The sequence below is a fragment of the Paenibacillus sp. LjRoot56 genome, from assembly GCF_964253335.1.
Classification (GTDB): domain Bacteria; phylum Bacillota; class Bacilli; order Paenibacillales; family NBRC-103111; genus Paenibacillus_E; species Paenibacillus_E allorhizoplanae.
On sequence record NZ_CAXURV020000001.1, the window covers coordinates 2,568,430 to 2,683,772 of the forward strand.

General features: G+C 45.0%; 106 protein-coding genes and 1 riboswitch (2 of these 107 only partly in view). Of the genes, 61 read left to right on the forward strand and 45 right to left on the reverse strand.

Translation table 11 applies throughout. The features are described from left to right. The 8 genes from gabT to ACSQ8O_RS11470 all read left to right on the forward strand — a co-directional run. Positions 1–747: the 3' portion of a 4-aminobutyrate--2-oxoglutarate transaminase gene (gabT, locus tag ACSQ8O_RS11435; protein ID WP_436241665.1), read on the forward strand. The gene continues 609 nt to the left of window position 1, outside the view; the window shows 747 of its 1,356 coding nt (coding positions 610–1,356); the start codon falls outside the window, past its left edge; the stop codon is at positions 745–747. Between the two features lie 8 nt (positions 748–755). Further along, entirely contained in the window at positions 756–2,180 is a 1,425-nt protein-coding gene (locus ACSQ8O_RS11440) for an aldehyde dehydrogenase family protein (protein WP_436241666.1), read from the forward strand. Between the two features lie 250 nt (positions 2,181–2,430). Continuing rightward, positions 2,431–4,863 (forward strand): RNA polymerase recycling motor HelD, encoded by a 2,433-nt coding sequence (gene helD, locus ACSQ8O_RS11445; protein WP_436241996.1) that lies wholly within the window; start codon positions 2,431–2,433, stop codon positions 4,861–4,863. Positions 4,864–5,058: 195 nt separating this feature from the next. Beyond that, positions 5,059–5,697, forward strand: a complete 639-nt coding sequence (locus ACSQ8O_RS11450; RefSeq protein WP_436241668.1) for an FHA domain-containing protein — start codon at positions 5,059–5,061, stop codon at positions 5,695–5,697. A gap of 19 nt (positions 5,698–5,716) precedes the next feature. Next, a complete protein-coding gene (murA, locus tag ACSQ8O_RS11455; RefSeq protein WP_436241669.1) occupies positions 5,717–7,009 on the forward strand; it encodes a UDP-N-acetylglucosamine 1-carboxyvinyltransferase in 1,293 nt (430 codons plus the stop codon). A gap of 57 nt (positions 7,010–7,066) precedes the next feature. Further along, a complete protein-coding gene (locus ACSQ8O_RS11460) occupies positions 7,067–7,837 on the forward strand; it encodes an arylamine N-acetyltransferase family protein (RefSeq protein WP_436241671.1) in 771 nt (256 codons plus the stop codon). 156 nt (positions 7,838–7,993) lie between these two features. Continuing rightward, the gene (locus tag ACSQ8O_RS11465; protein WP_436241672.1) at positions 7,994–8,296 is read left to right on the forward strand and encodes a hypothetical protein; all 303 of its coding nucleotides are present in this window, start codon (positions 7,994–7,996) and stop codon (positions 8,294–8,296) included. A gap of 13 nt (positions 8,297–8,309) precedes the next feature. Beyond that, positions 8,310–8,780: a type II toxin-antitoxin system VapC family toxin gene (locus ACSQ8O_RS11470; RefSeq protein WP_436241673.1), complete on the forward strand. Its 471-nt coding sequence runs from the start codon at positions 8,310–8,312 to the stop codon at positions 8,778–8,780. Here ACSQ8O_RS11470 and ACSQ8O_RS11475 read toward each other — a convergent pair. Beyond that, positions 8,777–10,393 carry a glycoside hydrolase family 26 protein gene (locus ACSQ8O_RS11475; RefSeq protein ID WP_436241674.1) on the reverse strand — a complete coding sequence of 539 codons (1,617 nt, stop codon included), beginning with the start codon at positions 10,391–10,393 and terminating at the stop codon, positions 8,777–8,779. The two genes, ACSQ8O_RS11470 and ACSQ8O_RS11475, sit on opposite strands and share 4 nt — an antisense overlap. 147 nt (positions 10,394–10,540) lie before the next feature. Further along, positions 10,541–12,052, reverse strand: a complete 1,512-nt coding sequence (gene arfA, locus ACSQ8O_RS11480) for an arabinosylfuranosidase ArfA (RefSeq protein WP_436241675.1) — start codon at positions 12,050–12,052, stop codon at positions 10,541–10,543. Between the two features lie 146 nt (positions 12,053–12,198). Between arfA and ACSQ8O_RS11485 the strand changes: the two genes are divergently transcribed. The 6 genes from ACSQ8O_RS11485 (at position 12,199) to ACSQ8O_RS11510 (ending at position 18,571) form a co-directional block, all read left to right on the forward strand. Continuing rightward, on the forward strand, positions 12,199–13,101 hold the full coding sequence (locus tag ACSQ8O_RS11485; RefSeq protein WP_436241676.1) for an ArsR/SmtB family transcription factor: 903 nt from the start codon (positions 12,199–12,201) through the stop codon (positions 13,099–13,101). 142 nt (positions 13,102–13,243) lie between these two features. Continuing rightward, positions 13,244–14,005, forward strand: a complete 762-nt coding sequence (locus tag ACSQ8O_RS11490) for a DUF975 family protein (RefSeq protein WP_436241677.1) — start codon at positions 13,244–13,246, stop codon at positions 14,003–14,005. A 13-nt stretch (positions 14,006–14,018) separates the two neighbouring features. Next, the gene (locus tag ACSQ8O_RS11495) at positions 14,019–15,038 is read left to right on the forward strand and encodes a hypothetical protein (RefSeq protein ID WP_436241678.1); all 1,020 of its coding nucleotides are present in this window, start codon (positions 14,019–14,021) and stop codon (positions 15,036–15,038) included. After that, positions 15,035–15,877, forward strand: a complete 843-nt coding sequence (locus ACSQ8O_RS11500; protein WP_436241679.1) for a hypothetical protein — start codon at positions 15,035–15,037, stop codon at positions 15,875–15,877. The genes ACSQ8O_RS11495 and ACSQ8O_RS11500 overlap by 4 nt, the downstream gene beginning before the upstream one ends. 167 nt (positions 15,878–16,044) lie before the next feature. Further along, positions 16,045–16,323 (forward strand): hypothetical protein, encoded by a 279-nt coding sequence (locus tag ACSQ8O_RS11505; protein ID WP_057310523.1) that lies wholly within the window; start codon positions 16,045–16,047, stop codon positions 16,321–16,323. A gap of 484 nt (positions 16,324–16,807) precedes the next feature. Beyond that, on the forward strand, positions 16,808–18,571 hold the full coding sequence (locus tag ACSQ8O_RS11510) for a glycoside hydrolase family 2 protein (RefSeq protein WP_436241680.1): 1,764 nt from the start codon (positions 16,808–16,810) through the stop codon (positions 18,569–18,571). A 500-nt stretch (positions 18,572–19,071) separates the two neighbouring features. Here ACSQ8O_RS11510 and ACSQ8O_RS11515 read toward each other — a convergent pair whose 3' ends face one another. The 5 genes from ACSQ8O_RS11515 to ACSQ8O_RS11535 form a co-directional block, all read right to left on the reverse strand. After that, entirely contained in the window at positions 19,072–19,947 is an 876-nt protein-coding gene (locus ACSQ8O_RS11515) for a carbohydrate ABC transporter permease (RefSeq protein ID WP_056616807.1), read from the reverse strand. Between the two features lie 16 nt (positions 19,948–19,963). Continuing rightward, a complete protein-coding gene (locus ACSQ8O_RS11520; protein WP_235550483.1) occupies positions 19,964–20,896 on the reverse strand; it encodes an ABC transporter permease in 933 nt (310 codons plus the stop codon). 72 nt (positions 20,897–20,968) lie between these two features. Then, a complete protein-coding gene (locus ACSQ8O_RS11525) occupies positions 20,969–22,633 on the reverse strand; it encodes an extracellular solute-binding protein (protein WP_056616799.1) in 1,665 nt (554 codons plus the stop codon). Between the two features lie 364 nt (positions 22,634–22,997). Further along, entirely contained in the window at positions 22,998–25,367 is a 2,370-nt protein-coding gene (locus tag ACSQ8O_RS11530; protein WP_436241681.1) for a helix-turn-helix domain-containing protein, read from the reverse strand. 128 nt (positions 25,368–25,495) lie between these two features. Next, a complete protein-coding gene (locus tag ACSQ8O_RS11535; protein WP_436241682.1) occupies positions 25,496–26,761 on the reverse strand; it encodes an MFS transporter in 1,266 nt (421 codons plus the stop codon). A 157-nt stretch (positions 26,762–26,918) separates the two neighbouring features. On the opposite strand from ACSQ8O_RS11535, the gene ACSQ8O_RS11540 reads away from it, so the two are divergent. The 3 genes from ACSQ8O_RS11540 to ACSQ8O_RS11550 all read left to right on the forward strand — a co-directional run bounded on the left by ACSQ8O_RS11540 (position 26,919) and on the right by ACSQ8O_RS11550 (position 28,374). Then, positions 26,919–27,152 (forward strand): cold-inducible protein YdjO-related protein, encoded by a 234-nt coding sequence (locus tag ACSQ8O_RS11540; protein ID WP_056616791.1) that lies wholly within the window; start codon positions 26,919–26,921, stop codon positions 27,150–27,152. A 145-nt stretch (positions 27,153–27,297) separates the two neighbouring features. Further along, positions 27,298–27,741, forward strand: a complete 444-nt coding sequence (locus tag ACSQ8O_RS11545) for a DUF2663 family protein (RefSeq protein ID WP_436241683.1) — start codon at positions 27,298–27,300, stop codon at positions 27,739–27,741. A 30-nt stretch (positions 27,742–27,771) separates the two neighbouring features. Next, positions 27,772–28,374, forward strand: a complete 603-nt coding sequence (locus ACSQ8O_RS11550; RefSeq protein ID WP_436241684.1) for a carbohydrate-binding family 9-like protein — start codon at positions 27,772–27,774, stop codon at positions 28,372–28,374. A gap of 494 nt (positions 28,375–28,868) precedes the next feature. Here the strand turns inward: ACSQ8O_RS11550 and ACSQ8O_RS11555 are convergent, their stop codons facing one another. Continuing rightward, the gene (locus ACSQ8O_RS11555) at positions 28,869–30,068 is read right to left on the reverse strand and encodes an ornithine--oxo-acid transaminase (protein WP_436241685.1); all 1,200 of its coding nucleotides are present in this window, start codon (positions 30,066–30,068) and stop codon (positions 28,869–28,871) included. Between the two features lie 300 nt (positions 30,069–30,368). On the opposite strand from ACSQ8O_RS11555, the gene ACSQ8O_RS11560 reads away from it, so the two are divergent. Further along, positions 30,369–31,787: an aspartate ammonia-lyase gene (locus ACSQ8O_RS11560; RefSeq protein WP_436241686.1), complete on the forward strand. Its 1,419-nt coding sequence runs from the start codon at positions 30,369–30,371 to the stop codon at positions 31,785–31,787. A gap of 64 nt (positions 31,788–31,851) precedes the next feature. On the opposite strand, the gene ACSQ8O_RS11565 is transcribed toward ACSQ8O_RS11560, so the two are convergent. The 4 genes from ACSQ8O_RS11565 to ACSQ8O_RS11580 all read right to left on the reverse strand — a co-directional run bounded on the left by ACSQ8O_RS11565 (position 31,852) and on the right by ACSQ8O_RS11580 (position 35,618). Beyond that, positions 31,852–32,247, reverse strand: a complete 396-nt coding sequence (locus tag ACSQ8O_RS11565) for a glyoxalase superfamily protein (RefSeq protein WP_436241687.1) — start codon at positions 32,245–32,247, stop codon at positions 31,852–31,854. Beyond that, the gene (rocF, locus tag ACSQ8O_RS11570) at positions 32,244–33,155 is read right to left on the reverse strand and encodes an arginase (RefSeq protein ID WP_436241997.1); all 912 of its coding nucleotides are present in this window, start codon (positions 33,153–33,155) and stop codon (positions 32,244–32,246) included. Before rocF ends, ACSQ8O_RS11565 begins: the two co-directional genes overlap by 4 nt. A gap of 225 nt (positions 33,156–33,380) precedes the next feature. Next, positions 33,381–35,126 carry a SulP family inorganic anion transporter gene (locus ACSQ8O_RS11575; protein WP_436241688.1) on the reverse strand — a complete coding sequence of 582 codons (1,746 nt, stop codon included), beginning with the start codon at positions 35,124–35,126 and terminating at the stop codon, positions 33,381–33,383. Positions 35,127–35,291: 165 nt separating this feature from the next. After that, complete coding sequence (locus tag ACSQ8O_RS11580) at positions 35,292–35,618, reverse strand: ArsR/SmtB family transcription factor (protein WP_436241689.1); 327 nt, start codon at positions 35,616–35,618, stop codon at positions 35,292–35,294. 177 nt (positions 35,619–35,795) lie between these two features. On the opposite strand from ACSQ8O_RS11580, the gene ACSQ8O_RS11585 reads away from it, so the two are divergent. From ACSQ8O_RS11585 to ACSQ8O_RS11595, 3 genes are all read left to right on the forward strand, one after another. Further along, the gene (locus ACSQ8O_RS11585) at positions 35,796–36,368 is read left to right on the forward strand and encodes a hypothetical protein (protein ID WP_436241690.1); all 573 of its coding nucleotides are present in this window, start codon (positions 35,796–35,798) and stop codon (positions 36,366–36,368) included. A gap of 5 nt (positions 36,369–36,373) precedes the next feature. Beyond that, positions 36,374–36,715 carry an Asp23/Gls24 family envelope stress response protein gene (locus ACSQ8O_RS11590; RefSeq protein ID WP_436241691.1) on the forward strand — a complete coding sequence of 114 codons (342 nt, stop codon included), beginning with the start codon at positions 36,374–36,376 and terminating at the stop codon, positions 36,713–36,715. A gap of 152 nt (positions 36,716–36,867) precedes the next feature. Beyond that, positions 36,868–38,163: a hemolysin family protein gene (locus ACSQ8O_RS11595; protein ID WP_436241692.1), complete on the forward strand. Its 1,296-nt coding sequence runs from the start codon at positions 36,868–36,870 to the stop codon at positions 38,161–38,163. Positions 38,164–38,217: 54 nt separating this feature from the next. Here ACSQ8O_RS11595 and ACSQ8O_RS11600 read toward each other — a convergent pair whose 3' ends face one another. Continuing rightward, entirely contained in the window at positions 38,218–39,450 is a 1,233-nt protein-coding gene (locus ACSQ8O_RS11600) for an aminopeptidase (protein WP_436241693.1), read from the reverse strand. A 169-nt stretch (positions 39,451–39,619) separates the two neighbouring features. Between ACSQ8O_RS11600 and ACSQ8O_RS11605 the strand changes: the two genes are divergently transcribed. Both ACSQ8O_RS11605 and uxaC read left to right on the forward strand, forming a co-directional pair. Beyond that, entirely contained in the window at positions 39,620–40,552 is a 933-nt protein-coding gene (locus tag ACSQ8O_RS11605; RefSeq protein WP_436241694.1) for a VanW family protein, read from the forward strand. Between the two features lie 135 nt (positions 40,553–40,687). Beyond that, positions 40,688–42,088, forward strand: coding sequence for a glucuronate isomerase (uxaC, locus tag ACSQ8O_RS11610; protein ID WP_436241695.1), 1,401 nt, complete (start codon positions 40,688–40,690; stop codon positions 42,086–42,088). Between the two features lie 405 nt (positions 42,089–42,493). On the opposite strand, the gene yicI is transcribed toward uxaC, so the two are convergent. Next, a complete protein-coding gene (gene yicI / locus ACSQ8O_RS11615) occupies positions 42,494–44,815 on the reverse strand; it encodes an alpha-xylosidase (protein ID WP_436241696.1) in 2,322 nt (773 codons plus the stop codon). Between the two features lie 146 nt (positions 44,816–44,961). Here yicI and ACSQ8O_RS11620 point away from each other — a divergent pair, with 146 nt between their 5' ends. Next, positions 44,962–45,882, forward strand: a complete 921-nt coding sequence (locus ACSQ8O_RS11620) for a helix-turn-helix domain-containing protein (protein WP_436241697.1) — start codon at positions 44,962–44,964, stop codon at positions 45,880–45,882. On the opposite strand, the gene ACSQ8O_RS11625 is transcribed toward ACSQ8O_RS11620, so the two are convergent. Beyond that, positions 45,830–46,654, reverse strand: a complete 825-nt coding sequence (locus ACSQ8O_RS11625; RefSeq protein WP_436241698.1) for an AraC family transcriptional regulator — start codon at positions 46,652–46,654, stop codon at positions 45,830–45,832. The genes ACSQ8O_RS11620 and ACSQ8O_RS11625 overlap by 53 nt on opposite strands. A gap of 157 nt (positions 46,655–46,811) precedes the next feature. Here ACSQ8O_RS11625 and ACSQ8O_RS11630 point away from each other — a divergent pair, with 157 nt between their 5' ends. Together ACSQ8O_RS11630 and ACSQ8O_RS11635 are read left to right on the forward strand one after the other, a co-directional pair. Next, positions 46,812–48,095: a Gfo/Idh/MocA family oxidoreductase gene (locus tag ACSQ8O_RS11630; RefSeq protein WP_436241699.1), complete on the forward strand. Its 1,284-nt coding sequence runs from the start codon at positions 46,812–46,814 to the stop codon at positions 48,093–48,095. Between the two features lie 22 nt (positions 48,096–48,117). After that, complete coding sequence (locus ACSQ8O_RS11635; RefSeq protein WP_436241700.1) at positions 48,118–49,134, forward strand: dienelactone hydrolase family protein; 1,017 nt, start codon at positions 48,118–48,120, stop codon at positions 49,132–49,134. A gap of 49 nt (positions 49,135–49,183) precedes the next feature. On the opposite strand, the gene ACSQ8O_RS11640 is transcribed toward ACSQ8O_RS11635, so the two are convergent. Next, positions 49,184–49,561, reverse strand: a complete 378-nt coding sequence (locus ACSQ8O_RS11640) for a YmaF family protein (protein WP_436241701.1) — start codon at positions 49,559–49,561, stop codon at positions 49,184–49,186. Positions 49,562–49,663: 102 nt separating this feature from the next. Continuing rightward, complete coding sequence (locus ACSQ8O_RS11645) at positions 49,664–50,098, reverse strand: methylglyoxal synthase (protein ID WP_056616729.1); 435 nt, start codon at positions 50,096–50,098, stop codon at positions 49,664–49,666. 248 nt (positions 50,099–50,346) lie between these two features. Between ACSQ8O_RS11645 and ACSQ8O_RS11650 the strand changes: the two genes are divergently transcribed. The 6 genes from ACSQ8O_RS11650 to ACSQ8O_RS11675 all read left to right on the forward strand — a co-directional run bounded on the left by ACSQ8O_RS11650 (position 50,347) and on the right by ACSQ8O_RS11675 (position 57,835). Further along, positions 50,347–50,973, forward strand: a complete 627-nt coding sequence (locus ACSQ8O_RS11650; protein ID WP_436241702.1) for a DUF1273 domain-containing protein — start codon at positions 50,347–50,349, stop codon at positions 50,971–50,973. 635 nt (positions 50,974–51,608) lie between these two features. Continuing rightward, positions 51,609–53,678: a bifunctional aldolase/short-chain dehydrogenase gene (locus ACSQ8O_RS11655; RefSeq protein WP_436241703.1), complete on the forward strand. Its 2,070-nt coding sequence runs from the start codon at positions 51,609–51,611 to the stop codon at positions 53,676–53,678. A 27-nt stretch (positions 53,679–53,705) separates the two neighbouring features. Then, on the forward strand, positions 53,706–54,926 hold the full coding sequence (gene rhaI / locus ACSQ8O_RS11660; RefSeq protein ID WP_436241704.1) for an L-rhamnose isomerase: 1,221 nt from the start codon (positions 53,706–53,708) through the stop codon (positions 54,924–54,926). Further along, positions 54,920–56,422 carry a rhamnulokinase gene (gene rhaB, locus ACSQ8O_RS11665; RefSeq protein WP_436241998.1) on the forward strand — a complete coding sequence of 501 codons (1,503 nt, stop codon included), beginning with the start codon at positions 54,920–54,922 and terminating at the stop codon, positions 56,420–56,422. The genes rhaI and rhaB overlap by 7 nt, the downstream gene beginning before the upstream one ends. Positions 56,423–56,431: 9 nt before the next feature. Continuing rightward, entirely contained in the window at positions 56,432–57,193 is a 762-nt protein-coding gene (locus tag ACSQ8O_RS11670; RefSeq protein ID WP_056616717.1) for a DeoR/GlpR family DNA-binding transcription regulator, read from the forward strand. A 144-nt stretch (positions 57,194–57,337) separates the two neighbouring features. Beyond that, positions 57,338–57,835: a metallophosphoesterase family protein gene (locus tag ACSQ8O_RS11675; protein ID WP_436241705.1), complete on the forward strand. Its 498-nt coding sequence runs from the start codon at positions 57,338–57,340 to the stop codon at positions 57,833–57,835. A 67-nt stretch (positions 57,836–57,902) separates the two neighbouring features. Here ACSQ8O_RS11675 and ACSQ8O_RS11680 read toward each other — a convergent pair whose 3' ends face one another. Beyond that, a complete protein-coding gene (locus tag ACSQ8O_RS11680) occupies positions 57,903–58,766 on the reverse strand; it encodes an aldo/keto reductase (protein ID WP_236285910.1) in 864 nt (287 codons plus the stop codon). Between the two features lie 352 nt (positions 58,767–59,118). Here ACSQ8O_RS11680 and motA point away from each other — a divergent pair, with 352 nt between their 5' ends. Both motA and motB read left to right on the forward strand, forming a co-directional pair. Next, positions 59,119–59,916, forward strand: a complete 798-nt coding sequence (gene motA / locus ACSQ8O_RS11685; RefSeq protein WP_056616707.1) for a flagellar motor stator protein MotA — start codon at positions 59,119–59,121, stop codon at positions 59,914–59,916. Beyond that, entirely contained in the window at positions 59,913–60,719 is an 807-nt protein-coding gene (gene motB / locus ACSQ8O_RS11690; RefSeq protein WP_056616704.1) for a flagellar motor protein MotB, read from the forward strand. The genes motA and motB overlap by 4 nt, the downstream gene beginning before the upstream one ends. Positions 60,720–60,838: 119 nt before the next feature. On the opposite strand, the gene ACSQ8O_RS11695 is transcribed toward motB, so the two are convergent. Further along, complete coding sequence (locus ACSQ8O_RS11695; RefSeq protein WP_436241706.1) at positions 60,839–62,764, reverse strand: methyl-accepting chemotaxis protein; 1,926 nt, start codon at positions 62,762–62,764, stop codon at positions 60,839–60,841. Between the two features lie 259 nt (positions 62,765–63,023). Here ACSQ8O_RS11695 and ACSQ8O_RS11700 point away from each other — a divergent pair, with 259 nt between their 5' ends. The 5 genes from ACSQ8O_RS11700 (at position 63,024) to phoU (ending at position 67,395) form a co-directional block, all read left to right on the forward strand. Further along, positions 63,024–63,944, forward strand: coding sequence for a phosphate ABC transporter substrate-binding protein (locus tag ACSQ8O_RS11700; protein ID WP_436241707.1), 921 nt, complete (start codon positions 63,024–63,026; stop codon positions 63,942–63,944). 204 nt (positions 63,945–64,148) lie between these two features. After that, complete coding sequence (gene pstC / locus ACSQ8O_RS11705; protein ID WP_056616694.1) at positions 64,149–65,087, forward strand: phosphate ABC transporter permease subunit PstC; 939 nt, start codon at positions 64,149–64,151, stop codon at positions 65,085–65,087. After that, positions 65,084–65,941, forward strand: a complete 858-nt coding sequence (gene pstA / locus ACSQ8O_RS11710; protein WP_056616691.1) for a phosphate ABC transporter permease PstA — start codon at positions 65,084–65,086, stop codon at positions 65,939–65,941. The genes pstC and pstA overlap by 4 nt, the downstream gene beginning before the upstream one ends. Before the next feature lie 3 nt (positions 65,942–65,944). After that, a complete protein-coding gene (gene pstB, locus ACSQ8O_RS11715; RefSeq protein ID WP_056616688.1) occupies positions 65,945–66,712 on the forward strand; it encodes a phosphate ABC transporter ATP-binding protein PstB in 768 nt (255 codons plus the stop codon). A gap of 23 nt (positions 66,713–66,735) precedes the next feature. Continuing rightward, complete coding sequence (gene phoU / locus ACSQ8O_RS11720; RefSeq protein ID WP_056616685.1) at positions 66,736–67,395, forward strand: phosphate signaling complex protein PhoU; 660 nt, start codon at positions 66,736–66,738, stop codon at positions 67,393–67,395. Positions 67,396–67,456: 61 nt separating this feature from the next. On the opposite strand, the gene ACSQ8O_RS11725 is transcribed toward phoU, so the two are convergent. After that, entirely contained in the window at positions 67,457–69,064 is a 1,608-nt protein-coding gene (locus tag ACSQ8O_RS11725; protein WP_436241708.1) for a response regulator, read from the reverse strand. Between the two features lie 151 nt (positions 69,065–69,215). Here ACSQ8O_RS11725 and ACSQ8O_RS11730 point away from each other — a divergent pair, with 151 nt between their 5' ends. Then, positions 69,216–70,958: a GGDEF domain-containing protein gene (locus ACSQ8O_RS11730; RefSeq protein ID WP_436241709.1), complete on the forward strand. Its 1,743-nt coding sequence runs from the start codon at positions 69,216–69,218 to the stop codon at positions 70,956–70,958. Positions 70,959–70,976: 18 nt separating this feature from the next. On the opposite strand, the gene ACSQ8O_RS11735 is transcribed toward ACSQ8O_RS11730, so the two are convergent. Beyond that, entirely contained in the window at positions 70,977–71,726 is a 750-nt protein-coding gene (locus ACSQ8O_RS11735) for an HAD family hydrolase (protein ID WP_236285902.1), read from the reverse strand. A gap of 141 nt (positions 71,727–71,867) precedes the next feature. Between ACSQ8O_RS11735 and polA the strand changes: the two genes are divergently transcribed. The 5 genes from polA (at position 71,868) to ACSQ8O_RS11760 (ending at position 77,504) form a co-directional block, all read left to right on the forward strand. Then, positions 71,868–74,531: a DNA polymerase I gene (gene polA / locus ACSQ8O_RS11740; protein ID WP_436241710.1), complete on the forward strand. Its 2,664-nt coding sequence runs from the start codon at positions 71,868–71,870 to the stop codon at positions 74,529–74,531. Between the two features lie 57 nt (positions 74,532–74,588). Continuing rightward, complete coding sequence (gene mutM, locus ACSQ8O_RS11745; RefSeq protein WP_436241711.1) at positions 74,589–75,449, forward strand: DNA-formamidopyrimidine glycosylase; 861 nt, start codon at positions 74,589–74,591, stop codon at positions 75,447–75,449. A gap of 98 nt (positions 75,450–75,547) precedes the next feature. After that, positions 75,548–76,288, forward strand: a complete 741-nt coding sequence (locus ACSQ8O_RS11750; RefSeq protein WP_436241712.1) for an MntP/YtaF family protein — start codon at positions 75,548–75,550, stop codon at positions 76,286–76,288. Positions 76,289–76,323: 35 nt separating this feature from the next. Then, positions 76,324–76,920, forward strand: a complete 597-nt coding sequence (gene coaE / locus ACSQ8O_RS11755) for a dephospho-CoA kinase (protein WP_436241713.1) — start codon at positions 76,324–76,326, stop codon at positions 76,918–76,920. Next, positions 76,863–77,504 (forward strand): lytic transglycosylase domain-containing protein, encoded by a 642-nt coding sequence (locus ACSQ8O_RS11760; RefSeq protein ID WP_436241714.1) that lies wholly within the window; start codon positions 76,863–76,865, stop codon positions 77,502–77,504. Before coaE ends, ACSQ8O_RS11760 begins: the two co-directional genes overlap by 58 nt. A 100-nt stretch (positions 77,505–77,604) precedes the next feature. Here ACSQ8O_RS11760 and ACSQ8O_RS11765 read toward each other — a convergent pair whose 3' ends face one another. Next, on the reverse strand, positions 77,605–77,814 hold the full coding sequence (locus tag ACSQ8O_RS11765) for an alpha/beta-type small acid-soluble spore protein (protein WP_056616653.1): 210 nt from the start codon (positions 77,812–77,814) through the stop codon (positions 77,605–77,607). Between the two features lie 111 nt (positions 77,815–77,925). Here ACSQ8O_RS11765 and nrdR point away from each other — a divergent pair, with 111 nt between their 5' ends. Both nrdR and ACSQ8O_RS11775 read left to right on the forward strand, forming a co-directional pair. Further along, positions 77,926–78,405 carry a transcriptional regulator NrdR gene (gene nrdR / locus ACSQ8O_RS11770; RefSeq protein WP_056616650.1) on the forward strand — a complete coding sequence of 160 codons (480 nt, stop codon included), beginning with the start codon at positions 77,926–77,928 and terminating at the stop codon, positions 78,403–78,405. Positions 78,406–78,510: 105 nt separating this feature from the next. After that, positions 78,511–78,645, forward strand: coding sequence for a hypothetical protein (locus tag ACSQ8O_RS11775; RefSeq protein WP_436241715.1), 135 nt, complete (start codon positions 78,511–78,513; stop codon positions 78,643–78,645). 238 nt (positions 78,646–78,883) lie between these two features. Here the strand turns inward: ACSQ8O_RS11775 and ACSQ8O_RS11780 are convergent, their stop codons facing one another. Further along, positions 78,884–79,072 carry a hypothetical protein gene (locus ACSQ8O_RS11780; RefSeq protein ID WP_056616647.1) on the reverse strand — a complete coding sequence of 63 codons (189 nt, stop codon included), beginning with the start codon at positions 79,070–79,072 and terminating at the stop codon, positions 78,884–78,886. 42 nt (positions 79,073–79,114) lie between these two features. Beyond that, a riboswitch (cyclic di-GMP riboswitch) is annotated at positions 79,115–79,213 on the reverse strand. A gap of 84 nt (positions 79,214–79,297) precedes the next feature. On the opposite strand from ACSQ8O_RS11780, the gene ACSQ8O_RS11785 reads away from it, so the two are divergent. Further along, positions 79,298–79,471, forward strand: a complete 174-nt coding sequence (locus tag ACSQ8O_RS11785) for a hypothetical protein (RefSeq protein WP_436241716.1) — start codon at positions 79,298–79,300, stop codon at positions 79,469–79,471. A gap of 49 nt (positions 79,472–79,520) precedes the next feature. Here the strand turns inward: ACSQ8O_RS11785 and htpG are convergent, their stop codons facing one another. Both htpG and ACSQ8O_RS11795 read right to left on the reverse strand, forming a co-directional pair. Further along, a complete protein-coding gene (gene htpG / locus ACSQ8O_RS11790; RefSeq protein WP_436241717.1) occupies positions 79,521–81,401 on the reverse strand; it encodes a molecular chaperone HtpG in 1,881 nt (626 codons plus the stop codon). A gap of 889 nt (positions 81,402–82,290) precedes the next feature. Further along, entirely contained in the window at positions 82,291–82,962 is a 672-nt protein-coding gene (locus ACSQ8O_RS11795) for a DUF559 domain-containing protein (RefSeq protein WP_436241718.1), read from the reverse strand. Between the two features lie 179 nt (positions 82,963–83,141). On the opposite strand from ACSQ8O_RS11795, the gene ACSQ8O_RS11800 reads away from it, so the two are divergent. The 3 genes from ACSQ8O_RS11800 to ACSQ8O_RS11810 are packed head-to-tail and all read left to right on the forward strand — an operon-like array spanning position 83,142 to position 85,466. Continuing rightward, entirely contained in the window at positions 83,142–83,897 is a 756-nt protein-coding gene (locus ACSQ8O_RS11800; protein ID WP_436241719.1) for a PIG-L deacetylase family protein, read from the forward strand. A gap of 36 nt (positions 83,898–83,933) precedes the next feature. Next, complete coding sequence (locus tag ACSQ8O_RS11805) at positions 83,934–85,220, forward strand: MFS transporter (RefSeq protein ID WP_436241720.1); 1,287 nt, start codon at positions 83,934–83,936, stop codon at positions 85,218–85,220. A gap of 18 nt (positions 85,221–85,238) precedes the next feature. Next, positions 85,239–85,466: a hypothetical protein gene (locus tag ACSQ8O_RS11810; RefSeq protein ID WP_436241721.1), complete on the forward strand. Its 228-nt coding sequence runs from the start codon at positions 85,239–85,241 to the stop codon at positions 85,464–85,466. Positions 85,467–85,950: 484 nt separating this feature from the next. Here ACSQ8O_RS11810 and ACSQ8O_RS11815 read toward each other — a convergent pair whose 3' ends face one another. Next, entirely contained in the window at positions 85,951–86,619 is a 669-nt protein-coding gene (locus ACSQ8O_RS11815) for an NAD-dependent epimerase/dehydratase family protein (RefSeq protein WP_436241722.1), read from the reverse strand. 202 nt (positions 86,620–86,821) lie between these two features. Next, the gene (locus ACSQ8O_RS11820; protein WP_436241723.1) at positions 86,822–87,652 is read right to left on the reverse strand and encodes a helix-turn-helix domain-containing protein; all 831 of its coding nucleotides are present in this window, start codon (positions 87,650–87,652) and stop codon (positions 86,822–86,824) included. Between the two features lie 194 nt (positions 87,653–87,846). On the opposite strand from ACSQ8O_RS11820, the gene ACSQ8O_RS11825 reads away from it, so the two are divergent. After that, the gene (locus tag ACSQ8O_RS11825; RefSeq protein ID WP_436241724.1) at positions 87,847–90,099 is read left to right on the forward strand and encodes an FAD-dependent oxidoreductase; all 2,253 of its coding nucleotides are present in this window, start codon (positions 87,847–87,849) and stop codon (positions 90,097–90,099) included. A gap of 28 nt (positions 90,100–90,127) precedes the next feature. On the opposite strand, the gene ACSQ8O_RS11830 is transcribed toward ACSQ8O_RS11825, so the two are convergent. Then, positions 90,128–90,394, reverse strand: a complete 267-nt coding sequence (locus ACSQ8O_RS11830; protein ID WP_436241725.1) for a spore germination protein — start codon at positions 90,392–90,394, stop codon at positions 90,128–90,130. Continuing rightward, complete coding sequence (locus tag ACSQ8O_RS11835) at positions 90,382–91,323, reverse strand: spore germination protein (protein ID WP_436241726.1); 942 nt, start codon at positions 91,321–91,323, stop codon at positions 90,382–90,384. The genes ACSQ8O_RS11830 and ACSQ8O_RS11835 overlap by 13 nt, the downstream gene beginning before the upstream one ends. Positions 91,324–91,623: 300 nt before the next feature. Between ACSQ8O_RS11835 and ACSQ8O_RS11840 the strand changes: the two genes are divergently transcribed. Next, positions 91,624–92,814 (forward strand): oxalate decarboxylase family bicupin, encoded by a 1,191-nt coding sequence (locus ACSQ8O_RS11840; protein ID WP_436241727.1) that lies wholly within the window; start codon positions 91,624–91,626, stop codon positions 92,812–92,814. An 86-nt stretch (positions 92,815–92,900) separates the two neighbouring features. Here the strand turns inward: ACSQ8O_RS11840 and ACSQ8O_RS11845 are convergent, their stop codons facing one another. The 6 genes from ACSQ8O_RS11845 to ACSQ8O_RS11870 form a co-directional block, all read right to left on the reverse strand. After that, positions 92,901–93,782 (reverse strand): carbohydrate ABC transporter permease, encoded by an 882-nt coding sequence (locus tag ACSQ8O_RS11845; protein ID WP_436241728.1) that lies wholly within the window; start codon positions 93,780–93,782, stop codon positions 92,901–92,903. A gap of 19 nt (positions 93,783–93,801) precedes the next feature. After that, the gene (locus ACSQ8O_RS11850) at positions 93,802–94,707 is read right to left on the reverse strand and encodes a carbohydrate ABC transporter permease (RefSeq protein WP_236285881.1); all 906 of its coding nucleotides are present in this window, start codon (positions 94,705–94,707) and stop codon (positions 93,802–93,804) included. Between the two features lie 157 nt (positions 94,708–94,864). Continuing rightward, complete coding sequence (locus ACSQ8O_RS11855; protein WP_436241729.1) at positions 94,865–96,238, reverse strand: ABC transporter substrate-binding protein; 1,374 nt, start codon at positions 96,236–96,238, stop codon at positions 94,865–94,867. Positions 96,239–96,327: 89 nt separating this feature from the next. Further along, positions 96,328–97,929, reverse strand: a complete 1,602-nt coding sequence (locus ACSQ8O_RS11860; protein ID WP_436241730.1) for a response regulator — start codon at positions 97,927–97,929, stop codon at positions 96,328–96,330. Beyond that, a complete protein-coding gene (locus tag ACSQ8O_RS11865; protein WP_436241731.1) occupies positions 97,907–99,697 on the reverse strand; it encodes a sensor histidine kinase in 1,791 nt (596 codons plus the stop codon). Before ACSQ8O_RS11865 ends, ACSQ8O_RS11860 begins: the two co-directional genes overlap by 23 nt. A 585-nt stretch (positions 99,698–100,282) precedes the next feature. Continuing rightward, positions 100,283–100,957, reverse strand: coding sequence for a DUF6022 family protein (locus tag ACSQ8O_RS11870; RefSeq protein WP_436241732.1), 675 nt, complete (start codon positions 100,955–100,957; stop codon positions 100,283–100,285). Positions 100,958–101,064: 107 nt separating this feature from the next. On the opposite strand from ACSQ8O_RS11870, the gene ACSQ8O_RS11875 reads away from it, so the two are divergent. Continuing rightward, on the forward strand, positions 101,065–101,778 hold the full coding sequence (locus tag ACSQ8O_RS11875) for a TetR/AcrR family transcriptional regulator C-terminal domain-containing protein (RefSeq protein WP_436241733.1): 714 nt from the start codon (positions 101,065–101,067) through the stop codon (positions 101,776–101,778). Between the two features lie 260 nt (positions 101,779–102,038). Beyond that, entirely contained in the window at positions 102,039–102,257 is a 219-nt protein-coding gene (locus tag ACSQ8O_RS11880) for a hypothetical protein (protein WP_436241734.1), read from the forward strand. 181 nt (positions 102,258–102,438) lie between these two features. Here ACSQ8O_RS11880 and ACSQ8O_RS11885 read toward each other — a convergent pair whose 3' ends face one another. The 4 genes from ACSQ8O_RS11885 to ACSQ8O_RS11900 all read right to left on the reverse strand — a co-directional run bounded on the left by ACSQ8O_RS11885 (position 102,439) and on the right by ACSQ8O_RS11900 (position 105,388). Beyond that, the gene (locus tag ACSQ8O_RS11885; RefSeq protein WP_436241735.1) at positions 102,439–102,894 is read right to left on the reverse strand and encodes a VOC family protein; all 456 of its coding nucleotides are present in this window, start codon (positions 102,892–102,894) and stop codon (positions 102,439–102,441) included. Positions 102,895–102,975: 81 nt separating this feature from the next. Then, the gene (locus ACSQ8O_RS11890) at positions 102,976–103,425 is read right to left on the reverse strand and encodes a DoxX family protein (RefSeq protein ID WP_436241736.1); all 450 of its coding nucleotides are present in this window, start codon (positions 103,423–103,425) and stop codon (positions 102,976–102,978) included. A gap of 20 nt (positions 103,426–103,445) precedes the next feature. Further along, the gene (locus tag ACSQ8O_RS11895; RefSeq protein WP_436241737.1) at positions 103,446–104,042 is read right to left on the reverse strand and encodes a TetR/AcrR family transcriptional regulator; all 597 of its coding nucleotides are present in this window, start codon (positions 104,040–104,042) and stop codon (positions 103,446–103,448) included. Positions 104,043–104,353: 311 nt separating this feature from the next. Next, a complete protein-coding gene (locus ACSQ8O_RS11900) occupies positions 104,354–105,388 on the reverse strand; it encodes an AraC family transcriptional regulator (RefSeq protein ID WP_436241738.1) in 1,035 nt (344 codons plus the stop codon). Between the two features lie 112 nt (positions 105,389–105,500). On the opposite strand from ACSQ8O_RS11900, the gene ACSQ8O_RS11905 reads away from it, so the two are divergent. Then, the gene (locus tag ACSQ8O_RS11905) at positions 105,501–106,082 is read left to right on the forward strand and encodes an NAD(P)H-dependent oxidoreductase (RefSeq protein WP_436241739.1); all 582 of its coding nucleotides are present in this window, start codon (positions 105,501–105,503) and stop codon (positions 106,080–106,082) included. 84 nt (positions 106,083–106,166) lie between these two features. Here ACSQ8O_RS11905 and ACSQ8O_RS11910 read toward each other — a convergent pair whose 3' ends face one another. Further along, positions 106,167–106,325, reverse strand: coding sequence for a hypothetical protein (locus tag ACSQ8O_RS11910; protein ID WP_056616564.1), 159 nt, complete (start codon positions 106,323–106,325; stop codon positions 106,167–106,169). A gap of 207 nt (positions 106,326–106,532) precedes the next feature. Between ACSQ8O_RS11910 and ACSQ8O_RS11915 the strand changes: the two genes are divergently transcribed. Next, entirely contained in the window at positions 106,533–108,182 is a 1,650-nt protein-coding gene (locus tag ACSQ8O_RS11915; protein ID WP_436241740.1) for an alpha-amylase family glycosyl hydrolase, read from the forward strand. Between the two features lie 11 nt (positions 108,183–108,193). Here ACSQ8O_RS11915 and ACSQ8O_RS11920 read toward each other — a convergent pair whose 3' ends face one another. Further along, complete coding sequence (locus ACSQ8O_RS11920; protein WP_436241741.1) at positions 108,194–108,736, reverse strand: helix-turn-helix transcriptional regulator; 543 nt, start codon at positions 108,734–108,736, stop codon at positions 108,194–108,196. 122 nt (positions 108,737–108,858) lie between these two features. Here ACSQ8O_RS11920 and ACSQ8O_RS11925 point away from each other — a divergent pair, with 122 nt between their 5' ends. Next, positions 108,859–109,092 (forward strand): hypothetical protein, encoded by a 234-nt coding sequence (locus ACSQ8O_RS11925; protein ID WP_436241742.1) that lies wholly within the window; start codon positions 108,859–108,861, stop codon positions 109,090–109,092. 2 nt (positions 109,093–109,094) lie between these two features. Further along, positions 109,095–109,982, forward strand: a complete 888-nt coding sequence (locus ACSQ8O_RS11930) for a serine hydrolase domain-containing protein (RefSeq protein WP_436241743.1) — start codon at positions 109,095–109,097, stop codon at positions 109,980–109,982. A gap of 127 nt (positions 109,983–110,109) precedes the next feature. Here the strand turns inward: ACSQ8O_RS11930 and ACSQ8O_RS11935 are convergent, their stop codons facing one another. After that, positions 110,110–110,817, reverse strand: coding sequence for a MerR family DNA-binding transcriptional regulator (locus tag ACSQ8O_RS11935; RefSeq protein ID WP_436241744.1), 708 nt, complete (start codon positions 110,815–110,817; stop codon positions 110,110–110,112). Positions 110,818–110,979: 162 nt separating this feature from the next. Between ACSQ8O_RS11935 and ACSQ8O_RS11940 the strand changes: the two genes are divergently transcribed. Then, complete coding sequence (locus tag ACSQ8O_RS11940; protein WP_436241745.1) at positions 110,980–111,600, forward strand: DUF5701 family protein; 621 nt, start codon at positions 110,980–110,982, stop codon at positions 111,598–111,600. On the opposite strand, the gene ACSQ8O_RS11945 is transcribed toward ACSQ8O_RS11940, so the two are convergent. Then, positions 111,597–112,751 carry a PQQ-dependent sugar dehydrogenase gene (locus ACSQ8O_RS11945; protein ID WP_436241746.1) on the reverse strand — a complete coding sequence of 385 codons (1,155 nt, stop codon included), beginning with the start codon at positions 112,749–112,751 and terminating at the stop codon, positions 111,597–111,599. The genes ACSQ8O_RS11940 and ACSQ8O_RS11945 overlap by 4 nt on opposite strands. 23 nt (positions 112,752–112,774) lie before the next feature. Next, positions 112,775–113,260: a CBO0543 family protein gene (locus ACSQ8O_RS11950; protein WP_436241747.1), complete on the reverse strand. Its 486-nt coding sequence runs from the start codon at positions 113,258–113,260 to the stop codon at positions 112,775–112,777. 402 nt (positions 113,261–113,662) lie between these two features. On the opposite strand from ACSQ8O_RS11950, the gene ACSQ8O_RS11955 reads away from it, so the two are divergent. After that, complete coding sequence (locus ACSQ8O_RS11955) at positions 113,663–114,739, forward strand: glycosyltransferase (RefSeq protein WP_436241748.1); 1,077 nt, start codon at positions 113,663–113,665, stop codon at positions 114,737–114,739. 17 nt (positions 114,740–114,756) lie between these two features. Here ACSQ8O_RS11955 and ACSQ8O_RS11960 read toward each other — a convergent pair whose 3' ends face one another. After that, positions 114,757–115,343 carry the 3' portion of an acetyltransferase gene (locus tag ACSQ8O_RS11960; protein WP_436241749.1) on the reverse strand. It continues 55 nt past the right edge of the window, so only the last 587 of its 642 coding nucleotides appear in the window; the start codon falls outside the window, past its right edge; the stop codon is at positions 114,757–114,759.

The window sequence follows — 115,343 nt, forward strand, 5'->3', positions numbered from 1 at the left end:
TATTGTGTTCAGCAATTTCAGGATTTCCTCCTTACCGAGGTTGCACCGGAGGAGTTAGCAGCGGTCATCATGGAGCCGATCCAAGGTGAAGGTGGCTTCATCGTTCCTCCAAAGGAATTTGTTCAAGGTATATATGAGATTTGCAAAAGTAAACAAATTCTGTTTATTGCCGATGAAATTCAAACAGGTTTCGGACGTACGGGAGAAATGTTCGCTTCGACACATTTTGGGATTGAGCCCGATTTGATGACGATGTCCAAATCCATTGCGGCAGGCTTGCCGATATCGGCAGTTACGGGACGTTCGGAGATTATGGATGCACCTGCACCTGGCGAAATCGGTGGGACCTATGGTGGAAGTCCACTGGGATGTGTGGCGGCTTTGGCGGTTATCGAGAAGATGGAACGCGAGAATCTCGTAGAACGATCACGTGTTATCGGTGAGACGATCCGTGGATTCTTTACGGACTTACAGAAGAAAATCCCGCATATTGCCGAGGTGCGAGGATTAGGTGCGATGTGTGCAATCGAATTCGTACATCCCGATACGAAAGAACCTGATAAAGCGAATACAGCTGCGATTCAAAAAGGCTGCTATGAAGCAGGGGTCATCCTATTAAGCGCTGGGGTGCACAGTAATGTGATTCGTTTTCTGACTCCACTCGTAATTACGGATGAAGAACTTGCTGAAGGCCTTGATATCATCCAACATGTTATTCGTGACCAATATGCCCAAGATAGAAAGTAGGAGTGCAGATGATAAGGCATTTGTTTATTAACGGACAATGGAAAGAAGCTGCTCGTTATGAAGCACTTTACTCACCTTTTTCAGGTGAATGGATTGCAGACGTGGGGTATGCGAATGAAGCAGAAACGGATGAAGCCATCCAAGCTGCGCAAGCAGCTGCACCGGTCATGGCCCAGATGCCTGCGCACGAACGTACGACTATTTTGAATAAAGTCGCTGAAATAATAGAAAAACGGAAAGAGGAGCTCTCCCATCTTGTGGCTATGGAAGCAGCTAAGCCGCTCAAGACCGCACGAGGCGAACTCGCTCGGACGATTCAAACGTATAAATTCGCGGCGATGGAAGCAAGTCGAATCCATGGTGAAACGGTACCTCTGGATGCAGCTCCTGGCGGAGAGGGACGCATAGCCTTTACGCTGCGCAAACCGCTGGGTGTGATCGCGGCGATAACGCCATTTAACTTCCCCTTTAATTTGGTAGCGCATAAAGTCGGCCCTGCGATTGCGGCGGGGAACACGATAGTACTCAAACCCGCAGGGCAAACGCCACTCTCTTCCTTGATACTTGCTGAGATTTTCCAAGAAGCGGGACTTCCGAAGGGGGCACTGAATGTTATACCTGGACCTGGTGCGGTTGTGGGAGAGAAGCTCGTGAGCGATCCACGGGTGAAGGCTGTTACCTTCACAGGTAGTCCTGCCGTCGGGATTGCTATGAAAAACAAAGCCGGTTTAAAGCGAGTTACCTTAGAGTTAGGTTCGAATTCAGCTTTACTGATAGACAAAGCCTACGAGATTACAGATGAGTTAATCAGTCGCTGTGTGCTCGGTGCATTTTCATATAGTGGTCAAGTATGTATTTCCATTCAACGGATTTTTGTCCATGAGCAGCATCATGATGATTTTATGAATAGATTCAAAGCGCAAGTGGAGAAATTGGTAATTGGTGACCCGCTGGAAGAGTCAACGGATGTATCGGCGCTGATTAGTGAGAAAGAAGTCCGTCGGATGCAGAATTGGGTAGACAGTGCAGTCTCCAAAGGAGCCGTTGTGATCACCGGCGGCAAAGAGTTGAATTCTCGGCTATATCCACCGACCATTTTGACGCATGTAGCTGCTGATGAACCTATTTCCTGTGAAGAGGTGTTCGGACCAATTGTTACGGTTTCCTCTTTCACCTCGCTGGATCAAGCCATAAAGGATGTAAATCATTCTCGCTATGGACTACAAGCTGGCATCTATACGAATGACATCCGTGCCGCGATGCGTGCTGCTGAGCAGTTGGAAGTAGGCGGCGTCATGATTAATGATTTCCCTACATTCCGTGTGGATAACATGCCTTATGGCGGTGTGAAGGAAAGTGGATTCGGACGGGAAGGTATCCGATATGCGGTTGAGGAATTGACGGAGCTGAAGTTCATTTCAATCAAATTATAGGCGTGGATGAACAAAGGAGTTAGGTGGAAAAAAAGAAGAACCGGCAGAAATGCCGGTTCTTCTTACTAAATATGTATTTACACACAAGGAAGCTTTATGTTAGAATACAAAGACTATTGTCTGTTGATTTAAATGTAAGACATAGTTATTACATTTTATCTTTAATTAAATTTTAGCATGAAGAACGGCTGGTTGTCAAACATTATTTTGTTTTTTTCACACAAGACCCAAAAGGAGCGTGTTCGTGAAGATGATCAAGGTGAACGAATGGCAGCAAGAACAAGAGCGTTTAGATATGGTTACTGAAAAATTACGATCTGCAATTGTCGAAATTGAACCAGAGGTAGTCGGGTTGCGGGATCAGGTAACGGACTTCCGCAAGCGGTTTTGGGAAGAAGTGTCGATCAACACGAGCACGCATGAAGATTTCGAAGAGGCATTTTATAGTATTAGACAGCAAGAAGCGTTGTTATCGGAACGGGAGCGCAGTCACCAGCAGCGGATGCAACGGTTGAAGAGTATGAAGCGTTTACTGCCGTCGCCTTATTTTGGGCGGATTGATTTTCAAGAAGATGGTATTAGCTTCAGCGAGCACATTTATATTGGCGTTTCGTCTTTCGTTGATGTGGACGGTTTAAGCTTCCTAGTGTATGACTGGCGAACACCGATTGCAAGTATGTACTACGACTATTCCCCAGGAGCTTCGGCTTATGAAACGCCAGGGGGACGCGTTGAGGGAGAAATGACGCTGAAACGGCAATATCACATCGGCGATGGTCAGTTAAAGCGTGTGTTCGACACGAGTGTTACCATTGGCGATGAATTGCTCCAGGAAGTGCTTGCCCAAGGTGCAAATTCACAAATGAAGAGCATTGTGGCGACCATTCAAAAGGAGCAAAATGCCATCATTCGCAACGATAAGACTCGAATGCTCATTGTGCAAGGAGCCGCCGGCAGTGGCAAGACGTCAGCCGCTTTGCAACGTGCAGCCTACTTATTATATAAGCACCGCGATAAACTTAAAGCGGACCAAATTGTACTTTTTTCCCCGAATCCAATGTTCAACAGTTATGTATCAACGGTTCTTCCCGAGCTCGGTGAGGAGAATATGCAGCAGACGACTATTCAAGAATATCTCGTGTATTGGCTTGGATCCACGTTACAGCTAGAGAGCCCGTTCGATCAGATTGAATATATACTGACATCATCATCTTCTCCCGAGTGTGAAGCACGACGAAGTGGGATTCACTATAAAGCATCTGAGGTTTTTCTCCATGCCCTGCAGCAATACGCGGTATGGCTGGGGAAAGAAGGCATGTTATTCCGCGGCATCCATTTCCAGGATCGTGAATTAATTACCGCGGAGGAGATCCAGTTGCAATTTTATAGCTATGACAATACCATCCGTCTGGCTAATCGAGTCGCTCTTTTACAGGAATGGATCCTGAAAAGGCTGACAACGCTCGAGCGTAAAGAACAAAAAGCGCATTGGGTTCAAGATGAACTCGATTACCTCGACAACGAGCAATATGCCGAAGCCTACAGAGAGTTGCTCAAGAAGTATCAGCAAGAAGAAGAGGTAGTCCTTCATATGAATGAGCAGCTTCTGGATGATTATGGACAGTTTCTTGGCAAGGAGCAAGACGAAGAGCATAATGTTGACTTTGCCATGCAGGAAATCGAAGAGCTGCTTCGGAAGATGATCGTGAGTGGGCATTATAAGCAATTGAGAAATGACGTAAAACGATTTAAGTTTATAGATATCATCGGGTTGTACGATCAGTTGTTCAGCGATGAGGCAGCTTATCGGAACATGACGAACGAGACTATGGTGCCCGAACAGTGGACGGAAATTTGCAAGCAAACGAAGGAAAAGCTGAGTAGGCTCGAACTGTTTTATGAGGATGCGGCGCCGTTCTTGTGCTTGAAAGAATGCGTAGAGGGAACTCGGAGGAACACGAATGTGCGGCATCTCTTTGTCGATGAAGGACAGGATTATTCACCCTTCCAATTCTATTTCCTTAAGCAGCTATTTCCCCGCGCCAGCATGACCGTGCTCGGAGATTTCAGTCAAGCGATCTTCCCGCAAGCAACCAATCTGTCTGAGGTGAATTCGCCACTGATTAAGCTATATGGCCAAGATGAAACGAACCTGATTCGACTTGTTCGAAGCTACCGCTCCACCCGTGAGATTGTGGAGTTTACGAAGGCGTTGTTGCCTAGCGAAGAAATCGTACCTTTTGAGCGGAGTGACCAGAAGCCCAACCTCATTAAGGTTAGCGGCAGTGCAGAGAGAGCTGAACGAATGATAGAGCATCTCGCTGAACTGAGGGCAGAGGGGTTTGAATCAATTGCCGTTATTACGAAGACTGCAGAGGAGAGCCGTGAGGCTTATGAAGTGTTGATGTCTCGGGGCTCTGAGACGCTGAGACTCATTACGAAGGATACGTTGACTTTTGAGAAAGGGACGATGGTCATTCCTGCCTATCTAGCCAAAGGAGTCGAGTTCGACGCTGTATTGATTTATGATGCCTCATCACAAGTGTATAATCGAGAGAGCGAACGTAAGCTATTTTATACCGCATGCACGCGCGCGATGCACCGGCTCCTGCTCTATACAACAGGGGAAGGGACACCATTTATCCAGTCACTGGATCCGAATTTATATGAGGTAGAGGGTTAACGGAAATGTTACTAAAAAATGAGCGATCCGTCAGTGAGTAGGGGTTTTATTCACCTACAGTTTGAGGTACGATAAGTGATGGGGTTATTTCCCAAGATGTGAGGTAAGCTGCATGAGCAAACGGAGGGGACACAACTGGAAAACTTTGCATGCTTATATGTCGTGCGCGGTGAGCCTTATCGAGCGGGCACTTGCGTGAATTTAAACCAGGAAGAAACAAATGTCGGCCGTGTATCCAATGAGTTAACTCCGGATTTGGCTTTTACGAACGCTTTTATTTCCCGAAAGCACATCATCATCCGCAAGGAGCAAGACAAGGCGGTGCTCTATGATTTAGGAAGTCGCCACGGCACTGAACTTAACGGCGTATTGTTAACACCGCACACGCCGTATCAGTTGAACAATTTTGATATTATTAGGCTTGCCAAAGGGATGACCGTCATCCATTTCTCATATATGTTTGCCGAGCAAACCCTTGAAATTGAACCGCTCAGCATCACCATGCAGCTAGAAATCCCCAAACTCCCTTTAGAAATTAGTTGGGAGAAAAGGGAGTGTGTGGTGGAGGGCAGGCGAATCCCTATGTCGGAGAAAGAATATCTATTGATCCGTGTGCTGCATGAGCATACAAACCGACTCGTTCTTTTTGAGGAAATTAAATCCAAGGTATGGCCAGAGCGATCACCGGGAGCAGAAGGCTACTCGGATGTGACGCTCGACGAACTAAATGCACTGGTCTATCGAGTGCGCAAAAAATACGGAAAAGACACCTTTCTCATTAGTGCCGTACGCGGCGGCGGTTATATGCTCGAATCCGAATTGAAATCGTCATAACGAAAGTTGGGATACCTTCATGAAGTATATACAAGCGGAGTACTCAGGCCCACTGAACGGAACCGTACACATACCAGGAGCAAAAAATAGCTCTCTTGCCATACTCGCAGCTGCTTGTCTGGCGGATAATATCGTAACGTTAGAGGGTATTCCACATATCGATGATGTCCGTCTTATTACGGAAATTGGCCGAGAAATCGGCCTTAAACTCACACAGAATGCCGGACAAGTCATCATTGATCCACGCTGGATTCACAGCTCAGTCATTGATCCGGGCAAAGCATCGAGCTACCGAGCTTCTTATTATTTTGTAGGTGCTTTACTGTCCAAATTCGGCAAAGTCACAATCGGATTGCCTGGTGGTGACGATTTTGTTTCAAGACCGATGGATCAGCATATCAAGGTGTTCCAGGCGCTTGGAGCTCAGGTGCGGCTCTACAAGGATTATTACGAGGTCGAAGCGGCAGAGTTGAAGGGGGCAGACATTTATTTCGATACCCTTACCTCTGGGGCGACGATGAATGCGATGATGATGGCTGTGTTGGCAAAAGGACGGACTCAGTTGCACAACGCGGCTGTGGATCCGGAGGTATGCGATACCGCAAGATTCCTGAATCAACTAGGGGCACGAATTTATGGAGCCGGCACGGATCGTATTCGTATTGAAGGTGTCCCTTACTTGAATGGGGGCATCCACACGGTAATTCCAGACAGGTTGATCGCTGGAGCTTTCCTGATGGCGGCGGGGCTCAATGGGGGACAAGTTACCGTTAAGGATGTCATTCCAGAGCATCTTGGCTCCTGTCTAGCTAAGCTAGAGGAAATCGGACTGCATGTGGAATGCGGAGAAAACAGTATTACTGCTTATGGGACTGGTGCTCTCAAAGCAACGCGGATTCGCGCAGGCATGTATCCAAGCTTTGCCACGGATTTACAGCAACCTATGACTGCGCTTCTCTTACAGGCTGAGGGCAAGAGCATCGTTACCGACCGTGTTTATCCGAAAAGGTTCGCTCATGTTCCACAGTTAAGACGACTAGGTGCGGAAATAGAGCTTCGCCAAGAATCTGCGTTTATTCGCGGCGGACTCCCCTTGCGAGGTGGTTGGGTGCATGCGACAGATGTTCGTGCAGGCATTTGTCTGTTGATGGCCGGTTTCACGGCTGAGGGCAGCACGTGTATAACAGGCGTCGAGCACATTGAGCGCGGCTATGAGGACGTGATCGGCAGCTTCCGATCCATCGGAGCTAAGCTCTCGATGCGTGAACTGGACGCGCAAGAGATTTCCAGCCGAATTCACATGCAAGGGTAATAGTAATCCTTTACATAGTAACGATTAACTCACCTATAAGGAAGGTGTCTTCCCCTGATGAATACAAACAGTCAAATTGAGATGTATCTGGATCGCATCGGTTTTAGTGGTTCGCTCGATGGCAGTGCAAAGACATTAGCTGACCTGCAGGAACGACACCTGCATACGGTTCCCTATGAGAATTTGGATATTCTCGAAGGGAGAGCGTTATCTCTTGATCCGCAGGAACTGTATCAGAAGATTGTTATACGCCAGCGTGGGGGGTATTGTTTTGAAACGAATGCCCTATTCGGTTGGCTCCTTCGTGAAATTGGCTATACGGTGACGGATTTGGTCGCCAGATTTTGGCGTGATGAGCCGAATTTACCGCCCAAAAGGCGTCATCATGTCTTGAAGGTAGAAGCCGAAGGCGCCCACTACCTCTGCGATGTTGGAGTTGGCGGGATCGTCCCCCGCAGACCTCTTTCTTTCATCGAAGACCTTGTCCAGCAGCAAGGCGATGAGAGCTACCGCCTTGAGAGAGATCCCCAGGATGGCTGGGTGCTTTGCGAACAGAAAAAGGAAGCATGGCATCGCATCTACTCTTTCACAGAGGAGCCTCAACTGCCGAAAGACTACCTATTCGCCAGTTTCTGGTGTGAAAAAGCCCCAGATTCGATTTTCAACAAGTATCCGATCGTTGCGATACGCACGTCAGAGGGAAGACATACGCTTGCTGACAAGGAGTTCCGTATTTTCAGTGCTACTGACTTAAAAACCTATACCCCACAGACAGATGAAGCGTATAAAGAAGCTTTATTCACATATTTTGGCATTCGTCTTAACTAAATAGAAGCATGTGTGAAGGCAGCGGACCTCGTGGTTTAGTTGCCTTTTTCAACTATCAGGGAGAAGTGTGGCTCATTATTGACTACTTAAGCACCCCCTGAAATCGACGAAATTCGACGAATTGTATACAAGTTATTGCATAAGGAGTGAATCACGATGGCGAACAATTACAAACGCTTCATTCATAATCAATTCGAAAAAGCGAAGTCTACCGCATCCGAGTTCATTTCTTCAAGAAATGTGGAACAAGATGAAGACATGATAGATCTCGACCCACGACATGTTGATCAGCTGAAAGAAATTGCCGATCTGCAGCATACGACCGTACAAGCAATCGTCAATGGACTTATTGCTCAATATCTGGCAAGCGCCTCATACGAATTAACTCCCATCTCTGTGGATCAAAAAGAAGCAAATCCGCTGCTGTATTTAGATGGCATTTGCAAACAAGAGGATTAAGGAGGTCTGATCTATGGATAATCAATTGCATATTCAGGATGCCATTTTTCTAGATGAAACAGCTCTAGCCGCTTTAATGAATCCTGAGGACCCAAGATATATCAAAGCACGTTCCATGTTTCTAGATTTGCATGATCTTGAACGTAATTACATAACGACGAATTCCATCGTATTCGATCTCCACGAATGGCTTCGTAATGAATACAGCTATGAGCAGGCAGAATATTTTCTGAAGGCGATTGAAAAAGCAGTAAGTAAAGGTAAATTGGCGGTTATCTCAAGCGGCCCTGAATTTGAGGGGGAATCGCGCAGATTGTTAATGGACAGGCCAGAGCTCCGCTTCTCGCTTAGCGAAGCCCTTACGGCTGTGACCATGTCGTACTACCAGGTGAAACGCATTTTTACATTCAATCGTAATTTCATGATGCTTGCTAATTTGGATAAAGATATTCGCATTATTCCATCCTATCACTTTGGAAGCTAAGGTGTAACGGAATTTGCACCCGTGACAGGCCCAACGATTGTATGGACAGCAGTCACTTCCATTTGGTCATTGTAAGCTACCACATACCAAGGTTCTGATGCCGATTCTGATTGCACTTGAATGTCAATTTCCCATGGAGCTTCATAACTGACGCCAAGGAATTGAGTGCCTTGGTAAATAGCGATTGCAAAAGGTGGTTTACCCTCTTCATTCGTAAGCTTGGGATAGACAAGGACGGTCTGTTGACCCGTAGGAAGAGAACGGTCTAAGACTGGTGTATAGCGGTATTGAATGGGATCTACCCCTGGCTCTACCTTACTTAGAAACCAATCGGATGCGATCAGCCGTTGATAATAGCCGTCCATAAATGGATTTTCCCCGATGTCGTAGACATAATTCCCGTTCGTTCGAATCGCCTGAGCTTTGCTGAAATTAAAGTAGGTGATGGCTTTAACTTGAGGAAATAATCGCGGAAGTAGACCATACATGTAACCCAATTGGCTTTCTGCCCAACTCCAATAAGCTTGGTTAGTCGGCAAATACGTATGAGCAACAGCACCTTCAGAAATCATAATAGGTTTATGGCTATATCGTTTATAGAGAGGAGCGAAGGTATCGATCATGGTACCCTTTAGCTGCTCTTTTTCTGCTGAATAAGGGGTGCTATATAACGAGAAACCAACCCAATCCACGTAGGCGTCACCTGGATAGTAGCTATCGATCGTATCAGGCGGCCAGAAGTTAGGTGACCACACCATGGCGACATTAGGCGCTTCTTCGGCCATAATATCGTGAATAAGACGGAACTTCTCAATATATAGTTGGGGCTCTCCATGCCATGGCACCCAAGCTCCGTTCATCTCTGAAGCATAACGCAGGAAAATGGGGATGCCGGAGGCTTTGGCTTCGCGTGCGAAACGACGAACATATTCATCATCCTGCACATCGTTTAAGCCGAAACGCGGCTCCCATCCAATCTGGAGTGCGCCGTCAAGTTCCTTCACTCTTTCGGCAGTACGCGCGGGGAAATAAGTGTTGGTATCGGTCTGCACCTTGCGCCACCCAACATAAGACAAATACAGCGCGTGCTTGCGGCCGTAGACGTCTTCAATCTTTGTAACATCGTAGCCGACTCTGCGATCTGCCCCGAGCATGCCGATATAAACCCCCGATGCAGGCTCATGTTTGGCTAGCGCGGAAGTTGCGGGGATAGCAAATTCAGTTGGTTTAAGGGGTTGAACGGATATAGGAACGCGGAGATAGAGTTCCATATTGGTTGAGGGTGTCTGGATATTAGGCTTATTAGGCGTAAATAAAGGTAGCGTTGGAAGTCCAGCCGCGTATAGATCGATCCTGTTGCGATAGGCTGCTGCTGACTCTGTAAGTCCTGCTTGCTCGGATTTCTTCTCTTGGTTAACCCAATACGTTAAGATATCTGGCTGCTTAGGTCTTGAAGAAGGGACAGCGGCAGGCGGATTATCCAGCTTGGCAATTGCATCAAGCGAACTTTGCTCGTACGAATTGCCATCAGTCTTCATGATAAGTAAGGGAAACGCGATACAGCTCGCTAAGCCGAGAATGGCTGTAAGCACCCAGACAACTTTATTTTGCATGATAGAAGTTCCTCTCAAAGGGGATTCCTCTTAATTGTATGCCCTAACCTGAGAGGCGGTCAATGGCGCACATAAGATGAAAACGAGGGATCCCCCACCACATACATGGTAAATGGGAATCCCTCGTTTATGGTGTCTATCAATAGCTTATCCTTGTTTGGTCTGAAGGCGAATAACATTCCAAGATGCTTTGGCAAGGTTGCTTTTGACGTGTCCATTGTCTAAAACGGATAAACCGCCATGATGTGGCTTAACATGTTGTGGGTTAGCTTTTGTATTTACCGCTTTCAGATCTTCGTGTTCCAGCACGATGTGCTCGATCAAGCTAACTTCGCCGAAGCTGCGGATGTCGAGATCCAATTCCATAGCTTCTGAGAGATGGCGATTGACCGCAAAGACCGTAATATGACCTTGCTCCTCGTCGTACACGCAAATCGATTCCAGATAAGGGACATCTGTATAATCTTTGGAATCATATTTGGGTGAAGAATTGATGGTATGAAGGACAGTTCCTCGGCCATAAATGGAAGCATGAAGGAATGGATAGTAAGTCGTTTGCAGCCACAGCGGACCACCAGTTTCTGTCGTAATCGGTGCGATAACGTTAATCAATTGCGCCATGCAAGCCATTTTGACACGATCAGCATGCTTGAGTAACGTAATAAGGAAACAGCCAACGGCTAGTGCATCCTCATGGGTATACACATCTTCAAATTCGGGTGGAGCAATCTGCCAACGCTCTTCTGCGCGACTTGTCCCAACCGTATGCCAGACATTCCATTCATCTAAGGAGAGCATTAGCTTTTTCTTACTGCGCTTCTTGGCTTTCACATAATCACAAATGGCTGCGACACTGCTGATGAACTGATCTAAATTCAGTGATGTGGCAAGGAAATTGGACGTATCGTTGTTATTATTATTGTAATAGGCATGCAGCGACAGATAGTCAACATTGTCATAACTCAAATCCAGCACGGTAGCTTCCCAATCTGCAAAAGTACTCATACCGCTTGATGAGCTGCCACAAGCCACTAACTCGATGGTAGGATCTACCCAACGCATCACTTTTGCCGTTTCATTCGCGAGGCGACCATACTCAACAGCTGTCTTGGTGCCGATCTGCCAAGGCCCATCCATTTCGTTGCCGAGGCACCAGGTTTTGAAGCGATGAGGTTCCTTATAGCCATGTGAAATACGTAGATCACTATAGTAAGAGCCAGAAGGGTGATTACAGTACTCGATCAGATTTCTGGCATCGTCAATGCCGCGTGTGCCGAGATTAACCGCCATCATAACCTCTGAACCAACTAATTTCGCCCAATCCGCGAATTCATTCGTACCAACTTCATTGGTCTCCGTTGTCCACCACGCTAGTTCTAGCAATCGCTTACGGTCTTTCTTAGGGCCAACGCCATCCTCCCAATTATAACCAGAAACAAAGTTGCCACCTGGATAGCGAATAATCGGAACTTGCAGCGTGCGGATAGCTTCAATCGCATCTTGTCGGAAGCCATTCGCATCTGCAGTAGGGTGATCTGGTTCGTAAATACCACCATAAACAGCCCGTCCCAAGTGTTCGATAAAGGATCCATATAGACGAGGGTCAATTTGAGCTTTAACAAAACTTTTGTCGATGAGCATTTGTGAACGTAAAGACATGATCGATCGCTCCTTATATTAAGAATTAGCTTATTTGTGAATTCTTATTTATTGATTTCATTTTTATTATGGACGATAATGGAGTTGATCTTCAATAGTTATTTTGTAGGATTAATAAAATTGCGTATTCTAAAGGGTGTGGTCTGATGTATCTTAAGACGGATGCTGCGTCGCTTCAGGTGTATGAAGCATTGGCGAGTGAAGTTCGCCTGAAAATCATAGATAAACTATTTATCAAGGAAATGCATATTAAGGAACTTGCTGCCGAGCTCTATCTCAGTAATGCGATTGTCAGCAGCCATGTGAACAAACTCGAACAAGCCGGACTCGTAGGGAGTAAGATGAGGCGAGTTAACGGTGGTACCTACAAGTATTGCTATGTGAACACGTCCTATTTGCAAATCAAGCTCTCGCCAGAAAGAACCTCCTTGCACAAATGTAAGGAAGTATCCGTCCCTATTGGTCATTACACTGATTATGAAGCATGGCCGACGTGTGGACTGGCAACTTCAGAGAAGGTGATTGGCCACTATGATAATCCGACCTATTTCATGGATCCAGAAAGGGTAGATGCAGGCATTCTTTGGTTTGCAAAGGGGTTTGTCGAGTATAAAGTGCCCAATTACTTGTTAAAAGATGACAGTTTAAAGGAGATCGAAATTTCGCTGGAAATTGGATCGGAAGCTCCTCAAGTGAATGAAAACTGGCCCTCTGATATTCGTTTTACGCTAAATGATACGTTGCTTGGCACATGGACTAGTCCAGGCGATTATGGGGAAACGAGGGGGAAGCTGACGCCAGAGTGGTGGCATTCGGACGTGAATCAGTACGGGCTGCTGAAGGTTCTTCGCATCACGGAAAGCGGCACGTATATGGATGGACAACGTCTTTCAGATATCAGCATCACGGATCTGCGGATTGATCCGAAGTACTGGGTATTTCGAATTAGTGCGGAGGATACGAAACGTGGGCGCGGTGGATTAACACTTTTTGGCAAAGGCTTCGGGAATTACGAGCAAGATATTTGGATGAGATGTTATTATGAGTGAAGTTTGTGACACGGAACTAAGTAAGGTTTCGTGTTTTTTTTGTATGTGGATAAACGGACTCTGTTGGAAGAAAAAGGTACTGTTCTATGACATTCCGAGATAAAATAAGATGGTATATATGGATTTCCTGAGGAGGGATTGCGTGGATTGGTCACGTAAAGAGTTGAAGAGTAGAGCGAAACAAGTACTTCGAACATCGTATTGGAAAGCTTTTCTGGTAAGCTTACTGCTTGCCGTCGTTGGTGGCGGGGTTCCGAGTTGCAATTGGAATTCAAACAGTGGCTCATCATCGTCCTTTAACTTAGGTAACTTAGATCTAGGTATGGGAGATATCTCGAATGGTGTAGGTGCACTGATTCTAGCTTTCATCGTGATTGTTGCGATTGTAGCTGGCTTGGCAGCACTTGCATTCAGTATCTTCGTATTGAACCCGTTCAAGGTGAATGCGCAGCAATATTTTAAACAAGCCTCTCAAGGCGATGTCGACATGCACTATCTGCTTTACGCATTTGGCAAAGGGAGATATATAGGCACGGTTGTTAGTATGTTTTGGAGTGCTTTGCTTAATTTCTTATGGTATTTATTGCTCATCATTCCAGGTATAGTGAAGTCCTATGCATACAGCATGGTCCCGTATATCCTCGGTGATAATCCGACGATTGGTCGGAAAAGAGCCGTTCAACTCAGCAATCAGATGACGCGAGGCCATAAATGGCGGATGTTTGTGCTGGATCTCTCTTTTATAGGGTGGTTTCTCCTCGGTACCATTGCGCTTGGCGTAGGTGTCTTGTTCGTATTACCGTATTATAATTCTACGAAAGCAGAGTTATATGTGGTATTGCGTAAGCAGGCATTATATGATGGACTGAGTACCCCTGAAGAATTAAATTTACCCATTTCATAAGGAGCTGATCGTTGTGTCTGTCCAAGTAGAGGTGAGTAAGGCGCGAGCAACCACGACTACGTCCAAGCATTCAATCACGATGATCATGGGCATGTGGCTTATCATTGGTTTATTTATTGATGGCTTCGCCCATAATCACGGTGCGGTAGAAACTTTTTTTACACCGTGGCACGCGATTCTTTACTCTGGCTATTTGGCTTGTGCGGTGTGGATCTTTATGATGATTCGTTCGAACAAAATCAGCAGTCAATCAACCTCTTGGCTCACAGCGATTCCCGTCGGTTACAAACTTGGTGTTGCTGGTGTCATTCTCTTCTTTGTAGGTGGGCTTGGTGATATGTACTGGCATACGGTGTTTGGTATTGAAAAAAATATCGAAGCCCTACTTAGTCCTACGCATCTTCTGCTCCTGTCTGGTGCTTTAATGATTCTGACAAGTCCCTACCGTGCGATCAGCGCTGCTGAAAAGGGGACTGCACCGACGTTTCGCCAATTGTTACCAGCGTTAACTTCGATAGGACTAACCTTTACGGTGTTCGCCTTCTTCCTTATGTACGCATGGTCCTTTCGGCAGAATCTATGGATGGCCAGAGGTGAGGATGCCATAGGAAGAGCTGTAGTGGATTTCCTCATTACGACGATGATTCTTGTGATTCCTTTGATGTTTGTATTGCGAAGATGGAAACTCCCGTTCGGTACGGTTACGTTCTTCTTTCTATTTGAGTCGATCTTCCTGGCGGTGCTGGACGGATTTAGAGACTCTAGCTCGATTATCATTTTGCTTATCAGCGGTGTGATCGGTGATGTATTATTTCGAGAAATCAAGGAGCGGGACACTGCAGATTGGCGGTATAAAGCTGTCTTCTTTGTACTGCCTGTCTTGATCTGGGGGCTATATTTCGCACATTTGAAATTATTTGAAACGTTGAACTGGTCTCCGGAGCTCTGGGGTGGCTCGATCTTCCTATGTGCATTGTCCTCACTTGGTTTAAGCATTCTTGCAGGGCCGGTTTCATCCGTCAAAAGCCAATGAGATTAAAGCTATTGCCCTTAATTTGTATAGTTGTACTCCTATCCGCTTGCGGTTCATCAGCCACCACAACAATTGATATGTCCGATATGTCTGGCATGTCGGGTATGACAATGTCATCGTCATCCGTTACACATCAACATACGAGCGATGCAATTGCTCATTTTTCGGTGGATTCACCGAACTTTTTACCGAAAGAATTATCGAACATCACAATTCTGGTTCAAAATAAATGGAATCGCCCCATCGAGAAGTTCGATGTGATACACGAGAAGCTCATGCACCTTATTGTGGTTAGCAAGGATTTGTCCTACTTCGAACACTTGCATCCCACCTATGCTGGCGCTGGGCGATTCGATGTCCAAACGTCCTTCCCAACTGGAGGTTACTATCAGCTTATTGCTGATTTCACGCCAACGGGTTTAGGGGAAAGTGTGCAGTCCCATTGGTTGACCATTAACGGGAAGGCGCCGAAGGCTGTGAAGCTGCAGCCGGACAAAAGCTTAACGAAGCAGGTCGGTGACAAGGAAGTCACCCTAGCCTTCGATCATCTCATGGCAGGCATGGAACTGGACATGGTGTTTACGTTTAAGCAGGGAGCTGCCAAAACACCTGTAACGAATCTGCAACCATATCTTGGAAGTGTTGGGCATGTTGTTGCCATTAGTGAGGATGGGAACGATTTTGTCCATGTACATCCGACGGATCCAGCAGCGACTTCAGGGCCAACCGCGGCGTTCAAGATTGTATTTCCTTCGAAAGGGATCTACAAAATTTGGGGCCAGTTTCAGCAAAATAACGAAGTATTCATCGTCCCTTACGTAATTCATGTAAATTTGTAATATAAAAGAAATATAGTAGTCATCTGCCATACATGTTAGTCGGTTATAATAAAAGACGACCCCCTTTTAAAATATAAACCTTTAGGCCCGCAGCCCGTTGCTGTGGGTCTCTTTTTGTCCATCTATGGTACAATAGATTGCATACATCGAATAGGAGTGAGAGAAGAATGACTGCAGGCGTGAATGAGCAGGAGCTTTTACAATTCATCATCAGCAAAACGAAGGCAGATCCGAAACAGATTGAGTTAGTTTTAAAACATGAGAAAGCCTACATCGCCAAAGCGGAACAAGGCTCGAAAGGCGCTGTAGATATCGACAGCGATGATTTGATCGATCATATTCTAGGCCGTCCCGACGTGAAGCTAAGTGAGCTTGCGGTGGATACCATTCTAGAGGCCGAGATGGAGTACTTAATGAAAAATGGCATGGCCGGTTACATCGACTAATTTATGATCTAAGGACCCTCACGTAGAGTCGATCTATGTGGGGGTCTTTTTAATTTTTGGGCGGAATAGATGCCACATCTGCTTACACAGCTAACCACGCCAAATAACTGGAAAATATCCAGTTAAATACAACGAATTTCACACTTTTGAAGGAATAGATGGATTTTGTGTAGCTAATTTTACTCTTTTCTATTGTAATTTGAGAAATGAAGGAAATTAGATGTATATTTTCCAGTTAATTGTGAATATCGAAGGGGAAACGCTGAAATAAATGTAGTTTTTCCAGTTATTCGTGTCTGGGAGTAGGAGAGAGAGGAAAGAGCAACTAGTGGGAGTGGGAGGTGTTTGGGTGACATAAGGGTAACCTATAAGTTAATTGAATAACATGTATTGACTTTGTATTCGGGCGATTGCATAATGAATTTAGGAATTATTACATTATTTAATTAACTTATAAATTATCTATTGGAGGTTTTCCTTTACAATGAGCAACCAACCGAGAGCTGAATATCCTAGACCGCAATTTGTACGAGATAGCTGGATCAACTTGAACGGAGAGTGGCAGTTCGAGTTCGACGATGCTTCCATAGGAACGAAAGAAAAATGGCATAAAGGTGAGAAAGCGTTCTCGCAGACGATTCAAGTTCCTTTTGCTTTTCAAAGTCAATTAAGCGGTATTGGCAGTAATGAATTCCACGATGTCGTGTGGTACCGCCGCGAGCTCGAGATTCCACAATCTTTTGCCGGTAAACGAATTCTGCTGCATTTTGGTGCCGTGGATTACCTAGCATCGGTTTGGGTGAATGGCATTCTTGTAGCAACTCACGAAGGTGGTCATACGCCATTCCATGCAGATATTACGGAAGCGCTTCAAGCGGGGACGAATATGCTCGTAGTGAAGGCAGTGGATTTTAGCAAAGACGTAACACTACCTAGAGGAAAGCAGTACTGGAAAGCAGATTCCGCAAGTATTTTTTATACGAGAACTACAGGGATATGGCAAACGGTTTGGATGGAGGCTGTTTCTGAGAACGCCTACTTAGATAAGGTGAAGATGACGCCGGATATCGATGCGAAACAAATCGAAATCAAATATGAAATCGAAGGAATCGACGCTCAGTCGACGTCCAAATACCAGTTGAAGGTTGCAATATCTTTTAAAGGCGAGCTAGTTTCAGAAGATGTATATGGGATTAGGAGCGGGACTGGAGCACGGAAGATACGTTTGAATGATTTTAATGATCATGGGCTTGGCGGATGGTGGACACCAGAGAAACCGAACTTATACGATGTTACGTTCACGTTGCTGGTCGATAATGAGGTTGAGGATGTTGTAGGAAGTTACTTCGGTATGCGCAAAGTTTCGATCGAGGATGGCAAGTTGTGTCTGAATAATCGTCCTTATTTTCTGAAAATGGTACTGGATCAAGGTTACTTTCCTGATGGGAATTTGACGCCTCCGAGCGACGATGCCATTAAACAAGATGTTGAGCTTACGAAGGCGATGGGCTTCAATGGGGCTCGGAAGCATCAGAAGCTTGAGGATCCAAGATTCCTGTACTGGTGCGACGTGCTTGGACTTGTAGTCTGGAGTGAAGCAGCAAATGCCTATGAGTATTCGGATAAATATGTAGGTCAATTTACCAAAGAATGGATTGCCTCGATGGAGCGTGATTATAATCACCCGTCCATTATTGCTTGGGTACCGCTCAATGAAAGCTGGGGTGTCCCGAACATTCAAATTGATAAACTGCAGCAGCAGCATGCTTTGACGATGTATCATTTGAGCAAATCGCTGGATCCTATGCGACCTGTTATCTCAAATGATGGATGGGAGCTGGTGACGACCGACTTATTCGCCATTCATGATTATGAGTGGAGGGAAGAGGTCTTGAGCGAGCGTTACAGCTCCAAGGAAAAGGCCGTTCATGCGATGCCGGCGAATCGACGTTTGTTTGTAGAAGGGTTCCCTTATCAAAATCAGCCGATCCTTGTCACCGAATTTGGCGGAATTGCCTACAAGAAGAGTGAATGGGAAGGCTGGGGCTACTCAGGTGCAGATAACGACGAAGACTACGAGCAAAAGCTGCGCGCCGTCATTCGTCCACTCCTGAACTCAGGCGTTGTGCAAGGCTACTGTTATACGCAATTGACGGATGTCGAGCAGGAAATCAATGGGTTGCTTACCTATGATCGCAAGCCGAAGATTCCTGTGGAAATCATCAAAGCGATTAATGATCGTAATTAACAAAACAAGCCGAGGCTATTGCAGCCTCGGCTTTGTTTGTTAAGAAGGCGCGCTCGCGTAAGTCGAAAAAAATCGACTTAAACGCGATCTTCTCGGCTACTCCTCCGAATGTTCAATTCGAATGATGAGCGTAAGGTGAGAGAATGCACACAATGGCTTTGTGCGTACAAATCCGATAAAGTTCAGACATGACAGCAACAAATCAGTCACATAGGGAAGACTGCGACTAAATATGACAAATTCCACGGAATTGTCGGGCAATGGAATGCCCTTATCGATATCGCATACTATATCAACACCCGGTAGCTGGGCACGATCAATACCGTAGAAGTTCAAATGCTTGTGGTCCTTACCAAGTATAAAAGTGATCTGCCATATAATGTATGTCCAGATTCCCACACAGACTCTGCGTCTGCCTAGCTATGTTGAAATATTGAAACCTGTGCCTAAGCACAAAAAAACGCCGTCCCTCCAGGCGGAGCGGACGACGTTTATGATAGTTACCCTTTGACAGCGCCAATCATGACGCCTTTCACGAAATACTTTTGAACGAACGGATAGAGGATTAGAATGGGGACAGAGGCAACCATGATGGTGGCATACTTGATCGTTTCCCCAATCTGGTGTTGATCGGCAGCATTGGCGCCAGAAGACATCATATCCGTGTTATTGGCTATTAATATTTCCCGAAGGGTGAGTTGAAGCGGGTACAGCTCGCGATCTTTTAGGAAGATCGAAGCCCAGAACCATCCATTCCATTTCTCAACGGCATAATACAAGATCATAACCGCGATAACTGGCATGGAAAGCGGGATAATGATTTTAAATAGGATAACGAAATGGTTAGCACCGTCCATTTTGGCTGACTCTTCCAAACTCTCGGGAACGGCCATAAAGGCAGTACGCATAATAATTAAGTTAAACGTGTTGACGGCGAATGGTAAAATGGTAGCCCATAAGGAGTCGATTAGTCCGACGCCTTTCACGACAAGGTACATCGGAACAAGTCCACCACTGAAAAACATCGTGAGAATTACGATGAAAATAAACACTTTGTTCCACATGACATTTTTACGAGAGAGCACATAGGCCCCTAATGCCGTGACTATGAGGTTGGTCGTAACACCAAAGACAAGAATAAATAAGGTGTTCCGGTAGCCTTGTAATATCGATGGATTTTTAAATACATTGTGGTAAGCTTCCAGGCTGAAGCCCAGTGGGCGATAGAGCAAGCCTTTATGGGTGATAAGCTGCGCACCGTCGCTGATGGAAGCGAAAGTAACATAGATGAGCGGATAGAGTGTAACAATCACTAATAAAATCAATAGAACATGGTTCACGGTGTAAAACACGCGGTCTGAATAGCTGGTTTTCATCTAAGTCCCTCCTTCACTACCATAAGCTATTTTCACTAACTCGTTTACTAATTTTGTTGGCCGTAATGAGTAAAGCTAAATTGATTACGGAATTGAATAAACCAACCGCCGCACTATAGCTCCAACCAAATTCGAGCAAACCTTTGCGATAAACGAAGGAAGAGATAACGTCAGCCGTATCGTAAGTACTAGGGTTGTAAAGTAAGATAATTTTCTCGAAGCCTACGTTGAGCAAGTTCCCCATTCGAAGAATGAACATAATTGAAATCGTAGGTAGAATACCCGGCAGGGTAATGTGCCAAATGGATTTGATTCGCGTAGCTCCATCCATTTTGGCAGCTTCATATTGCTCCTGATCGATGCCCATGAGTGCTGCTAAATAAATGATGGATTCCCAGCCAATTTTTTGCCAAATTTCAGATAACACATATATGGTTCGAAACAGCTCAGGCTTCTGCAGCATCGCTGTATCATTCGCGCCAAAATAAGTAAGTAACGTATTCACTACACCGCCGTTATTCGTAAAATCTTTAATCATCCCGGCAATGACGACTAGCGAGATAAAGTAAGGCATGTAAGTAACCGTTTGCACAAAACGTTGGAATCTTTTATTCGCCAGCTCATTAATGAGAATAGCTAAAATAATCGGGGCAGGAAATTCAAAACATAACGTATAGAGTGAAATCAACACCGTATTTTTGAGGATGCGCCAGAAATAATAACTGGTAAAGAAGTCATGGAAGTTTTGGAATCCGATCCAGGGGCTACCGAGTATCCCTTTGATCGGGGTATACTCTTTGAACGCAATGATGGCTCCATACATCGGCGCATAGTGGAAGATAAAGTAGTAAGCCAGTACGGGAACCATCATCAGATATAGGTATTTATTCAATAGAAAATCGCGTTTAAAGCGTACAGAAAAGCTAGCCTCCGCTGTTTTACGCATCATATCTCTCCTTTCGCCGAGGAAAATGAATCCATGGAGAGGAGGAGCTTGTGCTCCCCATCCCCATGTTAGATTCTAACGTTTGTTATAACGATCTAAAGATGCTTTCTTGATTTCGATTGCACGGTTCAATTTCACGGAATTGAATTTCTCCATATACTTGTCAAAGCTTTCAACCGGCTCTGTTCCCAAGATGATTTTCAGAGTCATTTCATCAACGATGGTGTTCAGATCTGTCATGATTTTAGCAAGCTCTGTACTTTCTTCTGGAGTTGCTGTAATTGGCGGCAATTTGTGCTTATCTACATCGGTTTTGGACCACGTGGTTAAAGCGTCTCGTTGTGTTTGCAAGGCCAGATATTGTTCGATATAGCGTTTATCCTGAATGAAAGGACCATTGTAGTTACCGCGGATATACATGGACATTGCTTGTGCTGGAGCTAATTTATCCGGATTTTTCATAAGCAAATCTGTGTATTTCGGATAGTTATTTTCCATATTATAGGAAACGCCAGGAGTTCCGAAGTTGAAGAATAGAGCGCCTTCGGTCGAATAACCATAATCAAGCAGCTTAGCGGTAGTTTCAATGTTCTTGGAAGTAGCTGTAATCGCTACAGATCCACCGGGTGCATTCGCAGGGTCCTTTTGACTGTACATCGCGATGTCACCTTTTTTGAGAACGGGATATGGAGCTGCGATCAGCACACCTTTAGGATCTTTAGCTGAAATAAGCGGCTGCCATTTACCAATACCGCCACCTGCATTCCCTACAGTTACACCAGTAGCTCCTGACGCGATGTTCGCATCTAGGGATTTGCTGTCTGCTGTTGCAAAGTTCTTATCAATCAATCCTTCCGCATACCATTTGTGGAAAGTCGCAAGGAAGTCTTTGTAACCTTTCTCGGCAGGACCGAACTTGATCGCGCCTTTATCATCCATGTAGAAATCACGTGTGACACCGAAAGCACTTGCGAATGCACCGTTAGCCAATTCGTTGAATGGTCTAGGAACACTAACGACAGAGAATGAAGCTGTAGCACCTTTTTTCTCTTTGAAGGCTTTGAGAGTGGTATACCACTCGTCAATCGTTTGAGGAACAGGAAGTCCTAACTCATCCAACCAGTCCTTACGTACGATAGGTCCTTGGAAAACGCGCAGCAAATCGTCGCCGCGGATGAACGGGAATACATAGTAACTGCCGTTGTCTGTTTTAACTTGCTTATCAATTTCTGGATGTTCTTTGAGATATTTCTTCAGGTTCGGTGCAAATTTATCAATGGTATCATTCAATTTGAGAATATATCCGTCTTTGATCGCTTTTTCAGGTCCGCCTGGGAATTTACCTTGAAAATCATATTCAATCATATCCGGTAAATCACCAGTTGCTAACATGACGTTGATGGCTTGATCCGCTTGGTTGGTCGGCGGTGCAGTAAACTTCATAGTAACGCCGGTGACTTTTTGCCAATTTTGAAAAAATGGTGTATCTGCATGTGTCCCTTTGACACCTGTTAAGTTTCCAGTAACTTCTCCCCAGTAGGTTAAAGTTTTGTCTGTTTTGAGCGGATACGTAACGGCTGCGCCAGCTGCTGGTGCTGTTGATGCTTTTGTCGCATCTGCTGATGCTGCTGGACTAGGCGAACTTGTCGTGGAAGAGTTGGATGAACAGGCAACAACTAAACTTCCCATTAAAGATGTGGTTACCAACATGGTGAACATTTTTTTACTGTTTCTTTTCATGTGTTGACCTCCTCAAAGTTTTTCGCCACATGTACTGGCAACGAAAGCGTGACTGGTGTTTCGCCAAATTGGCTGGCAGATGAGCTAATCTAAGCTAAGCTGTACTGAGAAATTGACCAGAAAAACAGGCTTCGGAAGTCTTGGAATGTTGTTGCCTGTGCTATACCTCAACTATATGATAACGCTTACATGATTGAAATCTCGAATATATCCAATATCGTCTTGATAAATATCGAAAGAATCTACAAAATATCCAATTCCTTCACGAAAAAAGCCAATTTCGGGGGTGAAAAGCGCTTATTTCAAGAAAATAAGAGCGGTTTCCCGCTCCTATCTCAAACTATCACCTAGTTATTTCCTTCCGTCACTTCTCAAGCATTTCCTTATATTTACCTGGCGTAATGCCTTCGACCTTCTTAAATACACGAATAAAAGCGTTAATATCATTAAACCCGACCCCATATGCAGCATCGCCAACGGATTGTTCTTTCCCTTTTAGCAGCTGCTTAGATTTCTCAATCCGCACTTTATTGATCCGATCGAGTAAACCTTCTCCCACATAATCCTTGAAGAGTTTGGATAAATACGTGGCTTTACGATCAAAATGACTGCCAATCATCGTTACATTCAAGTTTACATCCGTGTAATTGTGTTCAATATAGGTATTCACTTGCTCCACGAGCTGTTGAAGTGCTTTCTGCTTCGTTATTGAATTCGCATGTTGCCGCTTAGCAGCCGTATACGCACAGACTTGTGTAAGCATGTCATCTAGCTGGAGCTCCATATCTTGGACGGTTTTTGCGTTCAATAGGCGATCCAGCTGCTTCGGATTGCGAATGAAGAAGCTTTCCTGCATCCCGCCAGTGTCGTTAAGACTTTTCATTATCGTAGTCACTAAACCCATCATTAAACATTTGGTTAAAGAGACAGAAATACCTGAGCCTTCATAATTTTTCTCCATGACCTCACGAAGAATTTGGCGAGCATCTGACAGTTCTCCGAACTTCAATGCATTGAGGAATTGTTGCTCCACGCCCATTGGATAATAATAACCTGAAGGATTATCACAGTGTGTATGAGGTTTGAGATCATTGTAGGCGAGAATTTCGTGTCCACCCATGACAAGTTTGTAAGTCATCGCATCCAAGGCTTCCAAGAAAGCTTGCGGAACACTTGAAATGTGCTCATTCACGTTACTTATTGCAATAGTTAGATGGATATCATAGGTGGAAGCAAGGAACGTTTGCGCTTCATCTGCTATTCGCAGTAACTCCTCTTTGGCGCTGTGGCCATCCTCCATGGACAGGTTCACTAAGCACGCAAGTGTATCATCAATTTCTGCGACATAGCCGCGGTGTCGCTGTGAGACTAGTTCTTCAACCACATTACTTACGATAAATTGAAGCAGCTTCCACTTCTCCTCGTCAGGCGTGTTTGTAATGCGTTCGAAGAACGCTTCACTTTTATCAGTGACGAAGAGCATGACCGCAAATTCTTTCCGATCTAGCTTCATATCAAAAGTTGTTAAGGCTTCGGCAATAGGTATTTTACCGTCAAGTTTACCTTTCAACAGCTTTTCTACGAAATGAGACCGCACGATATGCCGGTGTTGTTCGACTTTGCTTTTGAAATCAGCCATCTCAATTAACGTACTATCCACGGCTTCCTGAATGAAATGAAATTCATTGTAGGTTTTGTTGGATTCTAGGGACTGCTTCTTCGAGAAAGCGTGTACCAAACGCCGAACAGGGTTGTAATTTCTTCGAAGGAAGAAGAACGTCAATATACCTCCGCCTAGCAAGCTAATCAACATGCTTAGATAGGTCAGATTACGGATATGTGAGGCCTTCTGCCAATAGGTCGTGCTAGGCATGATTGAGACGTATTTGAGCTTGGAACGCGGCGATTGAATATTAAAAACTTCATATTTCTCGCCATCGTTACTTTTAAAATAGAAATTCGTTGCCTGATCCAGGTTCGCATAGGGGAAATCCACGGGCATCGTGCCTTCCGAGCTGGACGCTAGAACTTGATTTTGTTCATTCAAAATAAGGACATGGCCTTTATTGAAGATTTCCATGTTCTGAATAGCTCCAAGAATGCGGGATTGATCGATCATGATGACATTCGTTGCGAGCGGTTGGTCATGTTCAAAGGGATACGTGCTAATATACGCAACTGTTTTCCGAAGACTATTATCGTCGCCAATCCGGTACATCGGGATGAATCCTTTGAAATTGCTGCGAGTCATAATCGATTGCCAGGAAGTGAAGGGGAAATCATTGCTTTTATGCAGCGTCTCGTAAGCAAAATCTTTCGAACGAACGGTCGTTGGGAGTATGACAGACTGATTCTTGTTCAAGTACACATAAAAAGAGTCGATTAAGGGATAAGAGGTTTTGTACATAGAGAAGCTCTTTGCAATCTGATAGGTATCATAAGGGAGATCTTTCGGATAGGTTTCATATTTATTCGAATAGAGCAGCTCTTGTACGTTCACATTCCATGTGATCTCAAAATTGAGCTGTTCCATCGCTTTGAACTGGTTGTCCATGACTTCACGGACTTGCTTGAGCAAGGAGTCATTCGCTTGTTGAATTTCTTCCTTTAACGTACGGTTGGACTCTACATATAGTAAAAGACCTATCACGACAGGAAGCAGGAGGATGACAATATAGGAAATTAACCAGGTTAAGACGATACTTTGTCCATTAAAAATGAGCTTTTTCCGCATAGGTAAGGCCCCCTTGGCATTCTACTTGTCATATGAGCACTGAGAAGTAGGTATGAATGCGCTCTCATTCTATTGTATTTCCTTTCCTTCGTCTACGTCAACGAGGAAAGGAGCTTTTTTCGGTGGCTTTATTCTAGCGTTTTAAAACGCTGCTTGCCAAAGAAAAAATAAAATAAAAATGAAATAACGGAGTATACAACGGCTGTGATACAAAAGGCGTAGGCATATCCGAAATAACTGCCGTATCGGAAGACGAGGCCTGTACTAATCGGTGATGCGATAAACCAACCGAGGTTGAATACCGCTTCGCCAGAGCTTGAGGCTAGTCCGCGAAGCGAACGATGGACATAGCTCATTTTGATCGAATTATAAAAAGGATTGGCCGCATTCATTAGTGCTTGGCGGAATAGATAGCCACCGGACGATAAATAAAGGTTAGCTGAAAAAGCGGTGATGAGCAGAAAAGGAATCGAACTCAACTGCAGATAGACGACTGATTTCACTTCACCAAAACGCTTGGCTATCATAGGCCCAATTAAGAAGGCTACGCCAGTAGCAGCTTGTCCTAAAGCAACGATGATACCAATCGCGGATTTCGATGCCTCAAAGCGATCTTCAAAATACACATTGAGATAGGGAACAATCATTCCGCCGCCAAGTGAGGAGAGTAATCCGAGCAAACAGAATATCGCGATGACTTGGATAGACGTTTTATGCTCACGCCAAGTGGCTTTCCAGCTCAAAGATTCGCGGTGCGGTGTATCTTCTTCCTTCTCGAGATCACTTTTTTCAAAAAGAGACATCGGAATGACACCCAGTGCTGCGATGGCGACGCCAATGAGCAAGGTATACCGTAAGCTATGTATTTCATCTACACCAATTATGAATTGGAAGAAATCACAAAGCACGCCACCGAATGCAATGCCAATGACATTGGCGAGCATAACCAAAGCCATATTGAGGGAGAAGAGATGAACCCGCTGCTGAGGCGTTGAGTTATTGGCCATGAAAGGTAGAATTGTCGCGGAGACGACGGCTAAAGCCATGCCTCCTAAGAAAGCGGAAATCAGCATGCCTTCATGAAGTTGGATGAGTGATCGTGCGGTCAGTGTGGCAATTGTAAAAATGAGACCGAAAGAAATGACGCGCTTAGGGCCGAAGCGATCGTTCATGATGCCCGCCGGTATGAGGATGATGGCCGCGGCCAAAGCTGTCATCCCTACGATGCTGCCTACCATCGTTTGCTCATAGCCCAAGCTTCTTACATAGAGGTTGTACACAAGCCCAAACATGCTAATGCCCAAGTTCCAAACAAAATTGAACCAGAAAAATAGCTTAATATTTCGGCTATAGCCTTCGAGTTGAAGCTTCCATTCACGTAGTAGATTGGTCATGCGATATTCCTGCCTTTGTATTTTGTGTCTAAATTGCAATCGCTTTGTCTATTCTACCACTGGTAAATACTTTTGAACACGGGAAAGACTTGATATTCGATGCGATCTGTATAATAATAAGTAGTCTAATCTACGAAGCAGGGAGCACATAATTGAAATGTCTACAACAACGAGTATTGTAACGGAAGAACAGAAACCAGAAGTTGAACAGATTGAGATTTGGAAATGTAAAGCAACAGAATGTAAAGCTTGGGTTCGCAAAGAATTCGTAACGGAAGCTTTACCAACTTGCCCGCTTTGTAAAACACAGATGGTACGCAGCTACAAGCATGTACCGGTAGCAGCTAAAAAAGGAAATAAAAAGTTTCTTGTAGGAAAGAAACGGTTCTAATCGGAATTATTAAAAATTTTCTACTAAATAATAGGTCAAGATCAAGAGCATCTTCAGCGAGGCGTGAAGAGTGATGCTCTTGGTCTTTTTTTTATGGAAAGAATAGCAATAGACAAGCATAGCATGGTAACGAGGGGGAGATGCTGTGATTGGGCCTACGATAAATGTGAGTGATGATACAGAAGTCATGCTGAAAGAGTTGCAAGAAAGAAAGATGAAATGGGACAATATGAAAAAAATGCAACCCATTCTATCGATCGCGACAGGAGCTATTTTACTCATCGTCATTTATATGTTATATCGACAAGTCATCGTCCGTTCGGGTGGTAACGCGATCATGGTATTAGATTTGCTCATTTCGAATAAATTGTTATGCGGCTTGTTGCTCGCATGTATTACGCTGTTTCTGTATGCCTCTAATCGGTCGCGCGAAACAGAGAAGGCGAAGAGTAAATATGAAGATTTACGTATCGAAGCGATTGAACGTTTGGAGGCTTCCTGGTTGAAAGATGTGAAATCAGAAGCAAGAGACCAAATTTCGAGCTTCCTTTCCAAGGAACATGATATTAATATAGTCTATAAGAATTGATTTGAAAGAGTGGGGGAGCTAGGGATTCTGATGAGATACACTTGTCGATATATAGATGAAGTTAGTCGTGTAAAATGGGAAGATGTACAAGTTGGTTACTTACGTGATGTCGTGTCGGCGGATGCACCGAGACTGGAAACTCGTTTTCGAGCATGCTGGACTGCGGAGAGTCTGTACATTCGATACGAATGTGAGGATGACCATGTGGTGACGACGATGACACGGCGTGACGATCCTCTCTATGAGGAGGACGTGGTAGAAGTGTTCCTCGACCCATTCGGCGGCGGCACGACCTACTACGAGTTTGAAGTAAGCCCGCGGGGCGTCTTATTCGATGCGTTGATACATAATAAGCTGGATGGGAACAAGGATGTGGATACCTCGTGGATTGCGAAGGGATTCCAAGCCGAAGTCACACCAAGTAACGATGACGGATGGCTCGTCTATGATGTGCGGATCCCATTCGTGGATTTAGATAAGGCAAGGGTGCCTCATTCCGGAGTGGTTTGGCATTGGAATGTATTCCGTATCGATGATGATCGCGATGGCGTTCGGCATTATTCAGCCTGGTCGCCTACAGGGATCGTCAACTTCCATGTTCCTCAGCAATTTGGGGAACTTGTGTTTGAATGAAGAAAGACTCCTGCTCCTCTTTATGGGGAGCGGGAGTTTTTTTGAATAGGAGCAGCAGAGAATGCGAGCTCCCGAGGGCGTGGTAAGTAGCCGAGATAGTCGATTAAATCGACTAATTCAGCCTGCCAGCGCCGAAAAGAGCCGAGATAGTCGGAAAAACCGACTATCTCGGCCCACCAGCGCCAAAAAGTAGCCGAGATAGTCGGAAAAAGCGACTAACTCGGCCCACCAGCGCCAAAAAGTAGCCGAGATAGTCGGAAAAAGCGACTAACTCAGCCCGCCAGCGCCAAAAAGTAGCCGAGATAGTCGGAAAAACCGACTAACTCAGCCTGCTAGCACAAAAAAGAGCCGAGATAGTCGGAAAAACCGACTAACTCAGCCCACCAGCGCCAAAAAGTAGCCGAGATAGTCGGAAAAACCGACTAACTCAGCCCGCCAGCGCCAAAAAGTAGCCGAGATAGTCAAAAATATTGACTATCCGGCACCGCTGCGACTCACTCCACTCGCAACACTTCGTGTAGCTGCTGCCAAGCCCAATCCAGCTCATCCTTCGTGATCACAAGGGGAGGCGCTAAGCGAATGATATGCTCGTGTGTTTCCTTGCACAGCAGGCCTTTATCCTTCAATGCTTCGCAGAATGGCCGGGCCGGGACCGTCAAATCGATCCCGATGAATAAGCCGCGGCCGCGAATCTCCTGAATGAGCGGATTCTCGATTTCCTGAAGCCGCTTCAGGAAATAGGCCCCAAGCGAATCGGAACGCTCTGCGAGCTGTTCCTGCTCCAACACCTCAAGTGCAGCAATCCCGACGGCGCAGCCGAGCGGGTTGCCGCCGAACGTCGAGCCGTGCGAGCCCGGCTCGAACACCTCAAGGACCTCCCGATCTCCGGCTACGGCCGAGATCGGAAATACACCGCCGCCAAGTGCTTTGCCCAGCACATACAGGTTCGGCGTGACGCCTTCCCAGTCGCTGGCAAAGCGGCGGCCTGTGCGGCCGAATCCCGTCTGGATTTCGTCCGCGACGAACAATACCTGATTCGCCTTGCAGAGCTCATAGCTTTCCCGCAGAAACCCTTCCTGCGGGATTACAATGCCAGCTTCGCCCTGAATGGGCTCGACAATAAACCCGGCGGTGTTCGGCCCAATCGCCTCCCGCAATGCATCGACATCGCCGTATGGAATCATCCGGAATCCCGGCGTGAATGGCCCGAAACCCCGTTTGTATTCGGGAGATGAGGAGAAGGAGGTGACGGTCACCGTACGACCGTGGAAATTACCCTCACAGACAATAATCTCCGCCTGATTCTCCGGAATTCTTTTCACATCATAGCCCCAACGTCGGACAGCTTTGACAGCTGTTTCAACTACTTCTGCCCCCGTATTCATAGGTAAAATCATGGGTTTACCCGTATATCGCGCCAATTTCTCATAGAACTGTCCAAGGATCTCGCTATGGAAGGCTCTAGAAGTCAAAGTAACTTTGCCTGCTTGTTCAACTAATGCATTTATTATATGTGGGTGACGATGCCCCTGATTCAGAGCTGAATAGGCGCTCAGCATATCCATAAATCGCTGGCCTTCGGGGTTTTCAACCCAAACACCTTCGGCTTTTGAAATCACCAGCGGCAGGGGGTTGTAATTACGTGCACCATATTTCTCAGTTTGCTCAATAATCTTCGAACTTTGTGTAGGCATAAGTTTTCCTCCCCGTAACATAAATCAAGGTTGTACTTCATTGTATTCTATTATTAGCGTACGATGACTTCCTGAGTATATAATTGAAAAATAGGCGAGGATTTGCAATCTTAGCTTTCCGGTGCATATCCCTCACTTTTAAGCTAAAAATAACCATGTTAGTGAACTTATTGTCGTTCTGAGTTGTTCTGATTCACTGAGTTGTTCTGATTCACTGGGTTGTTCTGGTTTGTTCAGGTCGTTCTAGGTTCAATCGAGGCTTTGGGAATGAAATATAAAGTGAAAAAGGATGGTAGTCGAATGAGTTATCGCATCGAGAAAGACTTTTTAGGAGAAAAGCAAGTCCCATCTCATGCCTACTACGGCATTCAAACGATGAGAGCAATTGAAAATTTCCCGATCACAGGTGTTACGATTCATGTTGAACTCATTACTGCGTTGGCGGAAGTGAAGCGTGCAGCGGCACAAGCGAATATGGATACCCATATGCTCCCTAAGAAAATTGGAGAAGCCCTAGTACTAGCTGCTGAAGAAGTGAGTAGCGGTAAGCTCTTAGAGGAATTTATCGTCGATTCCATTCAAGGCGGAGCAGGTACTTCCATCAATATGAATATGAACGAAGTGCTGGCCAATCGATCTCTAGAGCTTTTAGGTGAGGAAAAAGGAAGTTACTTCCATTGTAACCCGAATAATCATGTGAACATGTCACAATCGACGAATGACGTGATTCCAACAGCAATCAAAATAGCTGCCTACCGCTTGTCGGAGCAATTAATAGAAGCCTTAACTTCCTTACAAAGCGCTTTCGCACGGAAAGAAATTGAATTTGATGATGTGATCAAAATGGGGAGAACCCATCTCCAAGATGCCGTGCCGATCCGTATGGGCCAAGAATTTGGCGCTTATGCGCGTGTATTGATGCGTGATATCCATCGAATCAAGCAAGCGATGCGAGGGCTTCTGATCGTCAATATGGGAGCAACTGCCGTTGGTACAGGGCTTAATGCCAAGCCGGAATATGTGGAGCGAGTTATGTTTCATTTGAAAGCGGCGGCTGGTATTCCAGTTGAAATCTCGGAGCATTTAGTCGACGGGACACAGAACATGGATGCATACACCGAGCTATCTGCGTCACTTAAAGTATGTGCTGTGAATCTCTCGAAAATATGCAATGATATCCGCATGATGGCTTCTGGGCCTCGCGCAGGGTTAGGCGAGCTTAAGTTGCCGCCAAGACAGCCAGGTTCGTCCATTATGCCGGGTAAAGTAAATCCCGTGATGCCGGAGGTAGTGAACCAAGTGGCTTTCCAGGTCATAGGAAACGATCATACGATTTGTTTGGCCTGTGAAGCAGGGCAGTTTGAACTTAACGTGATGGGGCCAGTTCTTGCGTTTAATCTCTTGCAGTCACTTAAAATATTACGAAATGCGGCTAGTGTATTCGAACGCTTCGCAATTGAAGGTTTGGAAGCGGATCGTGAACGGTGTAAGAATTACGTGGAGCAAAGCTTCGGTATCGTAACCGCGTTAAATCCGCATCTGGGCTACGAGGTTGCCGCGCAGCTAGTTAAGGAAGCTGTACGCACAGGTCTTACTTTGAAAGAACTCATTTTAGAAAGAGGACTTCTCACAACGGAGGAAATTGAGGAAATTCTGAATCCAATTCAGATGACCACGCCAGGTATTGCTGGCGATAGATTACTTCGTCCAGCAGACTAAGCAGTAGTCGGCCATGACAATACCCCCGTCTCTATCAACAAGAGCGGGGGTTATTTGTGCATCATTATTCCATTCTCTCATAAAACATGATTCGGTTTCCGAACGGATCAGTCACAGTCACTTCGCGGGTATGCCATGGTGTTTTTTCAATGCCTGGTCGGGAGAATTTGAATTTTTGTTCGAGTAAGCGAGTATGGAAAACAATAAGTTCTTCCATTTCTACGCGAATCGCCGCCCCTGGACTGCAGTCGCCGTAATGCTCCGTTAAATGAATAACGAGTGATCCTAAGGTAACTTCCATGTAGAGAGGTAAATCGGGCTCGAAACGGTGCTCAAATCCTAGAGAGAAGCCTAAATAATCGATATAAAATTCCTTGGCTTTCGTTTCATCAAAAATTCGAAATAGGGGAGTTACTCCTTTAATCGGTGGTATGGGATTCACCTCCTGGATCGCACTCATAAGATTTGCTCACCGAACAAGGAGCTGATGAGGCTTACGGCCAACTGGGAGGTTTTGTTGCTGTCATCGAGCAGCGGGTTCACTTCAACAAACTCGGCAGAAGTCACGATGCCAGCTTCATGCAGCATTTCCACAGCGAGATGAGCTTCCCGGAAATGAAGTCCTCCTTTGACAGCAGTCCCTGTTCCTGGTGCCTCGATGGGGTCTACGGAGTCTACATCATAACTAAGATGAACGCCATCTGTTTTTATTTTAATATAATCAATGGCTTCTTGCATCACATGAGCCATGCCTTTGCGGTCAATATCGTACATGGTAAAGCATTTGATACCTAGGGAGCGAATCAGCTTCTTCTCACCTTCATCCAAGGAACGAGCGCCGATGAGTACGATATTTTCTGGCTTTACTTTGGGGTTAGTTCCATGTATATCCGTTAAAAGAGGATGCCCGATACCCAAACTGACCGCAAGCGACATGCCGTGTATATTACCAGATGGGCTTGTGTCCGGTGAATTTAGGTCGGAATGAGCATCAATCCAAATGACCCCTAGGTTGGAATAATGAGCGGATAATCCTGCAATTGTGCCAATTGCTATGCTATGATCGCCGCCGATAATGAGTGGGAAATGACCTTGGCCGACAACCTGAGATACTTGCTCGGCAAGCTGGGTATTAATTGCTATTACCTCAGCGAAGTAATTGAGATTGGTTGAATCTACTTGCGTATCTAAGTGAGTTGCTGTGTCATTCACAAGACGAAGATCAGCAACATGATCTACTGTATAGGCTAATTGCTGTAGTTCTTGAAGTAGTCCTGCTTCAAAAATCGCCTTAGGTCCATGGCTTGCCCCTCGGCGACCTGCCCCAAGATCAAAGTTGACACTGATAGCCGCGATGTTCGGTTTGATACTCATCGGATCAACTCCTTTTGATTGGATGACTAGACGATAAATCCTTGGGCATATGCTCGTTTGACTAACATTCCCAATCTACATGTAACCATCCTTCTTTACTATATGATGCTATATTTTCTTTGTTCGCTCGTGATTTCCTTTATTGTGTGAGGTAAGAAAAAACAAAACAAGCCGGGGCACATTAAACAGCGCCCAGCTTGTTGATTGTGAAACCGCGATTCAATCGAATGGCGTTCGAACGTTAATCACTCGTGGGTCAGATAGATGTTTGCATTCGCGGAATGCAAAGTGCTTACACCCTAGACATTGCGCGTGGTTAAGTTTCGTTAAGGCGAAGTTAAGGGCATCACCTGTTTTATCGAAAAAGTGCTCCTGCCCAATCCAGTCGTCCAATCTTGTTTTTCGCAACATGCGGCGTGGTTGGTTTTGTACTTCAGAAATGATTACGGTGCAACCGTGATGGTCAAAGTGTCTGATAATACGTGATAAATGAGCTGTTCCTGTTGTGTCCATATAGGGGACATTACCCATTTTCAATAGCAACACTTTGGGGTTAGTATGGATTTCATCCATAATGGATTTTTCAAATGCACTGGCAACCCCAAAGAATAAAGCGCCTTCCACGGTGTAGATACTGATTTGCGGACAATTATGTTGGTCAGTAACGATATGTGCGGTTACGTGTTCATGCTTATCCGAAGGGTTAGGCAATACCTTGGCAGTACGGAGTAAGTCGCTCATATGTTTCACAAAAATGATGCCAGACAAAAGCAATCCAACTTCGACTGCGGTTGTCAGATCGGTAAACACAGTAAGAAGAAAGGTAATAACCAAAACGACGGACTCCGCAGTTTTGGTTTTTAAGACGTGAGCGAACTCTTTGCGTTCACTCATATTCCAAGCAACGACCATTAAGATCGGCGCCATACTTGCAAGCGGAATGCTTGAAGCATAGGGAGCGAATATGAGTAGAACCAGCAGCACCACAATGCCGTGGAAGATGCCAGAGAAAGGAGATTCCGCGCCGCTCTTTATATTGGTTGCCGTTCGGGCAATAGCCCCGGTTGCAGGGATGCCACCAAACAATGGTGTTATCATATTGGCGATACCTTGACCAATCAATTCCCGGTTGCTGTTATGCCTTGTTCTTGACATCCCGTCAGCAACGACAGCAGAGAGCAAGGATTCAATCCCGCCTAACATCGCGATGACAAGCGCAGGCTTTATTAGAAATTGCATACGTTCCATGCTGAGTTCAGGGAAGTGAAGACTTGGCAAGCTATTCGGAATTGCGCCGTAGGTTGACCCGATGGTTGCAATCTTGTCAGGATAGAAGAGGGATGCGACAACCGCTGAAATCAACAATCCCACTAAGGATCCAGGAATTTTAGAGGACACGCGTGGTGTGAGAAGAATAAGCACCAGACAAACCACAGCAGTTAGGACGCTGTACATATTGATTGTTGAAATGTGAATGATTAATTCCTTCATATTGAAAAGAAATTCTTGATGTTTTTGAAGATCATGCAGCCCAAGAAAATTGGCGATTTGTCCTGTGAAAATGGTAACAGCAATTCCTGTGGTAAAACCGATCGTGACAGGACGTGGAATAAATTTGATGACCCCGCCTAATTTGAAAATTCCCATGAATAGCAAAATAACGCCTGCCATAAAACCTGCGATAAGCAAGTTTTCGTACCCATATTGCATGACGATCGCGAAGAGGATGGGGATAAATGCGCCTGTCGGACCGCCAATTTGAAACTTGGAACCACCGAATAATGAAATGAGGATGCCCGCTATAAAAGTCGTGTATAACCCGTACTCAGGCTTTACGCCTGAAGCAATTGCAAACGCCATTCCTAATGGGATGGCGACAATTCCGACAATCAGACCTGAAACCAAGTCGTTTTGAAATTTTTTTCTATTGTAGCCTTGGAATCTGCCTCTAAAAGAAAGTTTCATATCGAATCCCACCAAATTAAATATTTGATTATTTGAATATATATAAAATCATATATCTAAAACAAAGGGGTGTCAATTTGATATTTCTGCTAGGAAATCAAAAAAAAAGGATATAAATCGAGAACAATGGACCCGATTCACTCCTTTTTGTGAAAATAGAAGTATTTACTGATTCTTTATGTTTTCTAACATGGAAATCGCATTCACAAGGTGGTTATCAAATATTTGCTTGGCAACAATAAGCAGGTCTTTAATTAAAGGATCTGTAAGGGAGTAGATCACAGAGGTTCCGTCTTTGATCCCACGGACAACGTTTTTATTTCTTAACACGGATAACTGTTGTGAAACGGCAGAACCTTCACTGCCCAATATCGTTTGTATCTCATTCACGTTTTTATCGCCATCTACTAAAACTTCAAGGATTCTTATACGCAATGGGTGTGCTAATGCCTTGAAAAAATCGGCTTTAAAATGCTGTATTTCTTGATACATACCGTTCTCCTCTACTATCAATATTCGAACATTTGAATATATAGAATATCATAACATAAACCAGCATGTATGGAAGCATAAAAGGCTTTGCGTTATTGATTACTTTTCAGTTATAGTATAAATATAATATTCAAAAAATCAAATATATTGTTATTTGAAAATAAGGAACTGGTATGTGTGTTAATTGACGATGAATTTTATATTGCTTCAAGAAAGTATCTGATCGATTATGGCATGAGACAGTTGAACGGTTTAGGGGCAGATCATATTTGTAAGGTGTGTATTCAAAATGGTGGTTCTTGTTGCCGCGCTTGTTCTTACTTAGTAGACGGTGTGGGCTGTCTGAATAGAAATACTAGTTGCACATCTTGGTTATGCGGCTACCTTAAATTATTATTTTACAAAGCGGGACTAATAAAAGAGTGGAATACCTTTTGGAAGGAAGTTCCTGGCATCGATTTTCGAAAGGATTATACCCCTCCATTGGTGAAAATGACGAAACATCTTGAAGTGAAACACATGAGAGAGATTGGTGAAGCATTAGCGAATGACATCAAAATGAAGTTAAGTACTGAAAAGGATAATCTCGATTTCATCGTATTGGCTGGTGAATTAGATGAGCTTATTGACGAGATTGGATTTGCTGGTACTTCGGATATCGCTAATCAATTAATAAAGAGGCTTAATTATTTAATTAAAGACTTTCATGTGTTTAAACAAATTCTCAAAAGCATCGATAATGGGAGGTGATCCTTGTGTCTGTGAAATCGCCATCTGGTGTCATATGTATATCAGACGATGTTATTTCTATCATAGCTGTGTTCGCTGCTCTACATACACCCGGTATTGATTCCATGTCGGGTGGCCTCTCCGAGGAGCTTACGAAGCGCTTGAGTGGTAAAAGTGCCAGAAAAGGCGTAGTAGTCGAGGTCATGGAGTCGGATGTCGTCATCCATTTACGTGTCATCGTCAATTACGGCATGATGATTCATAACGTATGTCATGAGCTTCAAGAAAACGTTAGGGCAGATGTGGAGAAATTGACAGGGCTTCGCGTTCTGGAAGTAAACGTAAAGGTAGAGAACCTGGCAGTTTAGAAAGTAGAAATAAATAGGCTCGGATCGTAGTTGAATAACTACCATCCGAGCCTTATTACATTTCCTTGATTGATGGAGGTGGCAAAAATTGATAAGTTCAACCAAGAAAGTTAAACTAATATAGACAAACTATACGCAGAAGGTAGGTTACCATGTTAATCAATTTGGTTTTAATCGCAGTACTGATCGTACTTACCGCTTTTTTTGTCGCGACAGAATTTGCTGTTATTCGCATTCGTCCAAGCCGCGTAGATCAAATGGTTGCAGAAGGCAAGAAAAATGCACTAGCTGTTCAAACCGTTACTTCGAATTTGGATGGCTACTTATCCGCATGTCAACTCGGCATCACGATTACTGCGCTAGGGCTTGGTTGGTTAGGTGAGCCAACAGTCGAGAAGATCCTTGGTCCTTTGTTCCATGGGCTTGGTGTAGGTGAAACATTGTCGCACATCCTATCGTTTGGTATTGCCTTTTTATCGATTACTTATATCCATGTTGTGCTTGGTGAACTTGCTCCCAAAACGTTAGCGATCCAGAAAGCAGAAGCGATTTCAATTCTAACAGCTCCCTTTATCATCTTCTTTTATAAAATTATGTACCCATTTATTTGGGTTTTAAATGGCTCAGCAACGCAGCTTGTTAAACTGTTTGGCGTCAAGCCTGCAAGCGAACACGAAGAAGCTCATTCCGAAGAGGAAATACGCATTATTTTATCAGACAGCCTCGAGAGTGGAAAAATCAATAAGACCGAATACGGATTTGTGAATCGCATTTTCTCATTCGATGAATTGTTGGCGCGTGAAATCATGGTTCCGCGTACGGATATGATCTGTCTCTATGCGGATAAATCACTTGAAGAGAACATGAACATTATTATTAAAGAACAATACACCCGTTTTCCCGTAGCTAAAGAGAGCAAAGATCATATCATTGGATTCGTGAATACGAAGCAATTTTTCTTAAGCTACATCTCGAATCCAGATTTTAATTTCAAAGGTCTACTTCAACCGATTATGACGATTCCCGAAGGAATGCCGGTGAAGTCTCTGCTCAAAAAGATGCAGCGTGAAAACGTACATATCGCTTTGCTGATGGATGAGTACGGCGGAACGTCAGGATTGATAACGATTGAAGATATTTTGGAGGAAATCGTAGGGGAAATTCGTGATGAATTTGATAAAGATGAACTGCAAGAAATTGATAAGTTAGCCGAAGGACACTATGTCGTCGACGGTAACGCCTTGATCATCGAGTTAAACGCTAGATTGGGACTTGACATTCAGGATGAGAATGTGGATTCTATCGGTGGCTGGTTATATAGTAAGCAGTCGGAATTGAAAATCGGTGAACTCTGGCAGCATCAGGATTGGACTTTCATTGTGCGTACTAGAGACACGAATCGAATTCGTCAAATTGAGCTTATTAAAAATCAAATCATACATAAGTAGAAAAAGAGGGATCCCTCGCCACTTACATGGCTTTCAGGGATACCCTCTTTCTAATTAAAACGCCCAATTCCCCTTACGGAAGATCGGTTCAAACGTGCCATCAGCGTGTTCACCGTCAATATCCATTTCGGCGGAGCCGATCATGAAGTCGACGTGAATGAGGCTGTCATTCAGCCCTGCTTGCAGCTGTTCTTCTTTGGTCATCTTCGTACCGCCTTCAATACAAGTCGGGAAAGCACGACCGAGGGCTAGATGGTTTGAAGCATTTTCATCATAGAGCGTATTGAAAAAGATTAAGTTTGTGTTTGAAATTGGTGAAACATGCGGCACGAGTGCGATTTCGCCCAAGAAGTGCGCGCCTTCATCCATCTCAATCATCGCTTGCAGCGATTCAAAGCCTTGCTCCGCTGTGTAGTGGGTGACGCGGCCTTGCTCGAAGGTGATCGAGAAGTTATCGATCAAGCTGCCTTGGTAGCTAAGCGGCTTGGAGCTGTGGACGGTCCCATTCGTTCCTAGGCGATTCGGGGAAATGAACACTTCTTCTGTCGGGATGTTCGGGTTGAAATCGAAGCCGCCTGTTTCGTTCGTCGCAGAACCGCCTCGCCAAATGTGCTGAGGTGGAAGTTCCACCGTAAGCTCCGTTCCAGGAGCGCGGTAATGGATTTTACGAAATTGTTTCTCATTCAATTGTTCCCGTTTGCTACGGAGAGTCGAGTTGTGCTCCTGCCACGTTTGTACAGGATTTTCTTGATCTACACGGGTGGCTTCAAAGATCGCATCCCAAAGGGCTGTGACTGCAGCCTGATCTTCGAGATCAGGGAATACCTTTTGTGCCCAGGCTAGGGAAGGGGCAGCGATGATGGACCAAGTCATTTTGTAAGAGGACATGTATTCACGCCATTTGACCAGCAGGGGACCTGCCGCTTTCGCATTCGCTGAGATTCGAGCCGGATCCACATCCTTCAGCAGCTCTGGGTTGTCCGCGTCAATCCATAAGTAGGCGCCATTGTTTTCAGCTAACTCGGTTAGTGCTTGCGCACGCCAAGCTGGGTATTCATTGAATGATTCATCGGGTGCGTGTGTATAGCGGATTTGGGTACAGATTTCATCCTGCCATTCAATATGTACATGCTTAGCGCCGGCTTCGTATGCTTTACGAGTGATGAGTCTTACGAATTCGGGGTGCCCAATTGGCGCATTAATCCAAAGCGATTGACCAGCTTGAATGTTGAGTGCAACTCGAACAGTCAGCTCCGCATATTTCTCAAGATTGTGTTCAAACGTCATTAGAAAAATCCTCCTTTTAGTTCATCTTGTTTGAAGTTTATCGCTCTGCTCGCCGACTGTCAAATAAATTTTACCGTTCGTAGAATTCCATTTTCAAAATGTATCTGAGTTGTCATTGCATGGAATTTTGACATTTGTTTACACTAGGGGCAGGAGGTGAATTGCGTTCATGCGCTATGAATGGCTATTGGGCCTGTTACTGCTTGCCCAGCCCAAAGAATTGCCTTTTCAACTATCGGAGAATTCGAATGGTGAAAAGATGGCTCAGATTAGGCGAGAGCCGATTACGACCGATCTCTTGGATATTCCACTGGTAGATACGCAGAAATTAGACCGGCTTGCTGAACAAATTGACAAAACGATTTACCGCAAGCCAATTAACGCTACAATTAGTGACAGTGGGGGCATTGTGAAAGAGATTGCAGGCGTTCGATTGAATCGACGTGCTTTTATTAACCAATTCTATGGGCATTTTTATTCAGAAGGCCCGATGAATGTGGCGTTACCGCTGCAATCCTTGTATCCCAAAGTAGATAGTGAACTGCTTGCCAGCATTCGAGTCCGTCCAATAGGCTATTATGTTACCTATTTTAATTCGCGCAATAATCACCGTGTAACGAATCTCAAATTAGCCACACAGGCGATCAACAATTATGTTGTGCAGCCGAATGAGACGTTTTCTTTCAATCGCGTTGTAGGCGTTCGAACACCGAGCAGGGGGTATATGTCCGCAAAGGTGATTGTAAGGGGGGAATTCTCCGAGGGAATCGGTGGCGGTATTTGTCAAATATCCTCAACGTTATTTAATGCGGTTGACCGTGCAGGGCTCACAATTATTGAAAGGTACTCCCACAGTCGATCGGTGCCTTATGTGCCCCATGGAAGAGATGCTACCGTGAATTGGGGCGGGCCTGATTTTAGTTTTCGAAACGATTATAATCAGCCGATCTTAATTCGTGCACATGTATTGTCTGGTTCTGTCCATATCAGCATTTCTTCTTCGGACCAGATTAATGTGAAATCCCGTCATGTTCCTGGTGCTACAGAAGCGATACCAGAAGAAATTGAAACAAATTCATATGTAAGAAGTACGCTCCCTTAGCCGCTATGAACCCTTCTAGAGGTCAAGATATGCATATTTTATGAAATAAAAGCACGATATCGCAAGATTTCTGAGCTGATTTTTTGCTAATATAGAGGGCAGATCATTCAGCTTGAGAAGGGTGGAAATCGCTTTATGAAAACGTTTTTAGACGAAAATTTCTTACTTAACAATGAAACTGCCGTACATCTTTTTCATGAATATGCCAAAGAACTGCCGATTATTGACTACCACTGCCACTTAAGTCCGAAGGAAATTTATGAAAATAAACAATTTAACAACATAACCGAAGCTTGGTTATATGGTGACCACTACAAATGGCGGATGATGCGTGCCAACGGTATCGACGAGTCCAAAATTACGGGTGAAGCTAGTGATTATGATCGCTTTGTAGCATGGGCTTCCACGCTTCCAATGGCGATCGGCAATCCGTTGTACCACTGGTCCCATATGGAGCTTCAAACGTATTTCGGTGTGTACGATATCATTAATGAGCAGAATGCACCAGCAATTTGGGAAAAAGTGAATGCGAAGCTGGCTGAGGGTGGATCCCGTGCTAGAGACCTGATCACAAATTCCAAAGTAACGGTCATTTGTACAACTGATGATCCTGTGGATTCCTTGGAATACCACATCAAAATCAAAGACATTGAAGGATTCGATACGCAAGTATTGCCATCCTACCGTCCGGATAAGGCGCTGGAAATCAACCGTGCTACCTTCCTTCCATGGATTGCTCAACTTGAGAAAGCGGTAGGCACGCCGATCCGCACGTATGATGATTTATTGGCTGGTTTAGAAAGCCGCGCTGTCTTCTTTGACTCTGTCGGCTGTAAAGTGTCTGACCATGCATTGGATTATGTGCCTTTTGCAACGGCGACCAAAGAAGAAGTTGACGCGATCTTTGCGGCAGGACTTGCTGGTCAAGCAGTGAGTCTGGAAGATGAGAAGAAGTACAAAGCATTCACACTCATCTTCCTTGGCGGCATCTACAAGAAATTGGATTGGGCGATGCAGTATCATATCAATGCTTCCCGTAACAACAATGGACAGGCGTTCGCTAAGCTAGGACCAGATACAGGATTTGACTCCATTGGTGATAGCCCGGTTGCGGGTGCATTAACGGGATTACTGTCTGCACTTGCTGTGGCAGATTCATTGCCGCGTACCATTCTATATTCTTTGAACGCACGTGACAATGAGATTCTTGCTTCCTTAATGGGCAGCTTCCAAGGCGATGGCATCGCTGGCAAAATCCAATTGGGCGCCGCATGGTGGTTCAATGATACGCGCGACGGCATGATCTCCCAAATGAAATCCCTCGGCAACTTCGGTTTGCTCGGACGTTTCGTTGGGATGCTAACGGACTCCCGCAGCTTCTTGTCCTACACGCGCCATGATTACTTCCGTCGCATTCTATGCAACATGATCGGTGAGTGGGTTGAAGCAGGTGAGTTCCCGAACGACGAACAGCTGTTGAAACAGTTGGTTCAAGGTATTTCCTACAATAATGCCAAGCAATATTTCAGTTTCTAAATGACAAACCTTTGTGTGAGCGTGAGTTCGCACGGAGGTTTTTTAATTTGTGGAGGTTTCGCGGCGGGCTGTTGGTTGAGGTGGAGTGAGTGGAGAGGCTTCATGCCCTGATCTACGCTCCACAGCAGCGTGAATAAATGGATTTAATACAGTTAATTTTACAGTTATATCGTGAAAACGTTGATTAGATGGATTTCATGTAGTTAATTTTATAGGTATTAGAAAATTTGATCCTATCCCGCCAATTTAACTACATGTTTTCCAGCTAAATTGTAAAATAGATGGAATTTATCCGAAATAGCTGTACATTTTCCAGTTAAATTCAAATTCCGGGTAACGGAGCGAAAAGCGAAACTTCCCCCTCACAACGATGAAGAAGTGAAAGGGAAATTTATTTGCGTTCGATTAGATCGTTAGGAAGATAGCTGAGTTTGCGTTGATAACATTGACTTTCAGGCCATACTCATGCGGTAAAAGGGTGCCATTTTCAACGTTAGATACGGATGTTGTTCCTCTAAGTACAAGGCTCCAAGGGACTGAATTACCCGTAGGAATAATCTGAATGACATTACCATCGCGATTTACCGTAAGACTAAACTCCTCTTTCGTTGTCGGGTGATACACACGAGAAGTGGCTTCATGCCCGTCTTTCAACTCAAATAGGTGGAATTCACTATTCGCCAAGTAATCGTAGTCTGGCTTCGCATCAACTGTCCCGATCGCTAACAGCGTGTTCGGTCGTACGAGGAGCGGGATGCTCATATAATCATGGTGCTCCTTGTACCATCGATTACCTTCGGCTTTTTCCCCCGTTAAGAAATGCGTCCAAGTGCCAGCAGGTAAGTAGTAGGAGGCTATACCCGATTCATCAAAGATTGGCGCGACTAGAAGCGAATCCCCAATCATATATTGACGATCTAAGTGATCACACGTCGGATCATCACCGAATTCCAGCACCATCGCGCGCATCAGCGGTAATCCGAGCCTGGAGGCGTCGACAGCCGTTTGGAACATGTAAGGCATTAATCTGCTTTTGAGCTTCGTGAAAAAGCGCAATACATCAACCGCTTCGTCATCATACATCCACGGTACACGATACGAACGGCTGCCATGTAGACGACTATGACTGGAGAGCAGTCCGAATGCGGCCCAACGTTTATATAAATCAGCGCTGGATGTACTTTCAAATCCTCCGATATCGTGACTCCAGAATCCGAATCCGGAAAGTCCAAGTGATAGGCCGCCTCGTAGGCTTTCAGCCATCGATTCGTAAGTCGCGGTGCAATCGCCGCCCCAATGGACGGGGAATTGTTGTCCGCCTGCTGTTGCGGAACGAGCGAACAAGGCAGCTTCACCTTTTCCAAGCTTCTCTTCTAACACATCGAAAACCACTTTGTTATACAGTTGGGTATAGTAATTGTGCATTTTGACTGGATCGGAACCGTCATGATAGACGACATCCGTTGGAATGCGCTCGCCGAAATCAGTCTTGAAGGAATCTACACCCATATCGACTAGCTTTCTTAGCTTCGCTGCGTACCATTCACACGCGGCAGGATTCGTAAAGTCGACGATGCCCATGCCGGGCTGCCACATATCCCATTGCCATACGTCCCCGTTTGGTCTTCGCAGTAAATAACCGCTTTGCATGCCTTCTTCAAACATCGGGGAACGCTGCGCGATATAGGGATTGATCCACAGACAGATTTTCAAACCTTTACTTTTGAGGCGCTGCAGCATTTGTTCGGGCTCTGGGAAAATACGCGTATCCCATTCGAAATCGCACCAGTGGAACTCACGCATCCAAAAGCAATCGAAATGGAAGACGTGAAGCGGTAATTCTCGCTCAGCCATGCCATCAATGAAGCTAGTTACGGTGGATTCGTCATAATTAGTTGTGAACGAAGTGGTCAGCCAGAGTCCGAATGTCCAAGCTGGCAGAAGCGCAGGTTTTCCTGTTAACGTCGTATAATTGCCAAGTACTTCCTTTAAATTAGCCCCGCCAATCAGGAAATAGTCGAGATATTCACCTTCTACACTGAATTGCACCTTAGATACTTTCTCAGACGCAACCTCAAACGAAACGTTCTCGGGGTGATTAACGAATACGCCATATCCTTTATTGGTCAGGTAGAAAGGAATGTTTTTATACGATTGTTCGGAGTTCGTTCCTCCATCACGGTTCCAGATATCAACGCTTTGCCCGTTTTTGACAAAAGAAGTAAACCGCTCACCGAGGCCATATACGCTCTCGCCAACCCCTAGGTCTAACTGATCTCTTACATAAGTAGCCCCGTTATCAGAGATTACGTATCCGATGCCCTTGAAACCGCTGGAAGTAAGCTTGCGCCCCTGATAATCAAATGCTAGATGCCATGGTTGATCTCTTCGAATGCTGGCCTTTAGGTTGCCGCTGGTTAAGCTTGCCTCTAGCTTATTTAACTCAATCTGCAGGGGGTGGACCTCATCTGTGTTGAGTGAAAAGTAGGGACCCGCTTGCTTCTTCCCTTTATAATGATAAATTTGAACACGAATAACATCCTTCAAGGGAGAGGATAGTTTGACTTCAATTAAGGGCGTATCTAATTCACCAGAACGGTCAATGATCGGTTTAGGCGGACCGAAAAGGGTAAGAGAACGATCAGTTGTATACGCATCATGTACTTCAACAGGACTAATAATTTGGTATTCCTTACGGGTCATCCATTGACCATCACTGAATTTCAACGCAGTCAGCTCCTTGTGTACAAATTGTATAACTATACTGATACTCTTAAGAGTCTTTGATTAAAAGTGTAACCGCTTTATGTTATGATTGTCTTGCAAAATGCTGATGCGGTTATATAACAATTTTGATAAAAAGGTGTGACGTTATGAATATGGATGCTTTGCATGAAGGTCGAATGCACGGCGATCTCATGTTCCCGCTAAGTGTGTACCGAGTTGAGAAGGTCAATGACGTTTTCTTTAACTATCACTGGCATGAGGAAATTGAATTTATTTATATGACGGAAGGAAGTGCTCACTTCTATATTGGTTCGTCTTTGACTGAGCTAGAGCAAGGTGAAGCGCTGCTCATTCCGAGCGGTCAATTACATGCTTGTTACCCAGCGAACGAACTTCCGGCCTATTTTCATGCTATCGTCTTCGATTCACACTTACTCAGCAGCAGTGCTTATGATGTCATCCAAAGTAAATACATACAGCCGTGGATTGAAGGGCGATTAATTTTACCAGGCATCTTCCGTTCAACGGATTCGTGGGAGCAGCATGTACGCCTGATGCTCATGGACATTATTAAGCAATTCGAGATAAAGCCGCTGGGTTATGAGCTCAAAATAAAAGCGGATCTGCTCGCGATATTTGCTGAGTTGCTGCCACAAAGTGAGTTATCCTCTGATCTGCCTCGAAACGCAACACAAGCAAGCAAAATTGAGAGAATTAAGCCTGCGCTTCAATATATGCATGAGCATTATAATCAGCGGATTCTGATTTCAGAGCTCGCAGCGTTGATCGGGATGAGTGAAGGTCATTTCTGCCGTTTCTTCAAGGCAATCGTCAAAAAGACACCCATCGAATACCTCAACTTCTATAGAGTCGAGAAAGCGATGAAGTGTCTGGAAGATCCAAAAATCAAAATCATAGATGTTGCGAGTGAGGTTGGCTTCGAGAGTCCGAGTTACTTTATTAAGACGTTCAAAGGGCTTAAACAGATGACGCCGACCGACTATCGGAAATTGATCACAGACCCAGATGCATCATCTTCCGGCATTCCAATGGAGTCTGCGACGTAACTTGCTTGAATACACGTCCAAAGTGAGCGACGCTGTCAAAGCCTGCTTGCTCGGCAATGTGGATTACTTTGAGTTTCGTTTCCCTTAATAAGCGTTGAGCCTCACGGATGCGCAGATTGTTTAAATACTCGACAAACGAGAAGCCAATCGTATCCTTGAATGAGCGGCAGAAGTAACTCGGACTAATATGGAACTTTTCGGAGATTAGCGTGAGTGTTAGTCGTTCATTGAAGTGTTCATTGATATAGCTGACGATCTCGAAAATCTTCGGATTATAAGCCTGGGGATGCTCATCTAGCGTCCCTGGCTGGTCCATGAGTCGCGAGCAGAATATGAGCAGCTGTGTCAGTAAGGCTTTGCTATTCAGCTCCCAACCGAGCTGCTCTTGCTGTTTTTCCCGCAATAAGCTGAAGAGTAAATTCTCAACGAGCGTGCGATTAGCGCCGGAAACTGAGACGATATAATGCTTTGGACGAAACGGAGATAGCGCAATTGAATAAGTCTCATCATCTTTCATAGCGAGCCAGCGTTCTTCGAAATTGATTAAGATGCGCTCGTGCGGACGATCATTGGCATCTAGCGTTTTATGGAGTGTATGTTTATTAATAAATACAAGATCACCCTCTTGCATCGCATAGACGCGGTCTTGAATGAAATAATTGCGTTTACCGCTGAGTAAATAATAAATTTCATAATGGTCATGGAAATGATTCACTAGCATTGTGTAGGGTTGATCTCTGCGAATTCTTTCAATCTCGTAATGAAACAACATAGACACCTCTCTAGGTTAGGTTCTGTCTCTCTATTTTACAGCAATATATGCAAAGAAATAAAGGTATTAAGTAATATTTGATTAGAAACACAACAAATATTGTATTAATCTTGCTATAAGAGATGACATTCTTTTTAATCGAGAGGGGCATTAACCGATGAAAACACGTTATGCGATTGTAGGTACTGGTGGACGAGCTGAATTCTTCTATGGCTCCATGGTGAAGGATTTTAGAGATACATCTGAGCTTGTTGCCATTTGTGATATTAACCAAACGCGCATGAACTTTACGAATGACTTGCTTGCTAACAAGTATGAGTATCATGCCGTTCCTACGTATAAAGCGGATCAATTCGAAGAAATGATCCGTAATGAGAAGCCGGATGCGATCATCGTAACAACCGTGGATCGTACCCATCACACGTATATTATCAAAGCAATGGAACTAGGCTGTGATGTCATTTCAGAGAAACCGATGACGGTTGATGAAGAGAAATGCCAAGAAATTTTGGATGCGATTAAACGTACGGGCCGTCAGCTTCGTGTCACATTTAACTACCGTTATGCACCGCACAATACGAAAATTCGTGAGTTAATTATGGATGGAACGATAGGTGACGTCCACTCGGTTCATTTTGAATGGTTGCTCAATACTCAGCATGGAGCTGACTATTTCCGCAGATGGCACCGCGATAAACGCAATGGCGGAGGGTTGCTTGTGCATAAGTCAACGCATCACTTTGACTTGGTTAACTTCTGGTTGGGGACGCAGCCTGAGACGGTTTTTGCCATGGGAGATCTGATGTTCTATGGTAAAGCCAACGCAGAGAAACGCGGTGAAACGAAGTTCTATCAACGTGCAACAGGGAATGCCTATGCGAAAGAAGATCCTTTTGGACTTCAATTGGATAAGAATGAACATCTCAAAGGACTCTATTTGGATGCGGAGCATGAGGATGGTTATCAGCGTGATCAGAGCGTTTTTGGCGACGGGATCTCCATTGAAGATACGATGGGTGTGATGGTTCGCTACAAAAACAAAGCGATTCTAACCTACTCTTTGAATGCGTACTTGCCGTGGGAAGGCTTTAATGTGAACATTAACGGCAGCAAAGGCCGTATTGAAATGAAAGTTGTTGAGAAATCGTACGTGAATTCCGGTGGCGACAAAGCGGATGAGGGTGCGTTGAAAGCGAAAACGATTACTGTATTCCCGATGTTTGCAGCACCTTATGAAGTTGAAATCGAAGAAGGCGTTGGCGGCCACGGTGGTGGCGATCCAGTTCTATTGAAGGATATTTTTGACAAGCCATCTGACGATCGATTCAACCGCGCGGCATCCCATGTGGATGGAGCGATGTCCATTCTAACAGGTATTGCTGGCAATATTTCATTGCGTACGGGGCAACCAGTTGCTGTAGATAAACTAGTGAAATTTTAACCAGTGACGGAGGTTGAGCTAGATGTGGAGTCCTGACGCAAGTATGGAACAGCTCTATCGCGCTTTCGAGTTGAAACGCGAGCAGAGTCGTACACAATGGGCTGAACATGCGAAAGCTCATATGAAAAAGCGCTTGGCTGACTCCTTAGCCTTGACCATGGAAGAACAGGATGATTCTCGTCCTGTTCTTCTTGATCGTGTCGAGCTTGAGGATCATATTCGAGAACGAATTGAAATCGGAACGTTTTGGGGCTTTCGCGTTCCCATGTATGTCCTGTTGCCCAAAGGCGATTCTCGTAAACGTGCTGCCGTGCTTGCTCTGCATGGTCATGGCTATGGGAGTAGGCAGATCGTTGGTTTGAATGCTGATGGGACTGAGAATACGGGGGAATGGGATCTTCATGGCAACTATGCGCTAGAGTTGGTAAGACGCGGTTTCGTCGTTGTTGTGCCTGAAATCCTCGGATTCGGTGATCGACGATTGGAATTGGACAAGAAGGATGGACAAGTGGGGAACTCTTCCTGTCAGACGCTTGCTTCTCATTTTATGCTATATGGGATGTCTATAGCTGGTGTTCGTGTGCAAGAGGCGATCCGTGTATTAGATTACCTCGTGTCACGCGAGGAGGTAGACGCGAGTCGAATCGGTTGTTTTGGATTTTCGGGTGGTGGCTTACTTGCCGCTTACACGGCTGTACTAGATGAACGCATTCAGGCTTCGGTCCTGTGTGCGTTCACCAATACATTTAAGCGCAGCATCATGGGTGTGCGGCATTGTATCGATAACTATCTGCCTGGCGCACTCGACTTCGCGGAACTTCCAGAATTAATTGGTTTGCTTGCTCCGCGTCCGTTATTCATTGCATCAGGAAGACGGGATCCGATTTTTCCTGTTGATGGCGTGGAAGCAGCCGTTTCCTACCTGCAGCGAGAGTATGCTTTGGCGGGAGTGCCTGAGCGACTGGGCGTACATCTATATGATGGTGTCCACGAAGTGAATGGGAGTCAGGCGTATCCATGGTTGGTTAAAAATCTGTGAATATAAATAGAAAGACTACTGAACAGGGTTCAGTAGTCTTTTTTGTCATTTATTTTACGCTTTGACGGACGATGCTTTCAATAATCAATTTGTGTCCAACGACGACGCCAAGACGAATGACACCTGTTGTTCTTCCAGAAATGATGTGGCGATGTCCATCTGCAATATTTGTTGAGATTTGAAAACGATGGAAATGATTCACCCCTACACCGATATTGAGGCCAGTACGGCCAGAATAGGAATGACGATGCCCGTCAGCAGTTGTCGTAATGCCTTGGAAAGTGTGACGGTGTCTGCCATCCTCCGGAATCACGATGTCACTTAAATTACCGAAGGAATGCCGATGATTTTGTGTGAGAGATGTCAAACCCTCCATGCGATGTCTGAATTGAACGGGGCCGCCTGATCCTTGTTTAATCTTTGCCATATTTCTATCATCCTTTCAAGAAGAGATGATATAAGATATGCAAATCATAGTGGACTAGCTTGGTCAAATGGCATGCATAATTGAATAATTGTGATTCAGGCATTATTTGTTTTCCGTACCATTCAATCGTGGAGAATCATATTTGCGTATTTCTTCACGCCAGGAGAGGAAGCCGTTTTCCATGGCTCTTATCAACATTTCTGCGGTGCCTAGATTAGTAGCAAGGGGGATTTGTTGAACATCACAAAGGCGAAGGAGTGCTGTAATATCGGGTTCATGTCCTAATGCAGAGATGGGATCGCGGAAAAAGATAAGCAAATCAATATCATCCATCGCTATCATCGCGCCGATCTGTTGATCCCCGCCAAATGGGCCTGAGCGCAAGCGAATGACATCGAGTTTGGCTGCTTCACTAATTCTTCTTCCTGTAGTACCTGTAGCATAGAGCTGGTGCTTTTGGAAAATATGCTTATAAGCTATGACAAAGTCCACGAGCAAGTTTTTGTAAACATCATGCGCAACAAGTGCAATATTCATTATCTCTCCGCCCCTCTTTAATGTTAGGTTAGTTAACGTACATTTGTGTGTTGAGAACAGAATAACTTAATTTATTTAAAATTTCAATCATTATTTTGATAAAAACAGTCAATAAATTGTCATTGATGTGCGAAATTTAACAATTATGTCATATAACATGACATAATAATGATTGAAATCTGCACTTCTTCCTAATTCGATCTAACTATGCTAACCTGTTAGGATGATCAACAAGGAGGTGAGTTCATATGAAACGAGTACTGATTACGGGGTACAAAGCGAATGAACTTGGCATTTTCTCATTGAAGCATCCAGGCATTCCGATCATCAAAAAAGCAATTCAAAAACGGCTCATCGCCTTGTTGGATGATGGGCTTGAATGGGTTGTCGTCAGTGGTCAATGGGGCGTGGAGCTATGGGCGGCGGAGGCTGCACTTGAACTGAGAGAGAGCACGCATCCAGAAATTAAACTTGCAGTAATTACTCCTTTTCTAGAGCAGGAAGAGAAGTGGAGTGATGATAAGAAAGGTTGCTACGCTAGCGTTATACAGCGCGCCAATTACGTGAACAGTGTAACAAAGACCAAATATGATGGGCCTTGGCAGTTCAAGGAGAGGGACAAGTTCCTCCTACGAAACTCTGACGGCATTTTGCTTGTTTATGATGAAGAGACAGAAGGCTCGCCGAAGTTTATGAAATTGCAGGCTGCTCAAATCGCCGCGCATCATACTTATCCGATCATAACGATCAACGCGTTTGATTTGCAAAATGTAGCCGAGGACGACGACGGGGATTTCGGCGGCGATATGCAGGATGACATGTCTGGAGGTTCAGTCAGTGGCGGAGATAAGTGGCAGTTTGATGATGACATTTAGGCTGACTGACTGGCCGATCTCCACCAACCTAAATAAATGGAAAACATGCAGTTTAATGCAGTGTATAAGTCCGAAAAATTGAATTGAATGGAAAACATGTAGTTAATAATGAGGTTTTTACCTGAATCAGCGATTGCAGCTGAAAATAGCTGTAGGTTATCCAGTTAATGTCCTAGAAGGAATGATTTTCGCAGAATTAGCTGTAGTTTTTCCAGTTATTGATCCGCTGTAGCCTCGTTGCCGAATGGAAAGACAAGATTCAAAGCCTAATACAGAAATAAACCAAACGGTCATCAAATTTGCCCCTAACACCATAGCTACTCAACAAACATCGAACTTTTCCCCTTACGTCATGGCTAGCTCAGCTTGAGCAACGCTATTGAATTCAGAAGAAAACAAACATATTCGAAGATTAACACAGTAATTTTTGTCTGCGACCCTCAATTTCATCCGAATCTCCCTTCACCAACTAGTTAACCCTTCATTTTAAATACAATACACGGATAAATCTGTGTTTACTTCCTTTAAAAACAAAAATAAAAATAATTATTCAAAAACAAACAAAGATGTGATAAGATGAAACCATCAAATACAAACACATACACATGGGATGTAAAACTTAGGAGGGTACTTAAATGGTTGCGAATTTATGGGAAGCTTCAAAAGCGAATGCAGTATCGAAAGGTGTAGAGGAAATTGTTTATCGTTCTAATCTATTAGGCACGGATCGCGCTGTATGTAACTGGGGCGGCGGCAATACTTCTTACAAAACGATCGAGAAAGATTTCCGTGGTCGCGATGTTGAAGTGATGTGGGTGAAAGGCAGCGGTTCTGATCTTGGAACAATGAAAGCAAAGAATTTCACAGGTCTTCGTATGGAAGATATTCGTCCTTTGATTGAGCGTGACGAAATGTCTGACGAAGAAATGGTTGCTTATCTTGCGAACTGTATGATCGACAGCAAGCACCCGCGTGCTTCCATTGAGACGCTTTTACATGCGTTCTTACCATTCAAAAACGTTGACCACACGCATCCAGATGCGATTATCTCGCTTTGCTGCGCACACAACGGACGTGAGCTTGCGAAAGAAATTTATGGCGATCGCTTCGTATGGGTACCTTATGTACGTCCTGGCTTTACACTTTCCAAAATGATCGCAGATGGCGTTCGCAACAATCCAAAAGCTGAGCTTGTTCTTATGGAGAAACATGGTCTAGTAACTTGGGGCGAAACGTCTGAAGAGAGTTACTTGAAAACAATCGCTATCATTAATGAAGCAGCAAGCTTCATCGAAGCTTGCGTGAACGAAGCGAACCTATATGGCGGATCCAAATATGAATCCCTCAGCGTAGAAGCTCGCAACGAACTATTGGCTCAAGTTCTTCCAATCGTTCGCGGTGCAGTAAGTAACGAGAAGAAAATGATCCTTACCATTGACGGTGCAGACGATGTGCTTCAATTTGTAAATAGCCGTGATGCCGCAACGCTATCCCAAGTAGGTGCAGCTTGCCCGGATCACCTTGTCCATACGAAAATGAAACCATTATATATCGACTGGAATCCGACAACAGGTGATGCAGCTTCCTTGACTGAAGCACTTAAAGCCGGAATCGAAGCGTACAAAGAAGAGTACAAAGCTTATTTTGACCGTAACAAAAATGAAGGCGACGTTATTAATGAAGCAGCTCCGCGTGTTATCCTTATTCCAGGAATCGGGATGATCAACACAGGCAAAAGCTGGGCTATGGCACAAATTAGCGGCGCGCTTTACCACCGTGCAATCTCCGTTATGAGAGGCGCTACAGCGCTTGGAACGTTCGTATCCCTTAGCGAAAATGAATCCTACAATGTTGAGTACTGGCCTCTTGAACTTTATAAATTAACACTTGCTCCTGCAGAAGCTGAGTTCTCCCGTCAAATCGCCTTCATCACAGGCGGCGCGGGCGGAATCGGAAGCGTAACAGCTCGTCAATTCCTCAAAGATGGCGCACACGTTGTGCTTGCTGACTTGAACCTGGAAGGTGCACAGAAGCTGGCAGCAGAACTTAACGAACAATATGGCGAAAACAGAGCGATTGCTGTTCGCATGGACGTAACGAAAGAAGAAGAAGTAGTAGCAGCGTTCCGCGAGTCTATTCTTAGCTACGGCGGAATCGATATTATCGTGAACAACGCAGGTCTTGCGACTTCCAGTCCTTTTGACGAAACATCGCTTAAAGAGTGGAACTTGAACATGAACGTACTTAGCACAGGGTATTTCCTTGTAGCTAGAGAAGCGTTTAAGATTATGAAAACACAAAAAGTTGGCGGCAGCATGGTATTCGTCGGCTCCAAGAACTCCGTATTCGCAGGGAAAAATGCATCTGCCTATTCCACTGCCAAAGCGGCAGAGATCCACTTGGCGCGTTGTATCGCAGCAGAAGGCGGCGAATTCGGTATCCGCGTGAACTCCGTATTGCCAGATGCTATTCTTCAAGGTTCTGCCATTTGGAACTCCGGCTGGCGCAATGAGCGTGCGGCTGCATATGGAATTGAACCGGATCAGTTGGAAGAACACTACCGTAAGAGAACGACGCTGCTTGTCAACATTTTCCCTAAAGATGTTGCAGAAGCTATCGTATACTTCGCTTCATCCAAAGCAGCTAAAACAACAGGTTGCATGATCACTGTTGATGGTGGCGTACCTGCTGCCTTCACGCGCTAATACACCTACTAGGAGGCCATAAAACCGATGAGCGACAAAGCCTACGCATTATTCGAAGAACAACAAGCCCTGAGAGGCATTGATATTGCAGCTGTCAAAGCGAAGCTGAAAGCATTGAAAGTTGAGACGCCATCATGGGGTTACGGAGACTCAGGAACACGTTTCAAAGTTTACAAACAAACAGGCGTGCCACGTAATCCGTTCGAGAAATTCGAAGATGCGGCGCAAGTGCACAAACTGACGGGTGTTTGCCCGTCGGTTGCGATCCACATCCCATGGGATAAAGTGGACGACTACGCCAAGCTGAAGCAGCATGCTTCTGATCTAGGTGTTTCCATCGGTGCGGTGAACCCGAACCTTTTCCAAGAAGATGACTACATCTTCGGAAGTGTGACGAACTCAAACGCAGCGATTCGCCGTAAAGCAACGGATCACCTCCTTGAGTGTGTAGACATCGCTAAAACAGTAGGTTCTGACGTGTTGAGCTTGTGGTTTGCTGACGGTTCTAACTACCCAGGACAAGTGGATATCCGCGCTCGTAAAGCATGGATGTATGAGTCCCTGAAAGAAATGTACAACGCGATGTCACCTAGCATGCGCATGTTAATCGAATACAAATTCTATGAGCCTGCGTTCTATCACACAGATCTAGCTGATTGGGGTATGGCATTCAATTTGGCTAACAAATTGGGTCCGCAAGCCGAAGTGCTTGTCGATACAGGACATCACCCGCAAGGAACGAACATTGAGCACATCGTGACGTACTTATTGGATGAAAATAAATTAGGCGGATTCCATTTCAACTCCCGTAAATACGGTGATGACGATTTAATCGTAGGTTCTGTGAATCCATATGAATTGTTCCTGATTTTCTACCAAATCATTGATGCTGCTAACGACAAGAACCCACAAATTCGTCAAGCTGCTAATAACATTGCGTACATGATCGACCAAAGCCATAACATTGAGCGTAAAATCCCAGCGATGCTTCGTTCCGTACTTAACGTACAAACGCAATATGCGAAAGCTCTTCTGATTAACCTTGAAGAAGTTCGTGCTGCGCAAGCAAACCAAGACGTTCTTGGCGCTGAAGATGCGGTTCGTAAAGCATTTGAATTTGACGTAACGCCTCTGTTACAAGCAGTTCGTGAAGAAATCGGCGTGCCGGTTGATCCAATGAAAGCTTACTTAGAAAGCGGCTACGACGAGAAAATCAATGCGCGTGGCAAAGGCGGTGCAAGCTGGTGAGTACCTCATCGACAGTTCTAGCTTTTGATTTGGGAGCAAGCAGCGGCAGAGCGATCGTCGGACGTCTTGATTCTGAAGCGGGCCGGATCACGATCGAGGAAATTCACCGCTTCTCCAATGATCCCGTGCAGGTGGGCAACCACCTTCACTGGGATATTTTACGGTTGCTTCATGAGCTGAAGCAGGGCATTTTACAAACAAAGCATCATGGTTACACGAACATTGAAAGCTTGGCAATTGATTCGTGGGCGGTTGATTTTGGATTGCTTGCTGCGAATGGCGAGCTATTGGGGAATCCTTACCATTATCGGGATCACCACACGGACGGCATCATGGATAAGGTGTTTAGTGAAGTAGGACGCGAAAAACTGTATGCGCTAACAGGGCTGCAGTTTTTGCAGTTCAATTCCATTTTCCAATTGTATGCACTTCAGAAAAATAATCCGGAATTACTTGACCGCTCGGCGACGTTTCTCATGATTCCAGACCTGCTTCGCTACTTCCTGACTGGCGAAAAGCATAGTGAATTCACGAATGCGACGACCACGCAGTTGTTTAATGCAACGAGCTTCACTTGGGACACCGAACTGATTGATCAGCTAGGCCTGCCGGCGCAAATTTTCTTACCGCCTGTCGCGTCGGGGGCAAGAGTCGGATCACTAAGCCCAGCTATTTGCGAGGAATTGGATGTTCCTTCCATCCCTGTCATCGCCGTTGGCGAGCATGATACAGCGTCAGCCGTTGTTGCTGTTCCTGCGCTTGATGATGACTTCGCTTTCCTTAGCTGTGGGACATGGTCGTTGCTCGGAACTGAAACGGAGAAGCCGGTGCTCACGGAACAAGCTTTATCGTGGAACTTCACGAATGAAGGCGGCGTGTACGGCACGAATCGCTTATTGAAGAACATCATGGGCTTATGGCTTATTCAGGAATGCAAGCGGACATGGGAAAAAGAAGGCAAAACAGCCAGCTTCGCTGAACTTGTGAAGCAAGCAGAAGCCGTGAAGCCATTCCAATTCTTCATCGATCCGGATGATGATATGTTCCTTAACCCTGCTCATATGCCAAAGCAAATTCAGCAATATTGTCGTGACACCCAGCAGACTGTGCCTCAGACGGATGGTGAAATCGTGCGCTGCATCATGGAAAGCTTAGCACTGAAATATCGCTTTATCTTGGAGCGTACAGAGCAGCTTTCAGGCAAGACGTACCGCGGTTTACATATAGTTGGTGGCGGCATTCAGAATGAGCTGCTTTGTCAGTTCACAGCGAGCGCTACACAGCGTGAAGTGTGGGCTGGGCCGGTAGAGGGTAGTGCCTTAGGAAACCTTGTAGTACAATGGATAGCACTAGGGTATATCGCGAATTTGCGCGAAGCCAGGAAGCTGATTCGGAATTCGTTCCCAGTCAAGACGTATCATCCTCAGGATGAGGCGGGTTGGCAGGCGGCGTATGCAGTGTTCTGTCAGGTGGCCTCCCGATCGACGGTGAAATGAGGGGTAACGATGCTGGTAGCAGAAAGATGGCAGAGAATCGTTCAATTAGTTAATGAAAGAGGAAGCATCCGTGTGACCGAGTTAAGTGAGCTATGTCAGGTCACGGAAGAAACCATTCGACGTGACTTGGATCGCTTAGAAGCAGAAGGCAAGCTCATGCGCAGCCATGGCGGTGCGGTGAGCGTGAAGGAAGCGCAGACCGAAGTTCCTTTCATGGAGCGGGAGACGGCTCATGCGGATTTCAAGAATAGCATTGCGAAGGAAGCTGTTTCACATATTGGGGAGGGGGACCGCATCATTCTTGATGCGAGTACCACGGCTTGGTATATGGCGAAAATGATTCCCGATATGGCGATTACCATCATCACTAACTCGATGAAGGTTGCCTTGGAGGTAAGCGGCAAAGAGAAAATTCAAGTCATTTCCACTGGCGGCTTGCTTTCTCCGAAGTCTTTATCCTACGTAGGTCCATTATCGGAGCGGTCCTTGGATATGTACCATGCGCACAAGCTGTTCCTTTCATGCAAAGGGGTTCACGTACAGCGTGGCATCAGCGAATCGAATGAGCTGCAAGCGTTGATTAAGCGTAAAATGATCAGCATTGCAGACGAAACCTATCTGCTGGCTGACCATAGCAAATTCGGTACACAGGCTTTAACACAAGTTGCGGGTTGGTCCGAGATTCAACATGTGATTACTGATCGACTCACGAGCAAGGAAGCACTAGATCGCATTCGAGACAAAGGCGTGCAAGTGCGTCAATTGGATTAATAATATAAGCTCTCAGCCGTTCCACGTTAAGTGAGGCGGCTGTTTGTATGATTGACACATGAGCCCCAAACACTTATTTGCATTCCTACTTATTCCTGACTAGTATATGTTTAATGACTGTTGATATTGGAAGGAGTTAAGCTGATGCGAATAGGTGTTATAGCAGATACGCACTTATCCTACCGTGCCTCGAAGCTGCCCGATGCGCTTATAGCCGGGCTACAGGGTGTCGATCTGATCATTCATGCAGGTGATTGGGTGAGTGAGCATGTCATCGATCTTGTCGAGCAGATTGCGCCGTGTGAGTCCGTGGCTGGTAATAATGATGGTGAAGACATTGTGGAGCGATACGGGAAAAAGAAACTGCTAACTTTCGGAAACTTCCGCATAGGGCTTATCCATGGAGATGGTTTCCGGAAAACGACTGAAGAAAGAGCACGTGAGGCGTTCGAAGCTGAGCGGCCTGATATGGTGATCTTTGGACACTCACACGTCCCATTTCTACAAAATGTTCAAGGAATGATTATGTTCAATCCAGGTTCGCCTACGGATAAAAGAAGACAGCCACGCTACTCGTATGGCATTCTCCAGTTAGGGGAGCAATGGAAGGTGGAGCATTTCTTCTTCGACTCCAAAGAATAATCTTCGGTGACATGATAGTTAAAAAAGCCCGATAGGCTCACCTGAGCTTATCGGGCTTTCGCTGTTGCTACCGCTCATACCACTCGCCGGAAACCCAATCCGTCGATTTCCACTTCAGCACATCCGGATTCGCCAAATGCATAATTTCCTTCAGGAAATCAAGCTGCTCGAGATCGGTCATTGGCTTGAAATTTTTCGCTATCGCAAGATTCTGCTCCAGTTGTTCCATAGACTCCATACCAACGATGGCCGTTGAGATTGGCAAAGATAGCGTGTAGCGCAAAGCTTTCTCATACCACGGAGCCAATTTGCCCAACGCCATGACTTTCATGCCGATGACCGCGATTCCCTTTTCATTGGCCTTGGGAAGGAACTCATGGGCGAAGCTATAAACAAGGTGATCGGCAGCAGATAGTGCCACAAGTGCGCTATCGAATGGAAAGCGGTCAATCGCTTCGAGTTGGACCTGAGGATTCGTATGACCACTGATTGAGATATGCTTAATCATGCCTTGTTCCTTCGCTTCAAGTAAAGCTTCGAGTGCGCCTCCTTTGGCCAAACACTGATCGAGCTCTTCCATTTTCATAATGTTATGTAGACGCCATTCCTCGACATGATCCGTCTGCAGTCGCTTCAAGCTGTCTTCGAGAAGTCGCAAGGAACCGTCTCGCGTTCGGTCATTGGTCTTGGTTGCAATCCATACCTCGTCCCTGCGATTATGCAGGGCTAGTGCTTTACCTAACCGTTCTTCCGATTGCCCTTTCGAATAGCTAGGCGCTGTGTCGAAGTAAGTAATTCCCTCATCGATTGCACGATTCACTATCTGAATCGCTTGTTCCTCCGTGCAATTATGTTCATCTACAATACGCTGGGCGCCAAAGCTTAATAGTGGGAATTGTGCTCCCGTCTGGCCAAAAGGTCTTTTCTCCATTCCAAACATTCCTCCTATACTGGCTAGCTGAAGTTATTATGTCCTATCGTTCCCACAATGGATACCAAGACATACCAATTTTACCACATTGGTTGAATTCCGAAAGAGAGCGAAATAAGAAGGAATTCAATGCAGCTCCACATAATTTAATGAGTAGTGTTCTTCGTCAGGATTCGACCTAATTGGTTCGAAATGATGAACATATGGGCCTTTTGACCTAATATTTTTATGAAAAAGGATTGTGGTAATGCACAATTAAACTTATTATGAATATAGGACTCACTTATTGTCGAAAGCTTGCTTGAACAAGTTGGAAATTCATAAATCGATTACTTGAAGAGGTGCATGAAGGATGGAGAAATCATCAATTATTGGTATTGTGCTGGCTGCAGTATCCATTGGCTTTGGGATGGTATTAAAAGGGGCAAGTCTAGCAGCCTTATTAAATCCTGCGGCCGCATTAATCATTTTCGGTGGAACAGCTTCAGCGCTGCTCATAGCCTTCTCACTCGAAGAGATCAAGAAAATTCCGGTCTTATTAAAAATTATTTTTACGGAACAGAAACTAATGCCCAAAAAAGAATTGATCGAGACGTTCATTAACTGGGTTAGCATTACGCGTCGTGAGGGGCTGCTTTCTTTGGAGAAGCAAGCTGAAGAGCTTTCGGATCCTTTTATGAAAAGCGGTATGCGGCTGATTATTGATGGGAATGACCCTGACTTCGTACGTGATGTTCTTCTTGAAGATATTGCTGAGATGGAAACGAGACATAAGAAATTTGCAAGCATTTTTACACAAGCAGGTACATATGCGCCTACACTAGGGGTACTTGGTGCCGTAGTAGGGCTTATCGCGGCACTCGGTAATTTGAGTGAAGTTGAGAAGTTGGGTCATTTGATTTCAGCGGCATTCGTTGCTACCATGTTCGGTATTTTCTTGGGCTATGTTATTTTTCACCCTTTTGCAAATAAACTTAAGCAGAAATCCAAGAAAGAAGTTGAAATTAAGCTGATGGTCGTAGAAGGTTTACTTTCCATCCAATCCGGTGTGTCTGCCAATTCCGTGAAGCAGAAGATGATGATTTTTGTTGCTAACAAAGATCGTGAGTCCTATGAAGAAAGCATGGAGGGGGGGGCATCCGGACAGTGAGTAAAAAAAAGAAGCATGAGGATCATGAAGAACATGTCGATGAATCCTGGCTGATTCCCTATGCGGATTTATTAACTTTACTACTTGCCCTTTTTATCATTCTGTTTGCTTCTAGTCAGTTGGACTCTAAGAAATATGATTCCATTATGCGATCGTTAAATAATGCTTTCACAGGTGGCGAAGCGCCATTCGCCATGTCGAACTTAATTCCAATTGATGATGCTGCGAATTCGACGAAAAATAATTTTAAGAACCAGAATCCACCTTCCAAAGAAGAGAATAAAATCGAGAGTCAGTTAGCTGCGAAGCTTCAGAAGGAAGAAAAGGATCTGGAAGAACTAAAGAAAAGTATGGATGCTTTCATTAAAGAGAATAACATGAGTGAACAGCTGACAACCAAGTTGGATAATGAAAAATTGACGATCACAATAAGCGATCGCGCACTGTTCGATTCGGGATCTGCGACGATCAAGCAAGAGTCCCAGAATCTAGCCACATCGATGTCGAATCTACTGGGACAATACCCAGGCTATCAGGTTGAAGTGGCTGGACATACGGATAATATACCGATTCACCGAGCGGATTTTGAAACGAATTGGGATTTAAGCGCCAAGCGTGCTGTAAATTTTATGAAATTGCTGCTCGTTAACACCAAGATTCAGCCAGCGTCTTATTCCTCAGTTGGTTACGGTGAGTATCGCCCAATTGCTGAGAATGCGACAACCGATGGCCGGGCCAAGAATCGCCGAGTCGAAGTGAGCATCCTCCGCAACATCAAAGCAACGGATGAGATTGCGAAATAAATGATTTTCGAAAATGAAAAGAGCTAAGCGGCTTAAAATGCGCTTAGCTCTTTTGCTTGTTGGAAGTTAGTCGGAGAAACCGACTAACACAGTCTCGAAACGGTTGGGAGCTCTATGTATTACTTAACCCCCACCAATGCTTTCTTTTCTTCTAAACGCTGCTCCTCGTCCTTGCGTTCCTTCTGTTGCTGGACGTCACGCGGCTGTTCAAATACGGGCTCTACGTTCAATTCCTGTTCAATGGCTGCGATTTGTTCCACAATTTGTTCCACGATATGACCTTCAGCCAGATGGATTTTTATTGGCTCCTCCACACTAACAACCTCCGCAATTTGAAACTTGCTAATTTCTGCAAAAAGCTGCTGAGCCAGCTCAAGAATATCATCCGACTCCTCGGCAATACGGCGGATCGACGCATCCTGTTGGATACTGGTCGAGTTCACCTCTTCAACACCTGCAGCTGTCTCTTGCGCAATAGCGGCAACGAATTGGACGGAATCAACAAGATGATCGTTTTTCGATTGGGCTTGCTCGATTTTCTGATGAATCTGCACAATCTGCTCACGGATGACTAACGTCGATTGTTCAATTCTATTGAACGCGCCGAAGGTTTCCTCCACATGGCTGCTTTGCGTTAGCGCAGATTCACGCGCATCGCCTAGTGAAAGCTGCAGTTCCTGAATCTGTCCTTGCAGCGTCCCGATGATACCGCTGATCGTCTTCGACGATCCGTTCGTTTGCAGGGACAGCTCGCGCACTTCGTCCGCGATCACGGAGAAGCCGCGGCCGTGCACGCCGGCTCTGGCCGCTTCAATCGCGGCATTCAACGCAAGGACATTCGTCTGCGTTGAAATTTCCATGATCGAGCGCACGATGGCGCCGATCTGCTTAGAGCTGGCGCTGAGCGTCTGCATCGCCGCGTCAACCTTGTGCAGCAGGAGCTGCGACTGCGCAGTGGATGCTTTGAGCGCTTGCACGTACGCAGTACCTTGCTGCGTATCGATAGCTGCCTCGTCACTGCTGCGTTTCATTTCATGGGTATACGCGCTGATATCGCGGATCTCTTCTTCAAGCTCGGCAATGAGTAATGAGCTGCTCTCTGTTTTCAACGCTTGTTCATCCGCGCCTGTCGAAATCTCGTGGATCGCTTTGAGGATATCTGAATTAGCCGAAGCCGTCAGCTGTGAGAAACGATGAAATTCATGCGAATGGGCAGATAAGGAAGAAGCGATGCCCTTGGTCGCGCCAAGCATGAGCCTAACCTGTTTAATCATTTGGTCGAAGCTATTACTCAATTGCCCTAGCTCATCTTTGGCAGAGGAATTAATGGTGTGGGTTAAATCCCCGGAGGCAATGCGAGCGACGGCTTTTTGCAGAACCGAAATCGGACGCGTGAACGATGTAATAATGAGAAAAGCGATAACAAGAGTAAGAAAGAACACAACAGCGGAAGCAACCAACATGATCGTACGGCTATTATTGAGTGCTTTGGAGGAGTCAGCGATGGCAGCAGCAGCACCGTCTGCATAGGTTATGTAAAATTTATCGACTAATCCAAAAATGTTATCCTTCAACTCTTGCGATTCACTATATAAGTACAACAAATTAATCTGAAGATCGGTTGGCTTGATGTTGGAGTCCTGAACCATTTTAGCTGCTGAATCGAAATTGTTAATGTAATCAACCGAGGCTTGGATTAACTGACTTCGCCATTTTTGTTGATCAGGAGTACTGGCGGTATCGCCTATCTTCTTAATGGAATCATTGTAAGGTTTTCGTTTACTATTGTATTTCTCAATAAATTCGGGTTTCTTGGAGATTTCAAGTCCAGAAGCAATGATGTTCATCTCCTGAACCAAATTCTTAAGCTCTAAGGCCATTACTTTAAGATCTACCTTATCGTTCTGATCGATCATATGCTGCTTGATTTGTGTCACCTGATGAAGATTAAACAGAGCAACGGTTAAGAAAATTACTAATACACCGCTGAAGCTTGTGATTAATTTTGCACGCATAGAGAAGTTTGACATCATCAATCTAATCATATGTATTCCTCCTATAAATAGACAAGCTTAGACATTCTTCGTCTAATTACTTATTAATATAGGGGACTTCTATTAACTAAAGCGTCGAACTATGTAAACGATTTGTAAATTAAAAGTTTTACATTACGTTAACGTTTCGTGGGTTTGTAATTTACATTCGCTTGTTACCATATGGAAGTAAGGTCGTTCGACACACAAGTAGATGGGGATCGAACATAACCAAATCCAGCACATACATTCAAAGGAGGACATGCTAACTATGTTTAACTTCATGTCGAGAAAAGGAATTACATTTACATTATCCGCGGTACTAATGATGGGGACTTTGGTTGGTTGCGGCGCTAAAACAGAGACGAACAACGCAGCAGCAACAACAGCAGCAACGACTGCAGCTTCAGCTTCTGCTAAACCGACAGATGCACCGAAAACAGAATTGAGCGGGACAGTAACAGCTTCTGGTTCCAGCGCACTTCTTCCATTGGTTAAACAAGCAGCAACAGAATTTATGGAAAAGAACCCGAAGGTAACTATTAACGTTACTGCTGGTGGTTCAGGTACAGGAATTAAGAACGTAGCAGACGGAACATCCGACATCGGTAACTCCGACGTAGAGCCTGCTGCTGAATATAAAGATAAAGGCCTTGTGGATCACCAAGTAGCTATCGCACCTTTTGCATTGATCGTAAACAAAGATGTCAAAGTGGATAACGTAACGAAACAACAAGCAGCAGACATCTACACTGGTAAAATCACGAACTGGAAAGAAGTAGGCGGCAATGACGCGAAAATCGTTCTTGTTCACCGTCCAGATAGCTCAGGTTCACGTACACTAGTTAAACAAATTATTTTGGATGGCAAAGAATTCACAAAAGACGGTATCACTCAAGAAAACAGTGGCGCAATGAAAACAGCTGTTGTTGGTCAATCCGGTTCCATTGGTTATGTAGACACACCGTATATCGATGACACAGTAAAAGCGTTGAAACTTGATGGCGTAGCTTTCTCCGAAGAAAACATCAAGAACGGTACGTACAAATTGTTCGGTGTTGAGCACATGTATACAAAAGGTGAAGCAACAGGTGCTGCTAAAGCATTCATCGACTACATTTCCACAAAAGAATTCCAAGGTAAGCAAGTTCGCGAATTGAAGTTCTTACCAGCTGATTTGTTGAAAAAATAAGATATCCCATCAGAGCGTCTGCATATTCATGCAGCGCTCTTTTTCTGCGTATGTGTGTGGGGAGAATACTCGCTGCAAACGCGGAATATCGCGCATACACGCAAAACTTTTACATTCCCTTAACAATTCATTTACGATCCAATGACATTCGTATTCTATGATAATAGTAAGTCTTGTGTATTGTAGAGAAAGGGGAATCACCCAGTGAATTCCATAGTAGATCAACTTACCAGCAATGTGAAATCAGATGCAAGTCGCCCAGTCGTCACCAAATGGACTCAAAATCAGCATCGGCAAGATAGAATGATGAGGTGGGTGTTTGTTGGCAGTGCTGCTCTAGTTTCTGCAATTATATTCTCAATCATCATTTTCGTAGGTATGCAGGGAATCAAAACCTTTCAAGGTGTGAGTCCTCTCGAATTTTTCTTTTCTACCGATTGGACACCTGGTCAAAATAAATTCGGCGCATTTCCGTTTCTTTACAGCACGTTGCTCATGACACTAGTTGCGGTCGTCATTTCCGTTCCGCTCGCCTTATCAGGTGCTTTGTTTATGGCTAAAATAGCACCAAAATGGATGCGTGAGATCATGCGTCCTGCCACGGATCTATTCGTTGGGATTCCTTCAGTTGTTTATGGATTGATCGGGATGACCGTCATTGTACCAGCGTTAGGTAAAATAACAGGTGGCATCGGGTATGGCATTTTGCCAGCAGCAATCATTCTAGCCATTATGATTCTACCTACTATTCTGTCCATTTCCGAAGATGCGATTCGCTCGCTTCCGGGCCGTTTGGAAGAAGCCTCATTGGCACTGGGAGCAACACGGTGGCAAACGATGTGGCGTGTACTCCTACCAGCAGCGAGACCTGGTATTCTAACAGCGATCATCCTTGGGATGGGCCGCGCGATTGGCGAAACGATGGCCGTATTCATGGTCATCGGGAACTCACCGCAAATGCCCAAATCGCTTCTTGATTCAACGACAGTACTAACCACAGCCATCGTTAAAGATATGGGGAATACAAATTACGGCTCAACGTGGAATAACGCGCTCTATTTGATGGCTTTGCTTTTACTTGTCATCTCCTTATCCCTCATTCTCATCATTCGTATTGTAGCCAAGAGGAGTGAACTCAAATGACAAGTAAATCAACAGATCGCATCGCAACCATTTATTTCTGGACATCAGGCATCGTCATTATCGGGATTCTGGCATGGTTTCTCGTTCGCATACTAGGGGATGGCATCCCGCATTTATCCTGGCATTTTATCTTCGGTAAGCCCGAAGAAATTAAAGCCGGCGGTGGCGTAGGACCTCAGCTTTTTAACTCGTTCTACGTGCTGTTCCTGTCACTTGTGATTTCGATTCCAATCGGTTTATTTTCAGGTATTTACTTAGCCATTTATGCGCAAAAGAATTGGTTCACTGATCTCGTCCGTATTTCCGTAGAGGCACTATCTTCCGTACCATCTATCGTATTTGGTCTTTTCGGATTTCTTCTATTCGCTAACTTGCTAGGACTCAAATTTTCATTGATTGGTGGCGCGGCCACTGTAGCCTTGCTGAATTTACCCGTCATGGTTCGGGTGACAGAGGAAGCCATTCGGACAGTGCCTGACTCCTATTGGGAGGCTAGCTTGGCGCTAGGCTCAACGAAATGGCAGGCTATTCGTAAGGTGCTCATTCCAGCAGCTTTACCAAGCTTGATTACAGGTATTACGTTAATCGCCGGACGGGCGCTTGGGGAATCCGCGATTCTCATTTACACAGCTGGCTTGTCCGTATCGCGCTTTTTCCCAGATTTCAATCCACTCAAAATGGGTGAGACGCTCTCCGTTCATCTCTGGTACATCGGTGCAGAATCACTTGTTCCTGATGCGAAAGAGATTGCCAAGGGCAGTGCTGCTTTACTCTTAATCGTGGTTCTGATCTTCAATCTGCTGGTTTCGATACCAAGTCGAATCTTACAAAAAAGACTTTCCGGGGGGAAATAACATATGGCTATCGCGACAAAGTACAAAATTAAAGCAGAGAAATTGAATTTGTTTTATGGCGAAAACCAAGCACTTCACGATATTGATTTGAATATTGAAACAGGATCTATCGCCGCGTTGATCGGACCATCGGGTTGTGGGAAATCCACGTTTCTTCGTACGTTGAATCGAATGAATGATCTTATTGACAATGTGCGGATCACAGGGAATGTAGCCGTGGACGGACACAATATTTATGGCTCGGATTCCGATGTCGTGTCGCTGCGTAAACGTGTGGGTATGGTATTTCAACGTCCAAATCCATTCCCAATGAGTATCTATGATAACATCGCTTATGGCCCAAGAATTCACGGTATCAAGAAGAAAGCTGTGTTAGATGAAATTGTAGAAAGAAGTCTCGTACAAGCTGCGCTTTGGGAAGAAGTCAAGGATCGACTGAATAAGTCTGCGATGGGATTATCCGGGGGACAACAGCAACGTTTATGTATCGCACGATTACTCGCTGTCGAACCAGATGTATTGCTGATGGATGAGCCAACATCGGCTTTGGATCCTATTTCAACATTGAAAGTAGAAGAATTAACACAAACGTTAAAAGAGAAATATACGATCATCATCGTGACCCACAACATGCAACAAGCAGCGAGAATCTCAGATAAAACCTCTTTCTTCCTGAACGGTTATTTAGTCGAAACCGACCAAACCGATAAGATCTTCACGAATCCGAATGATCAACGTACAGAAGATTACATTACCGGACGTTTCGGTTAAAACACATAAAGGGAGAGATACACATGGATGCAAGACCAGGGTTTCATCAGTCGTTGGCACTACTGCAGAAGGAATTACAGCAAATGGGAGAGAGTGTGGAGGATTTAATTTACACCTCCGTAGAGTCCCTTGCCAAGCTGGATGAGAAGGCCGCTCAGCAAGTCATCCAGAAGGATGATCTTATTGATGATTATTTAACGACCATTGATGAACTATGTTTACGATTAATTGCTCTTCAACAACCCATGGCTAGTGATCTGCGAATTATTGGAACGGCGTTGAAGATTGCCACGGACTTGGAACGTATTGCAGATCATGCTGTCGATATCGCGAAGATCACGATTCGATTTGCAGGTGAAGAGCTGGTGAAGCCGCTAGAAGTCATTCCGCAAATGGCGGAAATTGCTATCGAAATGTTGCATGAGAGCCTTCTATCCTATACGGAACGCGATGTACATAGGGCGGCATCGCTGGCCGAGAAGGATGACCGTGTAGATAAGCTGTACAGTACGGTGATGCAGGAGCTGATGGGGATGATGGGTACCGATTATCATCGGAATCGTCAATTGACCCATCTGTTGTTTGTTGCGCACTTCTTGGAGCGTGTGGCAGATCATACCACGAATATCGGCGAAGGTGTCATCTACATGGTAACGGGGAAACGGAAAGATCTGAACGTATAAGCGACATAGAGAAGGGCCATCTCCAAGAGTAGATTATCTACTCTCGGAGATGGCCCTTTTATCATTTGGAATGAAGCGGGAAGCGAATGAAGAAGGTAGTACCATTTGGACTGGAGCTCACTTCAATCGTAGCGTGATGTCTGGCAGCAATACTATAGCAGATAGCTAAACCGAGTCCAGTTCCTTCATCCTTCGTCGTGAAGAAGGGGCGGCCTAGCTTCTCCAAATGCTCTGTCTTAATGCCACTGCCTTGGTCAGCAATCAAGAGAACAACATGTTCAGATTCCTGATAGGTTTCGATAGTTAGCGTTCCACCTATACTCATGGCTTCAAGACCATTCATGCACATGTTCAGAATAAGCTGCCGCATTTCTTTGTCGTCAAGCTGAATCTCCGGACAATAGCCGAATTGACCATTCACATGTTTGCCTGACATGACCGCTTCTGCTTGAATCAGAGGCAATAAGCTTTCAATGATACGGTTAATATTCTCAGGACGTTGATAGGATTGCTTATTTTTCGCAAGAGAAAGATATTCCGTTATAATGTCGTTGGCCCTGTCCAATTCTTCCAACATGATGGGGATATATTCCTTTTGCATATGGCGATCATTTTCTTGAAAGAGTTGAAGGAAGCCACGAATCGTCGTCATCGGATTCCGAATTTCATGTGCGATACCCGCGGCCATTTCACCGACTAGGTTTAACTGAGCAAGGCGTGCCATTTCGGTTTCAAATCGAAGACTTTCCGTAATATCAACTGCGACATGGAGCAAGCAATTTTCATCCTCGATATCGATGATCTCTGTGGATAGGAGCGCAGTCCGAATGTCGCCAGATTTGGTAACATAACGAACTTTCTCATTCCGGACAATATCGCCATATTTAGTTAAATTATTAAGATCGTCACGGAATAGATTCAAGGCTGTGCCAATAACCTCGTCTCCATAGCCTGTATGCTGCTTCCAGCTTTCATTAACATCCAGAAAGGTAAGATCAGGTAGTCGGCGAATGGCCATTAAGGAAGGCGATAGGATGAACATTTTTTTGAAATGTTCTTGGGAGTTCATAAGCTTCTCATGGGCATCAACCAGCTCAGATGTACGCTCTTCGACCCAATTCTCGAGAAGTAAGTTTTGCTCTATTAACTTCCCCTCAGCTTCTGCAAGCTTGCGATTCGTTTCTTCAAGATCTAATGTACGTTTATGTAAAAGCTCGCTTTGAGCTTTCAGCTTCTGATGGTTCAGATGCATATTAACGAAACCATCCACCTTCATGCGCAGCATTTTGGGATGTACAGGTTTAAATAAGTAATCAATCGAACCCACATGATAGCCTCGCAACACATGCTCAATCGAGGTACTCAAGGCGGTTAAGAAAATAATCGGGATATCTTGACAGGCTTTCCGTTGCTTTATTAATTCAACGGTTTCAAAACCGCTAAGCCCTGGCATCTGCACATCCATCAAAATAACTGCAATATGGTCAGCAGGTTCTTTTAATAAATAGCGGAGTGCTTCCTCCCCTGATTGTAATGAAATAACGTCATAGGAAGAAGAGGCCAGAATGCTATTCAGAGCCAGCAAGTTTTCATAGCGATCATCTACCGCCAAGATTTTTACTTGTTGTTCCATCGGGTGTCCTTTCCGCACGAGATCTGCTATACGCACCTACAATCCATATCTCACCTTTTCGAGGAAAAAGTGTAATTCCCTCTTTTTTTCTTAAAGTCTTTACATACATTTTACATATGGTTAATCTTACCTATCATTTGATTTGCTAGACTTGGGATAGATGCAGAAATAGATGAGGATGATGGACATGCTTACTCAGTCAGAAGTCGCGATAGAGTTTCATAAGTTGATAGAAGAACAACGTATTTCTTCCGTTTATCAACCAATTGTATCCTTGCAAGATGGACAAGTGATGGGGTATGAAGCGTTAACTCGCGGTCCGGTGGACGGCCCTTTCCATTCGCCGCTCGCGATGTTTCAGTATGCGGAGCAGCAAGGTGAGCTATATCGTCTAGAGCGGCTAGCACGTGAGAAGGCGATACAAGGTTCCATTTTGGAACACGGACAGCAATTATTATTTATTAACATCTCGTCACACGTTTTAGAGGATCCTGGCTTTATTCCAGGTAAGACGCTTGAGATTCTACAGCAGTATGGACTTCGTCCGAGCAATGTCGTATTCGAAATTACGGAAAGAAGTTCGATCGAGGACTTCACTTTGGCAAAGAAAATTTTAGCTCATTATCGGACACAGGGTTATCGCATTGCGATTGATGACGCGGGGGCAGGATATTCTTCACTCCAAGCGATTGCGGAGCTTCAGCCTGATTTTATTAAAATCGATCGTTCATTGATTGAAAATATTCATTTGAATAAAGTGAAAGCTTATATTCTCGAAACCTTCGTCACCTTTGCTCAGAAAATGAACATTTCGTTGATCGCTGAGGGAATTGAACAAGTAGAGGAGCTAGCCAAATTAACTCAAATGGGTGTGCATTATGCGCAAGGCTTTTTACTCGGAAGACCTTCTACATCCATTGCGACTGTTCAAGACACGCATAAAATGACCATTTGGCAGCATCGCAACGTACAAGGAGGCACTATGACTTGGCATATTGGCGAGCTGAAAACACCTGTTGGTGTGTTCCATACGAAAGTGCAAATTTCTGAAATTGCGGAGTTTTTCAAAAAAAATCAAGAGGCAGTCGGGGTTGTCATTGTTCATGACGATGAGCCGCGCGGTCTTGTGATGAGAGATCGCTTATTCCAGCATTTGGCTGGTCAATATGCGTACTCCCTGTACTGGAATCGCACGATTGATAGTGTGATGGATGCTTCTCCCTTAATCGTAGACGAGTTAACGCCTGTGGAGCAAGTGTCCCAGTTGGCAACTTCACGTGCGATTCATCATTTATACGACCTTGTCATCATTACTAGTCAGGGGAAAATGGCAGGTTCAGCATCCATACGAACGATATTAGAGAGTATTACGAATGTGAAAATGGAATCAGCTCGCGTCGCGAATCCACTAACAGGCCTTCCAGGGAATTTGCAAATTAATCGGGAATTGAACAAACGAATAACGGCGAGAGTGCCATTTCATGTGATCTATGCGGATTTGGATTATTTTAAATGGTACAATGATCGATTTGGTTTTCAAAAAGGGGATCAATTAATTCAGTATATGGCGGATTTAATGCAGCAAGCCATCGCTTTCTATGGAACACCAAGCGATTTTGTCGGTCATGTTGGCGGTGATGATTTTATTGCGATATCCACCTCGTTATCACCGAAACTCTTGTGTCAGGAAATCATCAATCGCTTCGAAACCGGTGTCCGTATGTTCTATGAAGGCGAAGACTGGGAGTATGTGGTGGATCGGGGGGGCCAGCAAGTGAAAAGCGAAGGGGTCACGGTGTCCTTATCTTTAGTCATCTGCAGCTGTGAGTCCCCTATTTCACTAGATTATATTTCTCAAACAGCGGCTCAACTCAAAAAGAAAGCGAAGGCGCATCAAGGCAGTATTTATTGTTTTCAAACGATTGGCTAACGAATGCTGTGAAGATTTTCAGAACGTATAGATTAATTGTTTAAATGAACGAACGATGATCACTTTCTGCTTCCCAATCCGCCTCTCAGAGATTTTCTTAATATTGGCTGGGTGAATCCAGACCGCATCCATCCCAGTAGAAGCCGCACCTACCACATCATTACGCCATGAATTCCCCACCATCACACTCTGGCCTGCAGCCGTATTCATCGATTTCAGGGCTTGCTCAAAAATCGCGGGATGCGGCTTCCGTGGTCCATCATTCTCCGTTGTAAATAAACGCTCTTGGTCGAACCAGGAGGTCAGCTTCATTTTCTCCAAATTACGTTGTAGTCGATTTCGATTTCCATTACTGATAATCGCCAGCTTATATTGACGTGCCAGCAGCTCTAGTGTGTCTTCTACCCCTGGAAATAAAGCAACGAAATTGTCCTCTTTCTCTTCGATTTGATTGAAAAAGGATCGCGTAAACGCCGTACTCACTTGCATCGGAAAAGGATGGAGTGCTTTGATTAAACAAATATGCCGCAACTCGTCTGGCGAGATAGGGCTTCGGATAGGCGTTTTGCGATGGCGGCTCCACTCGGACTTATAGCTAAGCAGTGCCTCTTGCGCGGTCAGTTTCGAATCCTCTGTTTCCCACCGTGCCGTGAAATCCTGCATAACTTCAAGAAAAGCGGAGTCGAAGCATTGTCTGCGATCAAGGATCGTGTTATTCATATCAAAAAATATAACCTTTTTACGTGTGGGTGAGAAAAAAGGACTCATACGGAGAACCTCCTTCTGAAGACCTGACCGTCCTAACTTGTAAAATTTCGGCTCCTTACATGTTTATGTAGGGAACCGTTTTTTTATTTTAATTTCGTATGCTATGATGAAGGAAGTATGTTTAAAATTGGGGTGGAACTTATGGATAAGCTTATTATTATTGATGGGAACTCAATCGCGTTTCGTGCCTTCTATGCGTTACCTTTGCTGAGTAATTCAAGCGGTTTACATACCAATGCGGTATATGGATTTACGACCATGCTGCTGAAATTGATTGAAGAAGAGAAGCCAACCCATTTTCTTGTTGCATTTGATGCGGGGAAAATTACGTTCCGACATAAAGAATATACCGAGTATAAAGGTGGTCGTGCGAAAACGCCGACAGAGCTTTCAGAACAATTTCCTTTGATTAAAGAATTGCTGAAGGCTTTCAAAATCCCGCAATTCGAGCTATCTGGCTATGAAGCGGATGATATTATCGGAACGTTGACGAAAGAAGCGGATGCGAGAGGGGAGAAAGTTCTCCTCGTGTCTGGTGATAAAGATATGCTCCAACTTGCCTCTGAGCAAGTGACGGTTGCGATTACCCGCAAGGGAATCAGCGAGATGGATCGCTTCGATCCTAAAGCCATTAAAGAGAAATACGGGCTTACGCCGAATCAAATCATTGATTTGAAAGGTCTCATGGGCGATACGTCCGATAATATTCCGGGTATTCCCGGCGTTGGTGAGAAGACGGCTCTTAAAATGCTGCATGACTTTGGCACCGTCGAAGAAGTGTTGGCAAACACAGCAAGTCTGAAAGGCAAAATGAAAGAGAAAGTGGAAGAGCATGCCAAGAGTGCCCTCATGAGCAAAGAGCTGGCCACTATTTACCGTGAAGTCCCGATGGAAACAGCTTGGGAATCGTTCCGTTATGATGGCTTCGATGGACAAGCTTTATCCAGTATGTTTCGCAAGCTGGAGTTCAAGTCGCTGCTGGAGAAGATGGATTTCGGTTCAGTCAGCGTAGAAGCTGAAGATCTCGTCGTGGAGAGTCTGGAAGCCGTTGCAGTTACAGAAGCTAATATGGGTGAGTTGGTTGCCAAATTGGACGACCATGCCGCGATCCATGTGGAAGCGGTTGGTGAGAATCCACATCAAGCTGTGATGGTTGGGGTTGTGTGGTTTATCGATGATGGTGCTGCCAACACTTCGTATTATGTGCCGTTTGCCCTGCTGCAAAGCGACGCAGGCAAGCCGCTTCGCGATTGGCTCAGCGATGCTTCCAAGAAGAAGCAGCTCTTCGACCTGCACCGCGCGCAGCTGGCGCTGGCTTGGCAGGGCATCCACTTAGCAGGGGTGGATTTCGACGTGCTGCTGGCCGCTTACCTCCTTGATCCGACGGAGTCGAATCTCAGCTTGAGCGGCCTGTCGGTGAAGTACGGTCTGCCATCTGTGAAGGCAGACGAGGATGTGTTCGGCAAAGGCGCGAAGTTTCGCCTGCCGGAACTCGCTGCGCTTAGCGACCACGTGGGTCGCAAAGCGATGGCGATGGCGCGCATGGTGCCCGTGCTGCGCGATGAATTAGAGAAGAGTGAGATGCATCAACTCTTCTACGAGCTTGAACTGCCACTCTCCGGCGTTCTGGCGGAGATGGAGATGCGCGGCATCGCGGTGGATGCCGAGGGGCTCAAAACGCTCGGCGTGGAGCTTGGTAAGCAGCTGGACACGATCATGTCCAGCATTTACAAGCTCGCCGGCGTCGAGTTCAACATCAACTCACCGAAGCAGCTCGGTGAGGTTCTGTTCGAGAAGCTGGGGCTGCCAGCTTCGAAGAAGACCAAGACCGGCTACTCGACGGATGCCGAGGTGCTGGAACGTCTTGCGCCCTACAACGAAGTTGTCGGGCAGATCCTGCACTACCGCTCGCTAGCGAAGCTGCAGTCGACGTACGTCGAGGGGCTGCTCAAAGAGGTGCGGCCAGAGACTGGTAAGGTGCACACCTATTACCGGCAGACGATTGCCGCGACAGGACGACTCAGCAGCCAGTTCCCGAACCTCCAGAACATTCCGATTCGTCTGGAGGAAGGCCGCAAGATCCGTAAAGTTTTCGTTCCATCCGAGCCTGGATGGTACATTCTTGCTGCGGATTACTCTCAGATCGAGCTGCGCGTGCTAGCGCACATCTCGCAAGATGAGAAGCTGAAGGAAGCATTCCTTCAGAATATGGACATTCACACAAAGACAGCGATGGACGTCTTCGGTGTGGAAGAAAGCGCCGTTGACAGCAATATGCGCCGTCAAGCGAAAGCCGTTAACTTCGGAATCGTATACGGAATCAGCGACTACGGCCTGTCACAGAACTTAGATATTACCCGTCGGGAAGCCGCTCAGTTCATTGAACAGTATTTCGCGGTATTCCAAGGGGTTCGCCGATATATGGATGAAATCGTCAAGGATGCTCGTCGTGACGGATATGTAACCACTTTGCTTCAGCGTAGACGCTTATTGCCTGAAATTACACATTCGAACTTTAATATACGTTCATTCGCAGAACGCACTGCCATGAATACGCCAATCCAAGGGACAGCGGCAGATATCATCAAGCTTGCCATGGTTCAAATGGCTGATCGCTTGTCGAAAGAAGGGCTGAAGAGCCGCATGCTGCTTCAAGTACACGATGAGCTTGTCTTTGAAGTGCCAGCTGATGAGCTGGAAACGATGAAGGGGCTTGTGCCTGAAGTCATGGCAGCTGCGCTGAAGCTGGACGTTCCTTTACGTGCAGATGTTGATTTCGGTCTAACTTGGTATGATGCGAAGTAACAATTTGGTCTAGCGGCATGAACTGCAGCTCCCAACACCTAGAAGGAGGTGAGCACCTTGCCTGAGCTACCCGAGGTCGAAACCGTCAAACGAACACTGAATGAGTTAATTACAGGGAAAACGATCGCCTATGTTGAGGTTAGACTGCCTCGTATTATCCAAAAGCCGGATGATATTCAGCAGTTTGAAACGCTGCTGCAAGGACAAACCATTGAAACCATTGAACGAAGAGGAAAGTTTCTTCGCTTCGTGCTTACGGATTATGTAATGGTCTCCCATTTGCGTATGGAAGGTCGCTATGGCTTGTACGCAGGCGATGATCCGATAGAGCCGCATACACATGTTTTGTTCCGTTTTACAGATGAAAGTGAGCTGCGGTACAAAGATGTGCGGCAATTCGGCACGATGCACCTGTTTCCGAAGGGTGATGAGCTTACGCAGCCACCATTGGTGAAGCTCGGACTCGAGCCGCTCGATGACGCGTTCACCCTTGAAGCATTTCGCGGGGTGATTGGTCATCGAGCTACGAAGATCAAGCCGTTGCTGCTCAATCAAGCATATATCGTGGGCATCGGGAATATTTATGTAGACGAGTCCCTCTTCTTGGCGGGGATCCATCCCGAACGGGAAGCCTCCTCACTGAGTAAGAAGGAGTTAGCCTTGTTGCATGAGGCGATTATTCGTACCCTCCAAGAATCCGTTGAGGTAGGCGGATCATCCATTAAATCCTATGTGAATGGACAAGGCGAAATCGGCCTTTTCCAGCACCAATTAAACATTTATGGCAGACAATCACAGCCATGCAAAACGTGCGGCCAGGAGATTGTGAAAACCGTCGTGGGAGGCAGAGGGACACACATATGTCTCACTTGTCAACCTTTGAAGCCCAAGCGGTCGCGAAAGAAGTCTGAGAAATAGGCACGAGAAGCGCACCCTCCCCATATGATATGGAGTACTTAGCCTAGGTAACAGCCCATGAGGCTTGTTATTTGGGTAAAACGCTTAGGAGGGTTTGTATGCTTCCTGTCATATCTCTGCTCATTTTGGCATTTGCAGTTTCTTTGGACGGTTTCGGTGTTGGTGTGATGTATGGGTTACGAAAAATACGAATACCCCTTATCTCAATTGGAATTATATCGCTTTGGTCTGGTATCATTATTTTTACTTCGATGCAGATCGGCGTTTTGATGTCTTCCTTCATGTCCCCTGGGTTTGCTAAGCGGATAGGGGCGCTCATTTTAATCGGTATTGGCGTTTGGGCTCTTGTTCAAATGAGACAAGGGCAGAAAAACCAAACGCAACAAGAGCAAGTAGCTGCTACGGCAGATCAAGCGATGGTTAGCAGCATGCCTTATGGAGAGATTCGCAACTCTGGTTACGTGGAGCCGGTGACGTTCGATACGTTACAGCGGACCAAAGAGATTCTCAGTATTGAGCTGAAACGTTTTGGGCTAGTGATTCAAATTTTACGAACGCCTTCCATAGCTGACGTAGATAAATCAGGCAATATTTCAGCCTCTGAGGCTACTTTGCTCGGATTAGCGCTATCTTTGGATGCCTTCGGAGCGGGAATCGGTGCTGCGCTTATTGGCTTCGTGCCGTTATTAACGGCTTCAGTCATTTCAATTTCAAGCGGGTCCTTACTTGCAGTCGGCTTGCGGATTGGTTTCCGATATGCAGAAATGAACTGGATGAAGAAACTGTCTATTCTCCCAGGCTGTGTACTTATTGTCATGGGACTTTTGAAAATGCTATAGTTCACTAACAATGAACCTTTAGGAGAGAATCGCTTATGAATATCGGCTTAACTGGAGGTATTGCTTGTGGAAAAAGTACGGTTAGCCGCATGCTCGTTAGCCGTGGCGCACTTTTAATCGACGCCGATCAGATCGCTCGTGATGTCGTCGAGCCTGGCAGCCCTGTTCTCGAACAGGTTGCTGCGCATTTTGGACAAGCTGTGATTGGACCCGATGGATCTCTGCAACGTAAGAAGCTTGGTGAAATTATCTTTGGATCGCCTGAAGCTAGAAAGCAGCTAGATGGCTTGTTGCATCCCCCTATTCGGGCAAAGATGCGTGAACAAATGACTTTGTATGAACGGGACTTCCCCACCAAGCTGGTGGTGGTTGATGTTCCTTTACTCATAGAATCGAATCTGGTCTCGATGTTTGATGAGATCATGGTTGTTTATATTCCGCGTCACTTGCAATTGGAGCGCCTGATGCAGCGGGATGGCTTGTCAGCCGAGCATGCTCAGCTTCGACTTGATGCACAGATGTCGATTGAGGAGAAACGAAAGCTAGCTGATATCGTGATTGATAATAGCGGAACTTGGGAAGAAACCAACATGAGGGTGGAGCTGTTCTGGGTAGGGAAGGGATTGGCATGACGTTCTTTCGGAAAAAACGAATGTTTGCTCTTCTGCTTATCGCATTTGTCATGATTCTCTTCATGAATAGCGCAATTATAGGTAGAAAGCTATATCCCATCTACTTTCAGCAGGAGATTAAGCAAAGCGCGGCGAAACACAATATAGACCCGTTTCTAATTGCAGCCATTATTCGCGTCGAAACGAATTATAAATATCATTTAGAATCAAGCAAAGGGGCATTAGGGCTCATGCAGCTTATGCCTGATACCGCTGATTGGATTGTTGAATCCTCGAATCTAGGGCCTCATACACAAGAAGATTTGCTTCGAGTCGATATTAATATTTATTTAGGGTCATGGTATCTAAATTGGTTAATTAAGCATTATAATGGGAATTTAGTCTATGCCATTGCAGCGTATAATGCAGGTCAAGGTAATGTGAATAAATGGAAAAACGGTAACGTTTGGGACGGTTCTGAAGACAATATTCGTGATATTCCATTTGGTGAAACCCGTCATTATGTACAGCGAGTTCTTTATTACTATGAGAAGTATACGAAGTTATACACGGACTCGGAGCAATGGCAGGGTGCAGATGCTTAAGTTAGCCCGACAAAACAAAGAAGCATTGGACTAGCTCCGAGTGGAGCGCAAAGTCCAATACTTCCTGTTTTGCAGAGTCAAAAGCGTGTGTTTTTCAAGATTACTTGAATTGACCTGCTAGAGATTGTTCTGCGATTTGCACCAGGCGACGAGTAATGCTACCACCAATAGATCCAGTTTCACGAGAAGTCATGTTGCCATAGTAGCCATCTTGTGGGATAGCGATACCTAGCTCCTGAGCTACCTCGTACTTCAACTGATCCAAGGCTGCATTAGCTTGTGGAACGACTAAAGTGTTGCTTGAGCTCATGTCTGTTCACCTCCTTGTCGGTTGGTAAATCTATTGTGTGCAGAACTCCAAACTTCAAGACATGTAACATATGGTAATGATATTTCCAAGTGAGAAAGGAGATGAAAGCGAATGAAATGCCCGTTCTGTGACCATTCTGGTACGAAAGTGCTTGATTCCAGGTCTGCCAATGAGAATAAATCCATTCGTCGGCGCCGTGAATGCGAGAAATGCGCGCGAAGATTCACAACTTTCGAAATGGTAGAAGAAACACCTTTAATTGTGATTAAAAAAGATGGAAGTCGGGAAGAATTTAGTCGAGAGAAAATTTTACGGGGCTTAATTCGTGCTTGTGAAAAAAGACCTGTTTCCATGGAGCGGCTAGAGATGCTTGTCTCCGAAGTTGAAATGCAGCTTCGTACGACGGCACATGCCGAAGTAGATAGCCTTGGCATTGGTGAAATTGTGATGGAGCAATTGTACCCCGTCGATGAAGTGGCCTACATTCGCTTCGCCTCTGTATATAGGCAGTTCAAGGACATTAACATGTTTTTGAAGGAGTTAACGCAAATATTGGGAAAGCATGATGTCGGGCTGCTCCGAGACAAATAAGCAGCACATGTATGCTTCTCAGTAAAAGCCGCGTGGTCTCATGAATGATTTCATGAGACCACGCGGCTTTATTCACTTTTGAGCTAATTCGTATGAATAGTTGTTGTGATAACCAGATTGTTCGTTGTTGAGGTGGAGGAGGAGGCGGCTGTGAATGATAATGTTTCTAAATTGACAGTGACGCCAATAGTGAGTGCAGTATTAATGACTAAAGTGGCGGTCGTTAAAGTCGTCAAGTAGCCTAACAGAAGGTCACCATTTACAAATACATTGTGGGAAAATTAGAGGGTGACATGAATTGATTTGTTTTTTTTCGAAATGTGACAAAAAATCAACAAAAGACAGCGGCAGGTGCGCTGTCTTTTGTTGATTCATCAGAGAAAAGTCAATAACGACGCGCCCTCATGAGCTTTTGAAAAAAAAATATTCTCATGACATCAACCGACTGTATTTTTGAAAGCGATAAGGCATAATTCGGTTATTGAGTGCGTTTGTCCAATTCACTTCGAAGAAAATGAATAAATCGGATGGCTTCATCAGATGTTAATAGGTTGCCGCTGAATGAAAAGGAGAACATGTCCAAAATATCATCATCAGGGAGATGCAAGTTATCGATTAAATGCTTTATGTCTATGCTCATATTGCCGTCAATTACCATTTTATTCATGAAGCTGATTCCTCCTTTGTCGAACTGCCATTATCGGATGGAGGCGGTAGCTGGCTGACATATTGGACACTAGACAGGATTGCCAATTTAGCCCCTTTAGCTTTGCGTCACCACTTTTCAGCGGTTTTGCCCTTATCATACCGATAACGTCTTATATGAAAACTATATCACAGGTTAGGTTTAACGTGCTATTAATTACATTAATTCGAAGGATGGTTGAAGCATATGTCCGTCAATAGCCCAAAATCAAGTAAAATTATTTATGAATTGGATATTGTTAAGGTAGCGGAGGCGCTTGGTCTTGATCAAGCACGTTTACTCGCTTATGTCTATAATCGTTCAGAGGCTATTCACACTTATGTGCTAGATGAGCCAGCAGCTCCTTCGGATGCTTCCTAAATGTAAAAAAGCACCGCAACATGGAAGTTGCAGTGCCTAATGCATGGGATTACACCATGATTTTACAAATATCGTTCGTGAATTCAACTGGATCCTGCAGCGGCAGACCTTCGATAAGAAGAGCTTGATTGTACAAGAGTGCTGTATACAGGTTCAATTTCTCTTTATCCTTTTCAAAAGCATCTTTCAAGGAAGCGAACACGTCATGATTTACGTTGATTTCTAATACTTTCTCAGCCTTAACGTTCGGATTGTTCGGCATTGCGTTCAAGATTTTTTCCATTTCGATGGTGACATCACCATCTGTAGATAAGCATACTGGATGCTTTCTCAAACGTTTGGATGCTTTAACGCTTGTCACTTTACCAGCCAATAAGCCATTCATGTAGTCGAATAGATCTTGATTTTCTTTTTTATCAGACTCAGAATCGTTGGTGTTATCCTCAACATCAATACCAAGATCCCCGCTTGAAACCGATCTGAATTCCTTCTCTTTGTAGGTCATAATCATTTTGATTGCGAACTCATCAATATCATCTGTGAAGTATAAAATCTCATAGCCTTTGTCAGTTACAAGCTCCGTTTGCGGAAGCTTATCGATTCTTTCCATCGACTCACCGGAAGCATAGTAAATGTACTTCTGATCTTCTGGCATTCTAGCTACATACTCGTCCAACGTAACAAGCTGTTTCTCCTTGGAGGAAGAGAACATCAATAGATCCTGCAGCAGCTCTTTATGCGTGCCGTAGTCGCTGTAAACACCGAATTTAAGCTGTCTGCCGAAGGACTTGTAGAATTGCTCGTATTTCTCTCTCTCGTCCTTCAGGAGGCTTTGAAGTGAGCCTTTGATTTTGCTGGAGATATTCTTCGCAATTAATTTAAGCTGACGATCGTGCTGCAGCATTTCACGGGAGATGTTAAGTGACAAACTTTCGGAATCAACCATCCCTTTGACGAAGCTGAAATAGTCAGGAAGCAGGTCTGCACATTTATTCATAATGAGAACGCCATTTGCGTAAAGCTCAAGGCCTTTCTCGTATTCTTTGGAATAGTAGTCATAAGGCATGTTTTCAGGGATAAAGAGGATCGCTTGGTAGACGACCGCGCCATCTGCACTCACATGAATATGCTTAAGCGGCTTGTCGAAGCCGTAGTGTTTCTCATGGTAGAACTTCTCGTAATCTTCAGGAGTAAGTTCACTTTTGTTTTTGCGCCAGATCGGCACCATGCTGTTCACATGCTGCTCTTCTTGATAGTCCTCGAATTCGCTCTCGCTGCCTTCTTTGAGTCGCTTGCCCGTGATGTCCATTTTAATAGGATAACGGATGAAATCTGAATATTTCTTGATGATCGCTTTCAAGCGATACTCGTCCAAGTATTCGTCGTAGTTATCATCTTCGGTATTCGCTTTAATTGAAAGAACAATCTCCGTACCAATCGAATCCTTCTCGGCTGGTGCAATCGTGTACCCGTCTGCGCCATCGGATTCCCATTTGTAAGCTGTGTCGCTGCCAAGGGCTTTACTCGTTACTGCGATATGATCAGCGACCATGAACGCGGAGTAGAAGCCTACCCCGAATTGGCCAATAATGTTGTGGCCGTCTTTAGCTTCGTTCTCTTTCTTGAAAGCAAGAGATCCGCTCTTCGCGATAATCCCCAAGTTGTTCTCAAGATCTTCTTTCGTCATCCCGATACCTGTATCGCGAATCGTTAAGATGCGATTGTCTTTATCGGCTGTAATTTTGATGAAGTAGCTATCTTTGTCAAAAACGAGCGAGTCGTCTGTAAGTGCCTTGTAGTAAATTTTGTCAATCGCATCGCTGGAGTTGGAGATAAGCTCTCTTAGAAAGATCTCACGTTGTGTGTAAATCGAATTGATCATCATTTCCAAAAGACGCTTGGATTCGGCTTGAAACTGTTTCTTTTCCACGGATAGATCTCCTTTCGATATGTAGCAGGTTTATATAATTAGCACTCGCACGCTGTGAGTGCTATACACTAACTTTATAACATCCCTGAAATTTAATGTCAATTGGCATGGAGAGAAATTATGTGAAGTTGCGGGGAGTTATACGTTGTGATGGCGATAAGTGGCACGAAGTATGGGGGCGAGTGTGATTGGAGAAATGAGGTGGAAGGGACATGTAGGGGAGTGGGATGTGAGTGTAGCTTGGAGCAGGGGGGAGAAAGTGAAGGAATGTGTAGTGTTGAGAGTAACGAGAAGTATGGGAAGTAAGGAGGAGTAAGGAGGAGTAAGGAGGAGTAAGGAGGAGCAATGAGGAGTAATGAGAAGTATGGGGAGAAAGGAGGGTAATGAGAAGTATGGGGAGTAATGAGGGTAATGAGAGTAATGAGAAGTATGGGGAGTAATGAGAGTAATGAGAGTAATGAGAGTAATGCAAGTAATGCAAGTAATGAGAAGTAAGGAGTAGAATGAACTGCGGGGAGTAGAGGTCGCGAAGGGAATGCCTGAGGACCTGCAAGTCCTCAAGTCCTCAAGTTCTCAAGTCCTCTTGCGCTGTCAAAAATGCAAAAGAGCACTTTTGGGATAGGTTTCCCCTCCGAAATTGGAAATTGATGCAAAAAGGCATCAATGAAATTCGTGAAAAAGGTTGCCTATTTGCACGCATTTTCCTTTTTTAACCAAAAATTAGTGGAAAAGGTTGTATATTTGCATTTTTGAGAGTGAGGTGGGAGAGAAAGTGGAGTAAGAGAGATCAATCCGCCACCACACTCTCCCCCGTCATCAAACCCCACCTGCCACAGACCAGCTATCACACTCACCCTCGCTACCATTCCCCACCTAACACACCAATTCATTACATCATGCGTATATAATCCCTTTTTACTAACTCATAACGAAGCACATGTTTTCCTTCAGCTCCTTTGTACGGGATGAACCAACCTTTGTCGCAGAGTGATTGGAGCACTCGAACGGTTGAGCGGTAGTTGATATCCAGATGTGTTCGAACATCAATTGGACGGAGTGGCCCAGCGAGCGTATAAGCTAGCCTAACAATTTCCCGTTCCATCACATTGTCTAGACTGACAGGTGAGGAGATAGCCTGAAATCGACTAATCAACATGCGAAGCAGCGTAATGCATAGGTCAGGGCGATTCGCGACGTCATCGTATGAAAATGAAATCACCTGATATCCCATCGCAGTCAAAAAGGTTTCCCTGTTCAGCTCATTGCAGTATTTCTGCCTGTCCATGTCTCGCACGTGCGGGCCGAATCCTTTGATCTCGATGATCAATTTCACAAATTTCGTCAGCCAGGCGAAGTCGCAGAAATACGAGCGTCCACGCCAATCCAATACTTCGAATTCTGGGTGTAACTCATCGAAATTGCCTCGGAGCTCCCACCAGAATTTCTGACAGAACAGCCTTTCCGCCTCTTGATGCCCACGCTCTAAACGGCCTCTGCGTTCTCCGGTTCTGCGGTCAAGATGGTTTTGAATCCATAAAGCATGCATTTCCTCGAAATTCATATGATCTTTCCCTCCTTTAAAATGAGAAAAACGCCCCTGTTCCACTCATGAAAAATGGACAGGGACGTTCTTCGCCTCTTGCAAATAAGTATAAAGGAAATCCCCTGATTTCACGAGGGAACATTTTCGACATTTCTCCGCCTTATATGATAGAATGTGACATATTGGAGGGATGTCACATGGATATTAGACGAATATTAGGTCTTCCTGAGTTGTTAGATGTCAAAAAAGTCGTATGCGTTCAACCCCACCCTGATGATAACGAAGTTGGGGCTGCAGGAACGTTATACGAACTTGCACAGCGCGGTTGTGAAATCGTTTACATTACTATTACGGATGGAAGTGGCAGTGGTTCAACTGGCGAGATAGAACCAGAAGCAATCGCAGCGATTCGCCGTTCAGAGCGGTTGGCCGCTGGGGATATATTGGGTGTGACCAAGCATATTACGCTTGATTACCCGGATATGGGCAGTTATACCGAAGAGGAACTGCTTGCCAAGTTGATTCCGATTATCCGCGAAGAGAAGCCGGATTTGCTGATGACTGTAGATCCTTGGATGCCATATGAGGCTCATCCGGACCATATCAAGACTGGGAAAGCTGTAGCTTCGGCCATGCTCTTCTCGTCAAATGAGATCCTATTCCCTGGATCCAAACCACATGATGTTCCGCAAATCGCGTTCTATTCGACGTCGCATCCGAACACCTTCATTGATGTATCGGCCCATTGGGAAACGAAAATCGCGTCCATCCTTGCCCATAAGAGCCAATTTGACAACGTTAATTGGCCCTTGGTTAATGGTTATTTTGACTATCAGGCCATTCAATTGTACACCAAGTTGAAGCAAGACCCCGATGCCAAAGGATATGCGGAAGCTTTTAAATTACTTACGTCCCACCAGCTGCACTTCTTCCCATCCGCACTATACAGCTAACAGCAACAGCTACCTATGACGAAGGAGGCAAGTCCAATGATTTCATTATCCAAAAAACTCGCTTACAGCTCGAATCAAATTGGACTTAGCGTCTTGTGGCAAGCGTTTAGTGCCATTGCTGTTTTCTATTATGTTACGGTTTTGAATGTTTCCGGCACATCGATTTCCATCGGGATGATCATTTACGGCTTCCTGAATGCCTTGTTCAATTTGGTTGCTGGGTATGTGAGTGACCGTACGAAAACGCGTTTCGGCAGACGTATTCCGTATATTTTGTTCGGAAGTCTGCCTTTTGGTGTTCTATTCTTCTTCCTCTTTAATCCGCCTGCGGGCAGCACGACGATGCTGCTAATTTACTTTTTCACACTAACGTTCTTCTTCGATTTGATCTACTCGTTCATTGGACTTAACACAGGTGCGTTATTTCCGGAGATGTATCAAACCAAGAAGGATCGTTATCAAGTGTCAGCGTTCCAGCAAATGTTCAGCATCATCGGTATGATCATCGGTATCGCGCTTGCGAAATCGTTAGGGCTCTCTTTAGGTTGGGGACTTATGGCGGGGATATTTGCTATCATTGCGGTCATTTCCTTGTATGTGTCCCTGTACGGTTCTTTCGAGAATCCCGCTGCTAGTAAGTCAGAGCCCCTACATTTTAAAGAAGCAACGGTTCAGACGTTTAAAAATAAACTATTCAATTCCTACGTCGTAGCGAATTTATTGATTCAATTGACGACAACGATGTTCGTGTCGTTAACAGCTTTTTACACGAAATACGTCGTGGTGTTAAACGGAACTCAAAACTCGATTTTCCTAGGCGCGGTGTTTATCGTAGCCATCCCGATGTCATTCATTTGGGCAAAAAGCGGCGTACGATTATCAACGGTTCGAGTTGCGATGATTTCATCAGTCTTGTATGCGATCATCTCGCTAGGCTTCCTTTTTGCCGACTCGACGGTCATGGTGATTATCATTGGCGCTCTACTAGGTATTCCAGTTTCCGGTTTCATGCTGTCCTTGCATGTTCTGCTTTCCGATGTCGTTGACTTCGATGCACAGCAAACGGGACGTCGTCGTGAAGGGATGTACTATGGCGTGAATGGCTTTATCATTCGCATCGGGATGTCCATTCAATATGGGATTATGGGGATTTTCTTCGCGACGAGCGGCTTTGATGCGGATAATGAAGTTCAGGTCACCAGCGCGATTCATGGCTTCCGATTCCTCATTGGGGGATTGCCGGTGCTTATTCTTGTGATCGCCTACATGTGCCTGAAAAAATATCAGTCCTCGGAGAAGAAGCTTAGAGGCACGAACAGCTAAGAGGGAACCCAGATTGCGATGGAACATGTACCGATTTGGGGAGGCTCCCCTGATGGTCCGAGGTATGGTAATGGCTCCAACCTGCAGGGCTGGAGCTCCATGCCTGCCGCGGCGATGCTCATTGGCGTCGTCGGGCTGTATCCTAGCTTGGACGCGGAGAAGGTGCATATGAAAGTTCCACCTTGGGGGAACTTCTCGATGAAGCATAGTCACTTCCGCGGAAGTGTGTGCGATATAGCCTACTAAGATGGGGAGCAAGGGTACAGTGCTGGACCGCACGTTGTGCAAGTGCCTCGTTGTGATAGATTGGCCACGGAAGTGACCTAAACGAATGGGAAGAGCCTCCCGGAATGGGAGGCTCTTCTGCGTTCTAGGGTAGGCTAATTGCCTCAAGGCGGTATCCGAACGCTGGACAGTAGTACCCGCCTCCAACGTTTAACTGTAAAACATACAGTTAATTTTAGCGCTTTTCCCCTATTTCTCCGATTAACTGTAAAACATACAGTTAATTCAGAAGGTTGGATTCATGCGGCGTGGAAGGGGAGAAATTAACTGTAGGAAATACAGCTATTGCCCAAAAGCAGCCGCTTTCGGCGAAATTAACGACATAAAAATCCATCTATTTCAAAATTGAATCTATCTAGTTGGTGGTTATGCAAACCTTAGAGTCTGAAACACATCTTGCACACAGATCATCAAGTAGATCACGCGCTAGCACCTAGCACCTCGCCTATCTCCCCAATGCCTCTCGAATATCGGTGCTCTCGAGAATCGCTTTTGAATAGCCGTCTCGCGCGACGGCGATCATGGCACGACCAATTTGTTCGGAGTCGATAACGGCGTTCGGGAACCATTTCTGTAGGAGAGGGAAAATTGGACGCAAGATGACAATGAAGGTCTGGTATAGCTTGGTTTTGGATTTGACGCCATTCTTCGGCAGAATCGCACCAGGTCGGAACATGAAAGCTGATTTAAAAGGCAGTTTGAGGAGCGCATTTTCCGTTTTACCTTTGACACGTGCCCACATGCTGCTGCCTTGCTCTGTACTATCGGTGCTGGCACCAGTCACATAGACGAAGGTCATCTTGGGCTGGATTTGGACTAGCGCGTTAGCAATATTCATGGTCAGATCATAGGTGATTGCATGGTACTTTTCCTCGCTCATACCTACAGATGAAACGCCGAGGCAGAAGAAACAAGCATCGATACTTGAAAGCTCATCCGTTAAAGGGGATAGCTCGGTGATATCCTTGAGGATATGTTCACGGAATTTCGAATGAGTCTGCTGTGTAGCGCTTCGACCGATCGAAACGACTTGGTTAACTTGTGAATCAATCAAACATTCACGCAATACGCTTTGTCCGACCATCCCCGTTGCTCCAAAGATGAGAATGTTCATAGAGAGAGCCACCTTTCGCAAAAATAAGACTCGATATAAGCTTTTCCTGATATTTGAAAAATACCCACAAACGTCAACGAGGTACCACGCATGATCAGCCAAAGCGATGGCCCAAGAAATCATAGCTTCATTTGTGATGCTAGTAACATACTAAACTTGTGTGCTTCTCGTATAGTTGCACTAGTTGGTCTAAGACGTCCATTCATAGGCGATGAAGCTTGCGAAAGGAAGATGGAGTTACATGCATGCGTTTTTTGAATACACGGCTCAAATAAAATTCGTTCTCAAAGCCGCATTGCCCAGCGATCTGCTGCAAGGTCATCTCACTATCCAGCAAGAGTTGCTGTACCTTCTGCAGACGTAACGTGGTTAAGTAATCGATCGGCAGCATGCCGGTCGATTTTTTGAATCGGCGGGTAAACTGCACCTGTGTCAATCCAAGTTCCATGGCGATGTCTTTCATGATGCAGGTGGATGACGCGAGTTCATGCAGCCGTTGAGTTGCCCCAGATATAAGGGCATCCTTATTGTTCGTAATCCCTGCTGTCCAAGGAGATACGGCTTCTGGGCTTGCTGAATAAGCTTCTTCCACAACGAGCATCCATAGGTCAGTAACTACATGTTGACGCAGGGAGGTAGCAACCTTTCCTTCATGTTGGAACCATTTTTTCAAGTAGGCATAGTTAGATGACAGTCGATTGAGATCTTGGATGGAAATTTTCCCTGAGGGGATATGAGTTTCCATGGTTAACGGATGTCCTGACGGATCACACCATTGCAGCAACATGACGTGAAAAGATAAGGGCTGAATGACTTCTCTTCGAAAAGTAACCCCCGGTGGACATAGCACTAGATCTCCGAATGCAGCAGTCCCCTCGTGCTCTTGAATCTGGTAAGAGAAGCTCCCATTCTCTACGGCAAATAGCACCCAGAATTCATTCGAATCCTCCTGAAGCTGAAAGGCTGCTTTCTCCCTCCAATACATGTGACTGAGCAACTTTGGTTGTGTCTGATCGGCATCTTGAAGTTGCATCGCGCTTACCTATCCTCTCTCATTCCGAATCATCATGGGTATGAAATACCTACTTTTATCATAGTGGATTCGCTTGGTAGAAGAAAGTCTTGCTAGTGAAATTTTGTATAAGTAATTGCTAAAAGCGTGCATGGTTTAAAGTGCTGTTAATCCTATAAAATAAAGGTAATATCAAATATTATGGAGGCTATCCAATGAGAGAAGAATGGGTAAAAAAAGATATTACAGTCATCGGTGGCGGTCTTTCAGGCGTGTGTGCAGCTATAGCTGCTGCGAGGTTAGGTCAGACGGTGGCACTAATTCAAAATCGGCCCGTACTCGGAGGGAATTCGTCAAGTGAGGTCCGTGTGTGGGTTTGTGGTGCAACGGCGCATGGCATTAATCGGTACGCACGCGAAACAGGTATTATGGGCGAGTTGTTTGTAGAGAATCAGTATCAGAATCCTGACGGGAATCCGTATCTATGGGATCTAATCGTGCTGGAAGCTGTACGCGCTGAAGCGAATATACAGTTATTCCTTAACACCGATGTGCATGAGGTTGAAGCGGATGGGGAAGAGAATAATCGAATCATTCGCTCGGTTACAGGATGGATGATGGGCTCGGAGCGGCGTATTCAATTCGAGAGCGAAGTGTTTCTAGATTGTACGGGGGATGGCCTAATAGGATTCTTGGCAGGGGCCAAATTTCGTATCGGCCGTGAAGCACGAGAAGAGTTTCAGGAGGAGTGGGCGCCAGAGATCTCAGATGACATTACACTCGGGAGTACAATTTTATTTTATACCAAAGACGTGGGCCACCCGGTTAAATACCATCCGCCGAGCTTCGCCAAAGACATTACAACGACTTCGATTCCGATCAAGCGTGTTATTCGCAGCGGTGATTCGGGCTGTCATTATTGGTGGATTGAGTGGGGCGGCGAGCTAGATACTGTACATGAGAACGAGCGTATTCGGGACGAGTTATGGTCGGTTATTTATGGGATTTGGGATTTTATCAAAAATTCAGGTCAATTTGATTCAGCGAATATGACGCTAGAATGGGTAGGGGCTTTACCAGGCAAAAGAGAATACCGCCGTTTCATCGGGGATTACATGCTGAACCAGAATGACATTCTGGCTCAGACGAGGTTCGAGGACACCGTCGCCTTCGGCGGTTGGTCCATTGATTTGCACCCGCCCCAGGGGATGTATTCGACCGAGAGCGGTTCGAAGCATTTGCATGCGGATGGCATCTATCATATTCCATTTCGCAGTTTGTATTCCGTAAATGTAGCCAACATGCTGATGGCGGGACGTAATATAAGCGCATCCCATGTGGCCTTCGGTACGACGCGCGTCATGGCGACTTGCGCTGTAATCGGGGAGGCCGCAGGAACGGGCGCGGCGCTATGCGTTCAGAAACAAGTGACACCGCGTGAGCTGTATCAGAAGCATAATAAGGAGCTCCAGCAGGTGCTGCTAAGACAAGATGCCGCGTTGATTGGTATTCGGAATGAGGATGAGCACGATCTTGGACGGCTGGCCAGGTTGAAGGCTTCCTCTTCGTTAACACAACTGAGTGTTTCCCATGCCGTGGAGCCAAGGCGACTGATCGACGATGTAGCGGTGTTATTCCCTGTGGAACCACAGCTGAAGGGCTTTGAGCTGCTGGTTGATGTAAGTGAAGCAACTACGATTCAAGTGGAACTGTGGGATACGGGCCGGGCGGAGAATTATGTGCCGAAGGTGCTGATCCAGCAGACGGAGAGAGCTGCGAATGCAGGGGAACAGCAGTGGATCAGCTTTCCACTGGATTGGGAGCCAGACGAGACGCAGAATGCTTTCGTCATTATCAAAGCCAATGAACATGTGGTGATATATCATTCCGATCAGCAGCACACAGGAACTATTGCTTTTGTACGAGGAACGAAGCCGATTGTGGATCCGAAGCTAGAGAATCATCAACCGGATCAGCCAGTTGTTCAGTGGAGCATGAAAAATGGCGTGGATCGCAAGCCAATCTGCTTCCGACTCACATCAGAGACGAAAGCATTCTCAGTGGAAAAGGTAACGAATGGCTATCTGCGGCCGTATGGCGCCCCACATCAATGGATGTCAGAGCCGATGTCGCCAGCCAAAGAAGAGTGGCTTGAGCTTCAATGGGATGAAGCCCAGAATCTGAGGTATCTACAAGTAACCTTTAATGATAATGTCCATGAGGATTTAATTAATCTTCACGCGTTCAGGACGAGTGATGAAGTCAGACCGGAGTTGGTGAAGGACTACCGATTGGAAGCATGGGTGGATGAGGCATGGATGGTGCTTCAGCGTGTGACAAACAATCGGAAGCGAACAAGAAGATTGCAGTTAGATGCAGCCATTGCCACAGATCGGCTGCGACTTGTCGTGGAAGCGACGAACGGCTGCCCGTGTGCGGAGGTGGTTGAGGTACGGGTCTATGGGTAAGGTAGGCATTTGAAACGGAGCGGATCAGTCATTCATACATGTTGCGAAGCGGAAAAGTAAATCTCCTATCACTCAGGGCCACGATGATGACCATGATGGGGGAAGCGATTTTGGCTTCAATGGCAGCTTGTCCAATGACAAGGGCTCCGACAATACTCACTGCTGAACCTACGGGTTTTGGAAGACGGATACCGGCTTCGCGCATGATTTCAAAGAAAAATTCCATCAACAAAGCTTCGATGAATGCGGGGAAAGGGATACCTTCACGAGTATCCAGAATGGCTAACAGCAACACAGTGGGAATGAGCTCAGAGTGAAAAGTTGAGATAGCGATATATAGACTCGGTAAGGTAAGAGCCATATAAACGCGGTTACTCTAAGCAATCGAATAAGCGAGGAATACAAGGATCGTATGTAGTAATCCTCACTTGATTGGAAAAACTCGATAAAGAGACCGGGACAAATCATAATGGAAGGAGAACCACAGGTGATAACAATGATTTTCCCATCAAGAAGTGCAGCAACAGCGGTATCCGTACGTTCCGTATGTCGATATTGTGGAAAAGGGGAGTACGTAGAGTCCTCAATCAATTCTTTGATATAAGCGACTTCCAAAATTTCTTCTTGTATGGCTTTATCAAAACGTTTTTTAAATTCGGTTAACGTTTTTGGATTCACGGACCCATCTAAATAACCAATGGCAATTTCAGTCTTAATTTCTCCGCTTGCAAAGAACTTTTTAATTTTGAAATTGGCGCTTCTCAAACGGTTCCGCAGCAACCCTAAATTGATTCTTAGACTCTCCACAGTAGCTTCCTGAGGTCCTCTAACTACCGGTTCATTCGTGGGTTCACTAATTTGTCTTGTTTCTAAAGTAAGCGCATTAAAGCCCAGTGCCTTGTTCCATTGATCAAAAAAAATGACAACTTGACCAAGCAGGATGTTCTGTACTGCAATTGGCAATTGGTCAATAATCGTCACATTCCCAGAAGAGACACCATGATTCTCAACGAATGAGATTAAACTTTTAAGATCAATGTTTGCTGCGTCAAAGCCTGCTTCTTGAAAAACAAGATCTTGGAGTACATCTTTTAGAAAAATCAATTCTTTATCGTTTATAAGTGAATCGCAATATACAACAAGTGCTCCGTATTGCATATCCGCGCCAAAATATCTAGGCACATAGCAAATATCGAAACATTGGCGAGTTGTTGTTCTATCCATTTTCTATTCTCTGCTAGGGTTACTGCTAGAGGAGACTCCACTGAAGAAGGAGGAACAATCGTGTTTGACGCAGGAATAGCTGATGATAATTTACTTTTTTTGAACAATTTTAGTATATCCATAAAAAGTTTCCTTCTATAATTTGTTAGTTACACAGGTTTATTATTCCAATTTCAAGGGAAAATATGTGAACTTCTATAAGGAGAAATTGATGCTAAAGTTATGAACGCAGAATTAGTCTCATATATCAATTAGGATGAGATACAACGTAAACTCACCTTAATGGGGAGGAGACAGTCGATGGATACTCCGAATAGGAATCAGGGCGTGTACGGCAATGTGCCACAGCCAATTCGGCCAGATGGAGCTGGTGGGATAGATACTGGTCCTCGAGATATTATGAGGGATATGGAAAACCCCAATATGTTAGTTCCTCCAATAACGGATTCTGGCTTGCTGCCGAATTTGAAATTTTCATTTTCCGATACTTCGATGAAATTGAATTTTGGAGGCTGGTCACGGGAAGTTACGGCTAGGGAATTACCCATTGCAACCACGCTGGCTGGTGTTAACATGAGTTTGACGCCTGGTGGTGTTCGCGAGTTACATTGGCATCAACAAGCCGAATGGTCCTACATGATAGTAGGTTCAGCTCGGATCACGTCGATTGACCAAGAGGGTCGCAATTTTATAGCGGATGTAGGTCCAGGGGATCTTTGGTACTTCCCGCCAGGACTTCCGCACTCCATTCAGGGACTAGAGCATTGCGAATTCTTGCTTGTTTTTGATGATGGTAACTTTTCTGATTTGAATACAATTTCTATCTCGGATTGGTTTTCACGAACACCGAAGGATGTACTTTCCGCCAATTTTGGCGTTCCCATGAGTGCCTTTAACAACATTCCCAAAGAGCAAGTCTATATCTATCAAGACAAGGTTCCTGGCCCAATCGAAAGCCAGAAGGTACAGTCCCCTTATGGGACGATTCCGCTTAGTTTTAAGCATCGACTGCTCGCGCAACCTCCGATCAAAACGCCGGGCGGCAGCGTCAGAATCGTAGACTCTACTAATTTTCCGATATCCAAAAATATTGCAGCGGCGCTTGTTGAGATTGAACCTGGCGGAATGAGAGAGTTGCATTGGCATCCGAATAACGATGAATGGCAGTACTACCTCACTGGACAGGGACGTATGACCGTTTTCGCTGGGGATGGTAACGCTCGTACATTCGATTATCGCGCTGGTGATGTTGGTTATGTGCCATTTGCATTGGGACATTATATCCAGAATACGGGTACACAATCGTTATGGTTTTTGGAAATGTTCAAGAGTGATCGGTTTGAGGATGTGTCGTTAAATCAATGGATGGCGCTTACGCCAGTCGATCTGGTTAGTACGAATTTGAACGTCGGACCAGAGGTGTTGAATGCGCTGCGTAAAGAAAAGTGGCCCGTCGTCAAATATCCGGGATTCTCTTATTATCCGAAATAAAAAAACAAGGCTATTTCATGTAGAATTTCTACAAGAAATAGCCTTTTCATATTTGAAGAAAGCTTAATTCATTCCTTTTTGTGAGGCTAGCCTTTCAATCCCGAGCTTGCAATTCCCTCTACGAACCATTTTTGACAGACAACCACGACGATGAGCAGAGGTACAAGCCCGGAAACGGAGGCTGCCATGGTGAGGACATAATTCGTACCAAACTCTTCAACATAACTCGTTAAACCTAATGGAATCGTGTACAAGTCTTTCTCTCGAAGCATAATGAGCGGGGTTTCGTATTCATTCCAATGCCAAGTAAAAGAGAGAATCAAGAGTGTGACTAACGCAGGTTTGATCAACGGCAAACAAATTTGCCAGAAGGTTCGCCAGTAGCCCGATCCATCAACACGACCTGCTTCCAGCAGTTCGTTCGGAAGGCTGATGAAGAACTGACGCATCAAAAAGGTACCGAATACGGTAAATAGACCTGGTAAAATAATGGAAGCGTGTGTATTGATCAGCTGCAGCTGATCGAACAAGATGAAGCGAGGGACAAGCAAAACCTGGCCCGGAATCATCATCGTTGATAAATAAAGCAGAAATAGGAAGTTACGGCCTTTGAAGCGTATTTTGGCAAAAGCATAGCCAGCCATGGCACTCGTTAATAGGTTACCAGCAACAGTGATTCCCGTAATTTTGATTGAATTCCAATAGAATAAATAGAAAGGATCTGTGCCGGCCCAGACTTTCTTATAATTCTCAAAATGCCATGTATTCGGAATCCAATCGATCGGATATTTGAATACTTCGCCATTTATTTTGAAAGAGGTAGAGATCATCCATAAAAAAGGCAGAATCATAACGATGGAGATCGCTCCCAAGATGATGGTAAGGAGGATCTTAAGCCAGAAGCTGCCCCTTCTAATAGTGGTAATGGTTGTTTTTCGTGTAGCATCAAGAGGTGCGATAGTTTCCATAGGGGTTGCTCCTTTACTATTAGAAGTGTTGCTGCCAACGTTTCTGGCTTTGCCATTGAATGATCGTGACGACGAAGATGATGGCAAATAGCACCCAAGAGACGGTAGCTGCATAGCCCATTTTGTAGAATCGGAAAGCAAGTAAATAAATGTGATAGGATAACACCATCGTCGAATCTATTGGACCACCCTGTGTCATAATGTTGACGGGTCCAAATATCTGGAAAGAGCCGATAATGAGTGTAATGGCAACGAGAAAAGTGGTTGGCGTGAGCATAGGAATAGTAATTTGGAAAAACTGACGAATTTTCGAAGCTCCATCAATATCTGAAGCCTCGTACAAATCCTTGGAAATCCCTTGCAATCCGGCCAAGTAAATGACCATCGAGTACCCAATCGTTACCCAAACCTGCATAATGATTATCGCGAAAAGAGCAGAATTTGGGCTCGACAACCAGCCTGGTGGATGATCAATGCCAACGGACTTGAGCAACTGGTTGATCGGACCATCGGACGCTCGGTACATAATGCTCCAAATGACGGATACAGCGACGAGCGAGCTGACATAAGGCAGGAAGATCAGTGTTCGTAGTGTCTGCTTGAAAAACACATACTTGTTCAGTACGACAGCAAACAGGAGTCCTATAATGATTGAGCCTGGAACGCTGACTAGTGTAAAGACCATATTATTTTTGAGCGCTTTGACGAATTTCGGATCACTGCCCAACGCTTTGAAATTATCTAAGCCAACCCATTCGATCCCCGCAAAACCTTTGAGATATTCCCAATCCACGAATACGAGGTACAAACTGAATAAGATCGGCAGGAGTATAAAGATAAGGTACCCTGAGAAGTTGGGCAAAATAAACAGGTAGCCTGCAAGGTTTTCCCTGAATTTGGCGTTATGCCAGAAATGTCGTTTCATTCGTAAGCCACCCTTTCGAATTCATGTGTTAACGTAACTTTACCAAGCGAATGAACGAATTCCCATAGCGTAAACGTGATCTTTTCTGTAGTTTCATTGAAAAAACCTCCAGCAAGAATCTGCCAGAGGTTTTCAAGTGACTGTGAATGAATTTGCCTTACTTTTTGGCGCCTTTGATCGTTGTATCCGCACGCGTTTTCATTGTATCCAAAGCCTTGTCAAGCGGTTGAGCGCCAAGCAGATATTTCTCCATCTCATCTTTAAAGATAGCTCTTAGTTCAGTTGGAACAGGTACATTGTAGGACGTTGGGAATGTGTAATTGCCAGCTAGCAGTGCTTTCAAGGAGGCTTCGTCAATCAGATCCTTCGCATCACCAATGAGGATAGAGGCGATTTTGCCAGCATCTGCTTTTTTATTCGTTGGAATACGGCCGCCTGGTACCATGGCCATATTACCTTCTTGTAAATACCATGAGATGAATTTCATGGATGCTTCTTTGTTTTTACTGTTTTTATTAATGGACATATAGTCGCCCATACCGCCACCTGGATTAATGTTGCTGCCTGCCGTAAATTGCGGATAAGGAGCGAATGCAACTTTGAAATCATGCGGGAAGCTCTTGATGTCCTTAATATAGCGGATGATGTAAATTTGAGAAGCCATCATAGCAGCTTTGCTTGTTAAAAGTTCATTTTGCACGGTAATTTTGCCAGCTACAGCTTCGGAATATTTCATCATGACGCCTTTGTCTTCCAAGCTCTTCTGCATTTCCAAGCCTTTCTTCATGGCTGGGCTATTGAAGTTGGATGTGCCATCTGCAGCGATTACCCAGTCTTGTGGTTTGGCTGTTTGTAGAACAGTATCCCCGAACCAACCCAAAGCTGGATCCAGCATGGTACCCTTCATATCCCCTTTGTTAAGTTTGGTAGCCATTGCACTGAAATCGTCCCATGTCCAGGCGGTTGGGAGTTTCTCGCCGGCTGCATCTAGCGCTTTCATATTGAAAAGCACAGCACCCAAGTTCTTATTAGCTGGTAAATAATAATATTTACCGTCTGCGAATTTCTTGATATTAGCTGCTCCGATAATACCCTCAACGTCAAAGCCTGATTTGGCGATCAGGTCGTCCAAAGGCTCTGCCATGCCAGCAGCTTGGCGTTTGGTCATATAGGCATCACCGTAGTTCATGTAAATATCAGGTGCATCTGTATTAGAGAGCAGGGCTGTTTCGAGCTTCAGGTTGCCCGGGTCGTCGTTAACATAACGCGTATATTCTACTTTAATGTTTGGATTCGCTTTATTCCACGCATCGACGGCATCTTGTGGTCCGCTTTCTGGCGGAACGCCTCCCCAGAATTTAAGGGTAACTGGTTTCTGTGCTTCAGGTGTAGGTGTAGCCGCTGCTGCGGTGGCAGCAGGCGCGACGGACGCAGCAGCAGAAGGTGATGCCTCAGGTGTTTTGGAGCAGCCGGTTACGAGAACGCTTACAGCAAGAGCAATTGAAGCTCCCATGCCTAATATTTTTTTCATTTGTTCATCCCCTTTTCTTTTGGTAGTTAAATCGTAATGCAAATGTTCCCAAAAAGACACGGAGTATTCTTTACGAAGTAAGCATTATTCTACGATGTTCGATGTCCAAAGATGAGCTTGCGAAACTCAGTCGGGTACATGCCCTCCATTTGCTTAAAGCTTCGGCTGAAATGGTTGGGATCGGCATATCCAATAAGTTCAGAAATTTCGAAAATTTTATAATCGGGATTCTTGAGCAGCTCACGGGCATTTTTCATCCGAACATTCGTTATATAATCGGTGATCGTTTTGCCCGTTTCCTTTTTGAACAAAATACTCAAGTAATTCTCTGTATAACCAACGTTACTAGCTAAATCAGCTACCTTGAGTGGTAAATTATACTTCTCCATAATTTGACGGATCACCATTTGAATCTCCGGTCGGAGTTTCTCTTTCCCATGCTCTCGCTTGTACGCTAGAAAGACGGGCAGCCATCCGATGAACCAGTTGGATAATGCCTGTAAAGTTTCAGCATTGCGAATAACATGGTACGGATACTGCTGCTCGTGCAGGGTAACGGAGTAAATATCGCCGCCTTCCGCCTTCAAACAGCGTGCGAAAATATGAAGTAAACCAAGCCACTGCTCTCGCAGTAGGGCAGGAGGAATATTTTTATTGTGGCAAAGCTCCTCGGTCCAGGCGGCAATCTTCTCACGTAAGCCGATTTCGTCACCTTCTTCGATACGTTTCATCCATTCCTCTTCCTGCCATGGCTCAGATAGCGTGGGAAGTGATACATGTAAATGATCATAGTAAACGATGCAGGAGCCCCCGTAATAGAATCGGTAGCTTAAGGCATGATCTGCTTTTTCATAGGCTTGATGCAGAGCAAATGTATCCTCGTAGGAAGGAGACACACCGATAGCCAGTGAAATTTTCAGGAATACCTGTACGGCATTCTGCATTTCGACTAACATGTTCGCGTTAATTTGGCCTGTAAGGACACAGAACTTTCCAACCGCCATCTCAACTAGCTCGCCATTGCCATACTTCTTGAGAATCTCATTAAGGACATTTTTCACCGTGTATGTCAAAAGACGATCGCTTTGGAAACGGTTATTTTGCGTCAATTCCTCATAAGAATCGATCTGGATCACCGCCGCTGATAAGGGGGAAGTGAATAGCTCAAGCTGGAATTCTCGCCATACTTGTTCGATTTCCCCACGGGAAACATGGCCTTGGAGGAGTTCGCGCAACCGTTTTTCTTTGACCTCGTTGCTATATTGATTCACCTTCTGCTCCAGCTGCGTTCTCGCATTTTGGCCTTGCTTCTCCAGTTGTAATTGATCCCGGATTGCGCTCAGCTTCTCCATCAGCTCGGAGGGATTGATTTCTAATTTCGTGACATATTCGATGGCACCTAGACGTAATGCCTGTTGTACATAGTTGAAGTCGTTATGATTGGATAAAATGAGACATTTGATCGCCGGCCAGCGTTCACGGATCTGTTTCAATAATTCAAGCCCGTCCATCTCCGGCATCCGAATATCTGTAAGTACGACATCGCAAGACTGCGATTCTAATATTTTCAAAGCTTCCAACCCATTAGCAGCTTCGCCTATGACCTGGAAATCTTCATTATCTCTAGGAATGATCGTTTTTAAGCCAATGCGCACAAGGATTTCATCATCAACGATCAGAATTCTCAGCATCAGTATTCCTCCTTTTCAAAGGCAGCACCAGTAGTAGTCGGACGCCTTCGCCCTCCACACTTGAAATTTGCATACCGTACTGTATGCCAAAATGGAGTTTGATTCGTTCATTTACATTGCGTATTCCGATGCCGCTGAACTTTGCGTGTGGCTGATTCAGGGAAGACTCGACTTGCTCAATCATCTCCATACTCATACCTACGCCGTTATCCTGCATCACAATATGCAGATTCCCACCAACTTCTTCAGCTTGAAGCTCGATAAGAAGCGGGAACCGATTGCCATGAATAATGCTGTTTTCTACGGCTGGCTGCAGCGTGAATTTTAATACTTCGCAATCAAGCAGCGCTTCCGGAATGTGAAAAGTAAATGTGATTTGATCATGATATCGAATTTCTTGGAGAGATAAGTACACTTGTAAATAGTCGAGTTCTTCTTGCAAGGTGACGAATTCTTGTTCATTCCGCATGGTGAAATTTAGCAGTTTACCCAGTTTAGTAATCATTTCACTTATATGATCAGCGCCAGAAAGCAGCGCCATCCATTTGATTGAATTGAGTGTATTGAGTAGAAAATGCGGATTAATTTGCGCTTGAAGCGCTTGGAACTGGGCTTTCTGCTTGCGCCGCTGCTCATCATATAAGTCGGATATGAGATCTTGCAGATGCAGCACCATACGATTGAAGTTATTGCCAAGCAGGGCAATTTCGTCTTCCCCTTTTATCGTAACCAGCGTATTAAATTCCCCCTTACCAACCTTGGTCATGGATTTGGCCAATTGTTTGAAAGGACTCGTTACACGAAGCATGAGTATGATGAAGGCGATGGCAAATAGAAGGAACCAGGCGACAACCCAGGTGATGGATTTGTCTTTTTCCCGACTAAGCTGTGTGGCAAAATCCTTCTGATTCATGAATTGAACTAGCCGCCAACCTAACTGTGGTACGTAAGCGTCATTCATAAAATAGAGATGGTCTTTGATTTTCACTTCTTGAATGCCATTTACATTGGTACGAACGTTCTGAAGGGCATGATTCGCCAACAAATCTGCAGCCGCACGATCACCGATTAAGAGATTCTGGTCTTCATCGACGAGGACAGAGGTTATGCCTGAAGCTTGTTGCTGCTGGATCTCGGCGTTCGGATAGAAGAAAACTGGGATCGGTACGCTGATAAAAAATACACCATAGTTACTCGTATATTCGCCATTAATTTGTCTCGTCATGACGATCAGATCTTGTTTATTATTGGATGAAGGAAGTGAGTAGGGAACCGTCCAGTAAGGGAAGCCATTGCGCCGCAGCGTTGGTTCGTACCAGCTTTCCTTGTAGAAGGATTGGACATTCGTTGGTGTGACGGCAGACCATGTGGTATGTGTAAACCCTCTGTTGTCGTATAACCCAAGTTGCGTAGTACTGTCGAGAAGGAGATCTTTGACATTGGACATTTTCTTCTGCAGGCTCGTGAGCTTAATGAAGGAGAGGTAGTTATTGGACCAATCTGCAGGTTCTTTCAGAAATTTCTCCGTCTCTGGATCATTAATAATCAGACTAGATGCGGTGATCATGCGAACGGCCATCTCGTTCATGGCTGTGGCTTTCTGGGATACGGCGGCTTGATTGGATTGGTTGAGCTGAATTTGTACAATATCTTCAGAAGACTTATAGAACCGGTATAGAATGGTAACAACTGGAAGGATAATCAGGAAAAACAAAGAGATCAGAATCTTTCCACGCAATGTCTTGATTGGACTGCGAAGTTTCATCATGGATGTCACCATTAACCTCATCTTCTAGGATTAGTAATCTCTTCTATCATACAACGATGACTCTTATCCTGCTAGAGAGAGTAGGGGGAAGCGTAGTATTTCAAAGAATATGCCGTATAAAACAAAGAATATGCATGGTCAATGTTAGGCGATTTAAAGGGCGATAGGGGAATGGGCAGATAGGCAGATAGAAGAAAGCAAAAGGCAATAGGCAGAAGGCAGAAGGCAAATAGGCAAAAAAAAGAGGTGTGAGATTCTCCCACCACCTCCTATATGCTTATTGATTCGCAGCGTTCGGATCCATCCAAAATAATTCCCATTGATGGCCGTCAAGATCTTGGAAGCTGTGCTGATACATGAAACCGAGATCGTTAGGGTCACTATAAAGCGTACCTCCAGCGGTTACAGCCTTTTCGATGAGTTCGTTGACTTCTCGACTACAGAAGCTTAAGGCAACGAGTAACTGGTAAATTCACGAAAATTTTATCCGATTTAACAGCCAAGATAGGATCACCTCAATGAGTTATTTGTTAGTCACTCTCAAAAATAATGGATCGCAAATTAGCGCGTCAAATGCGCCGAAAATTAGGGAGAGTGAATAGGACGTTTGAAATAAGCAATCATTTTCCCGTCCGCTGGCGCCACAATGACAAGTTCCCAACCATAACGTCCCCAGTGGGATAACGCTTCATCCAGTGACCAGCTGCTATGTTCGGATTCTGATTTTCCAGGACAATCGGCCAAGGAGACATCCGTGGCGTATTCCCATTGCGTTATCTGGTGAGGTTCTTGGGTAAGATTACGTACTTCTTTACGATCCCATCGCACACGTGTAGTGGCTTGGGATAAAGCCGATAAGATATCTACTCTTTCCGTGACTTGTAAAAAAAGAAGCTGTGGTGCCCGCGGCACGAAAAAGGAACGATGCGAATGATAAATCTGAAGCACCAATGTACCCATGGCCCTGCCTTCATGATCATGTATGAGGTACCAAGCGCAGCGCTCACGCTCTTCGGGAGGACCCCAGTTCTCGACCGAATTGTGACGATTAAAACCAGCTTTAACCTGGTAGCCTTCTTGTTGGAAAGGTTCAATAACGTGTGCCATGAAGTCTTGAATCCAGACACCGTACGCACGATCCCCGTACTCGTTGAACATTGAAATGAGTTCAGTTTGTTTATTCTCGTATACCGATTTCCAAGTATCGGATAGCCGTTTTTCTGCTTTTCGGAATAAAGAATCGATTTGGTTGTTGGTCATGAAGAACAACTCCTTTTGAATTTTATTTAACAGTGTTAGAATAATAATTTAATGATGTTAGATTAATGTATTGTGGTATAATTGTCAAGAGAAATTGGAGGTCGAACATGGCGCGTAGACGAATTCATCCCCTACAATCGGAGGGGTCTGATAAAGAACGTGGGGCATCCGATGATGTACATACCCCATTAGATCGTGAACGTATCATTCAAGCTGTCCTAACACTGCTGCGAGAAGAGGGGTTAGGATCGATCAGCATGCGTAAAATTGCAGATTCCCTCGGTGTTAAGGCAGCTTCTCTGTATTATCATGTCAAAGACAAAGAGCAATTAATGCATCTTCTCGCCGAGCAAATTAGTTCCGATGTGAGCTTTCCAGATGAAAGCCTCGATTGGCAGGAGCAGCTTCGCGAGTGGGCGCTCCATTTCCGACTCGTGCTGCATCGTTATCGAGATGCGATATCCATCATGAGCGCAACGATGGCAGGGAGCCCCCAGCGGTTGGCGCATATCGAGTTTCTATACCGATTATTCGCCCAATCGGGCTTCAGCGATCCGCACATTCCATGGTTCGCCAGCATGGTCAAGAACTTTATCTATAGTTTCGTCGATGAAGAAAATCGCTTAATGGCAATCGCGGCACCCGTCGAGCCTTCAGATAAAATCGAAGAGACCCCAGCAACACGTATGCAATCGCTCTCCGCCGAACAATATCCCCATTTTGTTCGGCTGTTGCCCTATACGACGGCAGTCAATTGGGATGAAGAGTTTTTGTTCGGGCTTAAGGTGTTAGTCGACGGTTTTGAAGCTCAGCGCAAGTAGGCTGCGTTACGCGAAAAAGAGGGCCCCCAGAAGCCATGGTTACTGGCGGGGGACCCTCTTTTTCACATTTTTTGAATGCAAAAATGCTAAAGTACATCCATTTGTAGGGGAATGACCACTCCATCTGAAATGGTTGCAAATCTGCAATTATTTCTGCTGCGCTTCTCATTTTGGTGGCGTTTCGGCCCAAAAGGCTGCGCTTTCGCACGCATTTATCATTGTGTAGCCTTTTCCTCGGAAAAGGTTGTACTTTTGCATCTTTGGGCATTAAGCAGGGGCGTGTCGTTGCTGTAACGATGTTTTTCATCGTTACAGTGAGGAGGGTGAGCGAAAGTGGTCCAATGTGCAGCTGTAACGATGTTTTTCATCGTTACATAGCGGGTAGCGAGCGAAAGTGGTCCAATGTCGCTGCTGTAACGATGTTTTTCATCGTTACAGTGAGGGTAGCGAGAGAAAGTGGCTCAATGTCGCTGCTGTAACGATGTTTTTCATCGTTACAGTACGGGTAGCGAGAGAAAGTGGCTCAATGTCGCTGCTGTAACGATGTTTTTCATCGTTACAGTGAGGAGGGTGAGCAAACCTGGTCCCACATCGCCCCCGCTGCAGCTTTTTACAAAAAAAGGAGCCAAGCGCAGACGCGCTTGAAGCTCCTTTCCGTACTTATCCCTCGTAAGCTTGCTTAAGCGCGGCGATGTCAATCTTCTGCATGCCGAGCATCGCGTTCATCACACGAGCCGCTTTCACGCGATCTTCGGCATTGAGTAGTTCCCCTAGGGTACTCGGGATGATTTGCCAAGACAGGCCGAATTTATCCTGTACCCAACCACAGCGCTGAGGCATGCCGCCTTCAGACAGCTTTTCCCAATAGGTGTCGACTTCTTCTTGCGACTCGCAGTTTACGTATAGCGAGAGGGCAGGAGTGAATTTGAAATGAGGCCCGCCATTTAAAGCCATATACCGCACCCCACCAAGCAAAAATGTTCCTGAAATAACTCTTCCCTCAGGCCCAGAGCGATTGATACTTTCAATTTCGGAATCGCTGAATATGGATGTGTAGAAGTTCATTGCCTCTTCGGCATTGCCGTCGAACCATAAGAATGGCGAGATTTTTTGCATGTCAGCAGCTCCTTTTATTAGGTATTGTATCACAAATGTTGCTGAATTCATGCGGATCGTAGCTGATATCGCACATTACATCTATTGCGCAAACCATGGCGATGCCAAGACAACAGATCCGATAAAAACGAGCTGCAGTAATATCCGAACTGCCAATTGAGGCACAGGCTTGCCGCCAATCGTTAATTTCTTACGAGCAGCGAAGACGTTAGCGGGAAACATTGCGAGCAGCAGGAGCAATAGACCGATCGAGGCAGCCAGTGACACAACGGGAATCAGTATCCCGATGGCACCGGCAATTTCTAAGTAGCCCGTAATCGTTACGATTGAGGCGGGTCTTGGGAAAGCAGGAGGGACCATCCGAATCAGATCTGGGCGTCTTTTACCCCAATGTGCGGAGGCTGTAAGCAGAAACATGACAGCGACTGCGCCTTGCAGCGCGGTGTGCCAATCATCGAAATATGACCACCCGAGAGAACCGATTCCCCAAAAAAGTAGAAAAGATGACATCAGCGCAATGAAAGGTGCCATGCGAATACCTCCTTAAGATCTTACTTGGACTGGTCTTTCAAAATGGTGGACATAAATGTAGACACCTCAGTAGAGATCTGCGCGGTTGTCGAGGCAAAAGATGAACGGACACGTAATCCCAAGGATAGCAGGACGAACATTTCAGCTGTTTGCTCCGGGTTAATATTTTCCATAATGACGCCATGGAGCTGACCAATTGTGATCCAATTCTTAGCAAATGACACGGATCTCTCATAGAAATGCTGCAGCACATCCGCAACGGTCGGATCATCTTCCTTACCAAGTAAGTATTTGAGTATTTTATTCGTGATATCATGGGGATCTTCTAATGCGGTAAGATTATGTGCGATGCTTTGCATCGGTCCATCAAAGGTTTTGGCAGCGTGTTCCGTCTGCTGCATGAATTTCGTATTCGTTTCTTCGAGTCGCTCGTGCAGCACCATCGCATAAATTTCGTCTTTACTCTTCACGTAATGGAAGATAGCTCCTTTGGATAGCGACGATTGATCCATGATATCTTTCATTGTGATCGCGTGGCAGCCTTTTTCCATCAACAGCGCTTTCGTCGCTTCGAGGAGCTTACGTGTGGTGATTTCTCTGCGTTCCTCATTCTTCATAGGCACAATCCTCCGTCTTTTGGAAATTAATCCATAACCTCATTATATAAACAGACCGTCGGTTTGTAAACAGAGAAATCCAACGACGCCACAAGAGTTAGAACCTCAGCAGCGTCGTTGCCCACCATTTGTTTGAATGTTGCGGTTGTATGAAATTAAGCGTCGTTGCCCGCCATTTGTTTGAATATCGCGGTTGTACGAAATTAAGCGTCGTTGCCCACCATTTGTTTGAATATTGCGATTGTATGAAAATTAAGCGTTGTCCCCTATCTTTTGTTTAAGTTCCCCAACATTTGACTCAACAGCATCGCTCAGCCATTCACCCGTATTTGTCCACTTTGGATCGTGGCTCGATACTGTCCAGGTGTTAAGCCAGTCCATTTTTTAAAGGCATTTTGAAAGGCACTAGGCTCGGAGAAATGCAGCACATAAGCGATGTCCCCAACGGAAAACTCCCATTTGCGAAGGTAGCCCATGGCTAATTCTTTGCGTACGTGAATGGAGAGATCTTTATATGTCGTATTCTCTTCTTTCAATTTATGTTGAAGTGTGCGTGCGCTCATTTGGAGGAAATCTGCAGTTTGCTGCAAGGATGGGAAATAGGATGGCATGCACGAACGTATCCACTGGACAACTTGTTCAGTAAATCGGCTAGCTTGTGTGAGCTCTTGTCTAGTTTCTTGTGCGATATTCTCAAATATGCTCAGTAACTTAGGGTCGGAATAGAGGACAGGGTAATGCAACACATCCTTGCTGAAACGCAAATAATTGCTGTTCGCAGCGAATTGGGGGATTCGCCCAAATACGGGTTGATAAGGCGTTACATCTGCTGTTGCCTCGTGATGAAATGCTACCTCCAGCAGTGGGATTGTCCGATTACTGAGTCTGCCGATCAAACGGAATAAGGAGCTGGCCATATCTTCGATACAATGACGAGACATCTGTCCCTGACCGGGATGTTGTAGAAACATGGAGATCCGTACATCATCACCTTCCACGTCCCAGTCCAAATTAAATCCGCTGCATAGCAGTACGTTATATCGCTGGTAAGCCGTTAACGCATCGACGACGGATTGGGAATGCATCATGACATAGCCAAGGATGCCCATATCGGCGAATTCCATGATCTGTCCCTGATGTAAACCGAAATGAGTATCCTGGGTAAAATGGGCCGCGGCTATCGTTAATCGCTCCAATTCCTCGCCTGGGATGCGTGCCTCTACATCTTGGAGAAGACTAGCGTCGAAGGATGCATACCTGAGAAATTTATCCGAATCAAAGCCTTTTTGCACCACCGTTTTTATAATGGGGTACACCATAGAAATGGCAACACCTTGGCTTTTCAAGTTGAAAATCCCTCCTTTGCGTGAATCAGCAATTGGTTTGCGTGTTTCATCATTCCAATCAAACTGCATTCATTCTATGCTGATTATAGTCGCAAATAAGGAGGAAATCATCTTGAAATCGAATATTCTTGTCATTAACGGACATCCAGATCCGCAAAGCTATTGTGCGGCCCTAACGAATGCCTATATCGAAGGGGTCTCACTCAATAAGGTTGACATTCAGAGGATAGATATTCATTCCTTAACTTTTGATCCAAATCTGCAGTTTGGTTATCGGAAGCGTACAGAGCTCGAAGAGGATTTACTGCATGCACAGGAACTCATCCGCTGGGCTGATCATCTAGTCTTCGTTTATCCAACCTGGTGGGGGGCGATGCCCGCGATGATGAAGGGGTTTATTGATCGGGTTTTCTTACCTGGCTTCGCTTTCAAATATCGCGAGAAGTCTGCGCTTTGGGATAAGTTGCTGGTAGGTAAATCTGCACATCTCATTGTGACAACGGATACACCTGCTTGGTACAGTCGATGGGTCAATAAGCATGCGGGATACCGTGTAATGAAGCACAATATATTGCAATTCTGCGGGATTACACCCGTCCGTCTAACGGAGATTGGACCTGTAAAGTCGTCTTCGTTAGAGAAGCGAGCCAAATGGTTGGAGAAAATAAAGCAGCTTGGAACGAAATTAGCTTAGTTAATGTGCTTAAACTACTGTGAGCGAATAAGGCATTATGCAAAGAGGGAGGCCCCTAAGGACCTCCCTCTTGATCTTACCCACCTAACGATGTTCCACCAAATCGATTGCTCCTAGAATCACATGAGCAACACCAAAGCCGAGCACGCCGACACCAAGAAGCTTATATTTGCTTTTTAGCATAGTAGCACCAGATGCAGAAACGACAGTTCCAAGAACAGCAGGAATCAATCCCTCGCGCATGAACATCACTCCTCCAAGTTTGTTTGGGTTAGGCAAGACATCTTAGTTTGCTTCAAAGTCATAAACATATGCAGGATGGACGAATGGATGGAACATAATCGCATCATAATTGAGTAGAAACGGACATTGGCAGGTTATGCCATAACCGCTACGATGTGAAGAGGAGTAAGCGTTAGCATCCTTCAAAATAAAAGGAGATTCACATCCATGTCTCATTTTCCCACAAAAGGATCACAAGGTGTACGGTTCATGTTTGCGACGGATAGCCAGATAGAAAGTGTCGCGGTTGCAGGGACTTTTAACAATTGGAATGGCGATAGGAACTTCATGCGTCAAATCGAGGGGGATAACGTCTGGGAGCTTGAGCTTCCGATCCCGAAGGGGAGGCATCTCTATAAATTCGTCGTGAATGGGGATAATTGGATACTAGATCCCATGAATCCGAGTGTATCGGAAGATGGGCAAAATAATTCAGCGATCACGGTGACGGAGCATGGCGATGTACTGATTAGAACAAATGACATTTCAGAGGAACAACCAGGATATATGCATGACAATTATAAGGCGCTCTCTAGTCCAGAATGGATTAAGAAAGCTGTTATTTATGAACTTCATATTCGAGCATTTACAAAAAATGGGTTTAACGGATTGGCTGATCACATTAACTATTTCAAGAAACTCGGGGTAAACACGCTGTGGCTAATGCCATTCAACGAAGTGGGTCTTGAAGGTAGGATTGGTAAGTATGGTGATCCGTATGCTGTGAAGGATTTTTATCGTATTGATCCAAGCTTTGGAACGAAAGAGGAACTAGCGGCATTCATCCGCTTAGCGCATGAGAACGGGATGAGAGTCATTCTGGATTGGGTTCTGAACAGAACGAGTGTGGATCATATCATGACTACAAGTCGTCCGGATTTTTTCACGCGAACCGAACAAAATGAGCTGTTTTACGATGTGCCCAATCGATCCTATTTCGCTGGACTACAGTTCGATAATCGTGATATGCGAAACTATGTCATTGAGGCAATGAAGTATTGGGTTGTTGCGTTTGATTTTGACGGTATTCGACTGGATGATTCGGACATTACCCCGTATGATTTTCTAACAGAAATCAAGCAAGCTCTGCAAGTGGTAAAAGCAGATCTCATCCTAATTTCACAGTCCTACGATGAGTATCATCATCTGGAATCCTGCGATTTGACTTATGATGGCAAGCTGCGCATTCTCATTCGCGATTGGATCGATAGAAAGATCACTCAACAGGAGTTCATGTCCATTTATAATTCTTTTAAATACAGCTTCCCTCAACATGCGCTTAGAATGAGTTGGCTCGAGGAGAAAGAACAGTCTCGAATAGCTTCTTATTTAGGCGAAAAGCTTGCTGGACCCGCAGCAACGATTTTGCTTACGCTAGAAGGTGTTCCATGCTTGATGATGGGGCAGGAGTTTAATGAACCGACCTTGGCAACATGGACGTCGTTATTCGATGAATATCAACTGGATTGGCAACAATTTGATAAAGAAATGTTTGAACATTATGCTTTTCTCAATCAGCTTCGCACGAGCAATCCCGCATTTTGGAAGGGGAAATTGACGTTTATCCGTAATTCAGGTGACATGGTTTTGTCGTATACGAGGCAGTATGAGAGTGATACGTTTATGATTGTTGTTAATTTATCGCCAGATGCCGTGTTTGTTAGATTTGACGATAGTCAGGTAGACGAGGATGATATCCATGATTGGAATAATGTGATCTATCAAACTGGGACGGGCAATCGCCAATTTGCGGAAGACTCGTCTGAGTTGTGGCTGGACGGTTATGAGAGTGTCATTTTTAGAAAAGTGAACGTTTAGTTGACTACGGGTTAGGGTGTATGCGAAGGGAGATCGGCAAGCAGGGCTTCGAACCATTCCTTGGCAAAAGTATGAGAACGAATGCCATAATCAAGCGTCTTGATTTGATACGCAAGGATTTCTGCATAGGGTGCCGGAACTTGAATGTTCTGGAGCCCTTTGTCCATTTGCTGGAGATCATTTTCAACCTTTTCAATCTGCGAAATGATTTGCTGTAGGATGTGTCGTTTATCTTGGGTGGAATCGATTAATCCCAGAAAAAACACTTTAGCTAGGGCTGTAGATTCTAACCTGCTTGCTGGTATCTCTGAGCCCATCCATCTATAGAAAGCTTCTCGACCTTTGTCTGTGATGATGTACACTTTCTTGTTTCGCCCGCGATCAACCTGCTCCTCATAGCCAATATCACCTTGTTGAAGTAATTTCTTTAAAGCCGTCTGCAAGCTGCCGTAACTGGCACTATAGAACAAGGCAATGCCTTGTTGAAATGCTTTGTTGAGCTCATATACTGTCTGATTCTTCAAAATCAATAATCCGAGAATGACGTATTCCATATAGCGAGTCTCCTTATTCGTGTTGACATACGACTTGTCCTTACTCTACGGTTAGTTATATTACTAATAGTAACATTGGCCGTTTGCAAACACAATTCGTTCTGGGGAGGTTCCGTATAGCGATGCTTGTTCGAAAATCATGGAGCAATGAGGCAGCCTCAAAGCATCTCGATTCGTACTTCACGAAATTACGTAAGAGCAGCCGCCATCAGACTGGGTTACAAGTATGGATTGATAGTAGTGGATTTACATATCGTTATGCAGCAGGGAAAATAACAGCCTATAAAGATGTTTTGATCACACCCAATCAGCCCTTTCATCGGCAAGTATTGGGAAAGTTTTTACAGCTGTGTTAATTATGAAGCTGGCTGAGAGAGGGAAACTCTCATTAGATTCTCCAGTGGTGACCTATTTGTCACCGTCGGAATTGGAAAATCTCTTCGTGTATCACGATGTTGACTACGCTAATCAAGTGACGATTAAGCAGCTGCTGGGGCACACATCGGGTTTGGCAGACTATTTCGAGGACCCAGTCATCCACAAGCCAATGTTTATGCAGCGTATTGTTGGTAATCCTCAGGAATGGTGGACACCTGAGACTTTGATTGAATTTACGAGGAGAAATCAACGAAGCTTTGGACCTCCAGCGTCGCGCTTTCATTACTCGGATACGGGGTATATCCTGTTAGGGAAAATTATCGAGCGTATCACGGGAAAAACTTTTAGCGACAATCTGCACCTTGAGATATTCAATCCCCTACAAATGAACGATTCGTACTTGATGTTCTATTCGCAGCCGAAACATACGCCAGTGGAACCGATTCAGGATATTTGGTTGAACAAGGTTGAAATCAGCCGGTGTTCAAGCTTAAGCTGCGATTGGGCAGGTGGTGGCATCGTGACGACACCGCAAGATCTTTTGCTTTTTCAGAAAGCACTCTTGAATGGAACATGCATTGATGCAGCATCGTTACAGGACATGACAACCTTCACACATAAATTCAGGAATGGCATTCATTATGGGTTGGGGATGATGGAGATTCATTTCGAGGGGTTTTTCTTCTTGCTCCGAGGGTTACCAAGGCTCCAGGGCCACAGTGGGATACTGGGAACGCATATGTTCAGTCATCCTGAAACTGAAACACATATCGTCATGAACTTCGGTTCGAGTACGGCGATTGTTCGAAGTTACAGAGCTCTGATTGAAGTGGTGACGACGTTGAAAAAGATGCGAGTCTTGGTGTAGCGATATACACGAAGAATGCTGTTCATCAAACTCCCTCGGTCGAACCATCGTCGTGATCACTCTTTCTGTACTTATCGGTACGAAATGATCTTATAACAAATGTTACCAATCGTCAAAGCTGAGTATTCTAATCAATTAAATTCAAAAGTCGGCATAATTTGTACAAATTATACACGCCGCTGAGCTGTTCCCGTTTGATTTTGTATAGGAATTGTAGAGATTGATGCGCAATCCTCTTAGCATGCTCAATATCGGAAGGGTCCATTTCTGCGATAGCTTGTTTTAGGCCAATCAGATCGAGTGAATAGACAGCTGGTCGCAAGGTGCGGAGCAGCATAATCTTGTGTAATTGCGATCGACTATATCTGCGATAGCCATTCTCGGGATCGCGCGAGGAGAGTATGAGGCCGACTTTTTCCCAGTGCCGAATGGTAGAGCGCGTGAGGGAGGTTTCCTCGGCAACCTCGCCAATTGTCATCCAGAACATTTCTTGGGCATCGCGTATGCTTAGGTGCTCGGTTTCTAAAATTTGAATATTTGACTCAGCCAGTAGAGTATCACGATGTAGGTTAGCTTGCACTTCATTTACGATTCGAAGTGCGGAATCCATTTCTTTGCTTTGCATGTAACGTAGAATTTCGGAAGTCGCATCCATCCCAAATCCAGGTTCCATGGCTTTAATGCATGTAAAGTAAGCAACATGTACATCTGTGTATATGCGATAGCCCTTCGATGATCGTGCTGGTATAGGGACAAGACCTTTGGTTTCATAATTTCTTAAAGTGCTCGTGCTTATATCAAGTTGATTCGCAATATCGATGGGTTTAATCATCATGGTTCACCTCATCCTAGCATCCTTCTAAGATTAAAGCAGAAGAATAAGGTTATTGCAATCATTGCTTATTAAAATATGGAATTTTAATTACAAACCTTGGAATTAGCTTTAATGTTGTAAGATAACTATATAGCATTTCATTGAGGAGGTACTTACGAACCTATGTTGCATGAGGAGTTCGAACGACAAATCGAGAATCTAATGGTTAAAGGATATCCAGAGGTAGTTGGATTAACCGCGGCTGCATTTAAGCAGGAATTAGAACCGTTAAAGCATAAAATCTCAGAAATGCATCTTAACCAAATAGAATCACAGTCAAGTAAGATTCCTTTTGTCATCGTGATTAAAAGTGATTGGTTACATGCAGAGCGGGCGATGCAGCTAGTGGAACGTGAAGGGAAGAACGGTTTCAGCGTCATGGATGTCGAGGAAATCAATCGCTTTCAACCTATTGAGGGGATTGGGCTCCCTGAGGGGAGGGCTTATCTGTTGTTAGATATCGATACTGGCACAGGAACATTAAACGTGACACCAACCGCAGCGTTGGCCTCCATAACGCAAGAAAATCGTTCTCCGCTTACCTTGGAAGAAGGGATTAGTGTGATTACCCATTTTCCTGAAGTGTTGCGTAAAAATAATGGCTTCTCTCTGCTCGGTTCTCGCTGTGGTGACCGAAGAGTTACTGCGCTATGGATTAGTGACAAAAAGCCAAAGCTTGGCTGGTGCTGGGCGGGAAACCCACATACGTGGCTAGGCTCCGCCTCCTGTAGAGCTAGATGCTAAACGATTTTCATGATCTTTCCATCTTGTGTGGCCAGGTAAAGCTCGCCTGCTGCGTCCTTACCGAAGGAAGTAATATTCAAACCCGATGCAAGTAAAATTCGGTTCTTGATCGTTCCGTCACTTTGTTGAGTTAATGCCCAAATGTTCCCCGTACCATAATCTGCGTACACGTACCAACCGTATAGTTCAGGGAGCTTCGTGCCCCTGTACACATAACCTCCGGTTATCGATACGCCTTGATCACGACCATAGGTAAACAGCGGTTGCTGTAAGCCAGTTTTATTGCAGCCTTCTTTTGGTTCATAGCATTCAAATCCTTCTTGTATGCGCCACCCATAGTTTTTACCTTTTTCTATGAGATTAATTTCTTCAAATCTATTCTGGCCAACATCGGCTGCCCAAAGCTTTCCTGTGACGGTATCGAAACTGAATCGCCATGGATTCCGTAGTCCGTAGGCATAGATCTCCTTCGCCCCTTTGCCAATAAAAGGGTTGTCAGCTGGAATTGCATAAAGAAGCCCGTTAGCTGGCTTGTCTACGTCGATACGAAGTATTTTGCCTAGCAGGGACTGAAGGTTTTGGCTATTGTTCTGAGGATCTCCGCTGCTGCCACCGTCTCCCGTCGCTATGTACAAGTAACCATCTGGCCCGAAAGCCAGTTGACCGCCATTGTGATTCGGATAGGGCTGCTTGAAAGTTAGCAACACTTTCTCACTAGTTGGATCCAGAAGAGAGGGATTGTTAGGAATCGTGCTGTATCGAGCGATGACTGTATGGGTCTCTGTCGTGTAGTTCACATAGGCTAACGTTGGATCCTTCGGATGGAAGGCTAGTCCTAGCAAACCTTGTTCGTTTCCACTATCATTGACGCGATCCGTAATATCAAGCACAAGAGCAGGTTTTTCCTTCGGCTTATCCATATTCACGCTGATGATCCTACCAGGCTGCTCTACAATATACATGAGTTGCGGTGCGTTAACGCGATGCTCAAGTCCAACGGGATGATCGAAGTTGTTTGGCTCGAAAAAAGGAGTCAGCGAAATGCTGTTCGATGTCGTGGAGGAAGGTTCGGAATTTTTTGACCAAAAGCATGCAGGTAGAATTAGTAGAAAGATTAGGCTCATACATGCAAGGCTATAACGCTTAATCATAATCAACCTCCTTCATGAAGACACTAGTGATCTTCTTCGGCGTTCATATTCTTGATTTTCTTAAAAAACCATAGGTAATACCAATAGGATAATAATAACGTGATCATTATTGTGATGAAGCTCATATACCATGACCAATTTAAATACTTGATTAAATCGGTGTTCTTTTCTAGTAAAACCTCGACTACTGTCATGATGGATGGGAAGCTAAGCGTATACAACGTTTTGATCAACCATGATTTATCACGAGGGAAATGCACGTTGAAGATGGCACTTACAGCTGGGAAAACGAAATATTCAAAGGTGAAACTAGCTTTATAGACAACGCTAAGAAAACCAACAGGGTATTCAAGTAACCTTCCCTTAACAACTAATGTACCGAATAACCAAGTTGGGACTTGCATGAACATGAAACTTAATTGTGCTTTCAATAAATTCTTTCTTCTGATGAAAATCACCAAGAGAATAGCCGTAACAATCCAAACGCAATAAAGAATAAGCGTATCCATAGTTTTAAAGTCCCCTAATTATTTACTAAATTAATTATGGTCATAACTAGGGCATGTTAATCACGGATGAAGGGACCTCTCGGTTTGATTTACGAATTCCCCCACAAGACGCGTCGGAATTTTTCGTCGAGATGAATGATTTGGATATATGACGGAAATTTCGTTATACGTCAGAAAAAGCGAGAACCCAATTGAGTTGGAATCCTCGCCCGATCGAAGTGACTATTGTAGATACTGCAAGAACATTAGAGGCATTTCAGTTGATTTAAATTGAAATTGGAACCACTGCAATTTAATTGAGGTTATTCGGTGCAGGACTTCCGCATACAATATAAATATTGTAATTTTTCTCCATACATGACTGAGTATATCCATCAAAGCTACTATAGGAGGCATGTAAACATGTCATCTAATACAGAATTAACTCCATTTCCCCATCGCAAGCTTGCCGTAATCGATACACATTTCCCATGGAAATTGAGTGGTTTCCGCTATTGGGAAAATAGGGAAATACATGCTCAAAGACCCGATACCTTATTTTTTGCTACTCATCCTCACCATGATACATTTCCAACAACCGTATATCCTTTTTCTGAGTTTCAACAAATAGCGATATCCCATGGAATCACGGATGTTTATTGTGTATTTTTAAATCTCACTTTGAGCTTGCTTGGCTTATGCAGTCTTCCCGATGGAAGCCATATGCCTGGATCCAATTGGGGATGGAATATTAGAAACTTTTTGGAAGATCGTAAAATTAAGCTTCATAGTACTTTGTATCCTGGAGGCGGGCTAGATCCAGGGACTTCTATTGAATTTTTGAACTACGCAGCCAAACACTGCTCAACTGTTTTCACGAATATTGATGAAGTGCTTAGCGCTATTCCTTCTAGCCTGTACTACCCAGTTGTTATAAATACTGACTTATTTGCTTATTCACCTAAGCATCCAACTTTACCGATTGAGGTAACCTTTTGTGCTTTTAATTACCCCAGAAAAGGCTTTCCCTTGCTGATACAGGCATTTAATATGCTGCCTGAGGATTTTCATCTAAACATAGTAGGTGATTGGCAGGATCATTTGCACTTGTTTACAAACAGCCGTTATACGTTTCATGGGCTCTTAGAACCTGAAAGCTTGCGCTCCATCTATAAGAGAACTCATGTGTTTGTAAACTGCAGTACGCAAGATCAATTTGCTCTAGACGGCTTTCCCACTACAGCGGCGGTCGATGCCATGTCTACGGGCTGTATTTTAGTGTCTACGAATCCTCGAAACGATAAGCTTGTGCTTCAATCGGGAGTCGATTATATAGAGGTAGCATCAGATGCACAAACCATTGCAAATGCGTTGTTGTGGATTAAAGCAAACTTTAAGGAAGCTCTGGAAATAGGAACTCATGGAGCAGAAACAATAAAAGAACGTTTTGATGTGAAAAATATTGTTCATTCAAAATTAAAGCATATGTTAGGAAATTAGAAATAACCTCTTCTACACTACAATAGATTCTTTTTAAATACGGCTGGGACTCCAGCATATAATACCCCTCCGGGCACTTGATCCTTTACAAAAGCTCCTCCGCCTATCATGGACCAAGGGCCAATAGTGATTTTCTCACGAACAGCAGATCCAACTCCAATAAAAACTCCCTCCTCCACCGTGACATTTCCACTTAAGTTAACACCAGGGGATAGAGTGACATAGTCAGATATTCTGACATCATGGGCAATCGTTACGCTGCTATTAACGATAACAAAGTGACCAATGTGAACATTAATTGTAATGATGGTGCCTGCACCAATAATAGATCCGATTCCCATATGAATCTTTCTAGAGAGTTGTACAGCAGGATGAACAAGGCTATCTGCAAACGAAAAACCGAAATCTTTAGTTTTCTGAACGAGCCTTTTTTTTAATTGAGGGCTTCCGACGCCAGCGCAAACGATCTTTACTTGGTCACGAAGGTGAATAATATCTGGCAAGTCACCAAGTACTGGTATTTCATCAATTATCTGTCCACACATCTCCGACCTTTCATCTAGAAAACCTATAACCTCAATATTCAGCAGTTCACACAAATGGT

Excerpts from the sequence above, each read along its gene's own strand:
- ACSQ8O_RS11485 (WP_436241676.1), top strand. The coding sequence starts at position 12,199 with ATGTATCTTAAGACGGATGCTGCGTCGCTTCAGGTGTATGAAGCATTG.
- ACSQ8O_RS11635 (WP_436241700.1), top strand. The coding sequence starts at position 48,118 with ATGTGGAGTCCTGACGCAAGTATGGAACAGCTCTATCGCGCTTTCGAG.
- ACSQ8O_RS11765 (WP_056616653.1), bottom strand. The coding sequence starts at position 77,814 with ATGAGCTCAAGCAACACTTTAGTCGTTCCACAAGCTAATGCAGCCTTG.
- coaE (WP_436241713.1), top strand. The coding sequence starts at position 76,324 with ATGAATATCGGCTTAACTGGAGGTATTGCTTGTGGAAAAAGTACGGTT.
- ACSQ8O_RS11440 (WP_436241666.1), top strand. The coding sequence starts at position 756 with ATGATAAGGCATTTGTTTATTAACGGACAATGGAAAGAAGCTGCTCGT.
- ACSQ8O_RS11695 (WP_436241706.1), bottom strand. The coding sequence starts at position 62,764 with ATGATTAGATTGATGATGTCAAACTTCTCTATGCGTGCAAAATTAATC.
- ACSQ8O_RS11540 (WP_056616791.1), top strand. The coding sequence starts at position 26,919 with ATGTCTACAACAACGAGTATTGTAACGGAAGAACAGAAACCAGAAGTT.
- ACSQ8O_RS11520 (WP_235550483.1), bottom strand. The coding sequence starts at position 20,896 with ATGATGCGTAAAACAGCGGAGGCTAGCTTTTCTGTACGCTTTAAACGC.
- ACSQ8O_RS11945 (WP_436241746.1), bottom strand. The coding sequence starts at position 112,751 with ATGATTAAGCGTTATAGCCTTGCATGTATGAGCCTAATCTTTCTACTA.
- ACSQ8O_RS11850 (WP_236285881.1), bottom strand. The coding sequence starts at position 94,707 with ATGAAACGACATTTCTGGCATAACGCCAAATTCAGGGAAAACCTTGCA.
- ACSQ8O_RS11525 (WP_056616799.1), bottom strand. The coding sequence starts at position 22,633 with ATGAAAAGAAACAGTAAAAAAATGTTCACCATGTTGGTAACCACATCT.
- ACSQ8O_RS11940 (WP_436241745.1), top strand. The coding sequence starts at position 110,980 with ATGTTGCATGAGGAGTTCGAACGACAAATCGAGAATCTAATGGTTAAA.
- motA (WP_056616707.1), top strand. The coding sequence starts at position 59,119 with ATGGAGAAATCATCAATTATTGGTATTGTGCTGGCTGCAGTATCCATT.
- ACSQ8O_RS11875 (WP_436241733.1), top strand. The coding sequence starts at position 101,065 with ATGGCGCGTAGACGAATTCATCCCCTACAATCGGAGGGGTCTGATAAA.
- ACSQ8O_RS11915 (WP_436241740.1), top strand. The coding sequence starts at position 106,533 with ATGTCTCATTTTCCCACAAAAGGATCACAAGGTGTACGGTTCATGTTT.
- ACSQ8O_RS11860 (WP_436241730.1), bottom strand. The coding sequence starts at position 97,929 with ATGCTGAGAATTCTGATCGTTGATGATGAAATCCTTGTGCGCATTGGC.
- ACSQ8O_RS11625 (WP_436241698.1), bottom strand. The coding sequence starts at position 46,654 with ATGTTGTTTCATTACGAGATTGAAAGAATTCGCAGAGATCAACCCTAC.
- ACSQ8O_RS11470 (WP_436241673.1), top strand. The coding sequence starts at position 8,310 with ATGGATAATCAATTGCATATTCAGGATGCCATTTTTCTAGATGAAACA.
- ACSQ8O_RS11750 (WP_436241712.1), top strand. The coding sequence starts at position 75,548 with ATGCTTCCTGTCATATCTCTGCTCATTTTGGCATTTGCAGTTTCTTTG.
- pstA (WP_056616691.1), top strand. The coding sequence starts at position 65,084 with ATGACAAGTAAATCAACAGATCGCATCGCAACCATTTATTTCTGGACA.
- ACSQ8O_RS11460 (WP_436241671.1), top strand. The coding sequence starts at position 7,067 with ATGAATACAAACAGTCAAATTGAGATGTATCTGGATCGCATCGGTTTT.
- rhaI (WP_436241704.1), top strand. The coding sequence starts at position 53,706 with ATGAGCGACAAAGCCTACGCATTATTCGAAGAACAACAAGCCCTGAGA.
- ACSQ8O_RS11595 (WP_436241692.1), top strand. The coding sequence starts at position 36,868 with ATGTTAATCAATTTGGTTTTAATCGCAGTACTGATCGTACTTACCGCT.
- uxaC (WP_436241695.1), top strand. The coding sequence starts at position 40,688 with ATGAAAACGTTTTTAGACGAAAATTTCTTACTTAACAATGAAACTGCC.
- ACSQ8O_RS11650 (WP_436241702.1), top strand. The coding sequence starts at position 50,347 with ATGAAACGAGTACTGATTACGGGGTACAAAGCGAATGAACTTGGCATT.
- ACSQ8O_RS11645 (WP_056616729.1), bottom strand. The coding sequence starts at position 50,098 with ATGAATATTGCACTTGTTGCGCATGATGTTTACAAAAACTTGCTCGTG.
- ACSQ8O_RS11815 (WP_436241722.1), bottom strand. The coding sequence starts at position 86,619 with ATGAACATTCTCATCTTTGGAGCAACGGGGATGGTCGGACAAAGCGTA.
- ACSQ8O_RS11560 (WP_436241686.1), top strand. The coding sequence starts at position 30,369 with ATGAGTTATCGCATCGAGAAAGACTTTTTAGGAGAAAAGCAAGTCCCA.
- phoU (WP_056616685.1), top strand. The coding sequence starts at position 66,736 with ATGGATGCAAGACCAGGGTTTCATCAGTCGTTGGCACTACTGCAGAAG.
- ACSQ8O_RS11835 (WP_436241726.1), bottom strand. The coding sequence starts at position 91,323 with ATGGATAGAACAACAACTCGCCAATGTTTCGATATTTGCTATGTGCCT.
- helD (WP_436241996.1), top strand. The coding sequence starts at position 2,431 with ATGATCAAGGTGAACGAATGGCAGCAAGAACAAGAGCGTTTAGATATG.
- ACSQ8O_RS11565 (WP_436241687.1), bottom strand. The coding sequence starts at position 32,247 with ATGAGTGCGATCCAGGAGGTGAATCCCATACCACCGATTAAAGGAGTA.
- ACSQ8O_RS11805 (WP_436241720.1), top strand. The coding sequence starts at position 83,934 with ATGATTTCATTATCCAAAAAACTCGCTTACAGCTCGAATCAAATTGGA.
- ACSQ8O_RS11935 (WP_436241744.1), bottom strand. The coding sequence starts at position 110,817 with ATGATGATTAAACCCATCGATATTGCGAATCAACTTGATATAAGCACG.
- ACSQ8O_RS11855 (WP_436241729.1), bottom strand. The coding sequence starts at position 96,238 with ATGAAAAAAATATTAGGCATGGGAGCTTCAATTGCTCTTGCTGTAAGC.
- ACSQ8O_RS11630 (WP_436241699.1), top strand. The coding sequence starts at position 46,812 with ATGAAAACACGTTATGCGATTGTAGGTACTGGTGGACGAGCTGAATTC.
- ACSQ8O_RS11735 (WP_236285902.1), bottom strand. The coding sequence starts at position 71,726 with ATGAGTCCTTTTTTCTCACCCACACGTAAAAAGGTTATATTTTTTGAT.
- ACSQ8O_RS11780 (WP_056616647.1), bottom strand. The coding sequence starts at position 79,072 with ATGAATAAAATGGTAATTGACGGCAATATGAGCATAGACATAAAGCAT.
- ACSQ8O_RS11555 (WP_436241685.1), bottom strand. The coding sequence starts at position 30,068 with ATGCCTACACAAAGTTCGAAGATTATTGAGCAAACTGAGAAATATGGT.
- ACSQ8O_RS11550 (WP_436241684.1), top strand. The coding sequence starts at position 27,772 with ATGAGATACACTTGTCGATATATAGATGAAGTTAGTCGTGTAAAATGG.
- ACSQ8O_RS11500 (WP_436241679.1), top strand. The coding sequence starts at position 15,035 with ATGAGATTAAAGCTATTGCCCTTAATTTGTATAGTTGTACTCCTATCC.
- ACSQ8O_RS11515 (WP_056616807.1), bottom strand. The coding sequence starts at position 19,947 with ATGAAAACCAGCTATTCAGACCGCGTGTTTTACACCGTGAACCATGTT.
- ACSQ8O_RS11700 (WP_436241707.1), top strand. The coding sequence starts at position 63,024 with ATGTTTAACTTCATGTCGAGAAAAGGAATTACATTTACATTATCCGCG.
- ACSQ8O_RS11810 (WP_436241721.1), top strand. The coding sequence starts at position 85,239 with ATGGAACATGTACCGATTTGGGGAGGCTCCCCTGATGGTCCGAGGTAT.
- ACSQ8O_RS11510 (WP_436241680.1), top strand. The coding sequence starts at position 16,808 with ATGAGCAACCAACCGAGAGCTGAATATCCTAGACCGCAATTTGTACGA.
- ACSQ8O_RS11475 (WP_436241674.1), bottom strand. The coding sequence starts at position 10,393 with ATGCAAAATAAAGTTGTCTGGGTGCTTACAGCCATTCTCGGCTTAGCG.
- ACSQ8O_RS11895 (WP_436241737.1), bottom strand. The coding sequence starts at position 104,042 with ATGAAGAATGAGGAACGCAGAGAAATCACCACACGTAAGCTCCTCGAA.
- polA (WP_436241710.1), top strand. The coding sequence starts at position 71,868 with ATGGATAAGCTTATTATTATTGATGGGAACTCAATCGCGTTTCGTGCC.
- ACSQ8O_RS11920 (WP_436241741.1), bottom strand. The coding sequence starts at position 108,736 with ATGGAATACGTCATTCTCGGATTATTGATTTTGAAGAATCAGACAGTA.
- ACSQ8O_RS11930 (WP_436241743.1), top strand. The coding sequence starts at position 109,095 with ATGAAGCTGGCTGAGAGAGGGAAACTCTCATTAGATTCTCCAGTGGTG.
- ACSQ8O_RS11885 (WP_436241735.1), bottom strand. The coding sequence starts at position 102,894 with ATGCAAAAAATCTCGCCATTCTTATGGTTCGACGGCAATGCCGAAGAG.
- ACSQ8O_RS11670 (WP_056616717.1), top strand. The coding sequence starts at position 56,432 with ATGCTGGTAGCAGAAAGATGGCAGAGAATCGTTCAATTAGTTAATGAA.
- ACSQ8O_RS11680 (WP_236285910.1), bottom strand. The coding sequence starts at position 58,766 with ATGGAGAAAAGACCTTTTGGCCAGACGGGAGCACAATTCCCACTATTA.
- ACSQ8O_RS11655 (WP_436241703.1), top strand. The coding sequence starts at position 51,609 with ATGGTTGCGAATTTATGGGAAGCTTCAAAAGCGAATGCAGTATCGAAA.
- ACSQ8O_RS11865 (WP_436241731.1), bottom strand. The coding sequence starts at position 99,697 with ATGATGAAACTTCGCAGTCCAATCAAGACATTGCGTGGAAAGATTCTG.
- ACSQ8O_RS11795 (WP_436241718.1), bottom strand. The coding sequence starts at position 82,962 with ATGAATTTCGAGGAAATGCATGCTTTATGGATTCAAAACCATCTTGAC.
- ACSQ8O_RS11845 (WP_436241728.1), bottom strand. The coding sequence starts at position 93,782 with ATGGAAACTATCGCACCTCTTGATGCTACACGAAAAACAACCATTACC.
- ACSQ8O_RS11820 (WP_436241723.1), bottom strand. The coding sequence starts at position 87,652 with ATGCAACTTCAAGATGCCGATCAGACACAACCAAAGTTGCTCAGTCAC.
- ACSQ8O_RS11575 (WP_436241688.1), bottom strand. The coding sequence starts at position 35,126 with ATGAAACTTTCTTTTAGAGGCAGATTCCAAGGCTACAATAGAAAAAAA.
- ACSQ8O_RS11785 (WP_436241716.1), top strand. The coding sequence starts at position 79,298 with ATGTCCGTCAATAGCCCAAAATCAAGTAAAATTATTTATGAATTGGAT.
- pstB (WP_056616688.1), top strand. The coding sequence starts at position 65,945 with ATGGCTATCGCGACAAAGTACAAAATTAAAGCAGAGAAATTGAATTTG.
- ACSQ8O_RS11600 (WP_436241693.1), bottom strand. The coding sequence starts at position 39,450 with ATGACGTTTGAACACAATCTTGAGAAATATGCGGAGCTGACTGTTCGA.
- ACSQ8O_RS11505 (WP_057310523.1), top strand. The coding sequence starts at position 16,045 with ATGACTGCAGGCGTGAATGAGCAGGAGCTTTTACAATTCATCATCAGC.
- ACSQ8O_RS11825 (WP_436241724.1), top strand. The coding sequence starts at position 87,847 with ATGAGAGAAGAATGGGTAAAAAAAGATATTACAGTCATCGGTGGCGGT.
- ACSQ8O_RS11890 (WP_436241736.1), bottom strand. The coding sequence starts at position 103,425 with ATGGCACCTTTCATTGCGCTGATGTCATCTTTTCTACTTTTTTGGGGA.
- ACSQ8O_RS11800 (WP_436241719.1), top strand. The coding sequence starts at position 83,142 with ATGGATATTAGACGAATATTAGGTCTTCCTGAGTTGTTAGATGTCAAA.
- ACSQ8O_RS11465 (WP_436241672.1), top strand. The coding sequence starts at position 7,994 with ATGGCGAACAATTACAAACGCTTCATTCATAATCAATTCGAAAAAGCG.
- ACSQ8O_RS11640 (WP_436241701.1), bottom strand. The coding sequence starts at position 49,561 with ATGGCAAAGATTAAACAAGGATCAGGCGGCCCCGTTCAATTCAGACAT.
- murA (WP_436241669.1), top strand. The coding sequence starts at position 5,717 with ATGAAGTATATACAAGCGGAGTACTCAGGCCCACTGAACGGAACCGTA.
- ACSQ8O_RS11955 (WP_436241748.1), top strand. The coding sequence starts at position 113,663 with ATGTCATCTAATACAGAATTAACTCCATTTCCCCATCGCAAGCTTGCC.
- ACSQ8O_RS11535 (WP_436241682.1), bottom strand. The coding sequence starts at position 26,761 with ATGACCAATCTACTACGTGAATGGAAGCTTCAACTCGAAGGCTATAGC.
- arfA (WP_436241675.1), bottom strand. The coding sequence starts at position 12,052 with ATGTCTTTACGTTCACAAATGCTCATCGACAAAAGTTTTGTTAAAGCT.
- ACSQ8O_RS11950 (WP_436241747.1), bottom strand. The coding sequence starts at position 113,260 with ATGGATACGCTTATTCTTTATTGCGTTTGGATTGTTACGGCTATTCTC.
- ACSQ8O_RS11730 (WP_436241709.1), top strand. The coding sequence starts at position 69,216 with ATGCTTACTCAGTCAGAAGTCGCGATAGAGTTTCATAAGTTGATAGAA.
- ACSQ8O_RS11580 (WP_436241689.1), bottom strand. The coding sequence starts at position 35,618 with ATGTATCAAGAAATACAGCATTTTAAAGCCGATTTTTTCAAGGCATTA.
- ACSQ8O_RS11530 (WP_436241681.1), bottom strand. The coding sequence starts at position 25,367 with ATGCGGAAAAAGCTCATTTTTAATGGACAAAGTATCGTCTTAACCTGG.
- ACSQ8O_RS11675 (WP_436241705.1), top strand. The coding sequence starts at position 57,338 with ATGCGAATAGGTGTTATAGCAGATACGCACTTATCCTACCGTGCCTCG.
- nrdR (WP_056616650.1), top strand. The coding sequence starts at position 77,926 with ATGAAATGCCCGTTCTGTGACCATTCTGGTACGAAAGTGCTTGATTCC.
- ACSQ8O_RS11910 (WP_056616564.1), bottom strand. The coding sequence starts at position 106,325 with ATGCGCGAGGGATTGATTCCTGCTGTTCTTGGAACTGTCGTTTCTGCA.
- ACSQ8O_RS11925 (WP_436241742.1), top strand. The coding sequence starts at position 108,859 with ATGCTTGTTCGAAAATCATGGAGCAATGAGGCAGCCTCAAAGCATCTC.
- ACSQ8O_RS11870 (WP_436241732.1), bottom strand. The coding sequence starts at position 100,957 with ATGACCAACAACCAAATCGATTCTTTATTCCGAAAAGCAGAAAAACGG.
- ACSQ8O_RS11620 (WP_436241697.1), top strand. The coding sequence starts at position 44,962 with ATGAATATGGATGCTTTGCATGAAGGTCGAATGCACGGCGATCTCATG.
- ACSQ8O_RS11605 (WP_436241694.1), top strand. The coding sequence starts at position 39,620 with ATGCGCTATGAATGGCTATTGGGCCTGTTACTGCTTGCCCAGCCCAAA.
- ACSQ8O_RS11840 (WP_436241727.1), top strand. The coding sequence starts at position 91,624 with ATGGATACTCCGAATAGGAATCAGGGCGTGTACGGCAATGTGCCACAG.